Here is a 113,813-nt window from a genome sequence, read left to right as displayed (position 1 = left end):
ACCCCGGCCGGCAGCGGACCGGTCGAGAAGGTGACCGTCTCGGCGGTGCCCCGGATGACCGTGGTGGAGACCGTTGCGGTGGCCGAGGTGCCCGGGTCGACGGTCACCGTCGCCGGGGCGACCGCGACGGTGAAGTCGTTGGCGGCGCACGACTCGGTGCCGGTGACGTTCACCGCGGTCCAGGCGGCCATCACGGCCTTGTACTCGGTGCTGCACAGGCCGTACAGGTCGGTGGCGGCCGACAGGGTGTGCATCCGCGCGGTGTTGGTCGGCTGGGCGGTGTTCACGTAGCGGGTGTTCGACACGAAGTACGCGTCCAGCGCCCGGAACCAGATCTTCTCCGCCTTCTCCCGGCCGATCCCGGTCACCGGCGGGGCCGACCCGCACAGCGGCGAGGTGCCGTACGGGGTGACGCCGGAACCCTCGGCCAGATTGAAGAAGAAGTGGTTGGCCACGCCCGAGGAGTAGTGCACGTCGAGGCTGTTGGTGCTGGTCGACCAGCAGCCGTGCGACGAACCGTCAAGCGTCGGGTTGTACATGTAGCGCAGCGGCGCGCCGGTGCCCCGGATGTCGATCTTCTCGCCGACCTCGTAGTCGCCGGGGTCGACCGGGGTGTTCGCGTAGAACTCCACCATGTTGCCGAAGATGTCGCTGGTGGCCTCGTTCAGGCCGCCGGACTCGCCGGAGTAGGTCAGGCCGCCGGGGACCACGTTCTCGGTGACGCCGTGGGACATCTCGTGCCCGGCGACGTCGAGGGCGACAAGCGGCTTGGCGTTGCCCGCGCCGTCGCCGTAGGTCATCTGCGCGCCGTCCCAGAAGGCGTTGACGTACGCGTTGCCGTAGTGCACCCGGCTCGGCACGCCGGTGCCGTTGCCGAAGATGCCGTTGCGCCCGTGCACCTCGGTGAAGTAGTCGAAGGTCGTCGCCGCGCCGAAGTGCGCGTCGACGGCGGCGGACTGCCGGTTCGAGGCCGCGCCGGTGCCCCACACGTTGTCGGCGTCGGTAAAGGTGGTGCAGGTCGACGTGCCGTTGTTCATGTCGCAGGTACGGCCGTTGCCCCGGGTCGGGTCGATCATGCTGTACGTGGCCCCGGACTGGGTGGTGTCGATCGCGACCGGGCCGGCGTAGATGCTGTTGCCGGTGCCGACGACGGACTCGATCTCGTCGTAGGAGCCGATCCGGGCACCGGTGATCGCGTCGCTGATCACGTGCAGCTTCGAGGGGGTCTGCCCGTCGGGCGCCCAGCCGGTGACCACCGTCTCCCAGGCCAGCCGGCCGGTGCCGCTGCTGGCGTCGACGAACAGCTCCGCCGCGCCGGTGCCGGTGATCCGGCCGGAGAACGCGGTGGTCGCCGCCTTGCTGGCCTTGGCGGCGCTGACCTTCGGGGTCGTGGCGAGGCTCAGCGGCGCGGCCAGGCCGACCGAGCTGCCGGCGTAGTCACCGTCGGCCCCGGTGCGGATGACGACGTCCCCGCCGTAGACGCGGAGCCCGTCGTAGGTGCGGGTGTAGCGGACCGCGCCCCGGCCCTGGGCGTCGCGCCTGCTGCTGTGCACGGCGTAGCGGTCCTTCGCCGACGACCTGACGTCGCGGGAGTGCTCCTTGAGCGCGGTGTCGGCGGCGGCGACCAGCGATGGTCCCGAGGCGGCGGGCGGAGCGGCGGACGCGCTCGTGGTGGTGACCACGAGACCACTGCCGACCAGCATGGTGACGCCGGCCAGCGCTAGGGCTGATCTCAAACTGACCTCCCCGATCCGAGATGCTTTCGCATCTTTCGATGACGCGATCATCGTCGGCCGTGGAGAGTCTGTGAAGATGGATGTCGATGGATAACCATATCGAGTTGTCCATCTGTCCAGGGCGATGACCGCCGGGGTGTTCCGTCCCGGTTACGGCTGGAACACCCCGGCAACATTCGCCGGACCGGTCAGCGCAGACCGGCGAACAGGTCGTCCTCCGGCAGGGCCGCCCCGGTGGTGTCGCGGACCCGGACGAAGGTCTCCCGGCCCATCAGCTCGACGAACCGGTCCCGGCCCATCCGCAGGAAGAAGATGTTCTCGGTCTGGCTGGCGTGGGCGGCCAGCGCGTCGAACTTCTGCGCGCCGTAGCTGCTGGTGTCCACCCAGGTGGTGATCTCGTCGTCGGGCAGGCCGAGCTGCGGGCCCGGCCCGTCCGCTCCCGGCGTCTCCTCCGGCTCGGCCCACTCGACGCCCAGCTCCTTCATCACCCGGCCGAACTCCGCGAACGCCGTGTGCGGCACGGTGGTCCAGTAGACCTTCGCCGGGACGTCGGTCATCTCGACGGCGGCCATGGTGATCCGATGGGCCTGGATGTGGTCCGGGTGACCGTAGAAGCCGTTCTCGTCGTAGGTGACCACCACGTCCGGCCGGTACCGGCGGATCAGCTCCGCCAGTCGCTGCGCCGCCTCCGTCACCGGCGTGTTCCAGAACGCTCCGGGCAGGTCGTTGGTCGACCAGCCCATCATGCCGGAGTCGGCGTAACCGAGCGTCTCCAGGTGACTGACCTTCAACGCCGCGCAGCTGGCCTCCAGCTCGGCCTGCCGCATCGCCACCACGGCGGCCGGGTCGTGCCCCGGGTCGCCCGGCTTGACCCCGCCGGGGCCGTCACCGCAACCACCGTCGGTGCAGGTCACCAGCACCGTCGTGATGCCCTCCGCCGCATACCGGGCCAACACGCCACCGGTGCTCGTCGCCTCGTCGTCGGGGTGCGCGTGCACCGCCATCAGGGTCAGACCTCGTTCCGCCATGCCCTCACCCTAGGCGGCCCGACCGACAACGGTGCGTACCGGCCCGGTGGGGGAGCCGGCCGTCGACGTCCGCCGGTCCCGCTGTCCCCGGTCGCGGCCCGTCACCCGGAGGGTCACCGGGGCAACGCGCGCGGGGGCCCCGGCAGATAATGGACGCCATGACCACCACCTGGAACGTCCCGGGTCTGCCGTTCGCCCTGTCGCCGTCGCCCGAGGCGGCGTGGACGATCGCCGAGGCGGACGGCGTGGTGACCGGGTCGGCGGCCCCGCGCAGCGACATCTTCATCGACCCGGCGGCGGGTGATCCGGCCGTCGGGCCGACGCTCGACGCGGCGACCCTGCTCGGCCCGCCCCCGGACGGCGACTTCCAGTTCAGCGCCCGGGTCACCGTGGACTTCGCGGCCACCTACGACGCCGGGGTGCTGCTGCTCTGGGTCGACGAGCGGCACTGGGGCAAGCTCTGCTTCGAACTCTCTCCCGACGGCGAACCGATGATCGTCTCGGTGGTCGCCCGGGGCGTCGCCGACGACGCCAACGCCTTCGTCGTCGACGCCCGCACGGTCTGGCTGCGGGTCTCCCGGATCGACCACGCGTTCGCGTACCACGCCTCGGTCGACGGACGGACCTGGCGGATGGTCAGGTACTTCGGTATCGACGGCGCGGCCACCGCCGCCACGATCGGCCTGGAGGCGCAGTCACCCACCGGCGAGGGCTGCCGGGTCGTCTTCGACGACCTCCGCTTCACCCGCGACCGGCTGGCCGACCTGCGCGACGGCTCCTGACCCGGGTGCCGGTCGCGCCGGGCGGGTGGGGACGTTCGACCCGCACGGCGTCGCCCCGGACGAGTTCGTCGTGCAGGCGGCGGCGGGCGGCGGTGACGGCGCGGCCGGCACGCGCGTCGTCCTCGGCGAGGCGCTGCCGCAGCAACCGCAGGGCGGCGGCACGGTTGAGACCGAACTGCCGTTCGGTGTCGACCACGACGACGGTGCCGGAGGGACGGTGGGTCGCCCGCGCCGCCGTGCTCACCTTGTTCCGGTGCTGACCCCCCGGTCCACCGGTCCGGCAGGCGACGACATGCACGTCGGCCTCGACGAACGCCGTGGTCGGGGTGTCCACCCGGCACGGTCGGGCGGTGACGTACCAGTTCTTCCGGCCGGTCGTCGGCCGGTACGGGCTGGGCGCCTGCCAGCACAGGGTGCCCGTCCACCCGGCGGCGAACGTCGCCACGTCGGGCCCGTCGAGCCGGACCACGACCGACCGGTAGGTGCCCGGTCGGTTGCCGGCGACGGACTCGACCCGGTGGCTGTCCACCCGGTGCCGGGCGGCGTCGGCAGCCAACCGGTCCAGCAGCCGGGCCACCGCCCAGGCGCACTCCTGGGGGCCGCGCCCGGCGGACAGGAGCAGGTGGACGCTCATTCCCGACCCCGCCGACGCCCGTCCCGGTGGGTCGGCCCGGGGTCGGGCGTCTTGTAGGTGACCAGCGGGACGGTGCTCGCGACCGGGGTGGCCAGGTCGTGCGCGACGAGGTCGGCGACCACCTGCTCGATGCGCTTGTAGGCCGTCGGCGCCTCCTCGAACAGCAGTTGCCGGTCGCCGCACACCACCAGCGAACCCACCGGCGTACGCCGCAACTGCGCGACGGTGTGCTTGGCCCGGCCCCGGCGCAGCGCGTCGGCGCGGGACATCTTGCGACCCGCGCCGTGGGCCACGGAGTGGTTGGCCGTCGGGCCGGCGTGCCCGGCCACGAGGTACGACGGGGTGCCCCGGGTGCCGGCGACCAGCACGTCCCGGCCGTCGCCCGGGGCCGCCCCCTTGCGGTGCAGGTATTCGCCGTCGCGGACCTCGACCAGGTTGTGGCACTGGTCGACGACCGGCTCGGTGGGCGCGGCCCCCAGGGCGTGTGCGACCCGGGCGGCCAGCATCCGCCGGTTGAGCGCGCCCCAGCGGACCGCCTCGTCGTGCCGGGCCAGGTAGCCGGCCGGGTCGGGGGCCGGCCCCGCGCCGTGCGACCCGGTGTGTGCCCGCAGGATCCGCTCGCCCAGGCCCCGCGACCCGCTGTGCACGATGAGCACGAGGTCCCCGGCGGCGAGCCCGAGCCGGTCCGCGTGGTCCGCCGCGAGGACGGTGTCGATCCGGGCCAGTTCGACGAAGTGGTTGCCCCGGCCGACCGTGCCGAGCCCCTCGACGTGACCGGCGGGTGGCCCGCCGGGCGCGACGGCCCAGGCCGGGTCGTCGGGGTCCGGCGACCGGTCCAGGTCCGGGAACCGGGCGGCGATCCGTTCGGGTACGGCCCGCTTGAGGCCGATCGGGAACACGGCGATGCCGCACCCGATGTCGGAGCCCACCAGGTGCGGGTAGAGCACGGTCGACGCCATCGCCGCGCCGATCGGGGCACCCTTACCGGGGTGCAGGTCGGGCATGGCGGCGACGTGCCGCATGCCGTCGAGGGCGGCCACCTGGTGGCACTGCCGGACGGCGTCGGACTCGATCCAGCTTTCGGGGGAGGCGAAGACGGTGACGGTGGCCGTGGCCGTGGTCAGCGACGGGGTGGGGGACGGCAGGGAACGCTGTGAGGACACGGATGCTCGTTTCGGGTGACGGGAACAACGGACGGCACGCGGCGGCACGGTGGCAGCCGGCGGCACGACGGCTCGCGACGGCGTCACGGCGTGCGGCGGCGCGGCACGGGCGTGCGGGGTGCGGGCGGGCGGGCGGGGGTGTCCGTCAGTACGTCATGCCCGTCAGCCTGGCCCACCGGACCGCTCCCGCCAACCGGTTTTCGGTCGGCCGCTCAGCCGACCGGCGTCCCCAACGGGTCGGCGAGCAGCCGGGTGAAGCCGAGCTCCGCCGCGCCGACCAGGGTGGCGTCGTCACCGAGGGCGGACACCCGCAGCTGCGCCCGGGTACGCGAGACCGGCAGGACGTTGACGGCGATCCGCTCCCGTACGTGCGCCGCCGATCCCCGGTACACCTCCCGCAGCATTCCGCCGAAGATCACCATGCCGGGGTTGAACAGGTTGATCACGTTCGCCACCCCGATGCCGAGCCAGTCGCCGACGGTCCGCAACGCCTCCCGGGCTGCCGGGTCGCCGCGGTCCGCCGCGTCGACCACCTCCCGGACCGCGCCCCGGCCGATCCGATCGGCGGGCCGACCCGCCGCGTCGAGCAGCGCCCGCTCGCCGACCTCCGCCTCCAGGCAGCCGCGCGAACCACACCCGCACAGTCTGCCGTCGTACGGGTTGACCAGCATGTGACCGACCTCGGAGCCGTACCCGCCGTCGCCGCCGAGCAGGTCGCCACCGACGATGATCCCGCCGCCGACCCCGACGTCGCCGTGCAGGTAGACCAGGTTGTCCACCCCGACACCCACCCCGCGTTGGTGTTCGGCCACCGCGCCCAGGTGGGCCTCGTTGCCGACCAGGACCGGCAGCCCGAGATCGAGCCGGTGGGCCAGTTCCGCGCCGAACGCCTGGTCCACCCAGCCCATGTCCGGCCCGAAGCGGACCATCCCGTCGCCCGGCCGGATCATCCCGCAGTACGACGCGCCGATCCCGACGCAGGTCGCCCCCGACGCCGCCGTGGCGTGCAACTGCCGTCCGAGGTCGGCCAGCACCCGTACGACGGTGTCCAGGTCGGCGCCCGCACGGGCCCGGTGCGCCTCGCGGCGGTCCTGGATCGCCCCGCCCAGCCCCACCCGGGCCGCGACCAGCCGGTCCACCGCGATGTCGAAGGCGAGCACGTACACCCGGTCGGCGGCCGGCCGGACCACCAGGGACGGCCGGCCGGCGCGCCCGGTCAGCTCGGGGAAGTCCTCCCGTACCAGGCCGGCCGCGACCAGGTCCGTGGTGAGCGCCAGGACCGTGCTGCGGTTGACGCCCAGCCACTCGGCCAGCCCGGCCCGCGACACCGGGCCGCCGAGATGCACCCGCCGCAGCAGCGCCCCGAGGCTCCGGCGGCGGCTGTCACCCGGCGACTGCCCGTCCACGGTGGGACTTCTCGGCATCACGCGGCGGACCCTGTCGATCGGCGGTTGGCTACCCGTCGAGGGTAGTGGCGACGACGACCGTCGGCCACCTCGCGTACCCGGCCGGTGACCGTGCCCACGGTCTGCCACGGACCCGACGTCGGGCCCGCGGCAGACCGTGGCTCACCCCTCGATCCGGGTGATGTTGCGGATCTTGTTGGACGCGTCCAACGCGGCGACCTTGTACGCCTCGGACAGGGTCGGGTAGTTGAAGACCGTGTCGATCAGGTAGTCGACCGTGCCGCCGCAGCCCATCACCGTCTGCCCGATGTGGACGATTTCGGTCGCGCCGGTGCCGAACACGTGCACCCCGAGCAGCCGGCCGTCCTGCGGCGACACGAGCAGCTTCAACATGCCGTACGAGTCGCCGACGATCTGTCCCCGGGCCAGTTCGCGGTAGCGGGCGACGCCGACCTCGAACGGGGTGGCGCTGTTGGTCAGCTCCTCCTCGGTCTTGCCGACGAAGCTGATCTCCGGGATCGTGTAGATCCCGATGGGCTGCAGCTCCTGGAGTTCGCGCACCGGCTCCCCGCAGGCGTGCAGCGCCGCCATCCGGCCCTGCTCCATCGACGTGGACGCCAGCGCCGGGAAGCCGATCACGTCACCGACCGCGTAGATGTGCTCGATGCTGGTGCGGTAGTGCTCGTCCACCGCGATCCGGCCGCGCCGGTCGGCCTCCAGGCCCGCCGCGTCCAGGGCCAGGTCGTCGGTCTGCCCCTGCCGGCCGGCCGAGTACATGACGGTGTCCGCGACGATCTTCTTGCCGCTCTTGAGGATGCACAGCGCGGCCGTCTCGTGCTTCTCGACCGCCGCCACCTCCTCGCCGAAGCGGAACGTCACCGACAGGTCGCGCAGGTGGTACTTGAGCGACTCGACGATCTCCTCGTCGCAGAAGTCGAGCATCCCGTCGCGGCGTTCCACCACGGTGACCTTCGTGCCGAGCGCGGCGAACATGGAGGCGTACTCCATGCCGATCACGCCCGCGCCGACCACCACCATGCTGCGCGGCACGGCCTGGAGGTTGATCACCCCGTCGGAGTCGACGATCGTCCGGTCGTCGAAGTCGACGCTGTCCGGCCGGGCCGGGCGGGTGCCGGCGGCGATGACGATCTTGTCGAAGGTGATCTTCGACTCGTGCCCGGAGCCGCCGTCCACCCAGATCGAGTGCGGGTCGGCGAACCGACCGGTGCCGGTGATCAACGCGACCCGGTTGCGGGCGAGCTGGTTGCGGATGACGTCGGTCTGCCGGCTGATCACGTGCTGGGTCCGGGCGGCCAGATCACCGACGGTGATCTCCTCCTTGACCCGGTAGCTGCTGCCGTACAGATCCCGCTGGCTCAGGCCGGTGAGGTAGAGCACGGCCTCCCGCAGCGTCTTGGAGGGGACGGTGCCGGTGTTGATGCACACCCCACCGATCATGTCGCGGCGGTCCACGATGCCGACCCGCCTACCGAGCTTCGCGGCGGCGATCGCCGCCTTCTGACCGCTGGGCCCGGAGCCCAGCACCAACAGGTCGTAGTCATACACGGCTCCTAGCCTCGCAAGCGGCCGCAAGATGTGCCACTCGTGGTCGTCCCGGTGGCCGTGCACCTCACCTGTGATCGCACCGGTACCGCCCCGGGCGACCCGAAACCCGCGACCGCCCGGCGGGTCGGCGCAGGTCAGCGCTACGGTGGGCCGGTCGCCCACCCTGCCGGGCCGCCGGGGCGACGCCGGGCACGCGACGAGGGGACCAGGTGACGGCAGCGTCATGACCGACTACGGACACGAGCTGCTGTTCGGCGGCTTCCTCACCCCCGACGCCCGGCAGCCGGACCAGGTCGTCGCCCGCGCCCGGCTCTGCGAGCAGGCCGGCCTGGATCTCGTCACCTTCCAGGACCACCCCTACCAGCCGGGTTTCCTCGACACCTGGACGCTGATGTCCTACCTGGCGGCGGCGACCAGCCGGATCAGGCTGGCCGGCAACGTGCTCAACCTTCCGCTGCGGCAGCCGGTGGTGCTGGCCCGCAGCGTCGCCAGCCTCGACCTGCTCAGCGGCGGCCGGGTCGAACTCGGCCTCGGGACCGGCGCGTTCTGGGACGCCATCGAGGCCAACGGCGGTCGACGGCTCACCCCCGGGCAGGCGGTGGACGCCCTCGACGAGGCGATCCGGATCATCCGGGAGGTGTGGGCGGCCGACCGGCGCGGCGGGGTACGCGTCGACGGCGAGCACTACCGGGTGGTCGGCGCGAAACGCGGCCCCGCCCCCGCGCATCCGGTGGGGATCTGGGTCGGGGCGTACAAGCCGAGGTTGCTGCGGTTGGTGGGGCGGACGGCGGACGGCTGGCTGCCGTCGCTCGCGTACCTGCCGAACGGGCCGGCGGACCTGGCCGGGCTCAACGCGCTCGTCGACGAGGGCGCGGCGGCGGCCGGGCGGGACCCCGCCGAGGTGCGGCGGTTGCTGAACGTCTCCGGCCGGTTCACCGGCACCGGCGCGGGCTTCCTCGACGGGCCGCCCCGGCAGTGGGTGCGGGAGCTGACCGACCTGGTGCTGGAGCACGGCACCTCCGGGTTCGTCCTCGGCACCGACGACCCCGCCAGCATCCAGCTCTTCGCCCAGGAGGTCGCCCCGGGCGTCCGTGAACTGGTCGCCGCCGAACGGGCCGGCTCGACCGCCCCCGCCGCCGCGCCGCCGGGGGAGTCGACCGGGCCGGCGGGGGACACGACGGAGCCGACCGGTACGGCGGGAGCGCCGCAGGGGCGGCGGGAGACCGTCCGGGTCGGTAGTGTCGCGGGACTCGCGGTCACCCCCACCCCCGCACCCGAGGTACGGCACAGCGACCACCGGCTCTGGGACGAGTCGACCCGGCCGGTCGCCCCGCCCGCCCCGACCGGGCACGTCTACTCCCCGCAGGCCCAGGCCGTCGGCGGGCACCTGGTCGACGTGCACGACCACCTGCGTCGGGAACTGGGCGAGATCCGCGACCTGCTCGACCAGGTCCGCCGGGGGGTGGTCTCCGCCGGCGACGCCCGGGGCGTGCTCAACCGGATGACCCTGCGGCAGAACAACTGGACGCTGGGCGCGTACTGCGCCGCCTACTGCACGCTCGTGACCCAGCACCACGGGTTGGAGGACGACGCGATCTTCCCGCACCTGCGGCGGGCCGATCCGGGGCTGGTCCCGGTGATCGACCGGCTGGAGCAGGAACACGTCGTCATCCACGAGGTCGTCGAGGGCGTCGACCGGGCCCTGGTCGCGCTGATCGGGGACCCGGGGCGGCTCACCGGCCTGCAGCAGGCGGTGGACGTGCTCACCGACACCCTGCTGTCCCACCTGTCCTACGAGGAGGAGAACATCGTCGAACCCCTGGCCCGGTACGGGTTCTACCCCGGCCAGCTCTGACCCCGCGCCGGCCGGCGGGTGCCCGGTCCGGCCGGCACGCGCCGGTCCGGCCGGGTGCGACGCGCAGTGGTCGCCGGGTGACGGCGTTCGGACCGCCGTGCCATAATTCCGGTGGCGTCCGCGGTTGTCACCGCCGGGCCCGGGGGGCCGCCTCCGCAGCACGCGGACGGCGGGGGATACCTACCCCCGGAGGCCACAGTGGATCACCTCTCTCTCGTCGACCTCGTCGATCTGCTCGACGGCCTGTTGCAACTGGGTGCCGCCGCGCTCAGCCTTGCCGCCGCCGTCGTGGTCGCCCGCACCAGCGGCCGGTCGGGCCGCCAGCGTGACGACTGACCGGCGTCCACGGTCACCTCGCCCGGCGACCGATGGTGGTCGCCGGGCGAGGCGGCCGGGTCAGAGGAACGCGCCGACCCGGGGTGTCGCGCCGTCCCAGCGGAAGACCGCCGCGTACAGCGCGCGGCGGGCGTCGGCGGGCAGCGAGCCGTCGGCCCGTTGCCGGCAGGGGGTGGTTCCGCCGCAGACCCATCCGTGCAGGAACAGCCGCTGCTCGTCGTCGACCAGGGCGGGGACGAGATCCGCGCCTCCCGGTCCGCAGATCCCGGTGCCGGACGTGGTGAGCAACGGGTGCTCGGTCCTGCCGTGGAAGTCCCACCGGTCGGTGGAGGTCAGGTAGACGGTGGCGTAGCTGCAGTTGTCGTAGCCGTACCGGGAGGCGAACAGCACGAACGTGGAGCCCCGCTGCCGCAGCACCGGGTTCTCGATGATGCCGGTGTTGCGGACCAGTTCACCACTGGCGTTGCCGACCCAGCGGGTGCCGGCGTCGTCGAGCCGCAGCATCCGGATCGACGACGGCGTCTGCTGCGTCTTGTAGAGCACGAACCGCTTGCCGTCGGCGTCCTCGAACGGGGACGGGTCGATCACCCCGGCGGCGGCGACCGGCCGCCCCGCCACCACGTCGTCAGCTCCGTGCGCGCCACCCGGGCAGACCAGCGGCGCGGTGCCGACCGGCGTGTACGGCCCGCCGACGGCCCCGGAGGTAGCGGCCCCGATGCACCGCTGCCCGTTCTTGCCCTTGGCGGGCAGTGAGTAGTAGAGCACCCACCCGGTGGCGGTACGGACGGCGTCGGGGGCCCACACCGCGCCGTTCTCGGCCCAGTCCGGTACCGACCCGAGGGTCGTGCCGAGGGTGCTCCACGGCCCGGACGCGGTCTCACCCCGGTGGGCCGGGGCGCGGGTGCCGGTGGCGAACACGACGAAGCTGTCGTTGTGCCGCACCACGCCGGGATCGGCGATCCCACCCGAGGGGGCGTACACCGGTTGCGGGGTGGCGGCTGCGGCGGGCGCGGCGACGGTGCCGGTGACGACCGTCACCGCGACGGCGATCAGCGCCGGTCGCCAGGTCCTTCGTGGGTGCATGGATTCTCCCCGGCAAGAGCAATTCACTACGGACAATGCGCCTCCGTTGTCCGGAAGGTGAAACTAAGCTACCGTGCCGGAGTTGCCAAAGTAACCTTCCTTCACGGCCGGATCGTGTCGCGCCGGCCGTCGGCGTTCCGGAAAGGACAGCCATGGCAGGCGGAAAACGGTGGTCGGTGCGGGGTGCGGGTGCCCTCGTCGGCGCGGCGGTGCTGCTGGTGAGCCTGGTGCCGGCCACGCCCGCCGCCGCGAACTCCACCTTCCAGGCGGCGACCCTGAACATCCTCAACGAGCTGAACCAGGCCGACTTCGTCCACGACCTGGAGCTGATCACCGCGAAGGCGGACCTGGTCGGGCTCAACGAGGTGGGCAACCGCAAGGCGTACCTCAAGGACTGGGCGGCGGACAACGGTTGGTGGCTGTACGCGCCCGAGCCGACGCAGGCGGCCAACGAGGCGCTGCTGGCCCGCAAGAGCATGTTCGACGTGCTCGACAAGGGGTCGAACTTCGTGTGCGACACCAGCGGTCCCGGCGAGGTGCCGCCGGCCCGCTACAACAACTGGGTCCGCTACCGCCACAAGGCGACCGGGCGCAGCGTCTACCACCTCAACGCGCACGCCAACGCGAGCATCGAGAACAACGGCCAGCCCGAGGACCTGCCCCGGACCGCCTGCGCCGAGCAGCAGTTCCAGGCACTGAAGAACCTGGCAGCCGCCAAGAAGGACTCCGGCCAGGTCATCGTCAGCGGCGACCTGAACGTCGACTTCAGTGCCGACCGGGCGTACGGGTACCAGAAGTTCCCCTGGAAGGTGCTCGAGGCCAACGAGCTGCCGAACCTGCGGTCCTGTTACAACCTGTACGGCGAGAAGGGGAACGGGACGCACGGCAACCGGCACATCGACTACATCTACTTCTGGAAGCGCGTCGAGGAACACCGCGAGATGTGGATGACCGACTACTCCATCGTCAGCGGCACCAACTCCGACCACAACGGCGTCGTGGCGGCGTTCAGCATCTCGTCGTAGCCGCCGGCGCCGCGCCGCCTTCCCGGCGGGCCCCATCGCCGACGCCGGCCGTCGACCATTGACACCTATCGTGATCCACTTCATCGTCGGAGCAACCGCCTCCGCGTCGAAGGGCTCCCCTGATGGTCGACACCGCACACACGTACGTCATCGTCGGAGCGGGGCCCGCCGGCCTGCAGCTGAGTTACCACCTTCAGCAGCAGGGCGCCGACTACCTGACGTTCGAACGTGGCGCCGAGCCCGGGGGCTTCTTCCGGCGGTTCCCGCGCCACCGCCGCCTGAACTCCCTCAACGCGGTGCACACCGACAGCAGCGACCCCGGGATCCGACTGCGGTACGACGGGAACTCGCTGCTCAACGACGACCCGGAGCTGCTGTTTTCGAAGTTCAGCCAGGAGTACCTGCCGGCCGCCGACGACCTGGTGCGGTACCTCGCCGAGTTCCAGCGCATCCACCAGCTCCGGGTCCGCTACGGCACCACCGTCGAGCAGGTCTCCCGGGAGGACGACGAGTTCACCGTCCGCACCGACCGGGGGGTCGTACGGGCGCGGTGCCTGGTCGTGGCGACCGGCTGGGGCCGGCCGTTCGTGCCGGACATCCCGGGCATCGAGCACGCCACCGGTTACGAGGAGATGGACGTCGACCCCGACCGCTACACCGGCAGGCGGGTCCTGATCATCGGCAAGGGCAACTCGGCGTTCGAGACCGCCTCGTCGATCCTGGGCAGGGCGTCGGTGGTGCACCTGGCGAGCCGCCGGCCGCTGCGGCTGGCCTACGACACCTGGCACCCCGGCGACGTCCGGGGCCGGCACGGCGCGATCCTCGACAGCGACCGGTTCACGCCGCTGCACGCGGTGCTCGACTGCACCATCGACGCGATCCGACCGGTCGACGGCGGGTTCCGCGTCTCGATCACCGACACCCACGCCCCGGGCGAGACCGTCGAACTCGACTACCACGAGGTGCTGCGCTGCACCGGCTTCCGGATGGACACCTCCCTGTTCGACGCCTCCTGCGCGCCGGACATGGTGCGCGACGGCCGGCTGCCGGGCCTGCGCCCCGACTGGCAGTCGAGCAACGTCGACGACCTGTACTTCGCCGGCACCGTCGCCCAAGCGCGGGACGTGCGGCACGCCGCGTCGCCGTTCATCGACGGCTTCCGGTACAACCTGCGTACCTTCACCCGGCTGCTGCGGGAGCGCTACGACGACGTGCCGCTGCCCGCCGCCACCACGTCGGGCGAGCCGGCCTCGCTGACCACGGTGATGCTGGACCGGGTCAACGGGAGTCCGGCGCTGTGGACCCAGTCCGGGTACCTCTGCGACGTCTTCGTCCGCGACGACGCCACCGGGGACTTCCGGCACCACGAGGACCTGCCGGAGGACTACGCCGTGCCGCGGTTCGCCGACTCCTCCCACTGCTACACCCTGGCCCTGCGCCGGGGCCGCGCCGACGGGTCCGACACCGACCGACGCCCGACCCGGGCCAGCACCGTCATCCACCCGGTGGTCCGGCGGTACCGCCACGGCGAACTGGTGGCCGAGCAGCACCTGCCGGGGGATCTGCTGGCCGGGTGGCGGCGGCCGGACCGGCACGTGGAGCCACTGGTCCGCTTCCTCGGCAGGGACCTCGCCGACGGATCATGATCCCGTCGGACGGTCCGCGGGCCCGGCCCGTCCACCGTCGCCCGGCCCACCGTCCCCGGCGTCGGTCAGCCGGGTCAGCCGGCCGTACAGGTAGCGCTGGCGGGGCAGGCTGGTCGAGCGGCGGGCCGCATGGGCGTACGCCGTCCGGGCCTCGGCGAGGTTGCCGCAGCGTTCCAGCAGGTGCGCGCGGGCCGCGTGCCGTCGGGGGTCGTCGCCGACGCGGGGGTCGTCGGCCAGCGCGTCGAGCAGGCGCAGCCCGGCGGCGGGACCCCGGGCCATCGCCACCGCCACCGCGTGGTTGAGCGCGACCACCGGGTTGTCCGACATCCCCAGCAGCACCCCGTAGAGGGCCTCGATCTGTGCCCAGTCGGTCGCCTCGACGCTCGCCGCCTCGTCGTGCACCGCCGCGATCGCCGCCTGGAGCTGGTAGGGCCCGACGTCGCCGCGCGGCAGCACCGCGCTGACCAGGGCCACCCCCTCGGCGATCTGGTCGGCCCGCCAGCGGCTGCGGTCCTGCTCCGCCATGGGCACCAGCTCACCGTCCGGGCCCACCCGGGCCGGCCCCCGGGCGTCGGTGAGCAGCATCAACGCCAGCAGCCCGGTCACCTCCGGATCGTCGGGCAGCAGCCGGTGCAGCAGCCGGGTCAGCCGGATCGCCTCGGTGGACAGGTCCACCCGGCGCAGGCGCGGGCCGGCGGTGCTCGCGTACCCCTCGTTGAAGATCAGGTAGAGCACCTGCCGGACGGCGTCGAGCCGGGCTGCGCGCTCGTCGGCGTCGGGCAGCGCGAACGGCAGCCCGCTGTCGCGGATGCGCTGCTTGGCGCGGGTGATCCGGCGGGTCATGGTCGCCTCGGGCACCAGGAACGCCCGCGCCACCTCGGCGGTGCCCAACCCGCCGACGGCGCGCAGGGTCAACGCCACCTGGGCGGCCGGCGGCAGCGCCGGATGGCAGCACAGGAACAGCAGCACCAGGCTGTCGTCGCCCGGCTCCCGGTGGTCGGCCGCCGGGGCGACCGACCGTAGCGCCCGGCCGGCGTCGTCCTCCCGCCGTCGCCGGGCCTGCTCGGCGCGGAGCAGGTCGGTCAGCCGCCGGGCGGCCACGGTGACCAGCCAGCCCCGGGGCTGCTCCGGCAGCCCGTCGACCGGCCAGCGGGTCGCGGCGGCCAGCAGCGCCTCCTGGACGGCGTCCTCGGCGGTGTCGAAGTGGCCGTACCGGCGGACGACCGCGCCGAGGACCTGCGGCGCGAGCACGCGCAACAGGTCCTCGACGGTGGACGGTCCCATGGCGACCGGGTCAGCCGTCCAGGTCGTCGACGCCGTCGGCGACCGGTCGTACGTCGACGTACCCGCCCTCGGTGTCCGGGTCGACGAACCGGGCGGCGATCTCGGTGGCCCGGTCGAAGCTGACACAGTCGACGACGGTGAACCCGGCCAGCACCTCCTGCGTCTCCGGGTACGGCCCGTCGGTGACCACCGGCGCGCCCTGCCGCAGCCGCACCCGCCGGGCGTGCACCGGCGCGGTCAACCCCTGCCCGTCGACCAGCTCACCGGATTCGGCCAGTTCCTGGTGCACCGCCGCCATGTGTTCGTGCATCGCGGCGACCTGCTCCGGCGTCATCGGCGGTTGCGCCCCGGGACGGCCGGCCATGGCGTCGTAGTCGCGCTGCGAGCCGTACAACATGATCATGTATTTCATGGTTCTCCTCTCGGCCGCGGGATGCGGCCGGACATCCGGGACGTCGGAGCCGCCGGGCCGATCCGGACACCGGGCCCGAGGCTAACCCCCGGGACGGGTGGTGGCGGTCACCTACCGTGGTCCCATGACGACGATGTGGCTCGTGGTCGGCGTGGCGGCGCTGGTGATGATCGGCACGGTCGGCTGGGTCGCCTGGCGCGACCGGGCCCGCACCGTCGGGGCCGAGGACCGCACCGCCGGGCGGGACGCCCAGGCCAGACAGCACCGGTACGAGGCGGAACGCCACTTCGCCCAGAACGACACGATCCACCGGGGACAGGAGCACCACTGACCGTCCGGCCGGGCCGACCCGGCTCACCCATGGTCAACGGGACGCCGGCCGGGCATGATCGTTCCACGGTCGGGGTACCACCGATCGCAGGACCGGCACGCCTGGGAGGCACACGGTGACGGCAGGCTCGCGACGCCGCTCGCACGGACCACTGCTCGCCGCGCTGACGGCGCTGGTGGTGGCGGTCGGCTGCGCGGCCGGCGGGGTGGGGGAGAGCGGCCCGCAGGAACCCCGGGAACCGGCCCCCCGGCAGTCGTCGCGCCCGGCGGCCCCGGCCTCACCGGAGACGGAGACCACCCGCGCCGACGGCACCACCAGCGTGGCCGAGTTCAAGAGCGACATCGACGACGCCGTCACCATCGCCGAACGCTACTGGGGCGCCCAGTTCCGCTCCTCCGGCCAGGAGTTCCGCCCGATCAGCCGGATCGTGCCCTACCAGCGTGAGGGCGAGATCTCCTGCGGCGGGCAGGCACTGCCGCGCAACAACGCGGTCTACTGCTCCCAGGGCGACTTCATCGCCTACGACGTCAACTGGTCGGTGGCGGCGTTCCGGCAGGTCGGTGACGCGTTCGTGTTCTACCTGCTGGGCCACGAGTACGCCCACGGCATCCAGATCCGGCTCGGCATCCGCGCCAACTTCACCATCCAGCAGGAGCTGCAGGCCGACTGCATGGCCGGGGCGTACCTCGGCGACTCCGTCCGTGACGGCACCCTGAGACTCGACGCCGGTGACCTCGACGAGTTCCGGGAGGGGCTGCTCGCCGTCGGCGACGACCCCGACCAGCCGTGGTTCGCCGAGGGTTCGCACGGCACCGCCGAACAGCGCACCGACTGGTTCTTCCGCGGCTACGAGCGGTCCCTGGACGCCTGCAACCTGCGCTGAGGAGCAGGTCACGTCCGACCGGTACGGCGGCACGCGTCCCGGGCCGGGCTGGCAGGATCGCCCGGAGACCACCCGCGAGCGCCAGGAGGATTCCGCTGAGCAGCCCACACCCCGCCGCCGTGCTCTTCGACATGGACGGCACCCTGGTCGACAGCGAGAAGCTGTGGGACGTCGCCCTGCACGAGTTGGCCGCCGAGTACGGGGGCACGCTCACCGGCCCGGCCCGGCGGGCGATGATCGGCACCGCGATGGCGGCGTCGATGCGCATCCTCCACGACGACCTCGGTCAACCCGAGCGGGACCCGCAGGTCAGCGCGGAGTGGATCAACGCGCGGATCCTGGAGCTGTTCCGAACCGGGCTGCGTTGGCGGCCGGGTGCGTTGACGCTGCTGCGGGCGGTCCGCGCCGCCGGCATCCCCACCGCGCTGGTCACCTCCAGCGGCCGGCCGCTGGTCGAGGTGGCCCTGGACACCCTCGGCCGGGACAGCTTCGACGCCGTGGTGTGCGGCGACGAGGTCGACTCGGCCAAACCGCACCCCGAGCCGTACCTGACCGCCGCCCGGCTGCTCGACGTGCCGATCGGCCGCTGCGTGGCGATCGAGGACTCGCCGACCGGGGTGGCCAGCGCGCTCGCCGCCGGTGCGGCGGTGCTGGCCGTGCCGGCGGAGGTGCCGGTGCCGCCGACCGACGGCGTACACCAGGTGGAGAGCCTGACCTCGGCGGACCTGGAGCTGCTGGCGGCGCTGCTCGGCGAGCCACCCGCCTGAGCTCGCGGGCGGGCCCGCGCGGCCACGACGAGGGGGGTCCCGCCGGTCGGCGGAACCCCCCGAGGTCGGACGGGATCAGTCGTGCGCGATCGCACCCAGCACGTTGATCCGGGCCGCCCGCACCGCCGGCAACACCGCCGCCACCACGCCGATGATGGCCGCCAGCAGCAGGAACAGCCCCATCTGACCCCACGGCAGGATCAGGTCGGTGATGCCGTCGTCCTTGAGCGCCCGCACCACCGCGGCACCGAGACCGACACCCACCACGATCCCGAGCAGCGCCCCGAAGACCGAGATCACCACCGCCTCCACGGTGATCATCCGCATGGTCTGCGCCCGGCGCAGCCCGATCGCCCGCAGCAGGCCCAGCTCGCGGGTCCGCTCCAGCACCGACAGGGCCAGGGTGTTCACGATGCCGAGCACCGCGATCACGATCGCCAGCGCCAACAGGATCTGGATCATCGTGAGCAGGCTGTCCAGCGAGCCGGTCTGCTGCTCGATGAACGCGTCCCGATCGGCCACCGACACCTCCGGGCTGTCGGCCAGCAGCGCCTCCACCTGCGGCTGCACGTCGGCCACCCGGGTGCCCGGAGCCAGCTGGATGAACCCCTGGTTGGGCTTCGGGATGGCGAAGTCCTTCACCGCCTGCGGCGGCAACTGCACCGGGCTGGTCAGCTCGGAACTCTCGTAGATGCCGCTGACCGTGTAGGTGCGCGGCTCGCCCCTCGAGGCCTGCACGGTCACCGTCGAGCCGACCGAGATGTTGCGGGACCGGGCGGCGTCGGAGCTGAACAGCATCTGGCCCGGGCCGAGCCGGCTGATGTCACCGGCGGTCGTCTTGGCTCCGAAGATCCGCTGCAACGCCGTCACGTCGCTGGACGCGGCCAGCCAGGTGACCTTCCCGTCGACCATGCCCATGTCGCCGTACTCGCCGTCGGCCATCTGCACACCGGGCAGCGCCGCCACCTTCGTCAGCACCGCCGGGTCGAAGCTCGCCGGCCGCGGACCGGTCGTCGCCCCCGAGATCACCAGCTCGGCCTTGATGGTGTCCTGGGCCAGCGCGCCGATGCTGCCCTTCGCCGAGTCCAGGATCACCGTCACCCCGGTCACCAGGGCGATGCCGACCATCAGCGCCGCCGCCGTGATCGCCGTGCGGCGCGGGTTGCGGCCGGAGTTCAGCCGACCCAGCTTGCCCGGCACCGACCAGGCGAAGATCGCCCCCAGCAGGGACACCACCGGGCGGCTGATCAGCGGCGTCAGCAGCGCCACCCCGATGAAGGCGAACAGCACCCCGCCCAGGATGACCGCCAGCGCGTTGTCCCCGGCGTTGTCGCTGAGCCCGAGGAACAGCAGCACCGCGCCGATCCCGGTGATCACCCCACCGGTCACGGTGATCCGGGTCAGCGGCCGGTCCGGGTTGGCCACGTCCTGCATCGCCGCGATCGGCGGGATGCGCGCGGCCCGCAGCGCCGGCAGCAGCGCCGCCACCACCGTGATCAGCAGGCCGACCGCGAACGAGCCGATCACCGCCGACGCCGGGACGCCGATGCCGGCCAGCGTCAATCCACCGGCCAGGTTGCCGAAGACGTACGCCAGCAGCGCGCCGATGCCGATGCCGGCGCCCAGCCCCAGCACCGAGGCGATCAGGCCGATCGCCACCGCCTCCAGCACCACCGAGCCGATGATCTGCCGGCCGCTGGCCCCGATCGCCCGCATCAACGCCAGCTCCCGGGTCCGCTGCGCCACGATGATCGAGAAGGTGTTGAGGATGAGGAACGTGCCCACCAGCAGCGCGACGGCCGCGAAGCCGAGCAGGATCTTGTTGAAGAAGGACAGCCCCTCCTTCAGGCTCGCCGAGGCGTCCGCCGACAACTGCTCGCCGGTCTTGACCTCGAAGCCGTCGCCGAGCGTCCGGGCCACGTCGTCGCGCAACTCCGCGTCGCCGACCCCGGCGGCCGCCCGTACGGTGACGTTGGTGAAGGCGTCCCGCTCGCCCAGCAGCAGCCGCTGCGCGACAGGCGTGGTGAAGGCGATCTCGTTGACCCCGCCGATCGAGTCCCGGTCACCGCTGTAGCCGAAGACCCCGACCAGGGTGAAGGTCTGCTTCGGCACCAGGGGGGTCAGTACCCCGACCCGGTCGCCGACCTTCACCTTGGCCGCCTGGGCCAGCGCCGCGTTGACGACGATCTCGTCGTCGGCCCGGGGCTCCCGGCCCTCCCGCAGCTTCACCAGGTCGCTCTCGCCCCGCCAGTTCGCCCCGAGCTGCGGCGGCCCGAACGACGTGACCACCTTGCCGTTGCTGCCGATCAGCTGGGCCCCGTCGGTGGTGACCACGCCGGTGGCCTCGGCCACCCCGGGCACCCCGGCGATGCGCTGCACCGTCGCCGCCGACACCGTGGTCGGCACCTGCTCGCCCTGCATCTCGCTGAGCGCCACCTTCGGCTTGCCGGCGACGTTGACGTCGATGCCCTCGTACGCGTCGGCGAAGACCGCGTCGAACGAGCGGCCCAGCGTGTCGGTGAGCACGAACGCCCCCGAGACGAACATGACACCCAGCACCACGGCCAGGCCGGACAGCAGCAGGCGCACCTTGCGCGCCAGCAGACTCTTGAGGGTGGCCCGCAACATCAGCCGGCCACCTCGACCAGGGTGTCCAGCTTCTTCATGGTGTCCAGCACCGTGTCGGCGGTCGGCTCGATCAGCTCCGAGACGATCTGCCCGTCGGCCAGGAAGACCACCCGGTCGGCGTACGCGGCGGCGGTCGGGTCGTGGGTGACCATCACGATGGTCTGCCCGTGCTCGCGGACCGAGTTGCGCAGGAAGTTGAGCACCTCCGCGCCGGAACGGGAGTCCAGGTTCCCGGTCGGCTCGTCGGCGAAGATCACCTCGGGCCGGGCGACCAGCGCCCGCGCGCAGGCGACCCGCTGCTGCTGGCCACCGGAGAGCTGCGCGGGCCGGTGCCCCAGCCGGTCCCGCAGGCCGACGGTGTCGATCACCGTGTCGTACCAGGCCGGGTCGGGCTTGCGGCCGGCGATCGACATCGGCAGCAGGATGTTCTCCTGGGCGGTGAGCGTGGGCAGCAGGTTGAACTGCTGGAAGATGAAGCCCACCTTGTCCCGGCGCAGCTTCGTCAGACCCGAGTCACCCAGCCCGGTCACCGTGGTGTCGCCGATCTGCACGGTGCCCTTGCTGACCGAGTCCAACCCGGCCAGGCAGTGCATCAGCGTCGACTTGCCCGAGCCCGACGGGCCCATGATCGCGGTGAACCTGCCCCGCTCGAACTCGGCGCTGACCCCCCGTAGCGCGGCGACCTGCGCCTCGCCGGTGCCGTACACCTTCCACACGTCGTTCGCCCGGGCCGCGGCCTGCGCATGCTGGCCTACCGTCGCGGTCACGTCATCTACCTCTTCCGTCTGGCTGTGTGTGCCCCCACCGCCCCCGCTGGTCGGTGGGGTCGATCCCATCCTCGGTGCCGCTCGGCGCGGATCCGTCCGACCACGGACTGACCCGGCGCGGATTTCCCGCTGCGGGTCGGCCCGGAGAACGGCTCAGGGTTGTCCCTGATCCGGCGACCGGTCGTGCCACCCCACCCTGCGGCGGGGCCCCGACACCGACGTCAGGATCTGACGCCACGACACGGTCAACCGCGCCGCGCCGCCTTTCGTCACGGTAGGTGAGCGCGGCAACGCTGCCGTCCCCCCACCGGCCTCACCCTGGGTACGCCCCGAGGGGCATCCGGTGCCGCCCGGCTACGCCTTGGGGCGGACCAGCCCCGACTCGTACGCCAGCACCACCGCCTGCACCCGGTCGCGCAGCCGCAGCTTGGTCAGCACGTGCCCGACGTGCGTCTTGATCGTCGTCTCGCTGACCGACAACGCGGCGGCGATCTCCGCGTTGGACAACCCCCGGGCCACCTGGACGAGCACCTCCCGCTCCCGCTCGGTCAACGTGCCCAACGCCTTCGGTGGGCTCGCCGTCGGGTCGGGCAGCACGGTGGCGAACCGGTCCAGCAGCCGCTTGAGGATGCGCGGCGCCACCACCGCCTCCCCGGCGGCCACCGTCCGGATGGCGGTGACCAGGTCGTCGGCCGGCACGTCCTTGGCCAGGAAACCGCTCGCCCCGGCCCGCAACGCCCCCACCACGTACTCGTCGAGGTCGAAGGTGGTGAGGATGAGCACCCGCACCGGCAACCGCGCCTCGACGATCGCCCGGGTCGCGGCCACCCCGTCCATCCGGGGCATCCGGATGTCCATCAGCACCACGTCGGGCAGCAGCCGCCGGGACAGCTCGACCGCCTCCTGACCGTCCCCGGCCTCGGCGACGATGTCGAGATCGTCCTCGGTGCCCAGCACCATCCGGAACCCGGTGCGCAGCAACGGCTGGTCGTCGGCGAGCAGGATCCGCACCGGCCGTCCCGGCGGGCGTGTGGCGGCCCCACCGTCCGGCGCGGACGACGGGGGGCTGCCGTACGTCTGGCCCATCTGCTGTCCCCGTTCCCCCGTCACGCCGGGACCGTCCCGGCCGGTTCCACCGGAATTCTCGCGTACACCCGGAAGCCGCCACCGGCCCGTGGCCCGATCCGCAGGGTTCCACCGTAGAGGGCCACCCGTTCGCGCATGCCGACCAGTCCGTGCCCGATCCGGTCGGGCCCCGGCTCCGGCCCCCGCCCCGTGTCGGTGATCTCCACGGTCAGACCGCCGCCGTCGACGCCCAGCCGGACGGTCGCGGTGGCCGACCCGGCGTGTTTGAGCGCGTTGGTCAACGCCTCCTGGGTGATCCGGTACACCGTCAGCGAGACACCCTCGTCGACCGTCGGCACCGGGTCCGCGACCTCCAGGACGACCGGTAGCCCCGCCTCGCGTACCTGCTCCACCAGCGCGGTGATGCCGGCCAGGCCGGGCTGCGGGGTGAGGTCGGCGGCGGGCTCCGCGTCGGTCCGCAGCACGTCCAGCAGCCGGCGCATCTCCCGCAGCGTGACCCGGCTGGTGTCCTCGATGGTGGCGATCGCCTCGTCGGCGGCGGCCAGGTCCCGGTGCAGCACCCGCCGGGCCCCGGTGGCCAGCACCCCCATCACGCTGACGTGGTGGGCGACCACGTCGTGCAGTTCCCGGGCGATCCGACGCCGCTCGTCGGCCACCGCCTGCTCGGCCAGCGCCCGCTGGTTGTCCTCGGCCGCCCGGGCCCGCTCCCGCAGGACCCGCAGCGAGGTGCGCCGGGCGCGCACCGCCCGCCCCACCGCGTAGGCGAGCAACGCGGTGAGCAGGTTGTTGAGCACCAGGTACGCCGGACCGACGTCGAGCCCGGTGTCCAGCGGGGTGAGCACGTTGAGGGCGGCCACCGGCACCCAGAGCAGCACCGTGGCCGCCACCGCCGTAAGGGCCGCCCGGTGCACCGCCATCGTGTACGTCAGGACCAGGAACGTCAGGCTCTGCGTGGTCGGGGCGTGCCCGAGCACCGCCGGCACGGCCAGCGTGGCCAGCGCCGCCCCCACCGCCGGCCACGGCGCGGCCCGGCGCAGCGCCACCGGTGCCGCGCACAACCCGCTCCAGGCCAGCATGGACGGCAACTGCCGGGGCCAGAACTCGCGCGGGGTGAGCAGGACGAAGGCGACCTCGACCAGCACCAGCGCGGCGGCGAACAGGACGTCACCGGCCAGCGGCCGGCGCACCCACCACCGCTCGGGTCCCTCGGTCATACCGCGACGCTAGCCGCCTGCCGGGGCGTCCGGTCGTCGCCGACGGTGAACCTCGTCTCCTCCTCACGGATGAGCCGATCTCCACCCGCCGGTGACGGCGGGCGCTACTCGTCGGCGCCCGGGGCGGCCGGACGGGACCGGGCGTCGCGCAACGGGTCGGCCGCCCCGGCCCGCTCGGGGAACGGCGGCGGGGTGCCGCCGAAGGCCGGGCAGTGCGCCTGGTGGTTGCACCAGTCGCAGAGCCGGCTCGGCCGGGGGCGGAAATCCTGCCGCGCGGTGGCCTGCTCGATCGCCTGCCAGAGCGCCACCACCGTCCGCTCGAACCGCAGCAGCTCGTCGGCGTCGGGGGAGTAGTCGCAGACCTCGGCGTCCTTGAGGTAGAGCAGGCGCAGCACCCGCGGCACCACCCCCCGGGTCCGCCACAGGACGAGCGCGTAGAACTTCAACTGGAACAGCGCCCGCGCCTCGAACGCCTCCCTCGGCGCGCCGCCGGTCTTGTAGTCGACCACCCGCAACGCCCCGTCGGGGGCCACGTCGAGCCGGTCGAGGTAACCACGGATGAGCAGCTCGTCGTCGACCACCGCGGAGATCAGGCTCTCCCGCTCGGCGGGCTCCAGCCGGCGTGGGTCCTCCACCGCGAAGTAGCCCTCCAGCAGGGCCGCCGCCGACCGGAGGAACTCGGCGGTGCCCGGCTCGTCGCCCGGGTCGAACAGGCCGGCCAGCTCGGGCTGCCCGGTGACCAGCCGGTCCCACTGCGGGCCGACGAGGTCACCGGCGGCCTGCGGGGTGCGCCCGTCCGCCGGCAGGTCGAACAACCGTTCCAGCACCGCGTGCACCAGGGTGCCCCGGGCCTGCTCGACGCTGGGCCGCTCGGGCAGCCGGTCGATGCTGCGGAACCGGTAGAGCAGCGGGCAGGTCTTGAAGTCGGCCGCCCGTGACGGCGACAGCGAGGCCCGGACCGTGGCGGGCAGCGCCGCCGGAGGATGCTGCTGGTCGATCACCGGTTCCGCCGTCATGCCCCGAAGGTTAGGACACCGGTCTGACAGGGTCGTGCTCGCCGCACCGGGCATGATCGGGTCGGCGCGTAGCATCGGGGCGGTGGAGTCCCGTCCCCGCCCGCCGCGTCGGCCCCGCAGCGGACTGACCGTCGGCCGGGTGTTCGGGGTGCCGCTGCACCTCAACGTGTCGATGCTGCTGCTCACGCTGCTGGTGACCGTCACCTACGCCGAGTTCGCCCGGGACCGGCTCGGCCTGTCCCCGCTCGGCGGCTACCTGATCGGCCTCGGCTTCGTGGTGTCGCTGCTCGGCTCGGTCCTGCTGCACGAGCTGGGGCACGCGCTGACCGCCCGCCGTTACGGCATCGGTGTGCGCGGGATCACCCTGGAACTGCTCGGCGGCTACACCGAGATGGACCGGGACGCCCCCACCCCCCGGGTGGAGCTGCTGGTCTCGCTGGCCGGCCCAGCCGTCTCGGCGCTGCTCGGCGGGCTCGCCGTGGCCGCCACCCTGGCCACCCCCGACCACACCCTGGCCCACCAGCTCGCCCTGCAACTGGCGTTGAGCAACGTCATCGTCGCCGTGTTCAACGTACTGCCCGGCCTGCCCCTGGACGGCGGCCGGGCGCTGCGCGCCGTGCTGTGGCGGATCACCCGCGACCGGCACCGGGCCACCGAGGTCGCCGGCTGGGTCGGGCGGGCCGTCGCGGTGGGCACCGTCGGGCTGGTCGTGCTGCTCACCGTCCAACGGGTGCTGGTGCCGTTGGCGCTGCCCTTGATGCTGCTGGTCGCGGTCACCCTCTGGCGGGGCGCCGGGCAGTCGATCCGGTACGCCCGGATCAGCCGCCGGGTGCCGCTGCTCGACCTGGGCCGGCTGGTCCGTCCGGTCGTCGCCGTCCCCACCGGCACGCCGCTTTCCGAGGCGCAGCGCCGGCACGCCGAGCAGGGACCACCCGGGTCCGCCGTGCTGGTGGTCGACGGCGCGGGCCGGCCGGTCGCCCTGGTCGACCCGGCGGCGGCGGAGGCCGTACCGGTGGGCCGGCGGCCCTGGTTGGGGGTGGACGCGGTGGCCCGGCCGCTGGCCGCGCTGCCGGCGGTGCCCCTCGGTCTGGACGGCGAACGGCTGATGGCGGCCGTGCAGGCCCACCCGGGCGCGCGGTACGTGGTGACGTCAGGCGAAGATGTGGTCGGCGTTCTGCACATCGCGGATCTCGCCCAGGTCCTCGAACCCACACGGAAGATGAACAGGTGACCGCAGCACATCCCCCCGCCCTCCCGGCCCCCGACGGCACACCGACGTCCACCGCCGTGGCGGAACTCCCCCCGGTGCACCGGGGTCCCTTCCGTCCCGGTGACCGGGTGCAGTTGACCGATCCCAAGGGGAGGATGCACACCGTCACCCTGGAGCACGGCAAGGAGTTCCACACCCACCGGGGCATCCTGGCGCACGACGCGCTGATCGGGCAGCCCGACGGCAGCGTGGTCAGCACCGCCGGCGGCGGAACGGCGTTCCTGGCGCTGCGTCCGCTGCTGTCGGACTACGTGCTGTCGATGCCGCGCGGCGCCCAGGTGATCTATCCGAAGGACTCGGCGCAGATCGTCGCCATGGGCGACATCTTCCCCGGGGCCAAGGTGCTGGAGGCCGGCGCCGGCTCCGGGGCGCTGAGCTGCTCGCTGCTGCGTGCCGTCGGCACCGGCGGTGAGCTGCACTCATACGAGGTGCGCGAGGACTTCGCCCAGATCGCCCGGCGCAACGTGGAGGCGTTCTTCGGCGCGCCGCACCCGGCCTGGCGGTTGCACGTCGGCGACGTCGCCGACTGCCCGCAGACCGGTTTCGACCGGATCATCCTGGACATGCTCACCCCGTGGGAGACCCTCGACATGGTCGAGCGGGCGCTGCTGCCCGGCGGCGTGTTCATCGGCTACGTGGCGACCACCCCGCAGCTGTCCGAGCTGGTCGAGGCGCTGCGCGAGCGGGGCGGCTGGACCGAGCCGCGGGCCTGGGAGTCGCTGGTGCGCGACTGGCACGCCGAGGGGCTCGCCGTCCGGCCCGACCACCGGATGATCGCGCACACCGCGTTCCTGGTGTCCGCGCGTAAGCTCGCTCCGGGCGTCACCGCGCCGCCGCGCCGCCGCAAGCCCAGCAAGGGCGCGGAGGCGTACGCCGAACGCAAGCAGGCGCTGCGGGAGGCGGCGGCGGCCCGGGAGGCGGCGGCGCAGGCCACCGCCGCCGCGTCGGCCGTCGGAGCCGACGGGCAGGACCTGCCGTGACGGCGGATCGGAGCGGCTGGGCGTGAACGGGCAGAACCCGACGGCCGGTGCGGGCCGACGGTGTGACCGCGGGGAGTGGGCATGAGTCGGCCGGGCTTCGGCGGCGGTGAGCTGCCGGCCGTGTTTCCCGACTGGTCGCCGTACCAGGACCTGGAGTCGGCGGCGCGGGCCTACCTGCGTGACCCGGACATCGCCCTGGAGGCGCTCGGCGGGGTGCTGCGGGGCGCCTCGGTGCTCGGCTTCACCCTGGAACGCTTCGTCAACGAGGTCAACGGAGTGTGGCAGGAGGTCGTCGTCTGCGACGGCAGCCGGTTGGTGCTCTGGCACGGCGAGGACGTGCCGCCGGGGGAGGGCCCGCCCGGGTCGATGACGTCGTCGCTGCGGGTGGTGCCGGTCTCCACGGTCACCGAGGTGGGTTGCCGGCGGCGGCTCACCCGGGCCGAGAACGGCGAGGTACGGGTGGACAGCATCGACGTCTACCTGCTGCTCACCTCGCTGGACGAGGCCCCACCCGGCGACGAGATGGTCGGCGCGCCCCGGCACGACGCGCTGCGCTTCGGCAAGACCCTCGACGACGGCGGGGCCGGCCAGATCGCCCGGCTGGAGGAGTTCGCCCGGCTGGTCGCCTCGGTGGTCGGCCGCCCGCTGCTGTGACGCCGTGACCGGGCCGTGGGCGACACCGGAGCGACCTCGGCCCGGGGCCGCCCGGTCGTCCCCGGCTCAGTCGTCCTCGGCCTCGGGGCCGGCGACCTCGACGCCGTCGCTGCCGCGCACCACGTGGATGCACTCACCCGGGCACTCCTTGGCGGAGTCGATCACTTCCAGCCGCAGGTGTTCCGGCACGTCGACCCGGCTGCCGGGGGCGAGCCGCAGCTCACCGTCGACGCCCTTGACGTACGCCAGGCCGTCGACGTCGAACTCGAAGACCTCCGGCGCGTACTGCACGCAGAGCCCGTCACCCGTGCAGAGGTCCTGGTCAACCCAGACCTGCAACTGGTCGGTAGCGACGTCGGTCACCCGGCACCCCCCATGTTCTCCCGTCCCACTCCCCGACGGTACCCGAACGGCCGGACCTGCCCCTCAGGCGTCCCTGGCGATCAAGGTTCGGTGACGAGGGCGTTGCGTGGGACCGAATCGGCCTCATAGCGGCTAGTGTTAGGGCAGAACGTTCAAGCCCCCCGGGGAGGTGGGACGTGGCACGCAGTGACGACGCGGACTCGCGCGCCGCACGGTGGGAGAAGGAGGCCCACGATCTCTCCACGCAGGTCGCGTTCCTTCAGGAGGAACTCGCTCTGGTGCGGCGCAAGTTGACCGAAAGCCCCCGACACGTCCGGCAGCTCGAAGAGCGGCTGGCGGCCACCCAGGCACAGTTGGCGCGGCTCACCGAGAACAACGACCGGCTCGTGAGCACCCTCAAGGAGGCTCGCGCGCAGATCGTGACGCTCAAAGAGGAGATCGACCGGCTGGCACAGCCGCCGTCCGGCTACGGTGTCTTCCTCGCGCGACACGACGACGGCACGGTGGACATCTTCACCGGCGGACGCAAGCTCCGGGTAGCCGTCTCACCCTCACTGGACGCCGAGGAGTTGCGGCGCGGCCAGGAGGTCCTGCTCAACGACGCGCTCAACATCGTCGACGCGTTCGGCTACGAGCGGGTCGGTGAGGTGGTGATGCTCAAGGAGATCCTCGCGGGTCCCGAGGGCGCTCCGGGCGACCGGGCGCTGGTGGTCTCGCACTCCGACGAGGAGCGCATCGTCCACCTGGCCGACACCCTGATCGGCACCGCGATCAGGGCCGGTGACTCGCTCATGATCGAGCCCCGTTCGGCGTACGCGTACGAGCGGATCCCGAAGAGCGAGGTCGAGGAGTTGGTGCTGGAGGAGGTGCCCGACGTCGACTACACCGACATCGGCGGCCTCCAGTCGCAGATCGAGCAGATCCGCGATGCGGTGGAGCTGCCCTTCCTGCACGCCGACCTGTTCCGGGAGCACCAGCTCCGGCCACCGAAGGGCATCCTGCTCTACGGTCCGCCGGGCTGTGGCAAGACGCTCATCGCCAAGGCGGTGGCCAACTCGCTGGCCAAGAAGATCGCCGAGCGGCTGGGCAAGGACCGGCACACCAGCTTCTTCCTCAACATCAAGGGCCCGGAGCTGCTCAACAAGTACGTCGGCGAGACCGAGCGGCACATCCGGCTGATCTTCCAGCGGGCCCGCGAGAAGGCCGGGGAGGGCACCCCGGTCATCGTGTTCTTCGACGAGATGGACTCGATCTTCCGGACCCGTGGTTCCGGTGTCTCCTCCGACGTGGAGAACACCATCGTCCCGCAGCTGTTGAGCGAGATTGACGGTGTCGAGGGCCTGGAGAACGTGATCGTGATCGGCGCCTCCAACCGGGAGGACATGATCGACCCGGCCATCCTGCGCCCCGGCCGGCTCGACGTGAAGATCAAGATCGAGCGTCCGGACGCCGAGGCGGCCAAGGACATCTTCTCCAAGTACATCCTCGCCGGGCTGCCGCTGCACGCCGACGACCTGGCCGAGCACGGCGGCGAGCCACAGGCCACCGTCGCGGCCATGATCGACGCGGTCGTCCTGCGGATGTACTCGGAGACCGAGGAGAACCGCTTCCTCGAGGTCACCTACGCCAACGGTGACAAGGAGGTCCTGTACTTCAAGGACTTCAACTCCGGCGCGATGATCCAGAACATCGTCGACCGGGGCAAGAAGATGGCGATCAAGGAGTTCCTCACCTCCGGGCGCAAGGGGCTGCGGCTGCAGCACCTGCTCGACGCCTGCGTCGACGAGTTCCGGGAGAACGAGGACCTGCCCAACACCACCAACCCGGACGACTGGGCCCGGATCTCCGGCAAGAAGGGCGAGCGGATCGTCTACATCCGCACGCTCGTCTCCGGCGGCAAGGGCACCGAGGCCGGCCGTTCCATCGAAACCGCGAGCAACACCGGCCAGTACCTCTGATCGGCCGACCGGGCGGGCCCGCGACGCGATGCGTCGCGGGCCCGCGCGTCTGCGGCACCCACTGTTAACCGCGCCACCCCGTGTGGGACGGGTGGAATGCCGGACTCGTCGTTAGACTTCCCCCACCGCGTAGTCGACTCCGAGGAACCGCGTGCCGCCCGAGCTCTCCGTCGCCGATCCGCCGCTGTCCCCGGCGCTGGATCGCACGCCCCCCACCGTCCCGACGGCCCCGAGGGGCCGCCGCTGGCGGTGGATACCCCTCCTGCTGGCCGCCCTCGTCGCCGCCTGGGCCGTGCCCCTCGCCGGGCACGCCCTGCACCGGGAGTGGCTGCTCCCGCCGATCGTCCTGGTCGCCACAGCCAGCCTGCTACGCGGTGGCCGCACCCTGCTCGACCGGTTGATGCTCGCGCTCGGCCTGCTGCTCGGCCTGACCGCGATCGCCGGCCTGGTCTTCCCGGTCTGGCCCTGGGGGATGCGGCCGGTGCCGCTGACCGGGATCGCCCTCACCGCGCTGGCCCTCGCCGCCGCCGCGCTGCGCCGCCGGCCCCGGCTGCCCCGACCCGGCTGGGCCGACCTGTTCCCGCTGGCCGGCGCCGCCGCCATGGTGGTCTACCTGCGGCAACCCTGGCAGCGTGCCACCGACCTCGCCGACCGGCTCACCGTCCTCGGCACGGGCGAGGACAACTGGCGGCACCTGGCACTGTTCGACGCCATGGGTCGCCTCGAGGGCTACACCTTCGTCGACCCGGCCGCCGCCCGGGAGCAGATCACCGCCCAGCTCATCTACTACCCGCAGGGCTGGCACCTGGTCACCGCCCTGCTCGACGGCTTTCTGACCCCCACCGGGCCGCGCGTCGACGCCCTCGTCGCCCACTACTTCGGCTGGACCATCGCCGGCTTCGGACTGTTCACCCTCGTGCTGATCTGGGCGGCCCAACGGCTGGCCGGCCCGATCCACCTGCTGCACCGCACCGTGCTCACCGTGGTCGTCGGCGCGCTGGTGCTCGGCACCCAACTGCCCCGCCTGCTCAACGCCGGCTACCCCACCGAGGTGCTCGGGCTGACCCTCACCGTCCTGATCGCCACCCTGGTCGCCCGGCCCGTCCCCGGCACCCGCGAACAGGTCGTGCTGCTGTGCGCCCTGCTCGCCGCCGTCGGGTTCACCTACTACCTGTTCCTGCCGGCCGCCGCCGTCCTGGTCCTGTGCTGGGTGCTCACCCACTGGCGGGAGGCGCTGCGCCGCTGGTTCACCGTGCTGACGGTCGGCCTGGCCGGGGCCGCGCTCGCCCTGATCGCCCCGCTGCTCGGCGTGCTACGGGCCGGGCAGACCGAGGCGTTGGTCATCGGCTCGTCCCAGGCCGTCGAGGGCTGGCGGGCGCTGATCTGGCTCGGCGGGATCGTCGGAGTGGCCCTGCTCGTGCAGATCGCCCGCACCGACCCGGCCTGGCGACGCTGGCTGCTGGTCGGCGTCGTCGGGGTGGCCCTGCCGCTGACCATCGCGCAGATCAACACCAACGCCGGGGTGGCACCGGGCTACTACTTCGTCAAGGGCACCCACCTGGCCACCGCGCTGCTCATCGTCGGCACCGCCGCGGTGGTCCGGTTGCTGCCGGTGCCCCGGCCCGGCCTGAGCTGGCGCGGGGTTGGCAGCACCACGGCCGGGGTGCTCGCCGCCGCCCTCACCATGACGGTCGCGGTGGCGCTGTGCGGCGTCACCGGCTGGCACCGCAGCCTGCTGGTGGTCGACGAGCAGACCTGGGCGCAGCGCTGGGTCCACCAGGACCTCACCCTGCCGTCCCGGGTTGCCTGGGTGTGCGCCGACGCCCAGCAGCGCTACCCGGAGGTCCCGGGGACCACCACCCTGGTCATCGACCGGGGGCCGGTGCGCTCCTACCTCATCTCGCTGTGCCTGTCGGCGCTGCACGGCACCACCGCCGCCACCGACCCCGGCATCTACAGCCTGCCGTTCCTCGAACCGGACCGCACCGACATCATCGTGCGCCGGGTGGCCGGCCCGGTCCGGTTCATCACCTCCGATCCCAAGGGGGAGCGCCGGGTGCACCGGATGCTGCGCGACGAACCCGCGCTGCGGCACCGGTTGAGCTGGGTGCCGCTGACCGTCCCCGAGTGCGACGTGGCCCCCTCCGACGAGCCGCCCCCGCCGACCCCGGAGACGGCGACACCCGACCCGGCCGAGGCGGCGTGCCCCCTTCCCCGGTGAGGCGGACTACGCTCGACGTGACGGCGGACCGGGTGAGGCGAGCGGAGCGGGTAGGTCGATGAGCGTCAGAAGGATCATGGGCACCGAGGTCGAGTACGGGATCTCCGTGCCCGGCCAGGCCGGAGCGAACCCGATGGTCACCTCGTCGCAGGTGGTCAACGCGTACGGCGCGCGCCCGGAACTCAACCGGGGCGGCCGGGCCCGCTGGGACTACGAGGAGGAGTCGCCGCTGCGCGACGCCCGCGGGTTCACCTACTCCGGGGCCGCCTACGACCCGGCGGAGGCGCTCGCCGACGAGGATCTCGGCCTGGCCAACGTGATACTCACCAACGGTGCCCGGCTCTATGTCGACCACGCCCACCCGGAATACTCCACACCCGAGGTGACCAACCCCCTCGACGTGGTGCGGTGGGACAAGGCGGGGGAGCGGGTGATGGCCGAGGCGGCCCGGCGGGCGGCCACCATCCCCGGCACCCAGCCGATCCACCTCTACAAGAACAACACCGACAACAAGGGTGCCAGCTACGGTGCCCACGAGAACTACCTGATGCGGCGGCAGACCCCGTTCGCCGACATCGTGGCGTACCTGACGCCGTTCTTCGTGACCCGGCAGATCGTCTGCGGCGCGGGCCGGGTCGGCATCGGGCAGGACGGCGGGCAGAGCGGCTTCCAGATCTCCCAGCGGGCGGACTTCTTCGAGGTCGAGGTGGGGCTGGAGACCACCCTCAAGCGGCCGATCATCAACACCCGCGACGAGCCGCACGCCGACGCCGACAAGTACCGCCGGCTGCACGTCATCATCGGCGACGCCAACCTGTCGGAGATCTCCACCTATCTCAAGGTGGGCACCACGGCGCTGATCCTCACCATGATCGAGGAGAAGGCGCTCGGTGCCGACCTGGGCATCGCCGACCCGGTCGCCGAGTTGCGGGCGGTCAGCCACGACCCGTCCCTGACCCATCGGATGCGGCTGCGTGACGGCCGGCGACTGACCGCCCTGGACCTCCAGTGGGCCTACTACGAGCGGGCCCGTTCCTTCGTGGACGAGCGGTACGGCGCGGACGCCGACGCGCAGACCCTGGACGTGCTGGAGCGCTGGGAACGGGTGCTGGACCGGCTGGGCCGGGACGTGTTCCTCTGCGCCGACGAGTTGGACTGGGTGGCCAAGCTGCGGCTGCTGGAGGGCTACCGGGAGCGGGAGAAGCTGGGCTGGGGCTCGCACAAGCTCCAACTGGTCGACCTCCAGTACTCCGACGTCCGGCCGGAGAAGGGCCTCTACCACCGGCTGGTGACCCGGGGCTCGATGAAGACCATGCTGGACGACGAGCAGACCCGCCGGGCGATGACCGAGCCGCCGGAGGACACCCGGGCCTACTTCCGGGGCCGCTGCCTGGCCCAGTACGCCTCCGAGGTGGTCGCGGCGAGCTGGGATTCGGTGATCTTCGACGTGGGCCGGGAGTCGCTGGTCCGGGTGCCGATGATGGAACCGGAGCGAGGCACCCGCAAGCACGTGGGCGCGCTGTTCGACAGGTGCGACACCGCCAAGGACCTGCTGGAGACGTTGACCGGCGGCTGACCCGACCGGTGACGGTGGCCCGTCGTGCGTCGGATGCCGGCGCGCGGCGGGCTTTTCGTCGCCTCCGCGAGGTAAGTTCATCGCAGACGATCGTGGAGGAGGCAGCGAGATGGCTTCACAAGAGGGCGGCCAGACCCAGTCGGGCAAGTCGCACCAGGCCGAGGAGATCGACGACGTCACCACCGAGGTCAACCCCGAGGTCGCCGAACGGCACGCCGAGATCACCGAGGACGTCGACGACCTGCTCGACGAGATCGACTCGGTCCTGGAGGAGAACGCCGAAGAATTTGTGCGTGGCTATGTGCAGAAAGGGGGTGAATAGGGCATAGCGGGTTAAATCGGACATGCCCTATCCGCTCGACGATCGAGACGGACACCGTCGTTGCCGGGACTGCGGCGAGTGGAAGTCGCTCGATGAGTTCTGCGCGAACAGCCGTCGGCCCGATGGCCGGGGCAGCTATTGCAAGCCTTGCTTCAACCTGCGTTCCAAGGTGAGCTATGCCAAGCGGACGAGGGAGAAGCACGGCCGGGAGGTTCGCCAACCACCTGTGGTTCCGGATGGCCACCGGCGCTGCCCGACGTGTGGTGAGACGAAAGCGCTCGCCGACTTTCCCCGTAACCGGTCGGGGCGCGGCGGCTACGGCCGATACAGCAAGCCCTGCCACAACGAGAAGGGCAAGGAGAGCAAGCTCCGGTTGTACGGCGGCAGTCGCGAGTACCACCTGCGTCGCCGCTACGGGATCGGGCAGCGGGAGTTCGACGAGCTTCTGGCCGAGCAGGGCGGCGTCTGTGCCGTCTGCTTGGCGGAAGATCCTCAACATGTGGACCACGATCACCGCACCGGATGGGTGCGCGGGATACTCTGCTTCAACTGCAACGGTGGTCTTGGCCAGTTCCGTGACAGTCCCACGAGGCTGGCCAGGGCGATCACGTACCTGAGAGGAACCACGTGGCAGCGGGCTTTGATCCATCCGGGCGTCTACCAGATGTGTTCACCAACGCGGGGACGTCCTCCTTCACCTCGTTCCTGAGCAGGGTGGCCCCCGAGATGCTGCCCGGCCGACGGCCGCTGCCGCCGGGCATGGCCGCCGACCTGGCACCCCACGCCACCACCATCGTGGCCATCTCGGCCACCGGGGGCGTGGTGCTGGCCGGCGACCGCCGGGCCACCATGGGCAACCTGATCGCGCAGCGCGACATCGAGAAGGTGCACCCCGCCGACGCGTACTCGCTTGTCGGCATCGCCGGCACGGCGGGCATCGGCATCGAGCTGATGCGCCTGTTCCAGGTCGAGCTGGAACACTACGAGAAGATCGAGGGCGCGATGCTCTCCCTCGACGGCAAGGCCAACCGGCTCGCCGCGATGATCCGCGGCAACCTCGGCGCCGCCATGCAGGGGCTCGCGGTCGTCCCGCTGTTCGCCGGGTTCGACCTGGCTGCCCGGGATCCCGCCCGGGCCGGGCGGATCTTCAGCTTCGACGTCACCGGCGGCCCCTACGAGGAGACCGGCTACGACGCGATCGGCTCCGGTTCGCTGTTCGCCAAGTCGGCGTTGAAGAAGCGTTACCGGGCCGGCCTGTCCGTCGACGACGCGACCCGGCTCGCCGTCGAGGCGCTCTACGACGCCGCCGACGACGACACGGCCACCGGTGGACCGGATCTGACCCGGCGGATCTACCCGGTGGTGATGACGGCGACCGCCGAGGGCACCCACCGGCTCACCGAGGCCGAGACGGCCACCATCGCCGAGGCCGTCGTCGCCGGGCGGATGGAGAACCCGGGCGGCTGACGCCGTCCCCACCCCCAGCAGCCCCAGTCGTCAGCACAGCGCCAGAAGGAGAACCGCCGCCGTGGCCATGCAGTTCTACGCCTCGCCCGAGCAGATCATGCGCGACCGCTCCGAGCTGGCCCGCAAGGGCATCGCCCGGGGGCGCAGCGCGGTGGTCCTGAGTTACACCGGCGGGGTGCTCTTCGTCGCGGAGAACCTCTCCAGCGCCCTGCACAAGGTCAGTGAGATCTACGACCGGATCGGCTTCGCCGCCGTCGGCCGGTACAACGAGTTCGAGAACCTGCGCCGCGCCGGGGTACGGATGGCCGACCTGAACGGCCTGAGCTACGACCGGCGCGACGTGACCGGCCGGGCGTTGGCCAACGCGTTCGCACAGACCCTCGGCGCGATCTTCACCGAGCAGTCCAAGCCGTTCGAGGTGGAGATCTGCGTGGCGCAGGTCGGCGCCACGGCCGACGAGGACGAGCTGTACCGGCTCACCTACGACGGCTCGGTCAACGACGAGCCGGGCCGGATGGCGATGGGCGGTCAGGCCGAGGCGATCACCGGCGTGCTCAAGTCCGAGCACCGCCCCGACATGTCGCTCAGCGAGGCGGTCAGGGTGGCCATGAAGGCGCTGAGCAGCGTCGGCGGCGAGGGTGGTGCGGCCCGGACGATCGCCCCCAACCAGCTGGAGGTGGCGGTCCTGGACCGCAACCGGGTGGGGCGTACCTTCCGGCGGATCACCGGCGCGGCGCTCACCGCGCTGCTGGAGGGTGACGCGGCAGGTGACGCCGCGCCGGCCGACGGCCGGGCCGCGACCCCGACGGTGCCGACGGAGGAGGCGCACAAGCCCACCACCTCGGCCGGCTCGGCCGACCTGGAGGGTCAGCCCCAGGAGAAGCCGGAAGCCTGACGCGGACGCAGCCAGGGGGCCGGGGTGCGCACCCCGGCCCCCTGGCGTGTCGACGGTCAGCGGGTGCGCAGCAGCGGCTTCGCCAGTGCCCAGTAGCCGGCGGCGATGACGTTGAAGATGCCCATCCCGGGCGGCGACTCGACGTTCGACGGGTCGACCTTGGCGGTCATCAGCTCGGCGATGATCCCGTCGGGGACCGTCCGCTCCTGCTGGAGCTGTCGACGTCGGGCCCGCACCCAGGCCCGGTTGGTCCACAGCCAACCCCAACCGCGCGTCTTCTCCCGCGCCCAGCCGCCGAGCAGCGCGGCCACCAGCATCGCCGCCTCGGTGAGCAGCAGCATCGGGGCCAGCACCACCAGCGTCCGCGTCTCGTACGCGGTGAGCAGCGAGATCAGCCGGTTGCGTTCCAGCAGGTAGTGCTTGAGCTTGTTGCGGGAGAACTCGTAGTGGTGCACCACCACGGCGTCCGGGACGTACTCCTGGCGTAGTCCGCGCTGCCACAGCCGTAGGCTGATCTCGGTGTCCTCGTGGTAGGCGAAGTACTCGGCGGCGAAGCCGTCCAGCTCCCGCCAGAGCGCCCGGTTGATCACGAAGCAGCAGCCGCTGATCGACGGCACCGTGGTCCGTCGGGCGTGCGCGCTGGCGGGCTGACCGTTGCCGCCGGCCCAGGACAGTCCGATGTAGTGCAGCGGGTTGCCGGAGGTGTTGATCAGGTCGGGGTTCTCGGCGAGCCGGATCGAGGCCATCACCGCGCCCACGCCCGGCTCACCGGCCACCGCCACCGTCCGGGCCAGCGCGTCGGGGGCGACGACGGCGTCGGAGTTGACGAAGGCCAGCCACTCACCGGTGGCCTCGGCGGCACCGACCCGGCAGCCGCCGGAGTAGCCGGTGTTCTCCTCCGGCCGGACCACCCGTACCCCGGCGAAGCCCTTGACCACGTCGATGCCGTCACCGGTGCAGCCGTTGTCGACCACGATCAGCTCGATCTCGACGTCGGTGCTGGCCAGCACGGCGCGGGCGGCGTCGACGAGGTAGGGCTCGGCGCCGTAGGCGAGCATCACCGCGGACACCTGGGGGCGGGACATCTACAGACCTCCGGAGACGCCGGTGGCCACCACGTCGTCGAGCGGCCGGCCGGGGGTGGGGGTGGCCGGGCGGGTGCCCCGGCGCAGCAGCAGGACGGCCATGGTGGCGGCCACCACGACGGAACCGACGGCGTAGGCCAGTTCGACGCGGAGCGCGACCGGGGCCGGGACGACCGTGACGGCGAGCAGGGCGGCCACCCCGATCGTCCAGGAGACGGCCTGGGCGCGGTGCCGGTCGAGGGCGAGTAGGGCCTGGCCGAGCACCATCGCCCACAGGTAGGCCAGGGTGCCGACGGCCAGCCAGGCGAAGTCGCCGTGGCCGAGCACGCCGGGGGCGTCGAAGAGCCGGTGCACGAGCCACGGGCCGAGCGCCACCGCGCCGATCGCGCCGGCGACGCCGAGGGCGGTGACCACGCCGAGCGCCCGGCGCAGCAGGCCGTGGAAGCCGGCGATGTCGCCGGTGGTGGCGGTGGTGGCGAGGCCGGGCAGCAGCGACGCCTGCATCGAGCCGAAGACGAACAGCGGGATGCGTACCAGCACCAGGGCGGAGAGCAGCGCGCCGGCGGTGGCCACGTCGGCCGGGTCGATCAGCCGGGCGTTGATCACGCCGACGTTGACCACGACCTGGGAGAGCAGGCTGGAGACCGTGAGCAGGCCGAGGCCGCGCAGCAGGGTGCCCCAGGCCACCGGGAGGCCGCCGCCGACGGCCCGCAGCACCGGCGGGAGGGTCACCAGCACCGACAGCAGCGGTGCGACGACCAGCACCGCGCCGTACCAGACGGGGTCGGTGACGCCACTGACGCCGAGCCCGGCGACCAGCGCGATACGCAACCCTCCGTCGACGCCGAGCTGGGCGCCGTACCAGGGGAAGAGTTGCAGGCCGGACAGCACGCCCCGGGTGGTGTAGGCGACGGCCATCGCGACCAGCGCGCCGATCAGCACGGCGACCATGGTGCCGTCACCGGCGAACAGCCGGTCGGTGAGCGCCTGATAGCCGGCCAGGGTGGCCACGACGAGCAGCGCCAGCACGGCGGCGGCGACGACCGCCCCCCGGGCCAGCACCGGCCCCGGGGGGAGCCCCTGGCTGCGGCGGGCGGCGACGACCCGGGCCACCTCCTGCTCGACGGGGATGAACACGCCGATGCCGAGGGTGAACACGATCGACCAGAGCACCGACAGCGAGGAGTAGTCGGCGAGGTCGAGGGCGTGCCCGGCCACCGCGAGGTGCACGTAGGAGGCGAGCCCGAGCAGGGCGAGCCCGCCTCCGACGGCGAGGGTGCCGGGCGGGACGAGGTGGAGCAGCCGCCGCATCACCGGCGGATGAGCGCCAGCGTGAGCACCGCGAAGGCCCGGCCCAGGTAGATCATCGCCTTGGCGGGGGAGTGGCTGGGGGTGCCCGCCATCCGCTTGCGCATCGCCACCGGCACCTGACGGATGCGGTAGCCGCGCCGGGCGGTGTGCACCAGGGTCTCCACCGTGTCGCCGAGGTACTCCGCCGGGTACCAGCCGGCGAACATCTCGATGACCCGCCGGTTGGCGGCCCGGAACCCGGAGGTGGTGTCGGTCAGCCGGGTCTTGGCGACCCGGGAGAGCACCCCGGACAGCATGACCATCGCCCAGCGCCGGGGCCCGCGCACCGAGTAGTCGCCCTCGCCGGCGAACCGGGCACCGATGACCAGGTCGTTGTCGTCGAGCAGGTCGACCAGCTTGGGCACGTACCGGGGGTCGTGCTGGCCGTCGGCGTCGATCTGGATCGCCACGTCGTAGTCGTTGTCCCGGGCGTAGCGGTAGCCGAGGCGCATCGCGCCGCCCACCCCGAGGTTGTACGGCAGCTTCGCGACCCGGGCACCGGCGGCGGCGGCCACCGCGGCGGTCCGGTCGGTGGAGCCGTCGTCGACCACCAGCACGTCGACGCCGGGCAGTTCGCCCCGGACCTCGCCGACCACGTCGGCGATCGACCCGGACTCGTTGAGCGCCGGGATGATGATCAGGACACGCTTGCCGTTAACCATCGTGGGACACCAGTTCGTCTCGGGTGGCTGCGGTGACCTGCGCGCCGTCGGCGAGCCGGGCGGCGCGCTCCGCGTCGATCTGCGCGCGGAGCAGGGCGAAGTCCTCGGCCAGGGTGCGGGTCTCCTCCTCCAGCGCGCTGACCTCCCAGCTCAGGTGCACGCAGACCAGCAGCAGGAAGACGATGCCGAGGAAGAGCACGAGGCTGACGCCGGAGACCACGCCGAAGAAGCCGGCCACGTTGTCCAGCAGGCGGGGGAACAGCGACAACGGGATGACGATGACCAGCACGCCGAGCCAGAGCATGCCGTACTTCTCGCGGAGCTGCCGGCGGCGCAGCAGCTCGACGATGGTGGCGAGCAGGATCAGGCCGGTCAGACCGGTGACGAGGGTGAGCTTCATGCGACCTTCCACGGGGTGGGTGCAGTCGGGGAGGCGAAGGCGTCGGACAGCGCGTCGTGCCAGTCCGGCAGCGGGGGCAGGCCGGCCTCGGCCCACCGGTCGTGCCCTAGCACACTGTACGCGGGTCGTGCGGCCGGACGCGGAAACCGGTCGCTGGTGGTGGGTCGGACCCGGTCCGGGTCGAGCCCGGCCAGCGTGAAGGCGGCGCGGGCCAGGCCGTACCAGGTGGTCCGGCCGGTGCAGGTGCCGTGGTAGGTCCCGGCGGGGGCACGTCCGGCCAGGGCCGCGTCGACGAGCGCCACCAGCCGGGTGGCCAGCGCGTACGACCAGGTGGGCTGGCCCTGCTGGTCGTCGACCACGTCGAGGTGCTCCCGGGTGGCGGCCAGGCCGAGCATGGTGGTGACGAAGTTGCGGCCGTGTGCCCCGTAGAGCCAGGCGGTCCGCACCAGGTAGCCGGTTTCGGGGAGGAATCGGACCACGGCCCGCTCCCCGGCGAGCTTGCTGCGGCCGTAGGCGTTGATCGGGTCGGTGGGGGCGTCCTCGGCGTACGGGGTGTCGGCGTCGCCGGCGAAGACGTAGTCGGTGGAGACGTGCACCAGTCGTGCGCCGTGCTCGGCGCAGGCGCGGGCCAGGTGGGCCACCGCGTCGCCGTTGACCGCGGTCGCCGCCGCCTCGTCGCGTTCCGCCCCGTCGACGTCGGTCCACGCGGCGGTGTTGAGCACCACGTCGTGTCCGGCGACGGCGGCCCGGACCGCCCCGGCGTCGGTGACGTCGAGGTCGGCGCGGGTGGCGGCGGTCACCGTGAGGTCGCCCCGGGTGGCCAGCACCGCCAGCAGGTCCCGGCCGAGCATGCCGCCCGCGCCGGTGACGAGCACCCGGGTCATGCGCCCGACGCCTTCTTCAGCGGCTCCCACCAGGCCCGGTTGTCCCGGTACCAGGCGACGGTCCGGGTCAGGCCCTCGTCGAGGTCGATGCTCGGGGCGTACCCCAGCTCGGTGTTGATCTTGCTGATGTCCAGCGAGTAGCGGCGGTCGTGACCCTTGCGGTCGGCGACCGGGACGACCCGGTCCCAGCCGGCGTCACACGCCTCCAGCAGCCGCCCGGTCAGCTCCTTGTTGCTCAACTCGGTGCCGCCGCCGATGTGGTAGACCTCGCCGGAGCGCCCGGCGTGCGCCACCATCGCGATGCCCCGGCAGTGGTCGTGCACGTGCAGCCAGTCCCGGATGTTGCCGCCGTCGCCGTAGAGCGGCACGGTGCCCCCGTCGAGCAGGTTGGTCACGAACAGTGGGACGACCTTCTCCGGGAACTGGTACGGCCCGTAGTTGTTGGAGCAGCGGGTGACCACCACGTCCATCCCGTGGGTCCGGTGGTAGGCCAGCGCCAGCAGGTCGGAACCGGCCTTCGAAGCCGAGTACGGCGAGTTCGGGGCCAGCGGCCAGGTCTCCGTCCAGGAACCGGAGTCGATCGAGCCGTACACCTCGTCGGTGGAGACGTGCACGAACCGGCCGGTGCCGTGCCGCAGCGCCGCGTCCAGCAGGGTCTGGGTGCCCAGCACGTTGGTGGTGACGAACGGCGCGGCACCTTCGATCGACCGGTCGACGTGCGACTCGGCGGCGAAGTGCACGACCACGTCCTGACCGGCGACGACCTCGTCGACGGTCGCCGGATCGCAGATGTCGCCCCGGACGAACCGCAGCCGGGGGTCGTCGCGCACCGGGGCGAGGTTGTCCAGGTTGCCGGAGTAGGTCAGCTTGTCCAGCACGGTCACCGTGGTGGGCTCGACGGCGGGCACCCCGGACGCGTCGCCGCCGGGTACGCCCAGCAGCATCCGTACGTACTCCGACCCGATGAATCCGGCTCCGCCGGTGACGAGAATCCTCACGGGGACGGAAGTGTACGCGCACCGGCCCGCTGTCCCGGGGACATGACCCCGGTGTCCGGTTCGCGCCGGTCCCGGTAGGCTCCCCCGGTGCGTGGAATCCTTCTCGCTGGTGGCACCGGGTCCCGGCTGTGGCCGATCACCCGGGCGGTGTCCAAGCAGCTGATGCCGATCTTCGACAAGCCGATGGTCTACTACCCGCTGTCGACGCTGGTGATGTCCGGGGTGCGGGAGATCCTCGTGATCACCACCCCGGAGGACCAGGACCAGTTCCAGCGGCTGCTCGGCGACGGCAGCCAGTGGGGGCTGCGGCTGGAGTACGTCGCCCAGGCCCGTCCGGAGGGCATCGCGCAGGCGTTCGTGCTCGGCGCGGACTTCATCGGCGACGACTCGGTGGCGCTGGTGCTGGGTGACAACATCTTCCACGGCGTCGGCCTCGGCCGGCAGTTGGCCGACAACGGCGACCTCGTCGGCGGCCGGGTCTTCGCCTACCCGGTGGCCAACCCGCAGGCGTACGGCGTGGTCGACTTCGACGCCGACGGCCGGGTGCTGTCGATCGAGGAGAAGCCGGCCCGGCCGAAGTCCCGCTACGCGGTGCCCGGCCTGTACTTCTACGACAACCGGGTGGTCGAGATCGCCGGCAAGCTCACCCCGAGCGCCCGGGGCGAGCTGGAGATCACCGCGGTCAACGAGGCGTACCGGGAGGCCGGTGAGCTGTCGGTGACCGTCCTGGACCGGGGCACCGCCTGGCTGGACACCGGAACGTTCACCTCGATGATGCAGGCCGGCGAGTTCGTCCGGGTGATCGAGGAACGGCAGGGCATGAAGATCGGCTGCGTCGAGGAGGTCTGCTGGCGGGCCGGCCTGCTCGACGACGACCAGCTCCGCGCGCTGGCCGAGCCGCTGACCAAGAGCGGTTACGGTGACTACCTGCTGGGCCTGCTGGCCGACAAGCACGACGAGGCGGTGCTGCGCGCGGCACAGTCGTCAACGGAGGGAGTGCGGTGAAGATTCGCCCGCTGAGCATCGAGGGCGCCTGGGAGGTCACCCCGCAGCAGCACGGCGACCCGCGCGGCCTGTTCATGGAGTGGTACCGGTTCGACCACCTCGCCGAGGCGGTCGGCCACCCGCTGCGGCTGGCCCAGGCCAACCTGTCGGTCTCCGGCCGGGACGTGGTGCGCGGCATCCACTTCGCCGACGTCCCGCCCGGCCAGGCCAAGTACGTCACCTGCGTCCGCGGCGCGGTGCTCGACGTGGTGGTGGACCTGCGGACCGGCTCGCCGACCTTCGGTCGCTGGGAGGGCGTCCGGCTGGACGACACCGACCGGCGGGCGGTCTACCTGGCCGAGGGGCTGGGGCACGGCTTCTGTGCGTTGACCGACGACGCGACCCTGAGCTACCTCTGCTCGACCACCTACAACCCGACCGGGGAACACGCGGTGCACCCGCTCGACCCGGAGTTGGGCATCGAGTGGCCGGTCGAGGTGCCGCTACTGTCCGCCCGGGACGCGGCGGCACCGACGTTCGCGCAGGCCCGGGCGGCGGGAATGCTGCCGGATCACGCCGCCTGCCAGGCGTTCGTGGCCGGGTCGGGGCCGGCCGGGACGGCGTAGCCGGACGGGATCCGGGCGACCGGAGCACACTACCTGTGCTGTGACAGTGACGAACCGACCCTCCGGGCGGCTAGTGTCACATCATGGAGCGGCGAATCTTCGGCCTCGAGACCGAGTACGGCGTCACCTGCACCTATCGCGGGCAGCGGCGGCTGTCCCCAGACGAGGTCGCCCGGTACCTGTTCCGCCGGGTGGTGTCGTGGGGACGGTCGAGCAACGTGTTCCTGCGCAACGGGGCCCGGCTCTACCTGGACGTCGGGTCGCACCCGGAGTACGCCACTCCGGAGTGCGACTCGGTCACCGACCTGGTCGCCCACGACCGCGCCGGTGAACGCATCCTGGAGGGCCTGCTCGTCGATGCGGAGAAGCGGCTGCACGACGAGGGCATCGCGGGTGAGATCTACCTGTTCAAGAACAACACCGACTCGGCCGGCAACTCGTACGGCTGCCACGAGAACTACCTGGTGTCCCGGCACGGTGAGTTCGGCCGGCTCGCCGACGTGCTCATCCCGTTCCTGGTCACCAGGCAGTTGATCTGCGGCGCCGGCAAGGTGTTGCAGACCCCGCGCGGAGCGGTCTACTGCCTGTCCCAGCGGGCCGAACACATCTGGGAGGGCGTCTCCTCGGCGACCACCCGCAGCCGGCCGATCATCAACACCCGCGACGAGCCGCACGCCGACGCCGAGCGCTACCGGCGGCTGCACGTCATCGTCGGCGACTCCAACATGAACGAGGTCACCACGCTGCTCAAGGTCGGCTCGGCCGACATCGTGCTACGGATGATCGAGGCGGGCGTGGTGATGCGCGACCTGTCGCTGGAGAACCCGATCCGGGCCATCCGGGAGGTGTCGCACGACATCACCGGCCGGCGCAAGGTGCGCCTCGCCTCCGGCAAGGAGGTCAGCGCCCTGGAGATCCAGCAGGAGTACCTGGCGCGGGCCACCGAGTTCGTGGAGCGTCGCGGCGGCGACCAGACCGCCAAGCGGGTGGTGGAGCTGTGGGGCCGGGTGCTGAACGCGGTGGAGAGCGGCAACCTGGACCCGGTGGCCCGCGAGATCGACTGGGTGAGCAAGCTCCGGCTGATCGAGCGCTACCAGCGCAAGCACGACCTGCCGCTGTCGCACCCCCGGGTGGCGCAGATGGACCTGGCCTACCACGACCTGCGCCGGGGCCGGGGCCTGTACGGGCTGCTGGAGCGGCGCGGCCAGGTGGACCGGGTGGCCACCGACCCGGAGATCTTCGAGGCCAAGGAGACCCCGCCGCAGACCACCCGGGCCCGGCTGCGCGGCGAGTTCATCAGGCACGCCCAGGAGAAGCGGCGCGACTTCACCGTCGACTGGGTGCACCTGAAGCTCAACGACCAGGCGCAGCGCACCGTGCTCTGCAAGGACCCCTTCCGGGCGTACGACGAGCGGGTGGAGCGGTTGATCGCGAGCATGTGACCAGGGGGCCGGCGGTCGGTGACGGCCGCCGGCCCACCGGTACGCTGGCGGGGCGATGAACGAATCCGAATCCGCCGACCGCGAGCGCGGCGACACCCAGCGGCTCAACTGGATCGACAGGCGTCGGGCGAAGATCCGCGACGAGATCGCCCGCAACCGCCGGGGCGAGTACACCGTGCCGACCTGGGTGCTGACCGTGGCGCTGGTCGCCATCGTGGTCGGCTGGCTCGCATTGATCTTCCTGGTCGGCTGACACCGGTCCGGCACCGGCATCCGGTGCGACGGCGGCCACCGGATCAGGGGTACCGGTGGCGCCGACCGCGCCGCTGGCTGATGCCGGCCAATCAGCCGAGCAGCGCGGCGGCGTGCCGACCGGCGGCCGCCGCCGCCAGGAAGTAGGCGTGGTCGGCGTCCAGACCCCGGCCCATCGTGGACAGTCGCACGGGCAGGGCACGCAGCGCGGCGTCCAGCCCGTCGGTGTCGACCCGGACCAGGGTGTGCCGGCCGGCCAGCGGGACCAGCGCGGCGTCCACCCGGGCCGCCAGCTCCGGCGGCAGGCCGGCCGGCACCACCAGCTCCGCCGGGGCCAGCGCCACCCGGCCGTACGCGGTGAGGCTGTGGTGTGACACCCCCTGGTGCCGGGGGCGGGCGTCGGCGTCGGAGATCCGCAGCGACCCGACCGGCCGGCCACCCAGCACCGCCACCGCGTTGACCGCCTCGCCGACGGCGACGCCGGAGAACCCCCACCGGGTGCCGGTGCCCAGGTTGCCCGGCCCCTGCGCGACGATCGCCACGTCGGCGCGGAGCACGTGCCGGGCGGCCAGCAGGCCGGTGTGCAGGGTGGCCGCCTCCAGGTCCCCGCCGAACGCCTGCCCGACGCTGACCGTGCCGACCAGCGCGTCACGCAGCCCGTCGAGGGTGCGGGAGAACCAGGCCGGCAGCGCACCGCCGTCGGTGAGCAGGTACGCCACCCGGGCCCCGGGGGAGTCGGCGTGGATGCCGGCGAGGATGGCCGGCAGGGCGGAGTGCAGGTCGGCGGTGACCACCGGCAACCCGTCCAGGTCGTCGACGGCGGCGAGCAGCGCGTGGTGCGGCGACGCCTCCTCGTCGACGCCGAGCATGATCGGCTGCAACGGGGTGTACCGCGCCTTGACCAGGTGCCCGGCGTCGCGGGTGTCGCCGGCCTGCGGCGGGTCGGCGGGCAGCCGGTCGGGCAGGGCGACCACCAGGGCGTACCCGCCGGTGCCGAGGCCCATCAGCAGCGCTCCGGCGTTGAGCAGCACCCGGTCGCCGGGGACGGGGTCGCCGACCAGTTCCGGGTAGGCCAGCGCGCGCATGGTGGCCCCGTCGGGCAGGGCGACGTCGAGTTCCACCGCGCCGGCCCACCGTCGCCGTACCGCCGTGACCGTCCCGGACCGCCATCGCACCATGCCCGGCACGCTATCGCCGGCCGCCCGGCCGGCCGCGTGCGGGGCCGCCTGCGGTCAGCGCCGGCCGTCGGCCTCCTGATCGGACGGCCCGTCGGGCGGGCGCGCGTCGGCGGCCGGGCCGGGGTACGCCGTGTCGAGCGGGGCGTCGCGCACCGGGCCGGGCTCCTGCTGGGTCCGCCGGGCGTGGCGGCCGGCGCCGGGCAGGGACCGGGTGGGGTCGAGGAAGACGTACCCGATCTCCGGGTAGCGGTCGGTGAGCCGCCGTTCGGCCTCGTCGGCGTCGGCCTCGATGTCGGCCCCGGTCGCCTCGTCCCGGAAGTCGACCTTGGCGGCCACCAGGATGTCGTCCGGGCCGAGCTGCATGGTCAGCAGCGTGTCGACCCGGTCCACCGTCGGCAGGCCGGCCAGCTCGCGTTCGATCTCGTGGTGCAGCCGTTCGGGCACCGCCCGGCCGACCAGCAGCGAGATGTTGCTCTTGGCCAGAATGGCGGCGACGACGAGCAGCAGCAGGCCGATCAGGATCGAGGCGACACCGTCGAACAGCTCGTCGCCGGTCCGCTGCGACAGGCCCAGCCCGACCCCCGCGATGAGCAGGCCGATCAGGGCGGCGCTGTCCTCCAGGAACACCGCCTTGACGGTGGTGTCGGCGGTCAGCCGCAGGAACCGGCGCGGGGTGGTCCCCCAGCGGCGGGACTCGCCGCGTACCTGGCGTACCGCGCGGGCCAGCGACACCGACTCGATGGCGAAGGAGACCGCCAGCACCACGTACGAGATCAGGTAGTCGCCGCTGTGCTCGTGCACCAGGATGGTGGTCACACCGTGGGTGATCGCGAAGCCGGCACCGGCGACGAAGGTGAACAGCGCGGCCAGGAACGCCCAGACGTAGCTCTCCTTGCCGTACCCGAACGGGTGCCGGACGTCGGCGGGCCGGGCCCCCCGGCGCAACGCCAGGTAGAGCAGCACCTCGGTGGTGGTGTCGGCGACCGAGTGGGCCGCCTCGGAGAGCATCGCCGCCGATCCGGACACGATCCCGGCGACCAGTTTCGCCACCGCGATGGCGAGGTTCGCCGCCCCGGCCACCACCACCGTGCCGACGCTCTCGCTGCTGCCTTCGGCCTCCGCCATGCGGTCACCGTAAGTCCGCCGGGCCGCCTGCGCTGGGCGGCGGGGTGTCCGTCACGCCACACCCCGCGCGGGTGCACGGGTATCCCGCCCGGGCTGCTAGCGTTCACCCCGTGTCGCGGAGTCGTACCGAACGCCTGGTCAACCTGGTGATCTGTCTGCTGTCCACCAGGCGGTTCCTGACCGCCGCGCAGATCGCCGCGACCGTGCCCGGCTACGAACACGATCCGGACGACGCCCGGGAACACGAGGCGTTCCAGCGCAAGTTCGAGCGGGACAAGGCGGAACTGCGCGAGCTGGGGGTGCCGCTGGAGACCGGGACGGCCAGCGTGTTCGACGCCGAGCCCGGTTACCGGATCGCCCACCGGGAGTACGCTCTGCCCGACATTCCGCTCGAACCGGACGAGGCCGCCGCGGTGGGTATCGCCGCCCGGTTGTGGCAGCACGCCGGGCTGGCCGCCGCCGCCTCCTCGGGGCTGGCCAAGCTGCGCGCGGCCGGCGTGGACGTCGACCCGCAGGCCACCCTGGGGCTGGAGCCGATGGTCACCGTCGATCCGGCGTTCGCCCCACTCACCGCCGCGGCCCGGGACCGCCGCGAGGTCACCTTCGACTACCGGGTCCCCGACCGGGACGCGCCGACCCGCCGCCGGCTGCAGCCGTGGGGCGTGGTCTGCTGGCGGGGCCGCTGGTACGTCGTGGGCCACGACCGGGACCGGGCGGCGACGCGTTGCTTCCGGCTGTCCCGGGTGACCGGCGCGGTCCGGGTCACCGGTGCGCCCGGCGGCTACGAGCCACCGGCCGGCGTCGACCTGATCTCGCACGTGGCCACCTGGTCCGGGCCGGTCGAGCGGACCGGCCGGGCCACCGTGCTGGCCACCCCCGGGCGGGTCGCCGGGCTGCGCCGGTGGGCGGTGCAGAGCGTGCCCGGCCCCGACGGCGACCGGCTGGTGCTGCCCTACGCCGATCCGGAGTCGCTGGCCGGTCAGCTCGTCGGTTACGGCCCGGATGTCCGGGTCCTGGAGCCACCCGAGGTGCGCGACGCGGTGATCCAACGGCTCAAGGAGATCGCCGCCCGGCACGACGAGCTGGCCGTGGCCGGGGGTGCCCGGTGACCCGCCCCGCCGCGCGCACCTCCGCCGACCGGCTGGCCCGGCTGCTGAACCTGGTGCCCTACCTGCTGGCCCGGCCGGGCATCGAGATCGCCGAGGCGGCCGGCGACCTGGGCGTCACCGAACGGCAGCTGCGGGAGGACCTGGAGCTGCTCTGGGTCTGCGGGCTGCCCGGCTACGGCCCGGGTGACCTGATCGACATGGCCTTCGACGGCGACCGGGTGACCATCACCTACGACGCCGGCATCGACCGGCCGCTGCGGCTCACCCCGGACGAGGCGCTGGCCCTGGTGGTGGCGCTGCGGATGCTCGCCGAGACCCCCGGGGTGGCCAACCGGGAGGCCGTCGAACGGGCCCTGGCCAAGATCGAGAACGCGGCCGGTGACCTGGTCGGCGCGCCGGTGGCCGTCCGGTTGCCCGGCGAGAGTCAGCGGGTGCAGGAACTGCGGGCCGCGGTCGAGCGGCGGCGGGCGCTGCGGATCACCTACTACACCGCCGCCCGGGACGAGAGCACCGACCGCGTCATCGACCCGCTGCGGATGCTGATGGTCGACGGCCGGGCGTACGTCGAGGCGTGGTGCCGCCGCGCCGAGGCGGTCCGGTTGTTCCGGGCCGACCGGATCGACGCGGTGGTCGAGCTGGACGAGCCGGCCGTGGTGCCGCCGCAGGCCCGCCCGCACGACCTGCGGCAGGGGGTGTTCCAGCCGTCACCGGACCTGCCGCTGATCACCCTGCGGATCGGCCGGGGCGAGCGGTGGATCACTGAGTACTACCCGTGCGAGCGGGTCGAGGTCGACGGCGACCACTGGAGGGTGTCGCTGCGGGTGACCGACCTCGACTGGGCCCGCCGCTTCGTGCTCGGGCTCGGCCCGGACGTCACCGTCCTCGCCCCGGTCGAGCTGGCCACCCAGGTACGCGCCCAGGCCACCGCCGCGTTGGAGGCGTACGCGACGCCCGGCGGCCTCGGCCTGCCCGGCGGGCGCGGTGACGTGCCGGTAGGCTGACCGGCGTGGTGAAGTGGATCGTTCTGGCGGTGCTGCTGTTCGCGCTGGTCGTGTTGGCCCTGGCGGTCCGTCCGGTGCTGGTGCGACTGCCCCGGCTGCGCCGGGCGGCGATGGCGTTGCAGCGTCGCCAGGCCGAGGCCGAGACGCTGCGGCACAGCGCCGAGGCGTTGCAGGAACGGGCCGAGGTGCTGCAACGGCAGACCGAGACGACCCAGCAGCGGCTCGAACTGATCAAGGCCAAGCGCGGGAGTTGATCGACAGCGGTCGGTGGGCCGCCCGCCCGGGGCCCGTCCGGAGTCCGTTTCACGCAGCTCTGCACCCGTCCAGGTGGTTGACGGGACACTCGCAGGTGGTCAAGACTTCACCGGCCGGGCCGCATCAGCGGTGGCCCGGCGGGTGGCAGCAGCCCGTCACGCACGTACGATGGGCTTCGACACACCCTTCGACACAGAGCGACTGGAGCTTCCCATGGGTGCCCTCAAGCCGTGGCACATCGCCGTACTCGTGGTCGTGCTGATCCTGCTGTTCGGCGCGAAGCGGCTCCCCGACGCGGCCCGCTCGCTCGGCCGTTCGCTGCGGATCATCAAGGCGGAGACCAAGAGCCTGGCCGACGACGACCGCGACCTGGCCGAGAAGGCCGACGCGCAGGCCGGCTACCAGCCGCTGCCGCCCCAGCAGCAGCCCGTGCAGCAGCAGCCGTACGCGCAGCCCCAGCAGCCGTACGCGCAGCCCCAGCAGCAGTACGCGCCGCAGCCCCAGCAGCAGTACGCCCCGCCGCAGGCTCCGCAGCAGCCGCTCGCCCCGCCGGTCGACCCGGTGCAGCGCGTCCGCGACAACTGAACGAAGGGCCCGATCACCGTGGCCTTCGCGCTCCGTAAACGTGGCCCCAGCACCTTCGAACGGGCCTCCGACGGTTCGATGACCCTGATGGAGCATGTCCGCGAGCTGCGGAACCGGCTGTTCCGTGCCTCGCTGGCGATCGTGGTGGGCCTGATCGTGGGCTTCTGGCTCGCGCAGCCCGCGTTCGATCTGCTCAAGGAGCCGTACTGCCGGCTGCCCGGTGCCCTCGACGCGTCGGGTGAGTGTCAGCAGTTCCTCCAGTTGTCACCGGCGGACGGCTTCATCCTCAAGCTGAAGCTGGCGCTGTGGATCGGCCTGATCGTCGGGGCGCCGGTCTGGCTCTACCAGCTGTGGGCGTTCATCGCGCCCGGCCTGCACCGGCACGAACGCAAGTGGGCGTACGTCTTCGTGTCGATCGCGGCACCGCTGTTCGCCGCCGGGGCGGTCCTGGCCTACCTGGTGGTGGACAAGGGTCTCGCGTTCCTGATGGAGTCCGGTGTCACCGGGCTGTCGACCCAGCTCGAGGTGACCCGCTACATCTCGTTCGTCACGAACATGATCCTGCTGTTCGGGGTGGCATTCGAGTTCCCGCTGATCCTGTTGATGCTCAACTTCACCGGCGTGGCGAGCGCGAAGCGCCTGCTGAGCTGGTGGCGCGCGGTCATCTTCATCTGCTTCGCGTTCGCCGCGATCGCCACTCCGGACCCGGGTCCGTTCGGCATGACGCTGCTGGCCCTCTCGCTGTCGCTGCTGTACTTCGTCGCGGTCGGGGTGGCCTTCGTCAACGACCGGCGCAGGAAGCGGCGTGACGGCTCCTACGCGGGGTTGAGCGACGACGAGGTGTCGCCGCTGGAGTTGGACGACGACCCGGTGGTGGCCACGCCGGAGCTGGAGTTGTCCGAGCCGGTGCACGCCTCCGAGCCGGTCGCCCCGCCCAAACCGATCGACCGCCGCTACGACGACATGACCTGACCGCCGGGCCATCCGCACCACCCGACGCCGCTCCCGCCCTGCCGGGAGCGGCGTCGCGCGTCTCAGAGCACCTGGGACAGGAAGCGGCGCAGCCGGGGATGCTGCGGTGACTCGAAGACCGCCTCCGGTGCGCCGGCCTCCAACACGACGCCGTGGTCCATGAACGCGACGGTGTCGGCGACCGAGCGGGCGAAGCCCATCTCGTGGGTGACCACCACCATCGTCATGCCCCCGGCGGCAAGGTCGGCCATCACCCCGAGCACCCCCTTGACCAGCTCCGGGTCCAGCGCCGAGGTGGCCTCGTCGAAGAGCATCACCTGGGGTTGCAGGGCCAGCGCGCGGGCGATCGCGACCCGCTGCTGCTGCCCGCCGGAGAGGTGGGCGGGCCGGGAGTCGGCCTTGGCGGCGAGGCCGACCAGCGCCAACTGGGAACGGGCCAGCGCCACCGCCTCCTCCTCGGGCAGCTTCTTGAGCCGGCGCAAGGCCAGGGTGATGTTGCGCAGCACGGTCATGTGCGGGAACAGGTTGAACTGCTGGAAGACCATCCCGACCCGCTGCCGCAGGGCGTCCGGGTCGTCGCGCAGCACACTGCGCCCGTCGAGCAGGACGTCACCGGAGTCCGGTTCGATCAGCCGGTTGACGGTGCGCAGCAGGGTGGACTTGCCGGAGCCGGACGGGCCGATGACGCAGGCCGTGGCGCCCCGGGCGACGTCCAGGTCGACGCCTCGTAGCACCCGGTTCGCCCCGAAGGCCAGGTGCACGTCGCGGACGGCGAGGCTGACCGAGGTGGTTGTCGCGGTGCCGGTGCTCATCGGGGGTCCTCCCGGGTGGGGCGCGGTTGCGGTAGGGCGGTCTCGCCGGCCAGGGCCAGCCCGCCGTCGTCGTCGGGATCGACGGTGACCGTCCGGCCCCGGCGCAGCCGGCGGTCGATGGCGTTGACCGCGTGGGTCAGCGGCACGGTCAGCAGCAGGTAGCACAGGCCGGCCAGCAGCAGCGCCGACTGGTTGCCGGTGTTGGCCGCGTAGTCCTGCCCGATCCGGAACAGTTCCCGCTGGCTGGCCAGCAGGCCCAGGAAGTAGACCAGGCTGGAGTCCTTGATCAGCGCGATCAGCTGGTTCACCCAGGCCGGCAGCACCCGGCGTACCCCCTGCGGGACGATCACCAGGCGCATCGCCTCACCCCAGGAGAAGCCCAGCGCGCGGGCCCCCTCCAGCTGCGCGGCCTCCACGCTCTGGATACCGGAGCGGAAGATCTCCCCGATGTACGCGGCGGCGATCAGCGACAGCGCCAGGATGCCCAGCGGGTACGGGTTGGGGCCCCACACCTGCATGCCGAGCGGGGCCAGGCCGACGCCGATCAGCAGGATGGTGGCGGCGGCCGGCAGGCCCCGGAACACGTCGGTGTAGACCCGGGCCGGCCACCGCAACCACCGGGTACGGGAGATGCCCGCCACGGCCAGCGCCATGCCCAGCACCGAGCCGAGCAGGGCGGCGGAGACCGCCAGGATCAGCGTGTTGGGCAGCCCGACGGTCAGCATCTCGGGCAGCGCCTCGCGCATGGAGTCCCCGTCGAAGAAGGTCTCCCACAGGGTGCTCAACGGATCCATCGTGTTCTCCTACCGCCCCGCTCGCTGGTCTGGTCGTACCGTCAGGAGGTGGCCGACGCCGACGGCGTCGCCGCGCCCGGGGCGGTGACGTCGCCGCTGCCGGGGGTGAAGCCGGCCGGGATCGGCCGCCCCGGGTAGTACTGCTGCTGGAGCCGGGTCCAGGTGCCGTCGGCGATGACCTCGTCGAGGCCCTTGTCCAGCGCCTCGCGCAGCGCGTCGTTGCCCTTGGCGACGGCGTACGCGGTGGGGGCCGGACTCAGTTCGGTGGCCGCCACCGTGATCTTGCCGTTGCTGTCGGCGGCCGACTTCTCGCCGATCTCGGCGGGGGCGATCCAGGCGTCGGCGGTGCCGGCCTTGAGCTGGTTGATCGCCCCGTTGTAGTCGGGCACCCGCACCGGGTCGAGCTTGCGTGAGGTGGCGTAGTCGTCCTGTACGGTGCCCTGCACGACCACCACCCGCTTGCCGGCGAGCTGGTCGAAGCCGGTGAGCGGGGAACCGGCCGGCACGTCGAGGCCGAAGTAGCCGAAGTCGTAGCCGTTGCCGAAGTCGACGGTCTTCCTGCGTGCCTCGGTGACGGTGATCGAGGAGCTGCCGACGTCGAACTTGCGGTTGTTGACCTGGGAGAGCAGCGCCGAGAAGTCGGTGCCGACGAATTCGACCTTCAGCCCGACCCTGCCGGCGACGGCGACGAGCAGGTCGTTGTCGAAGCCGGTGAACGTGCCGTCCTTGAGGTAGACGTTCGGTGGGGCGTCGGTGAGCGTGCCGGCGCGCAGCACCCCCGGCTGGAGCAGGCCGTACGGGTTGTCGGCCGCCTCGGAGTCGCCGCCGCAGGCGGTCAGCGCGGTGCCGGCGAGCAGGGCGGCGACGCCGAGCGCGGCGACCCGCGTCCAGGTGGCGCGGAACAGTCGGGGTGTGGGCAGGGCAGGAAGGAATCGCACGGGTGTCTCCGGAGGTGGTCGGGCGGCGGCGGACGCGCGCCGCCGACGGGATGCCCACCGGGCATCCCGCTGAGGTGTCGCGGGAAGAGGGGTTCGACTAGCGGCGGCGACAGGAGTCGCTGTGCACCCGCATGAGGTCGACGTGTCGCCGCCTGACCAGCCGGACGCCGACGGACCGGACGCCGGGCCGGGTCACGGCGGTGACGCCGTCGCCGGGTGGGGCGGGTGGTTGGTGCGACACGGGTTCTCCCTGATCGGTGTCGACCTGGGGTGACCAGGCCACGCTTGCACCGGGTCGTTCACCGGTGCCTGGTCCTCACCCGGAGCACCCCACCGTGGCGGAGGGTTGCCGGCCAGCGAGCCGGGGCTTGACGCTGGCGCTCATGACCTGCCCGAAATCTAGCAGCAGCGACCGGCCGGTCGTCCACCCGTTATGACGGCCCTCACGTCCGCCCCTTACCGGCGGCCGGCTCGCGCGGTGGTCGGGCGGCGCAGGACCTCGGCGTCGTAGCGGACCCGGGCCGCCTGCACGTCGGCGAGGTGGGTGGTGGCCCAGGCTTCCAGGCCGGAGACCAGGTCGAGCAGGCTGCGGCCGAGGTCGGTGAGGGCGTAGTCGACCCGGGGCGGGACGCTGGCGTGCACGGTGCGGGTGACCAGACCGTCGCGTTCCAGCCCGCGCAGGGTCTGGGTGAGCATCTTCTGGCTGATCCCGTCGATGTGCTCGGCCAGTTCGCCGTAGCGGCGTTCGCCGTCGGCGAGGGTGAGCACGACCAGCACGCTCCACCGGTCACCGATCCGGTCGATGACCTGCCGGCTGCCGCAGTCGCGTTGGAACGGGTCGGGTCGCATCACTCTACTCTCTATCAGTGCGTCACAAACTTCAAGGTGCCTACTCTCTGCCGGGAAGTATCGGCTCCCACCTGCGTGTTGGCCAGTACGACAAGAGCACGCCACCCGAAGGAGAGCGCCATGTCCGTCGTCGTCACCGGGGCCACCGGCCACCTGGGCCGCCTCATCGTCGAATCCCTGCTGCGCCGGGGCGTACCCGCCGGGCAGATCGTGGCCCTCGGCCGCTCCGTGGACCGGCTCGCCGACCTCGCCGAGCGGGGCGTCGTGGTGCGGACGGCCGACTACACCGACCCCGACTCACTGCGCGCCGCCTTCGCCGACGCCGAGAAGCTGATGTTCGTCTCCGGCAGCGAGGCCGGGCAGCGGGTGCCGCAGCACCACAACGTGATCGAGGCCGCCCGTCAGGCGGGCGTCGGCCTGGTCGTCTACACCAGCATCGCCCACGCCGACACCTCCGACCTGCTGCTGGCCGCCGAACACCGGGCCACCGAGGAGGAACTGCGCGCCTCGGGCCTGCCGTACGTGCTGCTGCGCAACAGCTGGTACCTGGAGAACTACACAGGTCAACTGGCCAACTACCTGGCCCACGGGGTCGCCGGGTCGGCCGGCGACGGCCGGGTCAGCGCCGCCACCCGGGCCGACTACGCCGAGGCCGCCGCCGAGGTGCTCACCACGCAGGGGCACACCGGTCGGGTCTACGAACTGGGCGGCGAGGCGTTCACCATGACCGAACTGGCCGCCGAGGTGTCCCGCCAGAGTGGACGCGACGTCCGCTACACCGACCTGCCGGTGCCGGCGTACACCGAGCTGCTCGTCTCCGCCGGGCTGCCCGAGCCGTACGCGGCCACCCTGGCCGACGCCGACCGGGGCCTCGCCCACGGCGCGCTGTACGTGCCCGTGGCGGACCTGGAGAAGCTGCTCGGCCGCCGGCCCACCACCCTCGCCGAGGCCCTGCGCGCCGCCGGCTGAGCCGACCGCAGGGGCGGGCGCGGCACCGGATAACCGGTGGAGCGGGCCCGCCACCGGCCCGACAATGCTCCACATGGAGCATCACACGCTGGTGCGGACCAGCAAACGGATCGCGCTGGCCCTGCGCCACCGACCCGCCCGGTTCGGCCTCGCCCCCGACCCGGGCGGGTGGGTGGCCGTCACCGACCTGCTGGCCGCCCTGCGCATCGACCGGTCCACCCTCGACGCCGTGGTCGCCGGCAACGACAAGCAACGGTTCGCGGTGACCCGGGACGCCGACGGGGTGGAACGCATCCGGGCCAGCCAGGGCCACTCCTACCCGGTCGACCTGGGGTTGACCGCGCAACCACCACCCGCCCGGCTCTACCACGGCACCGGGGCCGCGGCCCTCGACTCGATCCGCGCCACCGGGCTGAACCGGGGCGGACGGCACCACGTACACCTGTCGCCGGACGTGCCGACGGCCCGGCGGGTCGGGGCCCGCCGGGGTGGCGCGGTGGTGGTGCTGACCGTCGACGCGGCGGCCATGGCCCGCGACGGGCACACCTTCTACCGCAGCGCCAACGGCGTGTGGCTCACCGACGCGGTGCCGCCCGCCTACCTGGCCTGACCGGCCACTGTGGCCACCCGCCGGCAGCGCGTGCGGGGGCGGCCGGCCCCGGGTGCGGGTATGGTGCGGATTGTCGCGCACCCCGGTGCGTCGGGCCTACCGTCGGGCCGGGGGCCGACGCGCCCCCCACCACGGGCAGCCCGGGGGACGCCCGCCGGAAAGGAGCCGTGTGATGGCAGCGCCCCCGCTCTCCCCGCACGACGCCCTGACCCGACTCGGCCGGATCCGCCTCGACGAGGTGGGTGTGGACGAGGTGTTGGGGATGATCGCCGACCTGGCCTGCCGCAGCCTGCGTGGCGTGTCCGAGGTGTCGGTGACCCTGCTGCGCGGTGGCAGCCCGCAGAGCGTCGCCGTCACCGGCGACGCCGCGCTGCGGCTCGACGAGTGGCAGTACCGGCAGGGCCACGGCCCGTGCCTGGACGCCTCCGTCACCGGCGACACCCTCGTCGTGTCCGACACCGGCACCGAGGAACGCTGGCCGGGCTGGGCGACGCGGGCCGCCGACGTCGGCATCGGCAGCGTGGTCGCGATCGGCCTGCCGATCCAGGAGGCGGTGGTGGGCGCCCTCAACCTCTACGGCGCCCGGCCGCACACGTTCGACGCCGAGACGGTGGAACTGGCCCGGACGTTCGCCGCGTACGCGGCGGTGGCACTGGCCAACGCCCACCTCTACGCCAGCACCGCGACCCTGGCCGAACAGATGCGCTCGGCGATGGAGAGCCGGGCGGTGATCGAGCAGGCCAAGGGCATCATCATGGGGCAACGCCGATGCACCGCCGACGAGGCCTTCGGCATCCTCGCCAAGCTCTCCCAGGACTCCCACCGCAAGCTGCGCGACGTCGCCGCAGCCCTCGTCGGCCGGGCCACCGCCGGCAGCCGCTGAACCCCCGTGCCTCAGCGGTCGGCGGCGGTGGGCTGACCGGGCACCGACCGGCTGACCTGCCGCACCAGCGCCTCCGCCACGTCCCGCAGCTTGCGGTTGGAATTCTGCGACACCCGGGCCAGCATCGCGAACGCCTCGTCGGCGGTGCATCGGCGTTGCCCCATGATGATGCCCTTGGCCTGCTCGATCACCGCCCGGTTGCGCATCGCCTCCTGCATCTGCCCGGCCAGGGTCGCGGTGCTGTCGTAGAGGTGGGCGTTGGCCAGTGCCACCGCGGCGTGGTCGGCGAACGTCCGGGCCGGCGCGACCAGCGGGCCGAACGCGCCGACCCGGGTGGCGTAGAGGTTCAGGGCGCCCACCACCGCCTCCTGGATCGGCAGGCCCAGCGACATCGACGAGCACACCCCCACGGCGTGCGCCCGGGCCGCCCACTCCGGCCAGCGCCGCTCCTCGGTCATGTCCGCCACGATCAGCACCGTGCCGGTGGTGGCCGCGTCCAGGCTCGGGCCACGGCCCTGTTCGAACTGCCACCTGTCGAGCTGGAGCGCGAGCTCGCCGGTGTGGGCGGCGGTGGTCGCCTCGGTGCCGTGCACCAGGGTCACCGTCACCTCGGCGGCGTCCGGGATGCTCTCCAGGGCCACCTCGGTGATCCGGGACAGGACGGCATCGAGGCCCATCTCGTCGTGGCGGATGGACCCCAACCGGAGGACGGCCTCGGTGAGGTCGAGCGGTGACTGCGGCATGGCGTCTGACGTCCTTGCGAACCGGCGCGAAACCACCGGCCGGAGCCGGCGGCGCGTGATGATCGGTCCATGCCGGTAGGCCGCAGGTGCAGCCGCCGGACGGGCCGGGGACCGCGCCGCTGCTTGACGCTCACGCACGACACCCGGTGGGGCGTCGGATGCGGAGCACCACTGTACCGGTCGGCCGGCCGGGACCGGCGATGGACACCACCGCCGCGTCGACTTCCCCGCTGGTGTCCCGGTCGGACAGCGGGGATGATGGGCGTCCGACGACGACAGGGGAGCGGACGGATGACGGTGGAGATACCGCGCGACGGTCGGGTGCTGTTCATCGGCGACAGCATCACCGACGCCGGACGGGACCGGACCGACCCCGCCGACCTCGGGGTGGGCTGGGCGATGATGGCCGCCGCCTGGTTCACCGCGCGGCACCCGGATCACCGGGCGACCTTCCGCAACCGGGGCGTCGGCGGCGACCGGGTACGCGACCTGCGGGCCCGCTGGTCGGACGACTGCCTGGCGCTGTCCCCGCAGGTGGTGTCGGTGCTGATCGGCATCAACGACACCTGGCGGCGGTACAGCAGCGGCGAGGCCACCACCGTCGAGGAGTTCACCGCCGACTACCGGCACGTGCTGGGCGTCACCCGCGACACGCTGCCCGACGTCCGGCTGGTGCTGATGGAACCGTTCCTGCTCCCGGTCGACGACGACCAGCAACGCTGGCACGAGGACCTGGCCCCGAAGCTCGACGCGGTGCGCAAGCTGGCCGTCGAGTTCGACGCGACGCTGGTCGCGGTGCAGGCACGGTTCGACACCGCCGACGTCGACGACCGGGTGTGGACCGACGACGGGGTGCACCTGACCCCGTCCGGTCACGCCGTGCTGGCCCAGCAGTGGTTGGCGGCGGTCACCCCGGCCACCTGAGGCGTACTGGCCCGTGGGTCGGCGGACCGCCGGTCAGCCCCGCCGCCACGGCAGCCGCAGCCGGCGGCCCGACGGTTCGACACCCAGGTCCAGCTCCGGTTCCGTCGCGCCCCGACGTCGCCACCGGTTGCCCTGCTGGTCGGTGAAGCACAGCTCCACGGTGGCCGACGCGAAACCGGTCAGGTCGACCGCGCGGTCGACGGTGACGAACAGTTCGCTGTCGCGGTGACCGTTGAGCCGGTCCACCGGTCCGGTCACCGCCGTGACCCCGACGACGACGTCCCCGTCGTCGCCCCCGGCCCGGACCCGGGGGGTGGCGGTCAGGTCGAAGACCGGTCCGTCGCTGTCGTTGGTGACCCGTACCCGCAGCACCCCACCGCCCTCGATCCGGGTCGAGGTCGACACCAGCCGGGCCTGCCGGGCGCGGGCGGCGCGGTCCTCACGCCGGCGGGCCCGGATCTCCCGGCGCAGGCTGAGCACGCCGAAGAGCAGGGTGCCCACCGTGCCGAGGCCGCCGAACCAGTCCGGCACCGATCCCCAGTCGATGTGCCCGTGCACGGGCAGCCAGGCCAGCAGCTCCACAGTCGACATAGCCGGCACGGTACCGTCGGCCCGCCAGCACCCGGTGCGGCCGGCGGGGTTGCGCCGTCGGCCTCCCCTGCCCGGTCGGCCGGTCCCGCCGTCCCGTCCACAAGACCCGCACGTTCGGTCCGGGTGGTCGACGCGCAGTGATACCGGCGCTGCGGACGGGTAGGGTTGGGGGAAGGATCACCATCACGGGCCGCACCCGACCCGTGGACGTGGCCCCTGTCGTCCCGCCCCTCCGGGAGGTCAGATGAGTTCCCCCGGTCCCGCTCACCAGAGCCGAGCGGCTCGGCCCGCAACGTGGCGGTCCTTCCCGTCCCCGACCCGTTTCCGGCCTCACGCGGCGCCGGGTGTCCCGTCCACGCGCCGGTCCGGCCGCACCCCGGCCCCCGGCCCCGGCACCGGTCGACGATGACCGGCGCGGCGCAGGACGCCGGTTTCTCCATCACCCCGCCCCGCCCCGGTCGGCTGCCGCTGCGCGGTCGCGACGAACTGGTCGAGACGATCCTGCGGGCCGCCGAGCCGCCGGCCGGCACGCTCCGCCCGGCCGAGGAGGCCGCCCAGATCCTCTGGGGGCTGGGCGGCTGCGGCAAGAGTGCCACCGCGCTGGAGGTGGCCCGCCGGCTGGAGGCACGCGGTCGGCTGGTCTGGTGGATCTCGGCGAAGGACTCGGCCCGGGTCAGTGCCGGCATGCGCGAGATCGCCGGCCAGCTCCAGGCCCCGGAGAGCCAGCTCGACCTGGCCTGGGCGGGCAAGACCCGCAGCCCGGTGGAGCTGGTGTGGACGCTGCTCAACGAGTCGGACCGGCCGTGGCTGCTGATCTTCGACAACGCCGACGAGCCGTCCCTGCTGGCCCCGCTCGACGGCCGGGTCGCCGAGGGCACCGGGTGGTTCCGCCAGCCGCGTACCCGCAACGGGCTGGTCCTGGTCACCACCCGCGACGGTCGCCAGGAGACCTGGGGCGACTGGTCCACCATGCACCCGGTGCGGGAACTCTCCCCACCGGACGCGGCCCAGGTCCTGATCGACCTCGCCGGTGACGCGCCCGGCAACCTCGCCCAGGCAACCAGCCTGGCCACCCGGCTCAAGGGGCATCCGTTGGCCCTGCGCGGGGCGGGCACCTACCTCGCCGAGGCCAACCGCATCCCGGTCGGCGGCCCCGGGGTGTCCATCCGCACCTACGACGGCTACCGGGAGGCCCTGGACCGCCGCTCCGGCGCCGGCACGACCCGTACCGTGTCGCAGGCGTTCGACCGGGCGGTACGACCGGTCGTGCAGTCCTGGGAGATGTCGCTGGACCTGCTCGCCGGGCGGGGGCTGGCCCAGGCCCGCCCGATGCTGCGGCTGCTGGCCTCGCTGGGGGACGCGCCGATCCCGTACCAGATCCTGCTCGACCCGGCCCGGTTGTCGGCGTCCCGGCTCGTCGGTGAGATCGGCGAGGACCGGCTGCGTGAGGTGCTCCGGTCGCTCGCCGACTTCGCCCTGGTCGACCTCGGCGTGATCGAGTCGCTGCCCGCGCAGTCGCCGGTCGCGCACGTGGTGACCCTGCACCCGCTGGTACGCGAGCTGGTGCACGACCACCCCGACGTGATCGCCGACCGGCCCGCCTACCACGAGCTGGTGCTCACCCTGCTCGACGTGCTGCGGCTGCGGGACCCCGACCGGCCCCGGGAGGAGGAGTTCGACCCGGACGAGCCCGACAAGTGGGCCAGCTGGCACGTGCTGGCCCCGCCGACGACCGGGGCGGTGTTGGCCTTCTTCGACGCGGGGGAGCTGCCCCGTACCGAGCCGGAACTGCTCACCACCGCACTGGACCTGGCCCGGTTGATCGCCCGTTTCCTGCTGGCCGTCAGCCTGCCCGGCCAGGCCGAGATCCTGCTCGACCGCTGCCTGGCCGCCTGCCGTCGGATCGGCCTCGACCCCCGGGAGCGGGCGGTGCTCAGCCTGCGCCACGAGCGGTCCCGGGCGGCGTTGGAACAGGGGCAGCTGGACTGGGCCGAAGCCGAGCTGCGGGAGATCATCCCGGCCCGGGAGGCGCTGCTCGGCCGGGAGCACCGCAACACCCTGGCCAGCCGGCACAAGCTGGCCCGGACCATTCTCGAGCAGGGTCGGTGGGCCGATGCCGAGCAGGAACTGCGGGACATCGTCCGGGCGGAGTTCCGGGTCCGCGGCCCGGAGGACCGGGACACCATGACCGCCCGGCACAGCCTGGCCCGCGCGGTGGCCGCCCAGGGCCGGTACGCCGACGCCCGTGCCGAGCTGACCGAGATCCTGGAGATCCGGCTGCGGCACTGGGCCCCCGACCACCTGGAGACGCTGACCGTCCGGCACACCCTGGCCCTGTGCCTGCTGCACGAGGGGCGGGCCGCCGAGGCCCTGGCCGACCTGCGGGCGATCCTCGCCACCGACACCGCCCGGCGGGAGGACCAGCACCTCGGCATGATCGCCGCCCGGCACACCCTGGCCGAGGCGCTGGTCGCCACCGGCGACCGGGTGGAGGCCGAGAAGGTCCTCGCCAAGGTGGTCACCGACCGGCGGCGCATCCTCGGCGACGACCACCCCGACACGGTACGGGCGGAGGCCGACCTGCGACAGCTACAGGGCGGCTGAGCGCGGCCCGTGCCGCAGCCGCCCGACGAGGGAGTGACGTGAGCCAACACCTGCGCCGCAGCGACCGGCTGACCCCCGGGTCGCTGCGGGACCTCGCCACCGGGGAGATCGACCTCATCTGGCACCGGGAGTACTTTCCGCCGGCCGAGTGCGAGGCCGTCCTGCCCCGGGTGGTGGCCGTCGTCGCGGCGGCGAACTTCTCCCTCACCACGGAGTTCACCAGCGTCGGCACCTCGATGGGGCAGGTCGCCAACGGCGGTGAGGTGGTCCGTCGGTACCTCGACGACGCGCCGGCCACCACCCGGCTGATCCGGCACGAGGTGTTCGCCAATCGGCAGTCGCCCACCGACCTGATCCGGTTGGACCTCGACGAGATGTGGCCGTACGGGGCGACGGTCGGCCGGCACGAGGGGCGGATGATGCTCCCCGGGGTGCTGCGCCGGATGACCCCCGGCGGCCGGGGCCGCCCGCACATCGACCGCCGGCAGATCCCGCTGCTGGACACCTACCGGCTGCGGCGACGGCTCGGGGTCAACATCTACCTGGAGGTGCCGGCTCCCGGCGACGGCGGCGAGATCGACTTCTGGGGACGCCTCGGCGAGGACGAGTTCGTGGCGCTCAAGGCCGACCCGCTCGACTACGGCCTCGAACCGGAACTGGTCGGGCCGCCGCACGACACGGTGCTGCCCGGCCAGGGTGACCTGGTGATGTTCGAGGCGGGCCGGATGCACGGGGTGCGGGAGGTGCGCCGGGGCTGCCGGACGTCCGCCGCCTGTTTCGTCGGGGTGCGCGGCGACACCGACCCGCTGCTGCTGTTCGCCTGACGTCCCGCCGGGGCGTTGCCACGGCCCGGGGTGATCCTCTACGGTCGGTCCAGCGGTTGGCGGTGCGGTCCTTCCCAACCACCACCGCCGAGCGGCCCCGTGGCGGGCCGGGGCCGGTGGGGCCCCGGAGCACCCTGCCGGTGGCCCGACGGCGGTCCCGTGTGTCCTTCCTGCCCCGTGCCCGTTCCGCGCCCTTGGCCCGGTTCCGGCCGTTACGGTGGGAAACACGCCGAGCCGCCCGGGAGATCCCGTGTTCCTCACGCCCCACGAGCAGGACCGCCTGCTCGTCCACGTCGCCGCGGACGTCGCCCGCCGCCGGCGCGAGCGCGGACTGCGCCTCAACTATCCCGAAGCCGTCGCCCTGATCACCGCCTTCCTGCTGGAGGGCGCCCGGGACGGCCGGACCGTCACCGACCTGATGGCCGCCGGCCGGACCGTGCTCAGCCGCGACGACGTGCTCGACGGCATTCCGGAGATGCTGGGGGAGGTGCAGGTGGAGGCGACGTTCCCGGACGGCACCAAGTTGGTGACGGTGCACCACCCGATCCCGTGATCCCGGGCGAGATCCTGCCCGGCGACGGGCCGGTCGAGATCAACGTGGGGCGTCCGGTGACCACCCTGCTGGTGGTCAACACCGCCGACCGGCCGATCCAGGTCGGCTCGCACTACCACTTCGCCGAGACCAACCCGGGGCTGCGCTTCGACCGCGCCGCCGCGTACGGCCAGCGGCTCGCGGTGCCGGCGGGGACGTCGGTGCGGTTCGAGCCGGGCGTGAGCCGCACCGTGGACCTGGTGCCGCTGGGCGGGGCCCGGGTGGTGCCGGGGCTGCGCGGCGAGGTCGCCGGCCCCCTCGACCCGGGCCCGGATGCCGACGGGTCCCGACCGCGCGACGCGGAGGCGGGCCGATGAGCACCGTGGACCGGCGACGCTACGCCGACCTGTACGGCCCGACCACCGGTGACCGGATCAGGCTGGCCGACACCGACCTGCTGATCGAGGTGGAGGTCGACCACTGCGTCGGCGGGGACGAGGCGGTGTTCGGCGGCGGCAAGGTGATCCGCGAGTCGATGGGCCAGTCCCGGGCCACCCGGGCCGAGGGCGCGCTGGACACGGTGATCACCGGCGCGGTGGTGCTGGACCACTGGGGGGTGGCCAAGGCCGACGTCGGGCTGCGCGACGGCCGGATCGTGGCGCTGGGCCGGGCCGGCAACCCGGACACCATGCCCGGCGTCCACCCGGACCTGGTGATCGGCCCGTCCACCGAGGTGATCGCCGGCAACGGTCGCATCCTCACCGCCGGGGCGGTGGACACCCACGTGCACTTCATCTGCCCGCAGATCGTCACCGAGGCGCTCACCTCGGGCATCACCACCCTCGTCGGCGGGGGCACCGGCCCGGCGGAGGGCACCCGGGCCACCACGGTCACCCCGAACGCCTGGCACCTGGCCCGGATGCACGAGGCGCTGGACGCCTTCCCGGTGAACGTGCTGCTGCTGGGCAAGGGCAACACGGTCTCCACGGAGGCGCTGTGGGAGCAGTTGCGGGCCGGGGCGGGTGGCTTCAAGCTGCACGAGGACTGGGGGACCACCCCGGCGGCGATCGACGCCTGCCTGCGGGTCGCCGACGCGTCCGGGGTGCAGGTGTCCATCCACACCGACACCCTCAACGAGGCCGGGTTCGTGGCCGACACGCTGCGCGCCATCGCCGGGCGGGCGATCCACTCGTACCACACCGAGGGGGCCGGGGGCGGGCACGCGCCGGACATCATCACGGTGGCCGGGGAACCGAACGTGCTGCCGTCGTCGACGAACCCGACCCGGCCGTACACCCGCAACACCCTCGCCGAGCACCTCGACATGCTGATGGTCTGCCACCACCTGAACCCGTCGGTGCCGGAGGACCTGGCGTTCGCCGAGAGCCGGATCCGGCCGTCCACGATGGCCGCCGAGGACCTGCTGCACGACCTCGGGGCGATCTCCATCATCGGTTCCGACTCGCAGGCGATGGGCCGGGTCGGCGAGGTGATCACCCGGACCTGGCAGAGCGCGCACGTGATGAAGCGCCGGGTGGGCGCGCTGCCCGGCGACGGCCCGGCCGACAACCACAGGGCCCGCCGCTACGTGGCGAAATACACCATCTGCGCGGCGATGGCCAACGGGCTGGAACGGGAGATCGGCTCGGTGGAACCGGGCAAGCTCGCCGACCTGGTGCTCTGGGACCCGGCGTTCTTCGGCGTCCGGCCCCACCTGGTGATCAAGGGCGGGATGATCGCGTACGCGCAGATGGGCGACGCGAACGCCTCCATCCCCACCCCGCAGCCGATGCTGCCGAGGCCGATGTTCGGCGCGTACGGCGTGGTGCCGGCCGCGACCAGCGTGGCGTTCGTCGCGCCGGCCGCGCTGGAGGCGGGCCTGCGGCTGGACGTGCGCCGCCCGCTGGTCCCGGTGGCCGACGTGCGCTCGCGGGGCAAGGCCGACCTGCCGTGCAACGGCGCGCTGCCGCGCATCGAGGTCGACCCGGACACCTTCACCGTCCGCATCGACGGGGTGGTGGTCGACCCGGAACCGGTGGTCGAGCTGCCCATGGCCCAGCGGTACCACCTGTTCTGATGACCCCGTCGAGCATGGTGCTGCTGCTGGCCGACGGCAGGTTCCCCGCCGGGGCGCACGCCCACTCCGCCGGGTTGGAGGCGGCGGTGGCGGCCGGGCTGGTCACCGATCCGGCCACGCTGGCCGGGTTCCTGCGCGGCCGGTTGGCCACCGGTGGGCTGGTCGCCGCCGCCTTCGCGGTGGCGGCCCACCGGGCCGCCGGCACCGCCGACCGGCGGGCGACGCTGGCCCGGCTGGACGCCGAACTGGACGCCCGCACCGCCGCCCCGGCGCTGCGGGCCGTCTCCCGCCGGCAGGGTCGGGCGCTGCTGCGGGCCGGCCGGGAGATCTGGCCCGGCGGCGGGTTCGACGACATGCCCACCGGCCCGTCCGGGCCGCACCAGCCGCTGGTGCTCGGCCTGGTCGCCGCCGCCGCCGGCCTCGACCCGGTGGCGGTCGCGACCGTCGCCGCGTACGGGTCGGTGACCGGCCCGGCCAGCGCCGCGGTCCGGCTGCTCGGCCTCGACCCGTACCGGGTGCACGCGGTGCTGGCGGCGCTGGCCGTCGACTGTGACGCCACGGCGGCCCGCGCGGTCGCCACCGCCGACGACCCGCCCGAGTGGCTGCCGGCCCCGGCCGCCCCGCTCACCGACATCCACGCCGAAGTCCACACCACCTGGGAGGTGCGTCTCTTTGCGTCCTGAAACCGTATCGCCGACCCCGCACGCGTCGATCCCGCACGACGAGACCGTGCCGCACACCCACCCCGAGCCGGGGGTCGACCCGCACACCCCGCTGCCGCCCACCGCCCGCCCGCTGCGGGTCGGCATCGGCGGGCCGGTCGGGTCGGGCAAGACCGCGCTGGTCGCGGCGCTGTGCCGGGCCTTCGCCGACGAGCTGCGCCTGGGCGTGGTGACCAACGACATCTACACCACCGAGGACGCCGACTTCCTGCGTCGGGCCGGGGTGCTCGACCCGGCCCGGATCAGGGCGGTGGAGACCGGCTGCTGCCCGCACACCGCGATCCGCGACGACATCGGCGCGAACCTCGACGCCATCGACGAGCTGGTCGACGGGGTCGGGCCGCTGGACCTGGTGCTGGTGGAGAGCGGCGGGGACAACCTCACCGCCACCTTCAGCCGGGGGCTGGTCGACAGGCAGATCTTCGTGGTCGACGTCGCCGGTGGCGACAAGGTGCCCCGCAAGGGTGGGCCCGGGGTGACCGCCGCCGACCTGCTGGTCATCAACAAGACCGACCTTGCCCCGCTGGTGCGGGCCGACCTGTCGGTGATGGACCGCGACGCCCGCGCCCGGCGGGGGGACCTGCCGACGGTGTTCCTGTCCATCGTGGGTGATCCGCTGGCCACCGGGGTGGCCGACTGGGTGCGCCACGAGCTGGCCCACCACCGTGGCCGGCTGGCCGTCGCCTGATGCGCGCGGTCGCCCGGGTGGTGGCGGTCGCTGACCGTCACGGCCGCACCGTGCTGCGCGAGCTGCGGGGCGAGTCACCGCTGCTGCTGCGCCAGGCCGCCGCCGAACAGGGCGTCCCCACGGTGTACGTCGTCGGCGGCGCGGCCGGTCCGCTGGCCGGTGACGACCTGCGGTTGAGCGTCGAGGTGGGGCCGGGGGCGGCGGTGCGGGTGCGTACCGTCGCCGCCTCGGTCGCCCTGCCCGGCCGGCCCGGCGCGGTCTCCCGGATGCGGGTCGACGCGGTGGTGCACGACGGCGGCACCCTGCACTGGCTTCCGGAGCAGTTGGTCGCGGCGGCCGGCTGCGACCACGTCGCCGGGTCCCGGGTGACCCTCGCCGAGGGGGCCCGGTTGCTCTGGCGCGAGGAACTCGTCTGCGGCCGGTACGGCGAACCCGCCGGCGATGTCGTGGTGGCCACCTCGGTCGACCACGCCGGGCGGCCGCTGCTGCGCCAGTCCCTGGCGGTCGGCCCGGCCGCACCCGGCTGGGCCGGGCCGGCCGTGCTGGGCGGGGCGACGGCGACCGGGTCGCTGCTGGTGGTCGGTCCCGCCGCCGCGTCGGGACCGGCCACCGTGGACGCCGGCGGCGGTCAGCCCCGGGGCCGGCTGCTCCCCGCCGGCCCCGGGGCGTCCGCCGCCTGGCTGCCGCTGGCGGGCGGCCCGGCGGCGCTGCTCACCGCCATCGCCGTCGACGCGCACACCCTGCGTACCCTGCTCACCGCCCCGGCCGACGCGAACACCCCGCCCGGGGGCGCAGCCGGGGGTCTCCACCGACCCGCGACCCGCACCGGGGCCGACGCGGTGCCGGTCGCCTAGCGGCCCCCACAACCCCGCACCGGCCACCGGCTGGGCGGACCCTGCCCCGGTCCGCCCTCAGCCCGGGCGGTGCGGGGTGCGGTGGTGTCGACCGCGGAGGCTTCCTGCCGGCGTTGCCGCCGCCGGCGGGCGGTCGGCGACCTGTCGTGTCTGCACCCGTGCCGGACCGCCGCCGGCCAGGCGTCGGGCGGGATCCCCGGTGGGCCGGGCCGGGGTCAACCGGCCCGGACCGGCTGCCGGCGCGGGTCGAGCCGGGCGACCAGGTCGACGAGCTGCCCGGTCAGCGTCGCGTCGTCGAGGACCCCGGCGAGCTCGGCCCGGACGAGGGCATCGATGCGTTCCTGTTCGCGGCGGCCCCGGGGGGTCAGGTAGGCCCGGATGCGTCGCCTGTCGAACGGGTCGATCCGGCGGTGCACCAGATTCTGGTCGACGAGCTGGTCGACGAGCTTCGTCAGGGTGCCCGGCGGCAACGACTCCTCGGTGGAGACCTCGCTCATCGGGTGGCCCTGCCCGTCGGCGAGGCGGCAGAGCACCCGCCACGCCTCGACGGTGAGCCCCTCGGTGGTGAGCACCGCGCCGACCCGGCGGGCGAGCAGCCGTTCGGCGCGGGTGAGCGCGCGCATCAGGTCGACGGGCGTCGTGGGATCGTCGGCCATGTCTCTCCCCGTTCGGTGGGTTGCCATGTTACCGAAGCGTCCCGGTTTTCGGTCGGGTCTGGTGGCCCGCCAGGGTTGCCGGCAATCATGTCAGCATGTCCGTGCCGGTGCCCGGCCCCCACGGCGTGCCGGAGCCGTCCCCCCGCTCGGGCGGCACGGCCGGGGCGGCCCCCTGGTTGACCGTCGACCGGTCGGTGGTCAGTGTCGCGCTGGTCTTTCCGATGCGTGGCCCGGCTGGCATGTTCGGCCCCACCTGTGAGCTGTGCGCCCAGTTGGCGGTGGAGGAGGTCAACCGGGCCGGCGGGGTGCTGGGCCGGGAGCTGCGGCTGGTGCCGGTCGACGGCGGTGCGCCACCGGCGCAGGTCGCCGCCGAGGTGGAGGCGCTGGTGTCGACCGGCGCGGTGCAGGGGGTCACCGGCTGGCACATCTCGTCGGTCCGGCAGGCGGTGGCGCCCCGGATCGCGCACCGGGTGCCGTACGTCTACACCGCCCTGTACGAGGGTGGGGAGCGTACCGAGGGGGTGTTCCTGACCAGCGAGACGCCGGACGCGCAGCTCCGCCCGGCGATGCGGCTGCTGGCCCGGGAGCAGGGGGTGCGCCGCTGGTACCTGGTCGGCAACGACTACGTCTGGCCGCGCCGGACCGCGCAGGCCGCCCAGCGCTACGCCCGCGACGACGGGGCGCGGGTGTGCGGGCGGGCGTTCCTGCCGCTGGGCACCGAGGACTTCGGACCGGTGTTGCGGGAGATCGAGCGGACCGAGGCCGACGCGGTGCTGATGTTGCTCGTCGGTGCCGACGCCGTCCGGTTCAACCGGGCCTTCGGCCGGTCCGCGCTGGACCAGCGGTGCCTGCGGTTGAGCACCCTGATGGACGAGAACATGCTGTTGGCCAGCGGCGTCGGCGGCACCCGCCGGCTGTTCAGTACGGCCGGGTTCTTCGCCGGCCTGGTCACCCGGGAGAACCTGGACTTCCACGGCGCGTTCGCCCGCCGGTTCGGGGTGGACGCGCCGCCGCTAGGTAGCCTGGGGGAGTCCTGCTACGAGGGCGTGATGCTGCTCGCCGCCCTGATCGCCCGCGCCCGCACGCTGGACGTCCGCGCCATCGGGGCGGCGGCGGACGCGGTCACCTACCACGGCCCCCGGGGCGAGTTGCAGCTGCGCCGCCGCCACGTCCGCCAACGCATCTACCTCGCCGAGGCCGACGGCCTCGACTTCACCGTCCTCGCCGAACTCTGACCCCGCTCACTCTCCCACCCTTCCGCCGGGCCGCCGGGCCGCCGGGCCGCCGGCCCCCGGTTGTCCCCGGTGATCAAGAGGTTTGCGTCAGCTCCAGCTCCACGGCTGACGCAAACCTCTTGATCACGCGGGCCGGGAGGGCGGGCCGGGAGGGAGGGGCGGGAGGGGTGAGGGCGGCGGGGGTGGGGTGTTGACAGGGGGGTGGGTGGGGGTTCTAGGATGCTTCCTGCGTGAAGTAATCGCCATTCCTGTCTATTGTCGGGCGGGTTCGGTGGTGGTGGTCCATCCTGTGTCGGATAGGCGTCGCGCATTCTCGTGAGCGGTCATCGTCCATTGTGGCGGTGGCCTTTTTTGTGTGTGTTGAGATCGGTCCGGGAAACAGTCAATTAAGGGCCGGGAAACGTGGCGGCAATCAAGTGGGCAGAAGCTTTTGCTGCCCGAAAGTCCACTGCGGACCGCCGCCGCGACGCCCCACCCGTCGCTCGACGAGCCCGCCGACCTGCGCCACGACCGCACCGCCTACCAATCATTGACAGCAATACCTGTCGGCCAGTGCGGGCCGGCACGGAAAATTATCCGGCGAACATCGCTCCGCAGGGAGAATGAATGTCACAGTTCCGGGGCCGCCGCATCCTGGCGGGCGCCTTGACCCTGATTGCCGCCGCCGCGCTCGCCGGTTGTGGCAGCAAGACCTCCGACGAGAAGTCGACCGCCGGGGTCAGCGCCGACGTGTCCGGCGACACCGTCAAGGTCGGCCTGCTCAATTCGCTCTCCGGCACCATGGCCATCAGCGAGGTCACCGTACGGGACTCCATCATGCTCGCCGTGGAGGAGATCAACGCCGCCGGTGGCGTGCTGGGCAAGAAGATCGTCCCGGTCGGTGAGGACGGCGCCTCCGACTGGCCCACCTTCGCCGAGAAGGCCGAGAAGCTGATCTCCCAGGACCGGGTCGCCGCCGTCTTCGGCTGCTGGACCTCGGCCAGCCGTAAGGCGGTCAAGCCGGTCTTCGAGAAGAACAAGGCGCTGCTGTTCTACCCCGTGCAGTACGAGGGGCTGGAGCAGTCGCCGTACATCTTCTACACCGGGGCGACCACCAACCAGCAGATCGTGCCCGGCCTGGACTACCTCAAGGCGCAGGGCAAGAAGTCGGTCTACCTGGTCGGCAGCGACTACGTGTTCCCGCGTACCGCCAACAAGATCATCAAGGCGTACGCGGCGGCGAACGGGATGACCGTGCTCGGTGAGGACTACGCCCCGCTCGGCTCCACCGAGTTCGGCACCATCGTCAACAAGGTCCGCTCGTCGAAGGCCGACGCCGTGTTCAACACCCTCAACGGCGACAGCAACGTGGCGTTCTTCAAGGAGTACACCTCCGCCGGCCTGACCGCCACGAGCATGCCCGTGGTGTCGGTGTCGATCGCCGAGGAGGAGGTCAAGGGGATCGGCACCCAGTACCTCAAGGACCAGTTGACCGCCTGGAACTACTACCAGACCACCCCCGGCGCGGCCAACCAGAAGTTCGTCGCCGCCTACAAGGCCAAGTACGGCGCGGACAAGCCGACCAGCGACCCGATGGAGGCCGCCTACGTCGCGGTGTACCTGTGGAAGGCGATGGTCGACAAGGCCGGCACCTTCGAGGTGGAGAAGGTCCGGGCCGCCTCCGGCGGGATCACCTACGACGCCCCGGAGGGCCTGGTCACCGTGGACGGCCCCACCCAGCACATCGCCAAGACCGCCCGGATCGGCAAGGTCGGCGCCGACGGGCTGATCACCGAGGTGTGGAACTCCGGCAAGCCGATCACGCCGGACCCGTACCTGAAGAGCTACCCCTGGGCGAGCGGCCTGAGCTGACCGATCCCGGCCCGGGCGGGAGGCACCCCCGCCCGGGCCGACCCACCCCTTCGGAGCGCGAACGTGACAGTCCTCTTCGGTCAGCTCTTCACCGGCGTCAGCATCGGCGCGGTGCTGCTGCTCATCGCCCTCGGCCTGGCGCTGACCTTCGGCCAGATGAACGTGATCAACATGGCGCACGGCGAGTTCATCATGGCCGGCGCCTACACCACCTACGTCCTGCAGCAGACCGTGACCGCCGCCGGCTGGTCGCTGCTGGTGGCGCTGCCGGTCGCCTTCGCGGTGGCCGGCACCATGGGCGTGCTGCTGGAGGTGCTGCTGATCCGCCGCCTCTACGCCCGCCCGCTGGACACCCTGCTGGTCACCTGGGGCGTCTCGCTGATGCTGCAGCAACTGGCCCGGGACGTCTTCGGCAGCCCCAACGTGCAGACCCGGGCTCCGGCGCTGCTGACCGGTAACATCTCCCTGCCCGGCGGGCTGACCGTCGCCAACAACCGGCTGTTCATCCTGGCGCTCGCGCTGGCCGCCGTGCTGGCGCTGACCCTGGCGCTGCGGCTCACCCCGCTCGGGCGGCGCATCCGCGCGGTGGTGCAGAACCGCGACCTCGCCGCCGTCTCCGGCATCCCCACCGCCCGGGTCGACCGGACCACCTTCTTCATCGGCTCCGGGCTGGCCGGCGTCGCCGGGGTCGCGTTGACCCTGCTCGGGCCGATCGGCCCGACGATGGGCACCAACCTCATCATCGACGCCTTCCTGGTCGTCGTGGTCGGTGGCATCGGCCAGCTCAAGGGCAGCGTGATCGTCGCCTTCGCGCTGGGCGTGCTCCAGGCCACCGGCGAGTACCTCACCACGCTCAGCGTCGCCAAGGTGATCGTCTTCGTGGCGATCGTGGCGTTCCTCCAGTGGCGGCCCCAGGGGCTGTTCACCCTGCGTACCAGGAGCCTCGCATGACCGCCGCGCCGCTGGTCGGCACCGATCCCGCCAGCGCGGCCGGCACCCCTACGGGCGGCCGGCGGGGCCGCCGGTTCGACGGCCCGGCCCGCACCGCCGCCGGGTTCGCCCTCGGGGCGGCGCTGCTGTTCGCCGTCGCCCCGCTGACCCTGTCGGACTTCCGGCTGTCGCTGCTGGCCAAGTACCTGTGCGTGGCGATGGTCGCGGTCGGCATCGGCATCGCCTGGGGCCGGGGCGGCATGCTCACCCTCGGCCAGGGGGTGTTCTTCGGCCTCGGCGGCTACGCGATGGCCATGCACCTCAAGCTCGCCGACGCCGGCCCCGGCGAGTTGCCCGACTTCATGCAGCTCTACGGCCAGCTCGACGAGCTGCCGCTGTGGTGGCGGCCGTTCGCCAGCCCGTGGATCGCGCTGCCGGCCACCGTGCTGCTGCCGATGGCCGTCGCGTTCGGCCTCGGCTCGCTGGTGTTCCGCCGCCGGGTCCGCGGCGCCTACTTCGCCATCCTCAGCCAGGCCCTCGCCGCCGCGATGGTGATCCTGCTGGTCGGCCAGCAGGGCACCACCGGCGGCACCAACGGCCTCACCGACATCCAGGGCTTCTTCGGGTACGACCTGGACGACCCGGTCAACCAGCGGATGGTCTACTTCATCATCGCCGCCAGCCTGCTGGCGCTGCTGGCCCTGGCCCGCCAGCTCATCCGCAGCCGCTACGGCGAGTTGCTGGTGGCCGTCCGCGACGGTGAGGAACGGGTCCGTTTCCTCGGCTACGACCCGGCCGGTGTCAAGCTCGTCGGCTATGTCGTGGCCGCCGGCATGGCCGGGCTGGCCGGGGCGCTCTTCGTCCCGGCGGTGGGGATCATCTCACCGGCGTTGATCGGGATCGTCCCGTCCATCGAGTTTGTCATCGGTGTCGCGGTCGGCGGTCGGGCCACCCTGCTCGGTCCGGTGCTCGGCGCGGTGGCGGTGGCCTGGGCGCGGACGGCCCTGTCGGAACGCTTCCCGGGCACCTGGACGTACCTGCAGGGCCTGCTGTTCGTGCTGGTGGTGGCGTTCCTGCCGGGCGGCCTGGCGTCGCTGTGGGTGCTGGCCCGGCAGCGCCGGTCGGACCCGGCGGGCGCGCGGTGGTGGCGGCGGACCCGGCCGGTGGACCGGGCCGAGAACCGGACGGAGGTGTCGGCGGCATGACCGGCCCGCAACTCGACGGCCTGTGCGTACGCGACCTGCGGGTCACCTTCGACGGTTTCACCGCCGTCGACGGGGTCGACCTCGACGTGCCGCCAGGCGACATCCGGTTCCTGATCGGCCCCAACGGGGCCGGCAAGACCACAGTGGTCGACGCCGTGACCGGGCTGGTCCGGGCCACCGGCTCGGTCCGCTTCGGTGACCGGGAACTGCTCGGCCGCGACGTGCACCGCATCGCCCGGCTCGGCATCGGCCGCACCTTCCAGACCGCGTCCGTATTCGAGGAACTGACCGTGGTGCAGAACCTCGACATCGCCGCCGGAGCCACCCGGAGCTGGTGGACGCTGGCCCGACGACGCAACCGGATCCCCGACGAGGTGGCCGCCGCGCTGGAGACGATCGGGCTGGCCGACCGGGGTGACCAGCCGGCCGGCGCGTTGGCGCACGGGCAGAAGCAGTGGTTGGAGATCGGCATGCTGTTGGTCTCCGACGCCCGGCTGCTGCTGCTCGACGAGCCGGTCGCCGGGATGAGTCACGAGGAACGTGACGCCACCGGCGCCCTGCTGGAGACGGTCAGCCGGGACCGCACCGTGGTGGTCATCGAACACGACATGGACTTCCTGCGGCGCTTCGCCCGCAGCGTGACCGTGCTGCACGCCGGGAAGGTGCTCAGCGAGGGCACCGTCGCCCAGGTCCAGGCGGACCCCCGGGTGCAGGAGGTCTACCTCGGCGTCGACACCGCACCGGAGGCGTGATGTTGGAACTGCGTGGCGTACACGCCGGCTACGGCCGCAGCGAGGTGCTGCACGGGGTGGACGTGGCCGTCCCCGCCGACGGGGTGGCCGCCGTGCTCGGCCACAACGGCGCGGGCAAGAGCACCCTGCTGCGGGTCGCCGTCGGTCTGCTGCGCCCCCGCGCCGGCACGGTCACCCTCGACGGGGAGGACGTCACCCGGCTCGCCCCGCACCAGCGGGTCGCCCGGGGCCTGGCGTACGTCCCGCAGGGCCAGCAGTGCTTCCCGCACCTGACGGCGGCGGAGAACCTGCGGCTGGTGGCCGACGGCCGGCGCGACGGGGCCGCCGCCACCGCCGAGGCGCTGGACCTGTTCCCGGCACTGCGTCCCCTGCTGCGGCGGCGGGCCGGGCTGCTCTCCGGCGGCCAGCGGCAGCAGTTGGCCATCGCCCGCGCGCTGGTCACCCGGCCCCGGCTGCTGCTGCTCGACGAACCCACCGAGGGCATCCAGCCGTCGGTGGTCGCCGAGATCCAGGACCGGATCGTCGAGCTGGCCACCGGGGCCGGCATCCGGGTACTGCTGGTGGAGCAGCACCTCGGCTTCGCACTGCGGGTGGCGACCCGGCACTACGTGCTGGAGTCCGGTCGGGTCACCGCCACCGGCGACGGCGGGCGGGACGCCGAACGGTCGGTCCGCCAGGCGCTCGCCGTCTGAAAGTGCCGGACCGGTCACCCAAGGTGACATTTCTGTAACATTGGCGTGCGTAGATGGATTGGAGGGTGCTCCAGCCGCCCGTGACGCAGGGGAGTGACTGTGCGGAATCTGCCGGCCCGGGTCCTGGGCGTCGTGACCGCGATCTCGCTCGGGGCGGTCGGCGCTCCGTCGCCGGCCCCGGACCGGCCGGCCGGCGTGGCGGCCACCGTCGCCCCGGCGGCGGACCCGGCGGACGAACTGACCGGCGACATCGTCTTCTCCGTGCCCAGCGGCACCTTCCGCGACGATCTCACGGTCTCGTTGCGGACGACGGTGACCGACGCCGAGATCCGCTACACGACGGACGGGGCGCTGCCCCGCGCGGACTCCCCACGCTACGACGGCACCCCGGTGACCCTCGTCGACACCACCCAGCTACGGGCCCAGGCGTTCGTCGACGGGGTGGCTACCGGTGACCCCGGCACCGCCCTCTACGTCGAGCGGGCCGTGGACGTCAGCCTCGACCTGCCGATCCTGCTGATCGACGGGTACGGCCAGGGTGCGCCGGGCCGGGAGTTCGTCGACGCCGCCGCGCTGCTCTTCGCGCCGACCGGGGGACACGCGTCGCTCGCGAACCCGCCCACCCTCGCCACCCGGATCGGTTACCACCTGCGCGGCACGTCGAGTTCCCTGTTCGACAAGGCGCCCTACCGGGTCGAGTTCCGGGACAACGAGGACGACGACGTCGACCTTCCGGTCCTCGGGATGCCGGCCGAGTCCGACTGGGTGCTGCGCGGGCCCTACACCGACAAGGCGTTGATCCGGGAGGCGTTTACCTTCGACCTGGCCCGCGAGATCGGATTCCAGGCACCCCGGTACGCCTTCGTGGAGTTCTACCACAACGTGGCGGACCGGCCGGTGAGCGCCGAGGACTACCAGGGCGTCTACCTGATCGTCGAGACCATCAAGAACGCGAAGAACCGGCTCGACCTCAAGGATCTCGACCCCGACGACGTCACCCTGCCGGCCATCACCGGTGGGTACATCCTCAAGTTCGAGTGGCTGACGGCCGAGGAGCCCACCCTGGACTGCCAGGGCCGGCCCGCGACCTGCTGGCACTACCTGGAGGTGGTCGACCCCTCGCCACTGCAACCGGAACAGCAGGCCTGGCTCACCGGGCACCTCCAACAGTTCAACGACCTGATGCAGTCCCCCGGCTTCGCCGATCCGGTGACCGGCTATCCCGCCTGGATCGACGTCGGATCGTTCGTCGACTCGTTCATCCTCAACGAACTGACCCGCAACTTCGACGCCTACGCCCGCAGCTCGTACTTCTACAAGGACCGGGGCGGCAGGCTCACCGCCGGGCCGCTGTGGGACCTCGACCTCACCTACGGCGTCGGCGGCGGGGCCAACCTGGAGACCACCGGCTGGCAGTACGAGCAGCCCCGGTGGCCGAAGCCCAACAACTGGATCAACAGGTTGGTCACCGACCCCGGGTTCATGGCGCTGGTCCGGACCCGCTGGGCCGAGCTCCGGCGGGGTCCGCTGTCGGCCGCTGGGCTCGACGCGCGCCTCACCGCTCTCACCGCGCCGCTGGCCAACGCCGCCGACCGCAACTTCCAGCGGTGGCCGAACCTGACCACCGAGAAGATCGGACCCATCGTCACCCCGACCGCCGACACGTGGCAGGGGCAGCTCGACTACCTGCGGGACTGGCTGGACCGGCGGATGGCGTGGCTGGACGCGGCGATCTAGGTGTGCCGACCCTAGGCCAGCCGGATGTCGTCGCCGTCGACGGTCACCGCCCGGGGCGGCAGCGGGCTACCGGCCGGGCCGCTGCGCACCGCGCCGTCGGCGATGCCGAAGACGCTGTTGTGGCAGCCGCAGACGATGGTGCCGTCCTTGACCGAGGTGACCGTGCAGCCCTGGTGGGTGCAGGTCGCCGAGAACGCCTTGATGGTGCCGGCCGCCGGCTGGGTCACCACCACCCCCTCGGCCTTGAAGATCTTGCCGCCGCCGACCGGGATGTCCGCCACCGCGGCCAGCGCCGCCGGGGCGGGCGGCTGTTCGCCGCCCCCGGCGGGGGAGCCGCTCGCCCCGGCGGACGGCCCGGCCGGTGCGCCGCTGCCGCCCGGTGAGGCGCCGGCCGGCGCGGCGGCCGACCCGCCGGTCTGCGGCGCCGCGGCCGGCGTGGTCGGCTCGCCGTACGTCTGGCAGCCGGTGAGCAGGGCGGTCACGCCCACCCCACCGGCACCGGCCAGCACCGCCCGTCGGGACGCACAACCGGTCCCACGCTCGTCGCACATCTGCCCGTCGTTCCTCTCCCGTGTCACGAGCCCGTCACGTCCCCACCCCGAAGGTGGTGAAGTACCACAGCGACGAGGTCACCCAGATCCCCATCAGGACGGTGAAGACCAGCCCACCGACGACCGGCAGCACCCACCCGGCCAGCCCCCGCTTGGGCAGCGCCAGCATCTTCATGGTGAACACCCCGAAGAAGAGGCAGCCGAGCAGCGAGTGCAGCAGGGTCCGCAGGTCGTAGTCGGCGAAACCCAGCGCGTAGAGGCAGTGCACCGCCACCGGGACGGTCAGCAGGAACGCCACCCGGCCGCTCCACCGGTGCAGCCCACCCGCCCAGGAGGGCGAGAAGCCACCGAGCCGGCCCCACATCGCCAACGCGCTGAGCAGCTGCACCACGGCGAAGAAGGCCGCCCCGGTGCCCAGCCAGACCTTGACCGCCTGGGGGCTGGAGAAGCCGGCCACGTTGACCGCGATCCCGGTGGGCTGGTGCATCCGGCCGTACGCCCCGAGGGCCACCGCGACCGCCGCCCCGACCAGCAGCGGCACGAGCACCGAGGCGGGCGGGGCGCCGGAGCCGGTGGACGGCGCGGCGACCGGGTCGGACGGCGTCAGGGCTGGCGGGGGGTCGGACAGGACCCGGACGGACGGCCCCTCGTCGAAGTCGCGTCCCACGTCGGTCTCGAACCTGCGGCGTGCCGTCGTCATCACGCACCGGACCCCGGGTCGGCCACGACCGGCGACGCGGTGACGGTCCGGCCGTCGAGGATGGTGGTGCCGAACGCGGGGTCCAGCGGCGGGGCCGGCACCGGCGCGCCGTCTCGGGTGACCACCCCGATCTGGCTGCCGTCGGGCAGCATGATCCAGCCGCCGTCGACGCCGGCGCGGCGCTGCTGCGCGGTGGCCCGGTAGAGCACCGGGTCGGGCTTGCCGGTCTGCTTGGCGGTGAACTTCCACCGGCGCTGACCCACCACCATCTCGCCGGAGGCGACCCCGTCGCCGAACGACCCGGTGAGCACCTCGCCCTTCTTGCCCGTCAGCTTCATCCGGCCGTCGGCGGCGGTGCCGTTGAGCCACACCTCCAGCTTTTTGCCGTCGCAGACGTACGCCACCGCCTTGCCGTCGGTGACGGTGATCGCGATGGTGGCGCCGCCGTCGAGCCGCCCGGTCCAGTTGGAGTCGGCCTGCTTCGCCGGTGGCGCCGTGGTCGGTGGCGTGGTCTCCGCCGCGCCGGGCTGGCCCGGCGCCGGTGCCGCCGGGGTGGCCTCCGGCTCGGCCGCCGGGTCGGCGTCCGGTTCGGCCGCGGGGGCGGCGGGCGACACCACGGCGGCGCCGGGCGGGCTCGTCGCGGGCGCGGCCGCACCGGTATCGACCGTACGCGGTGCCGCCTGGGCGCTCATCGCGAACAGGACGGCGGCCATGCCCGTCCCGGTCAGCAGGGTGAGCAACGGGGTCGTGCGCTTCATGAGCAGCTCCCTTCACCGGGTGGTACGAAGCCGGGGCGCTGGTCGTTCAATCTCGGGACGAGAACCTGTGATCGCCGGTGGTCGGGTGCCCGGTCCATTACCGACGGTGATCGTCCCGGGTGGCCGGTAGGGTGTCGGGATGGCCGCCGCGTTCCCGTACCGCCCCGGGACCGGGTGACCGGTGTCGTCCGTGCCTGTTCCCACCCGTCGGCGTGCCGCCGATCCGGGGCCCGTCCGCCCCGTCGGCCTCGCCCAGTGGTGCGCCCGGATCGCCCGGTCGCGCCCCTTCGAGGCGGCGATCGTGGTGCTCATCATGGCCAACGCGGCGGTCCTCGGGGTGGAGACCTACCCGGATCTCGGTGCGGCCCGACCGGCGTTGCGCTGGCTGGAGTTGAGCTTCCGGGCGGCCTTCGTCGCCGAGATCGCCGTCCGGGTGCTGGCGTACGGGCGTCGGCCGCAGGACTTCCTGCGGCACGGCTGGAACGTGTTCGACCTGGTGGTGATCGCGGCGATCTTCCTGCCCGGGCTGCACGGCGACTCGGCGCTGCTGCGGGTCGTCCGGGTGGCCCGGGTGCTGCGCCTGGTGCGTTTCTCGCCCGGTCTGCGCACCATCGTGGCCGCGCTGTGGCGCAGCCTGCCCGGTGTCGGCGGGTTCCTCGCGCTGGCCATGGTGACCCTCTACGTCTACGGCATGGCCGGCTGGCTGATCTTCGGCCGGGCCTACCCGGAGCAGTACGGCGACATCGGCCGGTCACTGCTGACCCTGTTCGTGCTGCTGTCCCTGGAGACCCTGCCGGATCTGGTGGAGCAGGGGATGGCGCTGTCCCCGTGGACCCTCGTCTACTACGTCAGCTACGTGCTCATCACGGTCAACCTGTTGCTGAACATCCTGATCGCGGTCATCGTGAACTCGATGGAGGAGGCCCGCCGGTTGGAGATGACCGAGCGGCTGGCGCCCGGCTACGACGCCGACGGCGACGGGGTGCCCGACGAGGTGGACCGGATCGCCCTGACCCAGCGCCTGGACGACCTGCGGGCGGTGATCGCCGAGCTGGAACGGGAGCTGCGCATCGACCGGGACGACCCGTCGGGCCGGCACCGGTCGGCCGAACGCACCGACGCCCGTTGACGAAGGGGGTCGGCATCCGCCGCCGACGTGTCGCCCGGCCCGTCGGCCGCTGACCGGGTCGGTGCCGGCTCGACGGACCCGTGACCGTCGCCCCGGGCGGCGTCGAGGGTCCGTCGACACCGCCTACGACGTCCAGGTTTCCCGAATGATGGGACGGCGGGGGTGGGCGATCGCGCCCTGATCATGATAGGGATGAAGGGGCGCGCGGCCGTTACCGGCCGGACGCCCCTTCGATGTTGGGCGAAGGAGGTCGGTGTGCGGTTCGAACGTACGGTCATTCACGGGGTCGGACTCTGCCAGCGCTTCGCCACCGCGCACGGCCAGTGGGCCAGCGTCATCTCCCACCCCGGCGGGCGGCGCGACATCGTGATCTACCACCCCGACGACACCGACACCGCGGTCGGCACGCTGGTGCTCGACCAGTCCGAGGCGCAGGCCGTCGCCGGGGTGCTCAACCAGGCGGTCACCGTCGACCACCTCGCCGAGCTGGAACGCCAGCTCCCCGGCGTCACCGTCGTGCGAATACCCGTCGCCGTGGGCGGCGACGGCGACGGAAAGCGTTGGCGGGACACCGCGTTGTCCGGCCTGCCGCTGTCGCTGCTGGCGGTGGTCCGCGCCGGCCGGGTCGTACCGACCCCCGGCGACGACTACGTCCTGCTCGCCGGCGACGAGGTCGTCGTCGCGGGTGCGGAGGCGGCCACCACGGCCGCCGTGGACGTGTTCGCCGGTCACTGACCGGGCACCACCACCGACCAACCAACCACTGGTGACGCCACCGCCGCGGTGGCCGTGCGACCCGGGGACGCCCGTCCCCGCGCCGCCGGTTCCGCACCGCCCCGAACGGGCCGGTGGCCGCCGACACTGATCTTCGAGGAGGGTATGTGCTGGTCCTGGTGGCGGTCCACGCACTGGCAGCCGTGGTCGCCCCGGGGCTGGTACGTCGCTTCGGACGCCGTGCGCTCTACGCCGTCGCGCTCGCCCCGGCCGCAACGCTGGTCTGGGCGCTGACCCGTACCGGTGCGGTCCGGGCCGGCGAGCCGGTGGTGGAGACCTGGCCGTGGGTGCCCCGGATCGGTCTGGAACTGGCCCTGCGGATGGGCACCCTGTCCTGGCTGATGGTGGTGCTCGTCGGCGGGGTCGGCGCGCTGGTGCTGGCGTACAGCGCCAGGTACTTCCGCTCCGACGACCCGGGGCTGGGGCGCTTCGCCTCCGTCTTCGTCGCCTTCGCCGGCTCCATGCTCGGCCTGGTCGTCTCCGACGACCTGCTGCTGCTCTACGTGTTCTGGGAACTCACCACCGTCTTCTCGTATCTGCTGATCGGCTACGACCCGGCCAAGCGGGCCAGCCGGCGGGCCGCCATGCAGGCGCTGCTGGTCACCACCCTGGGCGGGCTCGCCATGCTGGCCGGGTTCGTGATGCTCGGCCAGCACGCCGGCAGCTACCGCTGGTCGGTCGTCGCCACCGACCTGCCCGGCGGCGGCTACCTGGTCACCGCGCTGATGCTGATCCTGCTCGGCGCGCTCAGCAAGTCGGCCATCGTGCCGTTCAGCTTCTGGCTGCCCGGGGCGATGGCCGCGCCCACCCCGGTCAGCGCCTACCTGCACGCCGCCGCCATGGTCAAGGCCGGGGTGTTCCTGGTCGCCCTGCTCGGCCCGGCCGTCGCCGACGTCACCGCCTGGCGGGTGGTGCTGCTCGGCACCGGCCTGGCCACCCTCTTCCTCGGTGCCTGGGTGGCGCTGCGCCAGACCGACCTGAAACTGCTCCTCGCCTACGGCACGGTCAGCCAGCTCGGGCTGCTGATGGTGGTCCTGGGTGCCGGCACCCGCGACGCCGCGCTGGCCGGCGCGGCGATGGTGCTGGCACACGCCCTGTTCAAGGCCACCCTGTTCCTCGTCGTCGGCATCGTCGACCACACCACCGGCACCCGGGATCTGCGCGAACTCAGCGGCCTCGGCCGGCGCGCGCCGGTGCTGGCCGGGGTGGCCGTGCTGGCCGCCGCGTCGATGGCCGGGCTGCCGCCGATGGCCGGCTTCGTCGCCAAGGAGGCCGCCTTCGAGGCGTTCCGACACGGCGGCACGACGGACCTGCTGGTGCTGGCCGGGGTGGTGGCCGGGTCGGCGCTGACCGTGGCGTACACGCTGCGGTTCCTGTGGGGCGCGTTCGCCGGCAAGCCCGGTGTCGCGCCGACCGACCCGCACCCGGCGGGCCGGTCGTTCCTCGCCGCCCCGGCGCTGCTCGCCGTGGCCGGGCTGGCCGTCGGCGTCGCCGCCCCGGCCCTCGACGGGCTGCTCGCCCCGTACGCCGACGGCTTCTCCTCGACCGGGCCCGGCTACCACCTGGCGCTGTGGCACGGCCTGACCCCGGCCCTGGGACTGTCCGTCCTCGCGGTGACGGCCGGCGTCGGGCTGTTCCTGCTGCTGCACCTCCGACGGCTGCGACCGGCCCGGTGGACGCCGCTGGACGGCGCGGCCGGCTACGAACGGGTGGTCGCCGGGGTGGACCGGCTCGCGGTGGAGCTGACCGGCGCGACCCAGCGCGGCTCGCTGCCGTTCTACCTCGGGATCATCCTGGTGGTGCTGGTCGTCCTGCCCGGCGGCGCGCTGCTCACCGGTGGGCCCTGGCCCCGGGAGTTCCGCGCCTGGGACACCCCGTTGCAGGCGGTCGTCGCCGCCCTGGTGATCGTCGCCGCCGTGATGGCCGCCCGCGCGCTGCGCCGGCTCACCGCGATGATCCTGGTCGGTGTCGCCGGCTACGGCACCGCGCTGATGTTCGTCCTGCACGGCGCGCCGGACCTGGCGCTGACCCAGTTCCTGGTGGAGACCGTCACCATCGTCATGTTCGTGCTGGTGCTGCGCCGGCTGCCGGTGAAGTTCTCGGCCCGGCCGATCCGCCGCAGCCGGCGCGGCCGGATCGCCCTCGGGGTCGCCGTCGGCGCGGTCGTGTCCGGGATGGCCTGGGTCGCGGGGAGCGGCCGGCTGGCCACCCCGGTCTCCGAGCGGTTCCCCGACGAGGCGGTCTCCTACGGCGGCGGCAAGAACGTGGTCAACGTGACCCTGGTCGACATCCGCGCCTGGGACACCATGGGCGAGATCGCAGTGCTGGTGGTGGCCGCCACCGGGGTGGCCAGCCTGATCTTCCGCCGCTCCCGGGACCTGGACCGGCGCAGCGCCGTCCCCGGCCCCCGACCGGCGACCACCGGCGGGCCGCGCTGGCTGACCGCCGGCTTCGAGGCGCACCGGCACTCGGTGATCCTCCAGGTGGTCACCCGGCTGCTGTTCCACGCCATCGTGCTGTTCTCGGTCTACCTGCTCTTCTCCGGTCACAACGCCCCCGGTGGCGGGTTCGCCGCCGGGCTGGTCGCCGGCCTGGCCCTGGCCGTGCGCTACCTGGCCGGCGGCCGGCGGGAACTCAACGCCGCCGCGCCGGTCGACGCCGGGGCGGTGCTCGGCGCGGGGCTGTTCCTCGCCGTCGGCACCGGCGTGGTGGCGATGCCGCTGGGCGGGGAGTTCCTGCAGAGCGCGGTGCTCGACCTGCACCTGCCCCTGCTCGGCAAGGTCCACTTCGTCTCGTCGGTCTTCTTCGACGTCGGCGTCTACCTGATCGTGGTCGGCCTGGTGCTGGACATCCTGCGCAGCCTCGGCGCCGAGATGGACCGCCAGCAGGAGGACGCCCACGACGACGTACGGGACAAGGAGCTGGTGTGACCCCCAATCTCACCTACATCGTGGTGGTCGGCGTGCTCTTCGCCGCCGGGGTGACCCTGCTGCTGGAACGCAGCCTCACCCGGGTGCTGATGGGCGTCATCCTGCTCGGCAACGGTGCCAACCTGCTGCTGCTCACCGGGGGTCGGGCCGGTGGCCCGCCGATCGTCGGCACCAGCGACGCCGACGAGATGAGCGATCCGCTGCCCCAGGCGATGGTGCTCACCGCCATCGTCATCACCCTCGGCATGACCGCGTTCCTGCTGGCGCTGTCGTACCGCAGCTGGCACCTCAACGGCCACGACGAGGTGCAGGACGACGTGGAGGACCGCCGGATCATGGACCTGGCCGACCGGGACGAGGGGCCGGGCACCGACGACGCCGACCAGTCCGACTCCGACGACCAGCTCGACGGCGACGGCCGGCCCGACCCGGACAGCCAGCGGCCCTCGGCGGCCTCGGTGGCGGCGACGGCCGGCGGGCGGGGGAGGGACGCGTGAACTACCTCGTCCCGCTGCCGGTGGTGATGCCGCTGCTCGGCGCGGCCCTGACCCTGCTGTTGGCCAGCCGGCCCCGCGCACAGCGGTGGGTCAGCCTCACCGTGCTCGCCGCGACCGTCGCCGTGGCCGCCACCCTGCTCGTCCGCTCCTCGATCGACGGGCCGCTCGTCGTCGAGGTCGGCGGCTGGGTCGCGCCGCTGGGCATCGTGCTCGTCGCCGACCAGCTCGCCGCGTTGATGCTGGTGGTCTCCGCTTCCGTCACCCTCTGCGTGCTGGTGTACTCCATCGGGCAGGGCATGGCCGACGGGCACGAGGAGACCCCGCTGTCGGTCTACCACCCCACCTACCTGGTGCTGACCGCCGGGGTGTGCAACGCGTTCCTCTCCGGCGACCTGTTCAACCTCTACGTCGGCTTCGAGATCCTGCTGGTCGCCAGCTACGTGCTGCTCACCCTGGGCAGCACCGAGACCCGCATCCGGGCCGGCACCACGTACGTCGTGGTCAGCCTGCTCTCGTCGTTGATCTTCCTGGTGGCGATCGGGCTGGTCTACTCGGCCACCGGCACCCTCAACCTGGCCCAGCTCGTCGACCGGCTCGACGCCCTCCCCGACGACCTGCGGCTGGTGCTGCAGGGCATGCTGCTGCTCGCCTTCGGCATCAAGGCGGCGGTCTTCCCGCTGTCGGCGTGGCTGCCCGACAGCTATCCCACCGCGCCCGCGCCGGTCACCGCCGTCTTCGCCGGCCTGCTCACCAAGGTCGGCGTGTACGCCATCATCCGCACCGAGACGCTGCTGTTCCCCGGCGGCCGGACCGCCGACCTGCTGCTGGTGGTCGCGGCGTTGACCATGCTGGTCGGCATCCTGGGCGCGGTCGCCCAGTCCGACATCAAACGACTGTTGTCGTTCACCCTGATCAGCCATATCGGCTACATGCTGTTCGGGGTGGGGCTCAGCTCGTCGCTCGGGTTGGCCGCCGCGATCTTCTACGTGGTGCACCACATCACCATCCAGACCACCCTGTTCCTCGCCGCCGGGCTGGTCGAACGCCGGGGCGGCAGCACCGCGCTGGACCGCCTCGGCGGGCTGGCCCGGTTGTCGCCGCTGCTCGCCGTGCTGTTCTTCGTACCCGCGTTGAACCTGGCCGGGATTCCACCGTTCTCCGGCTTCCTGGGCAAGCTCGGCCTGGTCCAGGCCGGGGTGGACGACGGCGGTGTGCTGGCCTGGGTGCTGGTCGCCGGTGGGCTGCTGACCAGCCTGCTCACCCTCTACGCCATCGCCCGGGTGTGGAACCTGGCATTCTGGCGTCGCCCGCACCCGGAGATGCCCGAACCGCAGGACAGCGTGCACACCGTCCGGACCGCCGGGGTGGAGCAGCCTTACCAGGGGCCGGACCGTGACGCCCACCCGGGCGCGATGCTGCCCCGCCTGATGATCGCCCCGACGGTGGCCCTGGTGGTGCTGGGGTTGGCGTTGACCGTGGTGGCCGGGCCGCTGTTCGACCTCAGCTCCGACGCCGCCGACGACCTGCTGCGGCGTACCCCGTACGTCGAGGCCGTCTACCCCGGGGGGACCCCGTGAGCCACGATCCGCCGCCGCAGCGCTCCCCGGACCGGTCGCCGCCGCCCGGGGAGCCCTCGCCGCAGCTTCCCGGGGGTGGGCCGGCCCCGGAGCATCCGGAGGACCGGCCGCTGACCCGGGCGGCCCGCCGCCGCAACCAGGCCGTCGCGATGATCGTCCTGGTCACCGTCTGGGTGCTGCTCTGGGGGACGCTGAGCTGGGCCAACGTGCTCGGTGGGCTGGTCGTGGGGCTGGTGGTGCTGACCGTCTTCCCGCTGCCCCCGGTGACCTTCGCCGGGCGGGTGCACCCGGTGCCGCTGCTGCGGTTCGCCCTGCGCTTCCTGCGGGACCTGGTGGTGGCCAGCGTCCAGATCGCGGCCCTGGCGCTGCGGTTCGGGCACCCCCCGCTGGGCGCGATCATCGCGGTGCGGCTGCGGGTACGCTCCGACCTCAACCTCACGCTGACCGCCGAGGCGCTGTCCCTGGTGCCCGGCAGCCTCATCGTCGAGGTGGACCGGGACGCCGGCATCCTCTACGTCCACGTGCTCGGGGTGCGCGACCGTGCCGAGGTCGAACGCTTCCGCGACGGCGTGCTGGAGCTGGAGGCCCGGTTGATCGCGGCTATCGGCTCGGCTGAGGAACAGCGGCTGATCCGGGAGCACACACCGTCCACCCTGGAAGGAAGTTCGAGATGACCGCTGTCGCCGTGATCGTCACCGTGCTGCTGGCGGTGGCCGGTGCGCTCACCCTCACCCGGATCGTCCGGGGGCCGTCGGTGCTCGACCGGGCGGTCGCCACCGACGTGTTGCTGGCGATCGTGGTGGCCGCCGTGGCGACCGAGGCCGCCTACAGCCGGGACGCGACCGCGCTGCCGATCCTGGTGGTGCTGGCCATCCTCGGCTTCGTCGGCTCGGTCAGCGTCGCCCGCTTCGCCACCCGCCGGGACGACAGGTGAGCGTCGACGCGGTGCTGGACGTGGTGGCCGCGGCCTGCCTGCTGGGCGGCGCGCTGCTCAGTCTCGCCGCCGGGGTCGCCCTGGTCCGCTTCCCCGACCTGCTGTCTCGGATGCACGCCGCCGCCAAGCCACAGGTGCTCGGCCTGCTGCTGGTGCTGCTCGGCTGCGCGCTGCGGCTGCGGACCGGGGTTGACGTCACCACGCTGGTGCTGGTCGGCGCGTTCCAGTTGGCCACCGCGCCGGTCGCCGCGCACATGATCGGCCGGGCCGGCTACCCGCACGACCGGATCCGCACCGACCTGCTGGTCACCGACGAACTCGCCGCCCACCTCGACCGGCTGCACGCCGACCGGCGGCCCTGACCCCGGCGGCCCCGTGGCCCGGCCGCCGCGGGTCCGCTTCTGGGCTGATCGAGCGGTATCGACACCCTGTCGACACCGCCGGATCGCCACAGATGCGCCGCAGGTCGCCTCGGGGTTCGGTCAGGGCGCCTCGACGACCTCCCGGCCGAGCGGCCAGAACGCCGCCGGGACGAGCTTGAAGTTGGCGATGCCGAACGGGATGCCGATGATCGTGACGCAGAGCGCGATCCCGGCGAGCAGGTGCGACAGTGCCAGCCACCAGCCGGCGAGCAGCACCCACAGCACGTTCGCCAGCCCGGACGGGACGCCGGCCCCCGGCTTGGTGACCAGGGTCCGGCCGAACGGCCACAGCGAGTACGAGGCGAGCCGCAGCGACGCCACCCCGAACGGGATGGTGATGATGAGCACGAAGCAGACCACCGCCGCGACGAAGTAGCCGAGGGCCAGCACGATTCCGCCACCGAGGATGAGCCACAACAGGTTCAGGATGAAGCGAATCATTACTCCATAGTGACGGGTGCGTGCCACCGCGTCACCGTTCCATGATCTTATGTTCCCATGATCACTCCCACTCCTCTCATGCACCTCGTCGCCGGCGTCTGGGGTTTCAAGACCCTCGCCGTCGGGGTCGAGTTCGGCCTGTTCACCCGGCTGGCCGGCGGGCGGACCGTCACCGTTGCCGAGGCCGCCGCCGAGTTCGGGCTCGACGAACGCCCCGCCGACCTGCTGCTGTCGGCCAGCGCGTCGCTGGGGCTGCTGGACAAGGCCGGTGACGGCTACCGCAACTCCGCGCTGGCCGAGCAGTTCCTGGTCGAGGGGCGGCCCTACTACTTCGGTGCCCAGGTGCGCTACTCCGACCTGCGCACCTACCTGCCCTGGCACCGGGTGGGCGAGGCGCTGCGCGGCAACCGGCCACTCACCTGGGATCCGCAGCAGCAGGACTCCCTGTTCGACACCACCGACCCGGAGCTGGTGGCCCAGTTCTGGGACGCCATGTTCGCCACCTCCCGGTTCACCGCCCGCGCGCTGGCCGACGCGTACGACTTCGGCGCGCACCGCCGACTGCTCGACGTCGGCGGCGGCGCGGGGGCGTTCCCGATCGAGTTCTGCCTGCGTCTGCCGCACCTGCGGGCGACGATCCTGGACCTGCCGCACGTGTGCGTGCGGGCCGGGGAGCGGATCGCTGAGGCGGGCCTGACCGACCGGATCGGCACGGTCGCCGGTGACTTCCTCGCCGACCCGGCCCTGCCCGACGGACACGACGTGATCCTGCTCAGCATGATCCTGCACGACTGGGACGAGCCGACCAACCGGGCGCTGCTGGCCCGCTGCCACGCCGCGCTGCCCCCCGGCGGGGTGATCGTCGTCTCCGAACTGCTGCTCAACGACGAGCGCACCGGCCCGCCGGAGGCCGCCCTGATGGGCATGAACATGCTCGTCGAGACCGAGGGCGGCAAGAACTACTCCGGCGCGGAGTACCGGCGGTGGCTGACCGACGCCGGCTTCGTCGACGTGCGCACGGTGCCGTTCGAGGCTCCCGGCGCGAACGGCGCGGTGCTGGCCCGCCGCCCCTGACCGGCCCACCGGGGCCGGCGGGACGGTCCGCCGGCCCCGGCGTCCACCGGGGAGTCACCCCGGCTTGTACGCGGTGACCAGTTCCCACCCGCCGGGCAGCACCGCCACCCGGGTGAACCCGACCTCGGCGAGCAGCCCGGTGTAGAACTCGACCTCCCGCAGCCGGCTGACGCAGCTGTCCACACCGATCAGGAAGTAGCTCCAGAAGAACTGCACGGCCAGCCGGTCCGGGGTGCGGAACTCCTCGGCGATCAGCAGCAGCCCGCCCGGCTCCAGCGCCGCGTACGCCTGCTCGACCAGGCGGCGGGCGACGTCGTTGGGCCAGTCGTGCAGCACCCGGACGAACGCCATCGCGTCGTAGCCCGTCGGCAGCGGCCCGGCCAGGAAGTCGCCGCCGACGAAGCCCAGCCGGTCGGGGTGCCCCCGGTCGGCCCGGGTGGCCGCCACCAGGGGCGCCACCGCCGGCAGGTTGAACACGTCGGCCCGCAGGGCGGGGGCGGTGTCGAGGACGTGCGCGGCGAGGGTGCCGTCACCACCGCCGACGTCCAGCAGGCGTCGCCGGTCCGCCCAGAGCCGGTCGGCGTGCCGGCGCACCGTCTCGATCACCGGGCCGAGCCCGGCGGCCATGCTGCGTTCGAAGTCGGCGGTCTGCGCGTCGGTCTTCGGTGGCCAGGCGAAGTCGTCGTCGCTCATGCCGACCTCACCGCGCAGGCTCTCGGCGAGCCGGCCGTGCAGCAGCCGCCACGGGTAGCGGTCCCGGTCCCGTTCGATCGCGTCCGGGCCGACCACCGCCAGCACGGCGTCGCGCAGCCCCGGCACCGCCCGGTAGCTGGCCCCGGCGATGTCGTCGCCGGATTCGTGCCGGGTGACGCAGCCGAGGCTCTCCAGGCAGTCGAGGAACTTGTAGAGCCGCAGCGGGCGCACCCCGAACCGGTCGGCCAGCGCGTCCAGGCGTACCGGGCCGGGTTCCAGCGCGTCGAGCAGGCCGAGGGCCAGTGCGGTCTCCAGCACGTCGACGGCCTTGGGACCGTTGACCAGCAGGCTCATCAGCGCCCGGGGGGACAGGGTGACGCTCACCGGCCCAGCTCCTCGCTCAGCGCGTCCATGAACGCGTCGACCTCGTCGAGGGTGTTGTAGACGTGCGGCCCGACTCGCAGCCAGCCCCGCCAGGTGCAGATCATGTTCCGCGCGGCGAGCCGCCGCTTGACCTCCTCCCCGTCGGGGACGTCCAGGCAGACCACCCCGCCCCGGCGGTCCGGGTCGGTGGGGCTGACCACGGTGACGTCGGCCGCCGCCGCCCGGTCCAGGACCCGCTGGGTCAGCGCCAGCGAGTGCGCCCGGATCGCCCCGATCCCGACGCCCGCGAGCAGGTCCAGGCCGACCTGGGAGATCAGCGAGGTCAACGGGTACGGCGTGCCGCCGGCGAAGCGTTGCGCCCCCGCCGCCCACCCGGTCGACACCCGGAAGGTCAACGCCCGGTCGCCGGCCTGCCATCCGGTCGCCGCCGGTTCCAGCCGCCCGGCCAGGTCGGGGCGGACGTAGAGGAAGGCGGTGCCGGCCCCGCACAGCCACTTGTGCGCGCCGCCGAGGACGATGTCGACGCCGAGCGCGGTCACGTCCAGCGGGACCGCCCCGACGGTCTGGAAGGCGTCCACCACCACCAGGGCGCCGACGGCGTGGGCGCGGGCGACCAGCCGGGCCAGGTCGATGGTGGCCCCGGAGGAGAAACTCGCATGGGGTACGCAGACCAGCAGCGTCCGCTCGTCGATGCGGGCTTCGAGCGCGTCCTCGTCGAACCGGGGGCCGCCGGTGCCGACCACGTCGAGCCGCGCGCCGTAGCGGCGGAACGCGGTGCCGATGAACGGCACCGTCGGGTACTCCAGGTCGGTGGTGACGATCCGGTCGCGCGGCGGGCGGTAGTCGAAGCAGGACAGTACCCGGACCAGCAGGGTGCTCAGGTTGGCGTCGGTGACCACGCTGCCCGGTGGTGCGCCGAGCAGCGCGGCGACCGAGTCGGCGTACCGGTCGAGGCCGACGTGCCAGCCCTGCCACACGTCGTCCCGCCAGTCGCGCAGGGTCGCCCAGTGGTCGGCGAGCACCCGTTCGACGCCCCGGGGCGCCGCGCCGGTGGAGTTGTTGCCCAGGTAGACGCAGGTTTCCAGCAGCGGGAACTCGGCGCGCAGGGCGGCGTGTGCGGCGGCGTCCAGGCAACGCGCCGGGTGGGTCGCGGGTGCGCTCACTCGCAGCAGCCTCCGATCGGATCGGTCCGGGGTGGACGGTTGTCGGTGGACACGGTGGTGAAGACCGGGACGGCGCGGACGGCCGCCAGGTAGGGGGTGCCCTCGGTGTAGCCGGTGCCGGAGCGCGCACCGAGCATCCGGACCGCCAGCCGGTGGTGGGTGCGTCGCCAGGTCAGCACCGCCTCGGCGAAGGCCGCCATCTGCTGCCGTACCAGGTCGAGGTCGGGCCCCCGCAGCGAGCCGGCCCGGACCGCGGCGCGGTAGGCCCGGTCGATCGACGGCTGGCCGGCCCGCACCACCTCGCGTACCTCCGGCACCGACCGGTACGCCGTGGAGTCCAACCGCTCCGGCTCCGGCGTACGGCACAGCGACTCCATGAGCTTGTAGGAGCGGGACTGGATGGCGCTGGCTCCCTCGGTGTACTCGCGGAACGTCCGGAACGCCGCCGGTTGCATGGTGGCCAGCAGGGAGAACAGCGTCCCGGCACCGCTGATCAGCTCCCGGGCGTACGCCAGCCGGCCGGCGGCCGGGCGGGGCCGGCCCGTGTCCAACGCGGCGATGGTGCCCCGCAGCTCCTCGGCGACCCCGGCGAAGACGCACTCGTAGGCCTGGAGGACCCGGATGAACAGGTACTCGTCGTGGGAGACGTAGACCGGCAGCATGCTCAACGCCAGGGCGCGTTCCCGGGCGGGGACGCGGCCGGTGACGGCGAGCCGGTGCAGCGTCACCGCCGCCGCGACCGGGTCCCGCTCGGTGACCGCCCCGGCCAGGCCGAGCCGGGTGAGGGCCGACGCGACGGCGCGGACCCCGAGCCGGCACCGCTTGGCCGCCATCGCCGGTCCGGGCCGCTGCTCGGGGAGCAGGTCGATGGCGTCGGTCGAGGCGGCCAGCTCGAAGGCCAGGGCGTCGGCGACGAGGTCGACCAGGAGCCGGTCACGTTCCCAGCGCCCGCCGCCCGGCCCCGGCCGGTCGACCTCGTCGGCCACCCGCCCGCCCGGTCCGGTCTCCGGGGCGACGGTGGACAGGGGGAGCAGCGGCAGGGCCAGGTAGCTGCGGTAGTCGTACCGGCCGTCCCACTTGTCGAGCGCCACGTCGAGGAAGGCGGACAACTCGCGGGCGGGGGTGGTCCGCGTGTTCACCCGGGCGCGCGCGGCGTCCAGCTGGACGAGGAGTTCCTTTTTGACGAAGTGTTTACCGACACGATGAAATTCGGTGACCACTGCCTGGTAGGGAAATTGCTCGGGATCGGCCGTACCGGACGACCAGCTCGTCAGCTCACGCACGAACCGCACCTCGTGGGGTTATCTGTCACAGGGAGCGCCGACGATTTTTCGAGTGGCGCGGCTCGTCATGCCTCTGCGGTGCCCGAATGCGCCGCCACCGGGACGTCGGCGCCCGACCGGGACGGGCGCAGCTCGGGAAAGAACCGGTGTTCGAGGAGCTTGGCGAGCACGTTCGCCGCGCTGCCCGGGGTGCCGCCGGGGGCGTGCCCGCCGACCCGCAGGGCGACCTCGTAGTGGCGCACCCGCCACTGGTGGACCTGCTCGTCCCAGGCGATCATCGCCTCGGCGAGCCGCCGGGTCGGGTCGGTCGGGGCCAGCGCGTCGAGCCTGCCGCCCCGGGTGGCGAGGTGCTCGGCGAAGACCCGGCCGAGCCGCCTGCTGACCGTCGCGGCCCGCCGCCAGCCGGGCGAATCGGCACCGGAACCGTTGCCCAGCGCGGGTTGCATCGTCTGGAAGTCGACAGGCGACAGGTGCCGGAACATCTCCAGCTGGTCGGTGACCAGTCGCACCGCGAGCGTCGCGCGGGCCAGCAGCGTCGCCGCCGCGGTCGGGTCGTCGGCCCCGGTCCGCCCGACGGCGGCGCTCAGCTCGGCCTCGGCCAGCTTCAGCCACAGCTCGGCGGACTGGTGCACCACCTGGAAGAGCAGCTCGTCACGGTGGAGCATCTCCGCCGGGCGGCGTTGCAGGGCGAGCAGCTCGTCGGTGCGCATGTAGCGGGCGTAGTCCGTGGAGCCGTCGCCCGGCAGCACCGGTGACTGGTCACGTTTCACGACTGTCCCTTCTCCTAAACGCCGGCGCGCACGGGACCGGCACTCGACAGCGGCAATTATTCAACGACGAACGGCAATGTGTCACCCCCTGTTCCACGATTAGTGATCCTCGGCGCTCCGAGCGAATCGCCACCTTTGCGCTCCGACCCGGGTCGGCTATCAGAACGAAATACGCGAGTCAATACCGGGGTGTGCCTGACGTGTCACAGGTCGGCGGGGCCGGGATGCGGTCGCCGATCCGCCGGTGGCCGGGTGTGGTTTTCCGGTGTCGCCGTTCCGGTGTCGCCGCCGGCGCGGGGCGTCGCCGGCGGAACATTGCCCCGGGTGGTCGTTTGCATACTTTCCGAAGTTGTGATGAGGTCGGGCGGAATCGTCGCCGAGGGTGTCGTTTCGACAGCGAAAAGTGACGGGCCCGTCGTGCCGGTCGCCCGGAAGGAGTGCCATGACCACTGCGCCGACCTCCACCTCGTGCCGCGTCGACGGATTCGGGGAGGTGTCCCTCCGGCCGGTGGATCCCGACCGGGACGTCGCGGTGATCCACGACTGGGTGACCCGGGAGCGGTCCCGGTTCTGGGGCATGCGCGGGGCCAGCCGGGAGCGGGTCCGCGAGATCTACGCGTACCTCGACTCGCTGACCACCCACCACGCCTACCTGGCCCACCGGGACGGCCGGCCGGTGGCGCTGTTCCAGACCTACGAGCCGGCGGCCGACCCGGTCGGGCGGTGCTACGGCGTACGCCCCGGCGACTTCGGCATCCACCTGCTCATCGGCCCGCCGGACGACGGCCCGCAGCCCGGCTTCACCGGCGTGCTCCTCGACGTGTTCCTCGCGTTCGTGCTGGCCGACCCGACCCGGCTGCGGATCGTCGCCGAACCGGACGCCCGCAACGCCCGCGCCATCGACCGGCTGGTCCGGGCCGGCTTCGTGCCCGGGCCGGAGATCGACCTGCCGGAGAAGCGGGCCCGGCTGCTCTTCCTCGACCGCGCCGTCCGGGAGCGTTGACCAGGCTCGGGGCTGCGCGGGCAGGGGGCGACGCGCCCCGTACGGGGGATGGGTGACCCACGTCGCCATTCACGTTGTTGGTTAGGTTAGCCTCACCTACGTGCTTAGTGATCGAGTTCGCCCGGCGGGGGAGCGGCACCACCTGACCGGCACCGGGACCCTGCCCGTCGCGCCCTGGCGGCTGTTCGACGTCCAGGTACGCGCCGCGCGTCGGCTCAGCCCGTCGTTCCTGCGGGTCACCTTCACCGGCCCGGACCTCGACCGGTTCGCCGACAACGGGTACGACCAGCGGATCAAGCTGGTGCTGCCGGTGCCCGGCCGACCCGGCGTCCACCTGCCCGGCGGCGACGACTGGTACACCCACTGGCGCGCCCTGCCCGAACAGGAGCGCTGCCCGATCCGCACCTACACCGTCCGGGCGGTCCGGCAGCACCTGTCCGAGGTGGACGTGGACCTGGTGCTGCACGGCGACCACGGCCCGGCGGGCCGGTGGGCACTGCGGGTCCGCCCCGGCGACGAGGCCGGGCTGCTCGGACCCGACGCCGGCTACGACGGCGAGCACGGCGGCATCGAGTTCCGCCCGCCGCCCGCCGGCCGGCTGCTGCTGGCCGGTGACGAGACCGCCGTGCCCGCGATCAGCGCCATCCTGGAACGCCTGCCCCTGGACGCCCGGGGCGAGGTGCTGCTCGAGGTGCCGGACCCGGCCGACGTCCTGCCGGTGTCCGCCCCACCCGGCGTCACCGTGAGCTGGCTGGCCCGCGCCGGCGGCGGCCACGGCAGCAGGCTGCTCCCCGCCGTGGCAGCGGCGGCGCAACGGCTGCTGTCGGGCACCGGGACGACGCCCGCCGGGGCGGTCGTCGACGTCGACGTCGACGTGGCCCCGCTGTGGGAGGTGCCGGCCCCGACCGCGCCCGTGCCCGTCTACGCCTGGCTCGCCGGCGAGGCCGGTGTCATCCGCGCGCTGCGCCGGCACCTCGTCGCCGAGCGGGGCGTGGACCGCCGCGCCGTCGCCTTCATGGGGTACTGGCGGCTGGGGCGCGTGGACCCGGCCTGATCCGTGACCAGCGGCTGTGACCCGCGTTACCTCTCGGTGGAGCGGGAATCAGAACAGCAGGTCCGGATTTGAAGCCAGGTGTGACTGTCGTACCGCCTCGCGCCCGGCCGCACCACGACCGGGCGGAGCTTCCCCGATGACCGATCTCGCCCCCGACCTGCTGACGAAGGTCGCACCGACGCCCGGAGAACTGATGACCCGCCGGCAGCGGGTCCGGCTCGTCCTCGTCCTCGGCTCGCTGATCGCCATCGGCCCGCTGACCATCGACATGTACCTGCCGGCGCTGCCCGCCATCGCCGCCGACCTCATGACCACCTCGGCGGCCGTCCAGTTGACCCTCACCGGCACGCTCGCCGGGCTGGCCCTCGGCCAACTGCTGATCGGGCCGCTCTCCGACGCCGTCGGCCGCCGTGGCCCGCTCATCGCCGGCCTCGCCCTGCACGTCGTGGCGTCGGCGCTCTGCGTCGTCGCCCAGCACATCGCCGTCCTCGGCGCGCTGCGGGTGGTGCAGGGCCTCGGCGTCGCCGCCGCCACGGTGGTCGCGATGGCGGTGCTGCGGGACCTGTTCAACGGCACCGCCTTCGCCACCCTGCTGTCCCGGCTGCTGCTGGTGATGGGCGCCGCCCCCGTCCTCGCCCCGACCCTCGGCGGCGGGGTGCTGCGCTGGACGGACTGGCGGGGGGTCTTCGTGACCCTGGCCGTCTTCGGGGTGCTGCTCGTCGTGGTCGCCGTGATCGGCCTGCCCGAGACCCTGCCCGCCGAGCGTCGCCAGCCCGGCGGTGTGTGGTCGACCGCGCGCCTATACGGCGCGCTGCTGCGCGACCGGACCTTCGTGGGGCTCGTCGTGGTCGCCGGGCTGGCCATGGCGGCCCTGTTCGCGTACGTCGCCGGCTCGTCGTTCGTCCTGCAGGAACGGTACGGGCTCGACGAGCAGCAGTTCGGGCTGGCGTTCGGGGCGGGCGCGGTGGGCCTGATCGGGGCGGCCCAGTACAACGTCCGGCTGCTGCGCCGCCACTCCCCGCAGCGCATCCTGGTCACCTCGTTGAGCGTCGGCACCCTGGCCGGGCTGGCCCTGCTGGCCTTCGCCGTGACCGGGTTCGGTGGGCTACCCGCCCTGCTGGTGGCGCTGTGGGTGGTGCTGGCGGCGGCCGGCCTGGCGATGCCGAACGCCCCGGCGCTGGCGCTGTCCCGCCACGGTGAGGCCGCCGGCACCGCCTCGGCCCTGCTCGGCGCGGTGCAGTTCGGCGTCGGCGCGGTGGCCGCGCCGATGGTGGGGGTGCTGGGCAACGGCGCGGTGGCGATGGCGCTGGTGGTCGCCGGGGGCATGGTGGCCGCGCTGGCGGTGCTGTTCCTCGTGGTCCGCCCGTCCCGGCTCGCCGACCTGGAACCGCCCTCGGCGGTCGTCGTCGTGCACTGACCCGACCCTGACCGGGCACCTACCGCCCGGTCACGGTCGGGGCGGGCCGGTCACGGGGTGTCCGCGTTTCCGGGGACCGCACAGAGCCGGTGACCCTCGAAGATCTCCGTCACCCGGCGCAGGCTGACGTCGTCCCGGGCCAGCTCCATGGCGACCTGCTCCACGGCGTACAGGAAGCCCCGGATGTCGGCGGGGGCGAGCAGCGCGGTGTCGGCCATCAGCGACAGGTGGATCCGCTCGGCGGTGCCGCCCGCGTCGGCGTACAACGGCATCGCCTCGGCGGCGGCCCGCTGCGGCCACTCGAAGGTGGTCGTCGCGGCCAGCCCGGCCAACGCCTGCGGGTCAGGCGCCGGGCCGGCGGGTCGCGGTTGCAGCGACCACCGGTCGTTGAACTGGCCGCCGACCGGGAGGGGCCGTCCGGCGGCGTCGGCGGCGGCGCGGGCCACCTGGGCGGCGGCGCGGCCGTCGTGGCGGGCGTGCCGCATCGCCGCCCCCATCGCGGCACGGGCGTGCCCGACCAGGTCACCGACGGTGTCGCCGGACACCTCCATGGCGGTACGGACGGCCTGGTTGAGGCTGGTCACGGTGTACCGCAGCTCCGGTTCCACCCGGTTGCTCTGCATGATGTCCAGCGGGTAGACCGGCGTGGCGCAGACCGTGCGCACCAGCGCGTTGACGACGGCCAGCAGGGTGACCGACGTGGTGGTGCGCAGTCGTCGGGCGGCCAGCCGCAGGGCCACGGCGGCGGCGTCCGAGGCGAGTTCCCCGCGCCAGTACCGGGGGGTGACCGGGGTGACCCGCTCGGGCAGCGGGTCGGCCGGGAGCCGGCGGAGCTGCTGACGCAGGTGTGCCAGCGCGTCGACGTTGAGGCGTTGCCCGTCCGGGGAGCGTTCGAAGACGGCCAGGTCGACCGGCTGCACCGCCGGTCGGGCCGGCGGTGGGGCGTCGCCGTCGGTCCTGGCCCGCAGCAACGCGGCCAGCTCGGCGGCCAGGAGGTCCGCGCCGAGGTGGTCCGCCGCCAGGTGGGACACGGCGAACATCAGCAGCACGGGGATGCCCTCGTGGGTGGCGACCGCGAACCGGATCGGCAGCTCGGTGTCGTGGGCGAACGGACGGCCACCGGCCCGGCCCAGACAGTCGGTGACGATGTCGGCGAAGCTGACCGGGTCACCGTCGGGCCGGTCGACGACCTCGACGGTGACGACGCCCTCGCCGAGGACGTGCTGGCTGCCCTGGCCGTCGACCCCCGCCGGGAAGAGCGTGCGCAGCGACTCGTGCCGCTGCAGCAGGTGGGACAGCTGCGCCAGCACGTCGTCGACCTCGAGCAGCAGGGGTACGTCCAGCCACCGGGTCAGCACGAAGAACGGCTTCATCTCCGGCAGCCACCGGCGCAGGACGTCCCAGGTGCCCTGCTGGCCCCAGGTCAGGTGGGCGGTCCGGCTGCGGCCCGCGTGGAACGTCACCTCGACGGTGCGGTGGTTGATCACTGGTGGTCCTCACGGGGCGGGGGATGGACGGGGCATCAGGTCGCGGCGGGCACCGCGGCCGGCGCGGGCCGGACGAACAGCACCCGCCGCAGGCAGAACACGCTGTAGGTCAGCCCGGCGGTCCAGCTGGCCACCACCGCCCACATCACGGCGTCGATGCCGAACGGCCCGTTCAGCAGCCAGGCGAAGGGGATCTGCACGGCGACGAAGGCGATGAGCGTGCAGATCAGCGGCGCGGTCGTCCGGCCGGCACCGTTGAGGTACCCGTGGATGACCACCATGGCGGTGTAGAGGAGCAGGAAGGGATAGATGATCGTCAGGTAGCGTCCGGTCAGCTCCCGGGTGGCCGGATCGTCGGTGAACAGCGCGGCCAGCGGGGCACGGGCGACCAGCACCACCCCGGCGACCAGCACCGACAGCACGGCCGTCAACCGCAGCGTGCGCAGCAGCCCCGTGCGGGCCCGGGCCAGGTCGCCCGCGCCCAGGTTCTGGGCGGCGAAGGCGGTCACCGCCCCGGAGAAGTCGAGGAACAGGATGCCGGTGAACAACTCGATCCGGGAGACGATCGTGAACGCGGCGAGGACCACCTCCCCGTAGGACTGGATGATCCCGACCAGCACCATGATCCCGAGGGCGAGCACGATGTGCTGGCTGGCCAGGGGCAGACCCAGCCGGGCGGCGTCGACGAGTTCCCGGCGGATCGCCGGCCGCGGCCCGCCGCGCCGCACCGGGTGGGTGCGCGCCGCCCAGACCAGCCCGACCACCAGGGCGACCGTACTGGCCACGGCGGTGGCCAGGGCCGCGCCGACCACACCCCCGCCGAGGACGGCGACGAAGACCAGCACCAGGACGACGTTGGCGATGCTGCCGACGCCCTGCACCCACATCGCCGAGCGGGAGTCACCCAGCCCACGGAAGTAGGCGCTGACCGCGGCGCTGCCGAAGATCCCGGGGAAGCCGAGCGCCAGGGTGCCGAAGAAACGGGCCGAGTCGGCGGCGAGCCGCCCGTCGATGCCCATCACCGCCAGCGCCGGCTCGACCAGCAGCGTCGCCAGGACGACACAGCCGGCGGCCCAGACGACCGTGAGGAGGGTGAGGGCGGCGACCACGTCGCGGCGACGGTCGATCTGCTGGCCGCCGGTCAGGTGGGCCAACCGGATGGTGAACGCCGTCCCCAACCCGATGAACATGGCGTTGAGCAGATAGAACAGGGGCCCGCAGGCACCCACCACGGCCAGCCCCTCGACCCCGACGTAACGGCCGACGACGACGCTGTCGACCAGCAGGTAACCCTGTTGCAGCAGGTTCGCCGCGGTCAGCGGCAGGGCGAAGCCGACGATGCGCCGCAGCGCCGGCCCCGTAGTCATGTCCGACATGCCACCCTCCGATCGGTGTCGTCAGGCGGCGGCGTCGGCGAACGCGACCAGGTCCTCGACGTGGTAGGCGATCTCGGCGACGGTCCGGTCGGCGAGCAGGTCCGCGACGTCGTACTGCACGCCGTGCCGCACGGCGATGGAGTTGGCCACCGAGGCGGCCATGATGGAGTCGCCGCCCAGGTCGAAGAAGTCCGCCTCCACGTCGAGCGTCGGATAGCCGAAGGCGAGGGCGAGGCACTGCGCCACGGACCGTTCGACGTCGGTGTATCCGCCGTCCGGCCGGCCCTCCAGCTCGACGTCGACCGCGTCGACGGTGGCCCGGATCCTGTCGGCGGCCTGCCGCAGCCGCTGCTCCAACGCCTGCATCTCCTTGTCGACCTTCGCGTCGATCTCGGCGGAGAGCCGCACGTCGTAGGAGCGCAGCAGGTGGATCAGCTCCCCCCGGTAGTGCAGCTCCCCGGCGAACAGCCGGGACCGGCCGGAGCGCAGGCCCGCGTCGAGGACGTCCAGCGCGACCCGGGTGGGCAGGGCCCGGAACATGGTGTCGCCGCTGGTGCCGTGGTCGACGGCCATGCCGATCTCCTTCCACGCGACCCAGTCCAGCGCGATCACGTGGGTCGACCCGCCGGCCCGGCTGCGGGCCACGTTGTCCAGGTAGTAGTTGGCCGCCGCGTAGTCGGCCTGGCCGGGGGCGGGGAACACCGACGCCACCGACGAGAAGTGCACGACGAAGTCCGGCCGGTCGGCCCGGGTGAGCTGGTCGAGCAGGAACGCGGCGTGCAGCTTCGCCCGGACCACCGCGTCGAAGTCGGCCAGTTCCCGGAACATCACGGTGCTGCCACCGGGCAGGCCGGCCGCGTGCACGATGCCGTCGATGCGGCCGTACTCGCGCCGGACGTCGGCCACCGCGGCGGCCAGCGCCTCCGGGTCACCGGCGTCGGCGGCCACCACCCGCACCCGCGCGCCGAGTTCCTCCAACTCCCGCACCGCGCGTACCCGCCCGGCGCGGGCGTCGCCGGCCGGCGCGGCCAGCAGGTCCGGCCACTGCGCGCGCGGCGGCAGGCCGGACCGGCTGAGCAGCACCAGGGTCACGTCGGGCTGCCGGGTGGCGAACGCGTGGGCGACGGCCAGGCCGAGCGCGCCGGTGCCGCCCGTGACCAGATAGGTGCCGCCCGGCCGCAGGTAGCTCTGCGGGCCGTCGGTGTCGACCTGCGGCACCTCGACGAAGACCTCGTGCAGGCGTCGGCCGTCGCGCCACAGGAACACCCCGCGTTCGGGGGAGAGGATCTCCGCCCGGACCGCGTCGGGCGACACGTCCGGGTCGACGTCGAGGTGGGTGACCCCGAGGTACGGGTACTCCCGGCCGATGACCTTGCCGAAGCCGACCAGCGCGCCGTTCTCGACCACCACGTCGGGTTCCGCGTCATGGGCGCAGACCGCGCGCCGGGTGAGCACCGTCAGTTCCAGCTTGACGCCGGCCGCCATCAACGCCTTGGTCAGGTGGAACAGGCTGTGCAGGTTCTTGCCGGTCCGCAGGTCGAGCCCGGCGAGGTCGGCGGCGGGGACGGCGTCGAAGCCGAGCGCGTGCACCAGGTGGGTGATGCCGTCGTCCTCGACCAGCTCGGCGATCTCGGCGAAGGAGTCCGCCGACCGGACGTCGAAGGGCGCGCCGCCGGGGCGTACCGGCTCGCCGAGCCGCAGCACCCGCAGGTCGTCCAGTCCGGTGGCGGCGAGCAGCCGTCCGGCGTCGGTGTCCGGGTCGACCAGGGCCAGCACCCGCGCCCCGGGTGCGGCCGGCGTCGGGTCGGCGGCGGGGGCGAACACCACGTCGTGGGTGACCGGGTGGTCCTCGTCGACGGTGCCCAGCGACAGTTGCGCCCGCCAGGTGTCGGGGAACTGCACCCACGCGGGGGTGGTGTCGAAGGCGTACCCGGGAAGGCGGACGATCCGGCGGCGGCCGTCGGAGAGCCGCCGCCAGTCCACCGGCGCTCCGGCCAGGTAGCGGCGGGCCTCGTCGCCCAACGGGCCCTCCGGCGGCGGCGACGCCCCGTCGGCCAGTGAGGCGACCAGTTGCCGGCGCAGGTCGGCGACGTCGTGGACGACGAACGCGGCCCGGTGCCGGTGCCCGCTGCGGGAGACCTGGCTGGTGTGGCAGACGTCGGCGATGTCGACCCCGTCGAGGCCGGCGGCGTCGATGAACCGTACGTACCGCTCACCGAGGCGGACCAGGGACTTCAGGGTGGCCGCGCTGAGGGTGAACAGGAACGGCCCCGGGCCGGCGGGGGTCGCCGGTGCCGCCGCGACGTACTCCTCCAGCACCACGTGGGCGTTGGTGCCGCCGAGGCCGAAGGCGCTGACCCCGCAGCGCCGTGGGCCGTCGTCAGGGGACTCCCACGGTCGCAGGCTGGTGGAGACGTACAGCGGCCCGGCGGCGAAGTCGAGCTTCGGGTTGGGGTTCTTGAAGTTGGCCTGCGGTGGGATCATCCGGTTGCGCAGCACCGCGATGGCCTTGATCAGGCCGATCACGCCGGAGCCCTCGAACAGGTGCCCCACGTTGGCCTTGACAGTGCCGACCGCGCAGAACCCCCGGTCGGTGGTGTACCGGGCGAAGGCGCGTTTCATCCCCTCGTGCTCGATCGGGTCACCGACCCGGGTGGCGGTGCCGTGGGCCTCCAGGTAGCCGAGGGTCCGGGGGTGCACGCCCGCGTTGCGCCAGGCGGCGTCCAGCAGGTCGGCCTGCGAGTCGGAGTCGGGGTTGGTGATGCCCTCGGTGTTGCCGTCGTGGTTGACCGCGCTGCCCTTGATCACGGCGTAGATCCGGTCGCCGTCCGCGACCGCCTGCGACATCCGCTTGAGCACGACCGCACCCGACCCCTCGCCGAAACCGGTGCCGTCGGCGGCCTCGTCGAAGGTGCGGGTGACCCCGTCGGAGGACTCGATACCGATGTTGGAGTGCGGGTGCTTGACGGGGGAGAAGACGATCCGGGCGCCGCCGACCACCGCCATCTCGCAGTCACCGGCGAGCAGCGCGTTCTTGGCCTGGTGCACCGCGACCAGGGTGGCCGAGCAGGCGGTGTCCACCACCAGGCTCGGGCCGCGCAGGTCCAGCAGGTGCGACAGCCGGTTGGCCAGCATCGCCGGGATGTTGCCGGTGATGGCCTGCTGGCCGTTGTTCGGGTCGACCCGGCAGATGTAGTCCAGATAGGTCGAGCCGGGGTTGACCGCGAAACCGACGAACACCCCCGTCCGGCTGCCCCGGAGCCGGTCGAAACCGTAACCGGCGTCCTCGAAGGCGAGGAACATGGCGCGCATGACCATCCGGTGGTGCGGGTCGGTCAGCGTGGCCTGCCGGGGATTCATTCCGAAAACGGTGTGGTCGAAGGTGTCGACCTCGTCGAGGAAACAGCCGTTGTGGTATTCGACGTCGGGCTCGTTCACCGGTTCGATGCTCGTCGCCCGGAGATACCTGATGTATTCGGCGAGCTTTTCCTGACGGTTCGTGGGAAATGGTCGGGTGAGGCTCGCCCCGGAACTGATGATCTGCCAGAAGGTGTCGAGGTCGTCGGCCCCGGGGACCTCGACCGACAGGCCGACGACCGCGATATCCGTGTCCATACGGTGAATCACCTCTCCGCGATGCGGGTGAGAAATGCGCTGAGGGTCTTGCCGTTGACCTCGTCGAACCCGGTGACCCCTGCCGCGCGCAGGGTGGTGACCGCCCGGACCCACTCCACCGGGGTGGACAGTTGCCGGGCGAGCAGTTCGGCGGCGCGGCCGGTGTCGAAGACGTCCCCGGTCACGCCGGAGACCACGGGGGTGTGCCCGGCGGCGAATTCGCAGCCGTCCAGGACGGCCCGGAAACGCTGCTCCGCCGCCGCCATCAACGGGGTGTGGAAGGGGCCGCTGACGTTGAGCGGGACGACCCGGGCCCCGGGCAGCGCGCCGATCGCCTTGGCCGCGACGGCGAGTTCGGCGCGGTCCCCGGCGATCGTGCTCTGGGTGTCGGCGTTGAGGTTCGCCACGAACACCCGGGGCAGGCCGGTCTCGGTCAACGCCCGCCTGACGAACGACACCGGCAGGCCCTGCACCGCCGACATGCCCCCGCCGGTGACCTGGGACATCAGCTCGGCCCGCCGGTCGACCAGCCGCAGGGCGACGTCGAGGTCGAGCACCCCGGCGGCGACCAACGCGTTGTACTCACCGAGGCTGTGGCCGGCGAAGTACCGGTAGTGCCCGGGGCGTTCGGCGATCACCTGCTGTGCCAGCAGGGCGTTGACGAAGAACACCGCGGGCTGGGCGTAGCGGGTGTCGCGCAGGCGTCGGTGCGGGTCCCGGGTGCACAGCTCCTCGATGGACCAGCCGAGGATCTCGTCGGCCCTGGCGGTGGCCTCGGGGAACAGGCCGAACAGGTCGGCGCCCATGCCGCGGCGCTGCACCCCCTGGCCCGGGAAGAGTAGACAGTGCACGTGGTGTCCTTTCACGGTCGCCGGGAGGCTCGTCGGATCGACTCGAAGCGCAGCGTCCGGCCGCCGAGGCACTCCCGGGTGAACCGGCGGGCGGCGGGGCCGGGGCCGCAGTCCAGCACGGTGGTGATGCCGGCGTCGGTGACGGCGTGGACGCTGGCGGTCGCCCAGTCGACCGGGCGGACCAGCACCTGCTCGACGAACTCGTCGAGCAGGTCGGCGTCGGGCGGCAGGGTCCGGGGGGCGTCCGCCGCGTAGACCGGTATCCGCAGCTCACCGGCGGCGGGCAGGGGGCCGACGAAGGTCCGGTCCCGGCGTACCTCGTCGGCGGCGGCGGCCAGGTGCGGGCTGTGGAACGGCAGGGTGTTGGTGAGGAACGTCCAGGTCGCCGCGCCGCCGCGGAACATCGCCTCGTGGTGGGCGTGGAAGTGCAGCAGGTCCTCGGTGTGCCCGCTGAGCACGCCGGTGGTGGGGGTGTTGACCAGGCCGACCGAGACCGACCGTCGGGTGTCCCGCCGGTAGCGGTCGACCAGGGCGGCGAGATCCGCCCGGGAGGGGCCGTCGACCAGCGCCATCGGGCCGGGGCGCTGGCGCTGGCCGCCGCCGGCGTACCGCCCGGTCAGCTCGGTGGGGACGGGACGGCCGGTGGTGGCCTGGTGCCCCCGGACGAGGCTCAGCGCGACCAGCCTGAGTGAGGTCTCGGCCAGGGCGAGGAAGGCGTCCGTGCGCTTCGGCCGCAGGCCGGCGACGATGGCCGCCTGGAGCCCGATGCTGTGCCCGATGGCGGCGGTGACGGTGTCCGGGACGGCCCGCCGGGGTTGCAGGTCGCACAGCTGGATCAGGTGGACGCAGATGCCGGCGACGACCGAGTCGTCGGTGCCGGTCGGCGGCGCGGTGGCGGGGTCGGTCAACCACCGGCGCAGCCGGCTCCCGGTGGGGACGACCGGCTCGGGTACGGGGCCGAGATGCTCCCGCAGGTCGTCGAGGGTCCGGAACATGCGGTCGAAGAAGAGCGCGTTCTCCGGCTGCGCGTGCAACGCCCCGAGGGTGGGGAGCAGATTTCCCTGGTGACCACCTATTCCGTCGAAAAGGGCCAGGGTGCGCCCGGAAGGGGTGAGCATTTCCACGGGGATTCCTTGCTGGTCGGGCGGAATGCGTGCGCGGTTGACCCGACACGGCGGGCAGCGGAAAGGCTGCGTCGATTGCCGACGGCTGGCTTCTGATTGTGGCGGTGTTTATCGCGTCCGGTGGAACTTGCACCGCGAACAATATGCGACCCATCGCGCATGGTCAATAGCCCGGTCGCGCTGCGCGATCTGACGGTCGGTGAACGGCCGTTTTGGCAGCTCAGTCGGCTATACGTGGTCGGTGACCCGGCGTGACGAAACAATTGTCAGGCAGGCGTGGTTTGTCCCGCCGATTCTCGTATGTGCGGCGAACCCCGTACGAATTTAACTGTCGCGTCACCGTTCATAAACGTGGCTGTGCTCACGACCGGGGCCCGGGGTGCGCGACGGCCGACCCGGCCCGCCGGTGCGGGCCCGGGACACAGGTGACGAACGGGGCGGGCCCGAAGGCCCGCCCCGCCGCTTTGTTGGCGACTACCAGAGGATTTGAACCCCTAGACCACATCTGCAATCCGCAACCGTGCTAAGTGGCAGTCACCGACAGCGTAGTCCCGACCGCCGGGCCGACGCAGTCGTGCTTGCGACAGCTCAACTGACGTTGCCGGAGCTGCGTGCACCCCCGGCCACCTGGATGGAGCCGTTCGACGAGACGTTGTCGGTGACCGACCACAGCCGCTTCGCCGGCGCCCCCGACCAGGACGGGTTGCACAGGATCGCCGGCTCGCAGTTCTGCACCAGGTTGTCGCGGATCGCCATGATCGGCCCGCCGGCCGCGAAGGCCCAGATGCCGACGCCCGCCCCGGCGGTCACCGAGATCCGGTTGTCCGAGACGAACACGTGCCGGATGCTGCCGATCTTGATGCCCCGGATGGTGCCCGAACCACGCCACCACGCCTGGTAGAGGTGGATGTCGTTGCCGGTCACCCGGATGGTGCGGCCCTGGATCGGCGGTCCCTTGTGGTAGGACACCCCGATGTGGACCCCCTCGGCGACCTGGTCGATGCGGCAGTCGGAGACCTCGACGTCACCGACCGCCGTGCCGCCGCCGATCACCACCGCGCAGGCCCCCACCGACACCTCCGCCGCGGCGGTCAGGTCCCGCCGGTACCCGCCGGCGTACTTCTCGCCGAAGGCCGGCTCCAGCAGGATCCGGTCGGCGACGCTGCGCAGGTGCCTGGCCGCCGCCGACGGGGTCTGCACCGGACGCGACGGCGGCGACGCCGCCACCGCCGCCTCCCAGGCGCCCTGGCTCAACGCCGAGTCGAAGCGCAGGCTCGCCCCCGGCACCGGCAACGCCACCTCCCGCCGGTCGCGGGCGATGTCGTCGGCCTCCCGCACCTCGATCCCCTCACCGACCAGGTAGTCCCGCAGCGTCTTGCGACCCTCGTCGGTGTCGAAGATCCGCCCGGCGTTCTGCCCGAGCCGCCCCTTGAGCGAGGTGAGCTGCCGCCGGTACGAGGGCAGCTGGGCCGGGTCCTCGGTGGCCACGTCCGCCAGCCGCAGCACGTACGCCTCGGCGGCCTCGGCGGTGCGCTGATCCTCGGCGTTCGGCGGACGCAGGGTGGACAGGGTCTTCCACTCGCTCTGCGGGACCATCGAGTTCATCCGCACGCCCCACCGGCCGACCCGGATCACGGTGTTCCACTCACCCGTCTCCAGCCGGTCGTCACGGTCCAGGGCGAGCCGCCCCACCAACTGGGTGGCGAGCTGACTGCGGAACTTCTCGTCCTTGACCAGTTCGGCCAGGGTCAACGAGGCCGGCCGGGGCGGGCAGGAGAATCGACACCGGGTTACCACCGCGTGGTCCGGGTTCACCAGCAGCACCCCCTGCTGGCCGTGGCCGATGAGGAAGTCCGAGTCGAGCACCCGGACCTTCCCCGGTGGGGTGCCCTGGTCGTTGCGGACGGTCAGGCAGGTGCTCTGCGGCGACGCGCCGGCCACCCCGGTGAGCTGGCAGTGCTCGATCGTCACCTCGGCACAGTTGACGGCCGACACCGGGCCGAGCCGCCCCTCGGCGGCAGCCGGGCCGGGGGTCTCCACCGCCAGGTGCGACACCGACACGGTGCCGCAGTTGACGAACATCAGCGCGTACTCCTGCCCCTGCACCCGGATGCGGCTGGCCGGCCCGCTGCCCAGCACCCGGATGTTGGCCCGGCCGGTGAAGGTGACCGGCACGGTGCTGGTGTAGAGGCCGGGGGCGAAGCAGATCAGCACGTCCCCGGCGGGCAGCGTGGTGAGCGCCTGCACCCAGTCGATGCCGGGCCGGATGGTGATCGTCGCCCAGCCGCCGGTGGCGGACGCGGCGAGCTGGTTGATGGCGGCCTGCACGGTGGTCGCCCCGGCCAGCGACGGCCGCCCGGTCGGGTCGTACGACACCCGGTCGGCGCGGGACAGCGCGCCGGTGAACGTCACCGGCAGGTGGACCGGCTGGCCGGCCTCGTCGAGGAGCTGGGCGGTGACCTCCTGGGTGGCGGCGGCGGAGTCGAGCTGCCAGGCGCAGCGGGCCCGCCCGTCGGTACCGGTCTCCACGGTGACGGTGCCGGCGGTGACCGCCCCGGCGGTGACCCGGCCCGCCCCGCCGGTGACGGTGAACCGGACCCGGGCCTTCGCGACCGGCTGGCCGCCCATGGCCACCCCGGTGACCAGGTCGTGCCCCAACGGCACCAGGGTCGCCGGGCTGCCCGGCACCGGCACCGCCTCCTGGCCGTCCCCGCCGAGCAGGCTCAGCGTGGCCTGCCCGGTCAACGGGGCGAACACCGGCCGGCAGTCGCGCAGCACGCTCCACTGGCTACCGTCCCAGCTCACGACGCCGATCCGGCCGTGCGCCCGGCGCGGCCCGTGCGGGGTCTGCGCGACGGGGGTGGTGCCGACCCGGGGCCACTGCACGTCGTGCACCGCCGAGCGGGCCGGAAACGACCACCAGTCGCCGGTGCGGAAGGTGCCCGCCGCCGAGAACCGGATCTTGATACCGAGTTCCAGGTCCACCTCGACGCCCCCGGCCGGCACGGTGCCCCGGCCGTCCCAGCGGCGCACCCGGGGCCGGGACGGGAAGTCGGCCCGGTCGAGGCTGCCGGTGGCGGTGCCCGGCCGGATCACGATCCGGTCCCCCTCCACCCGGTCGACCTGAACGAGCGTGCCCGGCAGGGCGTTCTGCTCCCGGCCGTCGTCGGTCAGTTCCACCCAGGAGCCGTTGGTGAAGCCGGCGCTGCCGTCGCGGCCCGGGACCTTCACGGTCAGCACGTCGACGTCGATGCTCTCCCACGTCGCCACCGTGGCGGCGTTGTCCCGCGACCAGACGTAACCGGCCGTGCCGGGCGCCCCGCCGGTGAGGATCTCCACCCGGTAGAACTGGTTGTCCAACCCGGTGTACGGCGACCCGGTCGGGATCACGCAGTCCCCGCCGGAGCTGCCCGTCGGGTCGGCGCGGACCGCGAGGGTGCCGGTCGAGGCGGCGGTCAGCTCCGCCCAACCCGGCGGGGTGTCCGCGCAGCCGACCGGGGTGTTCGGCGGCCCGGCCTGCAACAGCCGCACCTGCCACACGGTCCGCAGCCGGGTGGTGGTGTCCGGCCCGCCGAGGGCGACCTCCCGCAGCGCCGGGTCCTCGATCGCCGTCACGTGCTGCGACCACACCTGCAGCCACGCCGCGTAGACCCCCGGCGGCACCGGCGCGCCGGCGGCCAGCCAGGTACCGTCGAGCTTACGGACGAACGGCCCGCCCGCCGGCAGGTCCGGCTGGGCGAACACGGAGAGCGGGGTGTCGTTCTCGCAGAGCACCCCGTCGAGGTAGTAGCGGCCGGCCGACAGCTTCAGGTCGGCCCCGCCGGTCAACCCGAACGCCCCGCCGACCACCGGCGCGCCCGCCGCGCCGACCACGTCGGTCAGCGCGGTGGCCCGCAGGTGCGCCTGGATGTCCTGCTGTTCGTTCCAGTCCGCGTCCAGGTCGACCCGGCCCTGCTGCTTGCGGACGCTCGTCGCGTGCCGCCGCTGGTCGAACGTGACGCGGCTGATGTCGCCCTTCATGGTGTGGTTCCTCCGGTCGGCAGGACGGGCAGGGCAGCGGCAACCCGCCCCAGCGGCAGGTACTCCGCCAGCGCGAGGGTGAGGTTGTGCAGACGTTGCGGGGTCAGGGCACGCCGGAACGCCCCCAGCTCGGCCCCGGACTCCGCACCGGTACGCAGCTCCACGGCGGCGGTGGCAGCCAGCCGGCCGTAGGTGGCGTCGCCGTAGCGGGTGCTCGCCCACGCCGGACCGACCCGGGTGGCCACGTCCGGGTCGTCGGGGCGGGCCTGCTGGGCGAGGTCCGGCTGGCAGCGGTAGCGACGCGGGGTGACCGAGCCGGGCCGCAGATAGCTGAACCGGACGTACCCCTGCTGCCGGCGGGCCACCGTCACCGGCTGGTCGAACAGGCAGTCCGTGGCGGTCAGCACCCGCGCCGTGGTGGTACCCAGCACCGTCACCCCGGTCAGCTCCGCCGCCGCGTCGCCGGCGGCCACCGTGCCGTGCACCAGCGAGTCGGTCACGGTCAGCGGTCCGTCGGTGGTGGCCAGCGCCCCGGTCACGCAGCGGTGCACCACCACCCGGGTCCGGTCGTTGCCGGCGGTGACCGTCAACCCGGTCGCCGCCGGCCCGAGGGTGCAGTGCCGCAGCTCGACCAGGCCCAGGCCCGGCCCACCCCCGTCGGGCGCGGTGACGGTCACCGTCCCGGCGACCAGCAGCCCGTCGACGACCAGCTCACCCGGGCGGTCCCCGACGCCGACCCCGGTGGCCGCCAGCGTGCCCAGCAGGCAGGGCCGCACCCCGACCGGGTCGAGGTCGGTCTGCCGGCGGGGCCGGTCCGGCGGCCGGGGCCACTGCGCGGCCAGCACGCTCAACCGGCTGCCCTGCCCCACCCGCACCGACAGGTTCTCCCGGTAGCGGTGGCTGTCCAGCACCACGATCCGGCCGGTGCCGCCCGGGTGTGCGGCCTGGAAGTCGTGCCAGGCGGTCACCGCCTCGCCCAGCGAGGCGACGACCTCCCCGGCCCGCGGCGGCTCCGTCACGCTCACCGCGAGCTGCCAGTCCACCGGCCCGTCCGCCGCCCCCAGGTCACCCCGGCGCGGGTACGGGCCGGCGCCGACGTCGGCGCTGAACGCGTACCACCAGGAGACCGCGAGACGGTGCACCGGCCGGCCGGCGGCGACGGTGATCCGGCCGCGCACCGGGTCGACCCGCACCACGCTGCCGGTCGGCAGCTCCCAGCCGGCCAGGTCGCAGATCCGCAGCAGGTCCAGCGGCACCGGGCGCAGCTCGTCGGCCGGGGTGGGCTGGATCCACACCACGAACGACGGGTCGTCGTCGCGGAACCAGCGCCGCTGCTCCGCCGACGGCGGGCTGTCCGACGCCAGCGCCGCCAACTCGTCGCGCAACGGGCGGCGGCGCAGCGGACCGGGCACGTTCGCCTCGTCGGCCCGGTGGTCGATGTCCGGCTCGGTCACCGTCGGCCCGGTCAACTGCCGGCCCACCCCCACCGGGTCGATCCACCACCGGCCGTCAGGCGGCGTCACGACCGGCGCGGCCGTCGCCCGGTCCAGCCGGTACGACGGCAACGGCCACACGTACAGGCCGATGTGCCCGATGTTGGGGCGGCCGGTCCCGGTGTCCATCGCCCGCACGTCCACCGTCCGGCAGACCGTCTCGAACGGCCCGCCGACCAGCTCCAACGGCGCGGCGGCCCGGATCGACGCGGTGGCCGGCGCGTCGCGGACGTGGTTGACGTGCTGGGTGGCGACCAACCGTTCGAAGAACTCGACGACGGCGGCGCTCCAACCGGTGTTGGCCCGGGTCAGCTCCTCCAGGGCGGCGGCGGTGCCCTTGCGCCGGCGGAACCGGATCGTGTCGGCCACCCGGGCCCGGTCGGACAACCCGCCGCCGTCGGCCAGCGGATGCAGCTGACCCGCCCCCACCAGCTCACCGAGGTAGGGCACCACCCACTCGGCGCAGGTCTCCACGAACCAGTCGTCGGTGAGTTGGTCGATGTCGGCGTCGAGCGCGGCGGCCTGGGTGGCCAGCACCTCCACCAGGGCGCGCAGCATCCCGCCGGCCGCCTCGTCCCGGCTGCGCAGGGCCGCCGGCAGCAGGTCCCAGATCTCCTCGACCCTCACGATGCCTCCAGCAGGGTGACGTCACCGGCGTCCACGGTGAGCAGATCGGCGGGCAGCAGCACGTCACCGACCCGGCGGGCCGGCGCTGCGGTGATCACGTCGAGGCGGGCCGGCGACTGCCCGGCGTCGTACAGCAGCTCCAGCACGACCGCCGCGACGCCCGGCACCCGGTGCAGCAGCGCCTGCACCTCGCTTGCGCGCACCGGCTGGGCGTAGTCGCGGGCGTCGAAGCTCAACCCGGCGACCAGCGCCGCGCGGGCGGCGGCCGAGACCGCCGCGAACCGGTACCCGGGGGTCAGCAGCAGCCGGGCGGTCACCGCCACCCGGCGGCGGTGGTGGCCGAGGATGCGTACCGGCACCGCCGCCTGGCGGGCGGCGTCCAGCGCCCGCAGCAGGTCGGCGCGGACCGCCGCGTCCGGTGGGATCTCCGCCCCGTCCGGGCCGGCGACGGTGAGCAGGACGAGTTGCCGGGCGTCGTCCCAGACCAGGTCCGCGCGGGCCTTGCCGATCCCGGCGAAGGCGCGGGCGAAGTCGGCGTGGTCGGCCAGTGAGACGACCCGCCCCAGGGTGCGGACCGCCAGCGGCGCGTTGCGGCGGGCCCGGTCCACCCCCTCCGGGTCGTCGGCCCCGGCGGCCGGCACCGGGTTGCCCACCTCCATCAGACCCAGCGGCCGGGACAGCGGGATCGTCAACCGGCCCGGCGCGAGGTCGGCCGACCGCCCGACGCCGCTGCGGTAGGTGGCCACCACGTTGTCCCGCCCGGTGGGCAGCCGCGCCCCGGTCAGTCCGTCGCCGAAGGTGACCGTGACGGTGCCGTCGTCGGCCCGCCGCACGGTGTAGACCCGGGCGGTGGGAGCCTGCCCGAGCAGCGCCGGCACCTCCTGCCAGCGCACCCCGTCGACCCAGACCGCGAGGGTGGTGCGGGAGCCGCTCGCGGTCGCCGCCGGCACGTGGGTCAGCGGCGCGTGCCGCAGCGTGAAGCGGGGGAACGCCTGCCGCGCGTCGCCACTGCCCAGCACCTCGGCCCGGCTCTCACCGTGGGTCGCCGGTGTCACGTTGCCCAGCACCCGGACGCTGTCGCGCCGGTAGCGGCGGGTCACGTTCGCGGTCAGGTCCACGGTGGTCGCGTCCCGCACCCGCAGCACCGTCACCACCTCGCCGACCGGCCCGCCGTCCGGGTCGACGCCGGTGAGCACCAGCGGCCGGCCCGGCTCCAGTCCGGGCGTCGGCCGGGCCAGCTCCAGGGTCGCGGTCGCGGCCAGCGGGGCGGTCAGCGGCGGGGCGGCCGTCGGGAGCAGCCGGCTGCCGCCGAGCACGGTGGTGGTCCGCCGGGAGAAGGTGTTCGAGTCGCCGCCGACCACGGTGACCCGGGTGGTGCGGGCGGCGATGCCGAAGTCGGCGACCGGCGACTCCGTCACCGCGTCGACCCGACGCACCTGCGGCACCCCGGCGGTCTCCAGCACCAGCCACGACCCGGCCACGACCGACGGGTACGACTGGTCCAGGTGCAGCGTCCGCTCGTCCTTGCCCAGCGCGGCGTCGACCCAGCTGTCCTTGCGGGTCGCGTACGCGCCCGGCAGCACCTGGTTGGTGCCCGGGTTCAGCTCGCCGACCCGTAGCGCCACCGGCAACGCCGACCACGGCTGCGCCTGGTGGCCGAACAGCGCCGCCCGTTGCGTCAGCAGGTGGACCTGGACCTCCCGGCCCGACTGGCGCAGCTCCGTGCCGAGCGGTTGGGCGGCCACCGTCGCGTCCAACCCGACCACCGTGTACGCCGGCACCACCGCGCCGCCGTCGGACGCGGCCACCACCGCAGGCAGCACCGCGGTGGCCGAGCGCACCCGGCGCACGTCGTACCAGTCGGGGCCGAGCACCAGCAGCGCGGTGCCCGGGGTGAGCACCGTGTCGACGCCGGCCAGGTGCAGGGTGTCGTCACCGGGGCGCGGTGCGCGGGGCGCGGTGACCCGCAGCCCCACCGCGTTCAGCTCCGGGCGGGCCAGCAGCGGGGCCACCGTCTCGAAGACCTGCGGCAGCTCGCCGGGGCCGGGCACGCTCTGCGCCTGGCTGCCCACCGGGATCGGCACCCCTTCCGGGGCACCGGGGGTGGCGGTGACGGTGAACGACAGCCACGTCGTCGCGGCCACCCCGGGGCGCAGCTCGTAGCCGATCGCGCGGGCCAGCATCAGCACCGAACCGCGTTCGGTGGCGGTGCCGAGGAAACCCTCGTTGGCGATCCGCTCCTGGTAGAAGGCGAGCACGTCCAGGGTGGTCGCCCAGGCGTGCAGCAGCGCCACCGCCGGGTCGTCGACCTCCCGGGTGGTCAGCCCGGCCAGCTCCGGCCGGCCGGAGAGCCGCTCGACCAGTTCGGCGGCGAAGTCCGCCTGCCGGCCCAGCCGGTACCCGACGGCGGCCCGGCCGGGCGGATTGGGTTCCCGGCCCACTCGTGACGTCACAGTCCACCCACCAGGTCGAGGTGCAGGATGCCGTGCTCCGGCACGCTGGGATCGTTGTCGAGGCGGATCACCTCGGTGTCGCCGGCCCGCAGCACCCGGGCGTCCAGTTCCCCGCCGGCGGCCACCCCCACCGGGTGCAGCTCGGTCACCCGTACGTCGGTGACCCCGGGGACACCGACCGCGGCGGCCAGCAGTTGGCTGACGTAGAGCGGGGTGCCGAAGCTGAACCGGTCGGGGTGGAAGAACCCGCGCGCCCCACCCGGCAGGTCGCGGGCGGAGAAGAGGTCCAGCAGGGCCCGGCGTACGTCCGAGCGGAACGCGCCGCCGGTGACGCACACCCACAGCCGCAGCTCCACCGGCAGGTCCACCGGGTCGCGTAGTTGCAGGTCGTACCCGGCGATCCGGAACCGGTCGAGTCGCCCGGCCAGCCGGCGGGCCAGCTCCGGCTCGTCGGTGAGCCGCTGCCCGCCGGTCAGGTC

At 73.1% G+C, this 113,813-nt stretch carries 104 protein-coding genes, 2 pseudogenes and 1 riboswitch (2 of these 107 running past the window's edge); of the genes and pseudogenes, 59 read left to right on the top strand and 47 right to left on the bottom strand.

The genetic code is table 11. The features are described from left to right. Together JQX11_RS08505 and JQX11_RS08500 are read right to left on the bottom strand one after the other, a co-directional pair. On the bottom strand, nt 1-1,736 hold the 5' portion of the coding sequence (locus JQX11_RS08505; protein WP_204924426.1) for a M4 family metallopeptidase. It extends 508 nt beyond the left edge of the window; 1,736 of the gene's 2,244 nt are visible here — the first part of the coding sequence; the start codon lies at nt 1,734-1,736; the stop codon falls past the left edge of the window. A 188-nt stretch (nt 1,737-1,924) separates the two neighbouring features. After that, on the bottom strand, nt 1,925-2,764 hold the full coding sequence (locus JQX11_RS08500; protein ID WP_204924425.1) for a PIG-L family deacetylase: 840 nt from the start codon (nt 2,762-2,764) through the stop codon (nt 1,925-1,927). A gap of 158 nt (nt 2,765-2,922) precedes the next feature. Between JQX11_RS08500 and JQX11_RS08495 the strand changes: the two genes are divergently transcribed. Then, nucleotides 2,923-3,546 (top strand): DUF1349 domain-containing protein, encoded by a 624-nt coding sequence (locus JQX11_RS08495; protein WP_204924424.1) that lies wholly within the window; start codon nt 2,923-2,925, stop codon nt 3,544-3,546. 28 nt (nt 3,547-3,574) lie between these two features. Here JQX11_RS08495 and prfH read toward each other — a convergent pair. The 4 genes and pseudogenes from prfH to sthA all read right to left on the bottom strand — a co-directional run. Next, nucleotides 3,575-4,180: pseudogene (gene prfH, locus JQX11_RS08490) on the bottom strand (peptide chain release factor H); the annotation flags it as partial. Continuing rightward, entirely contained in the window at nt 4,177-5,343 is a 1,167-nt protein-coding gene (locus JQX11_RS08485; protein ID WP_307826117.1) for an RNA ligase RtcB family protein, read from the bottom strand. The gene JQX11_RS08485 and the pseudogene prfH, both read right to left, overlap by 4 nt. 212 nt (nt 5,344-5,555) lie before the next feature. Continuing rightward, a complete protein-coding gene (locus JQX11_RS08480; protein ID WP_204924649.1) occupies nt 5,556-6,767 on the bottom strand; it encodes an ROK family transcriptional regulator in 1,212 nt (403 codons plus the stop codon). A 144-nt stretch (nt 6,768-6,911) separates the two neighbouring features. Continuing rightward, nucleotides 6,912-8,315, bottom strand: coding sequence for a Si-specific NAD(P)(+) transhydrogenase (gene sthA / locus JQX11_RS08475; protein WP_204924422.1), 1,404 nt, complete (start codon nt 8,313-8,315; stop codon nt 6,912-6,914). Nucleotides 8,316-8,538: 223 nt separating this feature from the next. On the opposite strand from sthA, the gene JQX11_RS08470 reads away from it, so the two are divergent. Both JQX11_RS08470 and JQX11_RS08465 read left to right on the top strand, forming a co-directional pair. Continuing rightward, entirely contained in the window at nt 8,539-10,170 is a 1,632-nt protein-coding gene (locus JQX11_RS08470; protein ID WP_204924421.1) for an LLM class flavin-dependent oxidoreductase, read from the top strand. 198 nt (nt 10,171-10,368) lie between these two features. Further along, the gene (locus tag JQX11_RS08465; RefSeq protein ID WP_204924420.1) at nt 10,369-10,506 is read left to right on the top strand and encodes a hypothetical protein; all 138 of its coding nucleotides are present in this window, start codon (nt 10,369-10,371) and stop codon (nt 10,504-10,506) included. A gap of 60 nt (nt 10,507-10,566) precedes the next feature. On the opposite strand, the gene JQX11_RS08460 is transcribed toward JQX11_RS08465, so the two are convergent. Beyond that, a complete protein-coding gene (locus JQX11_RS08460) occupies nt 10,567-11,589 on the bottom strand; it encodes a glycoside hydrolase family 43 protein (RefSeq protein ID WP_204924419.1) in 1,023 nt (340 codons plus the stop codon). A gap of 152 nt (nt 11,590-11,741) precedes the next feature. Here JQX11_RS08460 and JQX11_RS08455 point away from each other — a divergent pair, with 152 nt between their 5' ends. Together JQX11_RS08455 and JQX11_RS08450 are read left to right on the top strand one after the other, a co-directional pair. Next, complete coding sequence (locus JQX11_RS08455) at nt 11,742-12,614, top strand: endonuclease/exonuclease/phosphatase family protein (protein WP_204924418.1); 873 nt, start codon at nt 11,742-11,744, stop codon at nt 12,612-12,614. A 122-nt stretch (nt 12,615-12,736) separates the two neighbouring features. Continuing rightward, entirely contained in the window at nt 12,737-14,260 is a 1,524-nt protein-coding gene (locus JQX11_RS08450; protein ID WP_204924417.1) for an NAD(P)-binding domain-containing protein, read from the top strand. On the opposite strand, the gene JQX11_RS08445 is transcribed toward JQX11_RS08450, so the two are convergent. Together JQX11_RS08445 and JQX11_RS08440 are read right to left on the bottom strand one after the other, a co-directional pair. Then, nucleotides 14,255-15,544, bottom strand: a complete 1,290-nt coding sequence (locus tag JQX11_RS08445; RefSeq protein WP_204924416.1) for an RNA polymerase sigma factor — start codon at nt 15,542-15,544, stop codon at nt 14,255-14,257. The genes JQX11_RS08450 and JQX11_RS08445 overlap by 6 nt on opposite strands. 10 nt (nt 15,545-15,554) lie before the next feature. Next, nucleotides 15,555-15,956 (bottom strand): YciI family protein, encoded by a 402-nt coding sequence (locus tag JQX11_RS08440; RefSeq protein ID WP_204924415.1) that lies wholly within the window; start codon nt 15,954-15,956, stop codon nt 15,555-15,557. 124 nt (nt 15,957-16,080) lie between these two features. Here JQX11_RS08440 and JQX11_RS08435 point away from each other — a divergent pair, with 124 nt between their 5' ends. The 3 genes and pseudogenes from JQX11_RS08435 to JQX11_RS08425 all read left to right on the top strand — a co-directional run bounded on the left by JQX11_RS08435 (nt 16,081) and on the right by JQX11_RS08425 (nt 17,937). Then, nucleotides 16,081-16,287: a hypothetical protein gene (locus JQX11_RS08435; protein WP_204924414.1), complete on the top strand. Its 207-nt coding sequence runs from the start codon at nt 16,081-16,083 to the stop codon at nt 16,285-16,287. Nucleotides 16,288-16,381: 94 nt separating this feature from the next. After that, a pseudogene (locus tag JQX11_RS08430) lies at nt 16,382-17,170 on the top strand (neutral zinc metallopeptidase); the annotation flags it as partial. Nucleotides 17,171-17,289: 119 nt separating this feature from the next. Beyond that, nucleotides 17,290-17,937 carry an HAD family hydrolase gene (locus JQX11_RS08425; protein WP_204924412.1) on the top strand — a complete coding sequence of 216 codons (648 nt, stop codon included), beginning with the start codon at nt 17,290-17,292 and terminating at the stop codon, nt 17,935-17,937. 75 nt (nt 17,938-18,012) lie between these two features. On the opposite strand, the gene JQX11_RS08420 is transcribed toward JQX11_RS08425, so the two are convergent. The 5 genes from JQX11_RS08420 to JQX11_RS08400 form a co-directional block, all read right to left on the bottom strand. Continuing rightward, nucleotides 18,013-20,565 carry an ABC transporter permease gene (locus JQX11_RS08420; protein ID WP_204924411.1) on the bottom strand — a complete coding sequence of 851 codons (2,553 nt, stop codon included), beginning with the start codon at nt 20,563-20,565 and terminating at the stop codon, nt 18,013-18,015. Beyond that, nucleotides 20,565-21,332, bottom strand: a complete 768-nt coding sequence (locus tag JQX11_RS08415) for an ABC transporter ATP-binding protein (protein ID WP_204924410.1) — start codon at nt 21,330-21,332, stop codon at nt 20,565-20,567. The genes JQX11_RS08420 and JQX11_RS08415 overlap by 1 nt, the downstream gene beginning before the upstream one ends. Before the next feature lie 354 nt (nt 21,333-21,686). Continuing rightward, nucleotides 21,687-22,418: a response regulator gene (locus JQX11_RS08410; RefSeq protein ID WP_372444570.1), complete on the bottom strand. Its 732-nt coding sequence runs from the start codon at nt 22,416-22,418 to the stop codon at nt 21,687-21,689. A gap of 20 nt (nt 22,419-22,438) precedes the next feature. Then, nucleotides 22,439-23,632, bottom strand: coding sequence for a sensor histidine kinase (locus tag JQX11_RS08405; protein WP_204924409.1), 1,194 nt, complete (start codon nt 23,630-23,632; stop codon nt 22,439-22,441). A gap of 104 nt (nt 23,633-23,736) precedes the next feature. Beyond that, nucleotides 23,737-24,648, bottom strand: coding sequence for a RecB family exonuclease (locus JQX11_RS08400; RefSeq protein WP_204924408.1), 912 nt, complete (start codon nt 24,646-24,648; stop codon nt 23,737-23,739). 139 nt (nt 24,649-24,787) lie between these two features. Between JQX11_RS08400 and JQX11_RS08395 the strand changes: the two genes are divergently transcribed. The 3 genes from JQX11_RS08395 (at nt 24,788) to JQX11_RS08385 (ending at nt 27,552) form a co-directional block, all read left to right on the top strand. Beyond that, a complete protein-coding gene (locus tag JQX11_RS08395) occupies nt 24,788-25,879 on the top strand; it encodes a site-2 protease family protein (protein WP_372444569.1) in 1,092 nt (363 codons plus the stop codon). Between the two features lie 56 nt (nt 25,880-25,935). Further along, complete coding sequence (locus tag JQX11_RS08390) at nt 25,936-26,898, top strand: tRNA (adenine-N1)-methyltransferase (RefSeq protein WP_204924647.1); 963 nt, start codon at nt 25,936-25,938, stop codon at nt 26,896-26,898. A gap of 81 nt (nt 26,899-26,979) precedes the next feature. Beyond that, nucleotides 26,980-27,552, top strand: coding sequence for a hypothetical protein (locus JQX11_RS08385; RefSeq protein WP_088646669.1), 573 nt, complete (start codon nt 26,980-26,982; stop codon nt 27,550-27,552). Between the two features lie 66 nt (nt 27,553-27,618). Here the strand turns inward: JQX11_RS08385 and JQX11_RS08380 are convergent, their stop codons facing one another. Then, nucleotides 27,619-27,915 (bottom strand): ferredoxin, encoded by a 297-nt coding sequence (locus JQX11_RS08380; protein ID WP_088646668.1) that lies wholly within the window; start codon nt 27,913-27,915, stop codon nt 27,619-27,621. Nucleotides 27,916-28,091: 176 nt separating this feature from the next. On the opposite strand from JQX11_RS08380, the gene arc reads away from it, so the two are divergent. The 7 genes from arc (at nt 28,092) to prcA (ending at nt 36,354) form a co-directional block, all read left to right on the top strand. Beyond that, the gene (arc, locus tag JQX11_RS08375; protein WP_088646667.1) at nt 28,092-29,873 is read left to right on the top strand and encodes a proteasome ATPase; all 1,782 of its coding nucleotides are present in this window, start codon (nt 28,092-28,094) and stop codon (nt 29,871-29,873) included. A 151-nt stretch (nt 29,874-30,024) separates the two neighbouring features. Then, on the top strand, nt 30,025-32,094 hold the full coding sequence (locus JQX11_RS08370) for a hypothetical protein (RefSeq protein WP_204924406.1): 2,070 nt from the start codon (nt 30,025-30,027) through the stop codon (nt 32,092-32,094). Nucleotides 32,095-32,152: 58 nt separating this feature from the next. Then, nucleotides 32,153-33,670: a depupylase/deamidase Dop gene (gene dop / locus JQX11_RS08365; RefSeq protein WP_363655246.1), complete on the top strand. Its 1,518-nt coding sequence runs from the start codon at nt 32,153-32,155 to the stop codon at nt 33,668-33,670. A gap of 109 nt (nt 33,671-33,779) precedes the next feature. Continuing rightward, nucleotides 33,780-33,992, top strand: coding sequence for a ubiquitin-like protein Pup (locus JQX11_RS08360; RefSeq protein WP_204924405.1), 213 nt, complete (start codon nt 33,780-33,782; stop codon nt 33,990-33,992). A gap of 22 nt (nt 33,993-34,014) precedes the next feature. Beyond that, nucleotides 34,015-34,701, top strand: a complete 687-nt coding sequence (locus JQX11_RS08355) for an endonuclease VII domain-containing protein (RefSeq protein WP_204924404.1) — start codon at nt 34,015-34,017, stop codon at nt 34,699-34,701. Then, entirely contained in the window at nt 34,620-35,459 is an 840-nt protein-coding gene (gene prcB, locus JQX11_RS08350; RefSeq protein WP_204924403.1) for a proteasome subunit beta, read from the top strand. Before JQX11_RS08355 ends, prcB begins: the two co-directional genes overlap by 82 nt. A gap of 61 nt (nt 35,460-35,520) precedes the next feature. Further along, the gene (gene prcA / locus JQX11_RS08345; protein ID WP_204924402.1) at nt 35,521-36,354 is read left to right on the top strand and encodes a proteasome subunit alpha; all 834 of its coding nucleotides are present in this window, start codon (nt 35,521-35,523) and stop codon (nt 36,352-36,354) included. A 56-nt stretch (nt 36,355-36,410) separates the two neighbouring features. Here prcA and JQX11_RS08340 read toward each other — a convergent pair whose 3' ends face one another. Genes JQX11_RS08340 through rfbB form a run of 6 tightly spaced genes read right to left on the bottom strand, consistent with a single transcriptional unit; the run spans nt 36,411 to nt 41,733 of the window. After that, nucleotides 36,411-37,439, bottom strand: coding sequence for a glycosyltransferase family 2 protein (locus JQX11_RS08340; RefSeq protein ID WP_204924401.1), 1,029 nt, complete (start codon nt 37,437-37,439; stop codon nt 36,411-36,413). Continuing rightward, nucleotides 37,440-38,750 (bottom strand): lipopolysaccharide biosynthesis protein, encoded by a 1,311-nt coding sequence (locus JQX11_RS08335; RefSeq protein WP_232377471.1) that lies wholly within the window; start codon nt 38,748-38,750, stop codon nt 37,440-37,442. It abuts the gene before it with no gap. Beyond that, complete coding sequence (locus JQX11_RS08330; RefSeq protein ID WP_145920205.1) at nt 38,750-39,451, bottom strand: glycosyltransferase family 2 protein; 702 nt, start codon at nt 39,449-39,451, stop codon at nt 38,750-38,752. Before JQX11_RS08330 ends, JQX11_RS08335 begins: the two co-directional genes overlap by 1 nt. Next, nucleotides 39,444-39,851, bottom strand: coding sequence for a DUF2304 domain-containing protein (locus JQX11_RS08325; protein ID WP_145920204.1), 408 nt, complete (start codon nt 39,849-39,851; stop codon nt 39,444-39,446). Before JQX11_RS08325 ends, JQX11_RS08330 begins: the two co-directional genes overlap by 8 nt. Beyond that, complete coding sequence (gene rfbD, locus JQX11_RS08320; protein WP_204924399.1) at nt 39,848-40,735, bottom strand: dTDP-4-dehydrorhamnose reductase; 888 nt, start codon at nt 40,733-40,735, stop codon at nt 39,848-39,850. The genes JQX11_RS08325 and rfbD overlap by 4 nt, the downstream gene beginning before the upstream one ends. Next, the gene (rfbB, locus tag JQX11_RS08315; RefSeq protein WP_204924398.1) at nt 40,732-41,733 is read right to left on the bottom strand and encodes a dTDP-glucose 4,6-dehydratase; all 1,002 of its coding nucleotides are present in this window, start codon (nt 41,731-41,733) and stop codon (nt 40,732-40,734) included. The genes rfbD and rfbB overlap by 4 nt, the downstream gene beginning before the upstream one ends. A gap of 87 nt (nt 41,734-41,820) precedes the next feature. Here rfbB and rfbA point away from each other — a divergent pair, with 87 nt between their 5' ends. The 4 genes from rfbA to JQX11_RS08295 all read left to right on the top strand — a co-directional run bounded on the left by rfbA (nt 41,821) and on the right by JQX11_RS08295 (nt 45,038). Continuing rightward, entirely contained in the window at nt 41,821-42,738 is a 918-nt protein-coding gene (gene rfbA / locus JQX11_RS08310) for a glucose-1-phosphate thymidylyltransferase RfbA (protein ID WP_204924397.1), read from the top strand. Next, entirely contained in the window at nt 42,735-43,343 is a 609-nt protein-coding gene (gene rfbC / locus JQX11_RS08305; RefSeq protein ID WP_204924396.1) for a dTDP-4-dehydrorhamnose 3,5-epimerase, read from the top strand. The genes rfbA and rfbC overlap by 4 nt, the downstream gene beginning before the upstream one ends. Before the next feature lie 83 nt (nt 43,344-43,426). Continuing rightward, a complete protein-coding gene (gene pafA, locus JQX11_RS08300) occupies nt 43,427-44,785 on the top strand; it encodes a Pup--protein ligase (RefSeq protein WP_088646860.1) in 1,359 nt (452 codons plus the stop codon). Between the two features lie 55 nt (nt 44,786-44,840). Then, nucleotides 44,841-45,038 carry a hypothetical protein gene (locus tag JQX11_RS08295; RefSeq protein WP_204924395.1) on the top strand — a complete coding sequence of 66 codons (198 nt, stop codon included), beginning with the start codon at nt 44,841-44,843 and terminating at the stop codon, nt 45,036-45,038. Nucleotides 45,039-45,129: 91 nt separating this feature from the next. On the opposite strand, the gene JQX11_RS08290 is transcribed toward JQX11_RS08295, so the two are convergent. Both JQX11_RS08290 and JQX11_RS08285 read right to left on the bottom strand, forming a co-directional pair. After that, complete coding sequence (locus JQX11_RS08290; protein ID WP_204924394.1) at nt 45,130-46,215, bottom strand: DUF3866 family protein; 1,086 nt, start codon at nt 46,213-46,215, stop codon at nt 45,130-45,132. A 54-nt stretch (nt 46,216-46,269) separates the two neighbouring features. Beyond that, nucleotides 46,270-47,340, bottom strand: a complete 1,071-nt coding sequence (locus JQX11_RS08285) for a cation diffusion facilitator family transporter (protein WP_204924393.1) — start codon at nt 47,338-47,340, stop codon at nt 46,270-46,272. Nucleotides 47,341-47,450: 110 nt separating this feature from the next. Between JQX11_RS08285 and JQX11_RS08280 the strand changes: the two genes are divergently transcribed. From JQX11_RS08280 to tatC, 5 genes are all read left to right on the top strand, one after another. After that, nucleotides 47,451-48,449: a helix-turn-helix transcriptional regulator gene (locus JQX11_RS08280; RefSeq protein ID WP_204924392.1), complete on the top strand. Its 999-nt coding sequence runs from the start codon at nt 47,451-47,453 to the stop codon at nt 48,447-48,449. Next, entirely contained in the window at nt 48,446-49,450 is a 1,005-nt protein-coding gene (locus JQX11_RS08275) for a helix-turn-helix transcriptional regulator (protein WP_204924391.1), read from the top strand. The genes JQX11_RS08280 and JQX11_RS08275 overlap by 4 nt, the downstream gene beginning before the upstream one ends. Before the next feature lie 5 nt (nt 49,451-49,455). After that, the gene (locus tag JQX11_RS08270) at nt 49,456-49,704 is read left to right on the top strand and encodes a hypothetical protein (protein WP_204924390.1); all 249 of its coding nucleotides are present in this window, start codon (nt 49,456-49,458) and stop codon (nt 49,702-49,704) included. A 214-nt stretch (nt 49,705-49,918) separates the two neighbouring features. Further along, nucleotides 49,919-50,290 (top strand): Sec-independent protein translocase subunit TatA, encoded by a 372-nt coding sequence (gene tatA / locus JQX11_RS08265; protein ID WP_204924389.1) that lies wholly within the window; start codon nt 49,919-49,921, stop codon nt 50,288-50,290. Nucleotides 50,291-50,308: 18 nt separating this feature from the next. Further along, nucleotides 50,309-51,262 carry a twin-arginine translocase subunit TatC gene (tatC, locus tag JQX11_RS08260; protein ID WP_204924388.1) on the top strand — a complete coding sequence of 318 codons (954 nt, stop codon included), beginning with the start codon at nt 50,309-50,311 and terminating at the stop codon, nt 51,260-51,262. A gap of 62 nt (nt 51,263-51,324) precedes the next feature. Here the strand turns inward: tatC and JQX11_RS08255 are convergent, their stop codons facing one another. The 3 genes from JQX11_RS08255 to JQX11_RS08245 are packed head-to-tail and all read right to left on the bottom strand — an operon-like array spanning nt 51,325 to nt 53,806. Then, entirely contained in the window at nt 51,325-52,074 is a 750-nt protein-coding gene (locus JQX11_RS08255; protein WP_204924387.1) for an amino acid ABC transporter ATP-binding protein, read from the bottom strand. Then, entirely contained in the window at nt 52,071-52,868 is a 798-nt protein-coding gene (locus tag JQX11_RS08250; RefSeq protein WP_204924386.1) for an amino acid ABC transporter permease, read from the bottom strand. The genes JQX11_RS08255 and JQX11_RS08250 overlap by 4 nt, the downstream gene beginning before the upstream one ends. 41 nt (nt 52,869-52,909) lie before the next feature. Continuing rightward, nucleotides 52,910-53,806, bottom strand: coding sequence for an ABC transporter substrate-binding protein (locus tag JQX11_RS08245; protein ID WP_307826115.1), 897 nt, complete (start codon nt 53,804-53,806; stop codon nt 52,910-52,912). Nucleotides 53,807-53,927: 121 nt separating this feature from the next. On the opposite strand from JQX11_RS08245, the gene JQX11_RS08240 reads away from it, so the two are divergent. Continuing rightward, a complete protein-coding gene (locus JQX11_RS08240; protein ID WP_204924385.1) occupies nt 53,928-54,080 on the top strand; it encodes a hypothetical protein in 153 nt (50 codons plus the stop codon). A 2-nt stretch (nt 54,081-54,082) separates the two neighbouring features. Continuing rightward, nucleotides 54,083-54,195: riboswitch (SAM riboswitch) on the bottom strand. 67 nt (nt 54,196-54,262) lie between these two features. On the opposite strand, the gene JQX11_RS08235 is transcribed toward JQX11_RS08240, so the two are convergent. Next, the gene (locus JQX11_RS08235) at nt 54,263-54,655 is read right to left on the bottom strand and encodes a winged helix-turn-helix transcriptional regulator (protein WP_204924384.1); all 393 of its coding nucleotides are present in this window, start codon (nt 54,653-54,655) and stop codon (nt 54,263-54,265) included. Nucleotides 54,656-54,775: 120 nt separating this feature from the next. Here JQX11_RS08235 and JQX11_RS08230 point away from each other — a divergent pair, with 120 nt between their 5' ends. The 3 genes from JQX11_RS08230 to JQX11_RS08220 all read left to right on the top strand — a co-directional run bounded on the left by JQX11_RS08230 (nt 54,776) and on the right by JQX11_RS08220 (nt 57,117). Further along, on the top strand, nt 54,776-55,624 hold the full coding sequence (locus JQX11_RS08230; RefSeq protein ID WP_204924383.1) for an SDR family oxidoreductase: 849 nt from the start codon (nt 54,776-54,778) through the stop codon (nt 55,622-55,624). 73 nt (nt 55,625-55,697) lie between these two features. After that, nucleotides 55,698-56,234, top strand: a complete 537-nt coding sequence (locus tag JQX11_RS08225; protein WP_204924382.1) for an RNA 2'-phosphotransferase — start codon at nt 55,698-55,700, stop codon at nt 56,232-56,234. 172 nt (nt 56,235-56,406) lie between these two features. Beyond that, nucleotides 56,407-57,117: a GAF and ANTAR domain-containing protein gene (locus tag JQX11_RS08220; protein ID WP_204924381.1), complete on the top strand. Its 711-nt coding sequence runs from the start codon at nt 56,407-56,409 to the stop codon at nt 57,115-57,117. 11 nt (nt 57,118-57,128) lie between these two features. Here JQX11_RS08220 and JQX11_RS08215 read toward each other — a convergent pair whose 3' ends face one another. Then, on the bottom strand, nt 57,129-57,860 hold the full coding sequence (locus JQX11_RS08215; RefSeq protein ID WP_204924380.1) for a GAF and ANTAR domain-containing protein: 732 nt from the start codon (nt 57,858-57,860) through the stop codon (nt 57,129-57,131). A gap of 291 nt (nt 57,861-58,151) precedes the next feature. On the opposite strand from JQX11_RS08215, the gene JQX11_RS08210 reads away from it, so the two are divergent. Continuing rightward, a complete protein-coding gene (locus JQX11_RS08210; RefSeq protein ID WP_204924379.1) occupies nt 58,152-58,784 on the top strand; it encodes an SGNH/GDSL hydrolase family protein in 633 nt (210 codons plus the stop codon). A 33-nt stretch (nt 58,785-58,817) separates the two neighbouring features. Here the strand turns inward: JQX11_RS08210 and JQX11_RS08205 are convergent, their stop codons facing one another. Then, on the bottom strand, nt 58,818-59,375 hold the full coding sequence (locus JQX11_RS08205; protein ID WP_204924378.1) for a hypothetical protein: 558 nt from the start codon (nt 59,373-59,375) through the stop codon (nt 58,818-58,820). 405 nt (nt 59,376-59,780) lie between these two features. On the opposite strand from JQX11_RS08205, the gene JQX11_RS08200 reads away from it, so the two are divergent. From JQX11_RS08200 to JQX11_RS08165, 8 genes are all read left to right on the top strand, one after another. Next, on the top strand, nt 59,781-61,979 hold the full coding sequence (locus JQX11_RS08200; protein ID WP_204924377.1) for a tetratricopeptide repeat protein: 2,199 nt from the start codon (nt 59,781-59,783) through the stop codon (nt 61,977-61,979). Nucleotides 61,980-62,017: 38 nt separating this feature from the next. Beyond that, the gene (locus JQX11_RS33330) at nt 62,018-62,803 is read left to right on the top strand and encodes a 2OG-Fe(II) oxygenase (protein ID WP_204924376.1); all 786 of its coding nucleotides are present in this window, start codon (nt 62,018-62,020) and stop codon (nt 62,801-62,803) included. Between the two features lie 250 nt (nt 62,804-63,053). Continuing rightward, nucleotides 63,054-63,356: an urease subunit gamma gene (locus tag JQX11_RS08190; RefSeq protein ID WP_088646841.1), complete on the top strand. Its 303-nt coding sequence runs from the start codon at nt 63,054-63,056 to the stop codon at nt 63,354-63,356. Further along, nucleotides 63,353-63,712, top strand: coding sequence for an urease subunit beta (locus JQX11_RS08185; RefSeq protein WP_204924375.1), 360 nt, complete (start codon nt 63,353-63,355; stop codon nt 63,710-63,712). Before JQX11_RS08190 ends, JQX11_RS08185 begins: the two co-directional genes overlap by 4 nt. After that, complete coding sequence (locus JQX11_RS08180; protein ID WP_204924374.1) at nt 63,709-65,412, top strand: urease subunit alpha; 1,704 nt, start codon at nt 63,709-63,711, stop codon at nt 65,410-65,412. Before JQX11_RS08185 ends, JQX11_RS08180 begins: the two co-directional genes overlap by 4 nt. Then, entirely contained in the window at nt 65,412-66,095 is a 684-nt protein-coding gene (locus JQX11_RS08175) for an urease accessory protein UreF (RefSeq protein WP_204924373.1), read from the top strand. Before JQX11_RS08180 ends, JQX11_RS08175 begins: the two co-directional genes overlap by 1 nt. Then, on the top strand, nt 66,085-66,822 hold the full coding sequence (gene ureG, locus JQX11_RS08170) for an urease accessory protein UreG (RefSeq protein ID WP_204924372.1): 738 nt from the start codon (nt 66,085-66,087) through the stop codon (nt 66,820-66,822). Before JQX11_RS08175 ends, ureG begins: the two co-directional genes overlap by 11 nt. Then, nucleotides 66,822-67,676, top strand: coding sequence for an urease accessory protein UreD (locus JQX11_RS08165; RefSeq protein ID WP_204924371.1), 855 nt, complete (start codon nt 66,822-66,824; stop codon nt 67,674-67,676). The genes ureG and JQX11_RS08165 overlap by 1 nt, the downstream gene beginning before the upstream one ends. Before the next feature lie 215 nt (nt 67,677-67,891). On the opposite strand, the gene JQX11_RS08160 is transcribed toward JQX11_RS08165, so the two are convergent. Then, entirely contained in the window at nt 67,892-68,332 is a 441-nt protein-coding gene (locus tag JQX11_RS08160) for a MarR family winged helix-turn-helix transcriptional regulator (protein WP_204924370.1), read from the bottom strand. A 95-nt stretch (nt 68,333-68,427) separates the two neighbouring features. On the opposite strand from JQX11_RS08160, the gene JQX11_RS08155 reads away from it, so the two are divergent. The 7 genes from JQX11_RS08155 (at nt 68,428) to JQX11_RS08125 (ending at nt 76,734) form a co-directional block, all read left to right on the top strand. Then, on the top strand, nt 68,428-69,567 hold the full coding sequence (locus JQX11_RS08155; protein ID WP_204924369.1) for a substrate-binding domain-containing protein: 1,140 nt from the start codon (nt 68,428-68,430) through the stop codon (nt 69,565-69,567). Between the two features lie 606 nt (nt 69,568-70,173). Further along, nucleotides 70,174-71,418, top strand: a complete 1,245-nt coding sequence (gene urtA / locus JQX11_RS08150; RefSeq protein ID WP_204924368.1) for an urea ABC transporter substrate-binding protein — start codon at nt 70,174-70,176, stop codon at nt 71,416-71,418. A 63-nt stretch (nt 71,419-71,481) separates the two neighbouring features. Then, nucleotides 71,482-72,369, top strand: a complete 888-nt coding sequence (urtB, locus tag JQX11_RS08145) for an urea ABC transporter permease subunit UrtB (protein ID WP_204924367.1) — start codon at nt 71,482-71,484, stop codon at nt 72,367-72,369. Continuing rightward, complete coding sequence (gene urtC, locus JQX11_RS08140) at nt 72,366-73,553, top strand: urea ABC transporter permease subunit UrtC (protein WP_204924366.1); 1,188 nt, start codon at nt 72,366-72,368, stop codon at nt 73,551-73,553. Before urtB ends, urtC begins: the two co-directional genes overlap by 4 nt. Continuing rightward, on the top strand, nt 73,550-74,305 hold the full coding sequence (urtD, locus tag JQX11_RS08135; RefSeq protein ID WP_204924365.1) for an urea ABC transporter ATP-binding protein UrtD: 756 nt from the start codon (nt 73,550-73,552) through the stop codon (nt 74,303-74,305). Before urtC ends, urtD begins: the two co-directional genes overlap by 4 nt. Next, nucleotides 74,305-74,997 (top strand): urea ABC transporter ATP-binding subunit UrtE, encoded by a 693-nt coding sequence (urtE, locus tag JQX11_RS08130; protein ID WP_204924364.1) that lies wholly within the window; start codon nt 74,305-74,307, stop codon nt 74,995-74,997. The genes urtD and urtE overlap by 1 nt, the downstream gene beginning before the upstream one ends. A 99-nt stretch (nt 74,998-75,096) precedes the next feature. Next, the gene (locus tag JQX11_RS08125) at nt 75,097-76,734 is read left to right on the top strand and encodes a CotH kinase family protein (RefSeq protein ID WP_307826114.1); all 1,638 of its coding nucleotides are present in this window, start codon (nt 75,097-75,099) and stop codon (nt 76,732-76,734) included. An 11-nt stretch (nt 76,735-76,745) separates the two neighbouring features. Here the strand turns inward: JQX11_RS08125 and JQX11_RS08120 are convergent, their stop codons facing one another. Genes JQX11_RS08120 through JQX11_RS08110 form a run of 3 tightly spaced genes read right to left on the bottom strand, consistent with a single transcriptional unit; the run spans nt 76,746 to nt 78,743 of the window. Next, nucleotides 76,746-77,312, bottom strand: coding sequence for a Rieske (2Fe-2S) protein (locus JQX11_RS08120; protein ID WP_307826113.1), 567 nt, complete (start codon nt 77,310-77,312; stop codon nt 76,746-76,748). A gap of 7 nt (nt 77,313-77,319) precedes the next feature. After that, entirely contained in the window at nt 77,320-77,985 is a 666-nt protein-coding gene (locus tag JQX11_RS08115; protein ID WP_307826112.1) for a DUF6529 family protein, read from the bottom strand. Next, nucleotides 77,985-78,743 (bottom strand): hypothetical protein, encoded by a 759-nt coding sequence (locus JQX11_RS08110; RefSeq protein ID WP_204924362.1) that lies wholly within the window; start codon nt 78,741-78,743, stop codon nt 77,985-77,987. Before JQX11_RS08110 ends, JQX11_RS08115 begins: the two co-directional genes overlap by 1 nt. 190 nt (nt 78,744-78,933) lie before the next feature. Between JQX11_RS08110 and JQX11_RS08105 the strand changes: the two genes are divergently transcribed. The 8 genes from JQX11_RS08105 (at nt 78,934) to mnhG (ending at nt 86,946) form a co-directional block, all read left to right on the top strand. Then, on the top strand, nt 78,934-79,872 hold the full coding sequence (locus tag JQX11_RS08105; protein ID WP_307826111.1) for an ion transporter: 939 nt from the start codon (nt 78,934-78,936) through the stop codon (nt 79,870-79,872). A gap of 255 nt (nt 79,873-80,127) precedes the next feature. After that, the gene (locus JQX11_RS08100; protein WP_204924360.1) at nt 80,128-80,607 is read left to right on the top strand and encodes a cation:proton antiporter regulatory subunit; all 480 of its coding nucleotides are present in this window, start codon (nt 80,128-80,130) and stop codon (nt 80,605-80,607) included. Nucleotides 80,608-80,753: 146 nt separating this feature from the next. Further along, a complete protein-coding gene (locus JQX11_RS08095) occupies nt 80,754-83,576 on the top strand; it encodes a Na+/H+ antiporter subunit A (protein WP_204924359.1) in 2,823 nt (940 codons plus the stop codon). Beyond that, nucleotides 83,573-84,073: a Na(+)/H(+) antiporter subunit C gene (locus JQX11_RS08090; protein WP_204924358.1), complete on the top strand. Its 501-nt coding sequence runs from the start codon at nt 83,573-83,575 to the stop codon at nt 84,071-84,073. Before JQX11_RS08095 ends, JQX11_RS08090 begins: the two co-directional genes overlap by 4 nt. Further along, the gene (locus tag JQX11_RS08085) at nt 84,070-85,650 is read left to right on the top strand and encodes a Na+/H+ antiporter subunit D (RefSeq protein ID WP_204924357.1); all 1,581 of its coding nucleotides are present in this window, start codon (nt 84,070-84,072) and stop codon (nt 85,648-85,650) included. Before JQX11_RS08090 ends, JQX11_RS08085 begins: the two co-directional genes overlap by 4 nt. Before the next feature lie 110 nt (nt 85,651-85,760). Continuing rightward, complete coding sequence (locus JQX11_RS08080) at nt 85,761-86,324, top strand: Na+/H+ antiporter subunit E (protein ID WP_232377538.1); 564 nt, start codon at nt 85,761-85,763, stop codon at nt 86,322-86,324. Continuing rightward, the gene (locus JQX11_RS08075) at nt 86,321-86,584 is read left to right on the top strand and encodes a monovalent cation/H+ antiporter complex subunit F (protein WP_088645903.1); all 264 of its coding nucleotides are present in this window, start codon (nt 86,321-86,323) and stop codon (nt 86,582-86,584) included. Before JQX11_RS08080 ends, JQX11_RS08075 begins: the two co-directional genes overlap by 4 nt. Continuing rightward, nucleotides 86,581-86,946, top strand: a complete 366-nt coding sequence (gene mnhG, locus JQX11_RS08070) for a monovalent cation/H(+) antiporter subunit G (RefSeq protein WP_145920159.1) — start codon at nt 86,581-86,583, stop codon at nt 86,944-86,946. The genes JQX11_RS08075 and mnhG overlap by 4 nt, the downstream gene beginning before the upstream one ends. Before the next feature lie 120 nt (nt 86,947-87,066). On the opposite strand, the gene JQX11_RS08065 is transcribed toward mnhG, so the two are convergent. After that, a complete protein-coding gene (locus JQX11_RS08065) occupies nt 87,067-87,447 on the bottom strand; it encodes a YccF domain-containing protein (RefSeq protein ID WP_204924355.1) in 381 nt (126 codons plus the stop codon). Between the two features lie 57 nt (nt 87,448-87,504). On the opposite strand from JQX11_RS08065, the gene JQX11_RS08060 reads away from it, so the two are divergent. Then, nucleotides 87,505-88,521, top strand: coding sequence for a methyltransferase (locus JQX11_RS08060; RefSeq protein WP_204924354.1), 1,017 nt, complete (start codon nt 87,505-87,507; stop codon nt 88,519-88,521). A gap of 54 nt (nt 88,522-88,575) precedes the next feature. On the opposite strand, the gene JQX11_RS08055 is transcribed toward JQX11_RS08060, so the two are convergent. Genes JQX11_RS08055 through JQX11_RS08040 form a run of 4 tightly spaced genes read right to left on the bottom strand, consistent with a single transcriptional unit; the run spans nt 88,576 to nt 92,814 of the window. Then, entirely contained in the window at nt 88,576-89,598 is a 1,023-nt protein-coding gene (locus JQX11_RS08055; protein ID WP_204924353.1) for a methyltransferase, read from the bottom strand. Continuing rightward, a complete protein-coding gene (locus JQX11_RS08050) occupies nt 89,595-90,761 on the bottom strand; it encodes an aminotransferase class V-fold PLP-dependent enzyme (protein ID WP_307826110.1) in 1,167 nt (388 codons plus the stop codon). The genes JQX11_RS08055 and JQX11_RS08050 overlap by 4 nt, the downstream gene beginning before the upstream one ends. Then, on the bottom strand, nt 90,758-92,053 hold the full coding sequence (locus JQX11_RS08045) for a tryptophan 2,3-dioxygenase family protein (RefSeq protein WP_204924352.1): 1,296 nt from the start codon (nt 92,051-92,053) through the stop codon (nt 90,758-90,760). Before JQX11_RS08045 ends, JQX11_RS08050 begins: the two co-directional genes overlap by 4 nt. Nucleotides 92,054-92,109: 56 nt before the next feature. Next, nucleotides 92,110-92,814: a tryptophan 2,3-dioxygenase family protein gene (locus tag JQX11_RS08040; protein WP_204924351.1), complete on the bottom strand. Its 705-nt coding sequence runs from the start codon at nt 92,812-92,814 to the stop codon at nt 92,110-92,112. Between the two features lie 442 nt (nt 92,815-93,256). Between JQX11_RS08040 and JQX11_RS08035 the strand changes: the two genes are divergently transcribed. The 3 genes from JQX11_RS08035 (at nt 93,257) to JQX11_RS08025 (ending at nt 96,288) form a co-directional block, all read left to right on the top strand. Next, entirely contained in the window at nt 93,257-93,817 is a 561-nt protein-coding gene (locus JQX11_RS08035) for a GNAT family N-acetyltransferase (protein WP_204924350.1), read from the top strand. Between the two features lie 142 nt (nt 93,818-93,959). Continuing rightward, nucleotides 93,960-94,871 carry a siderophore-interacting protein gene (locus JQX11_RS08030; RefSeq protein ID WP_204924641.1) on the top strand — a complete coding sequence of 304 codons (912 nt, stop codon included), beginning with the start codon at nt 93,960-93,962 and terminating at the stop codon, nt 94,869-94,871. A gap of 193 nt (nt 94,872-95,064) precedes the next feature. Further along, nucleotides 95,065-96,288, top strand: coding sequence for a multidrug effflux MFS transporter (locus JQX11_RS08025; RefSeq protein WP_204924640.1), 1,224 nt, complete (start codon nt 95,065-95,067; stop codon nt 96,286-96,288). Between the two features lie 50 nt (nt 96,289-96,338). On the opposite strand, the gene JQX11_RS08020 is transcribed toward JQX11_RS08025, so the two are convergent. The 9 genes from JQX11_RS08020 to JQX11_RS07980 all read right to left on the bottom strand — a co-directional run. Next, entirely contained in the window at nt 96,339-97,775 is a 1,437-nt protein-coding gene (locus JQX11_RS08020; protein WP_204924349.1) for a condensation domain-containing protein, read from the bottom strand. Nucleotides 97,776-97,810: 35 nt separating this feature from the next. Next, entirely contained in the window at nt 97,811-99,142 is a 1,332-nt protein-coding gene (locus tag JQX11_RS08015; protein ID WP_204924348.1) for an MATE family efflux transporter, read from the bottom strand. A gap of 30 nt (nt 99,143-99,172) precedes the next feature. Then, a complete protein-coding gene (locus JQX11_RS08010; RefSeq protein ID WP_204924347.1) occupies nt 99,173-102,766 on the bottom strand; it encodes a type I polyketide synthase in 3,594 nt (1,197 codons plus the stop codon). A gap of 8 nt (nt 102,767-102,774) precedes the next feature. After that, nucleotides 102,775-103,617 (bottom strand): ACP S-malonyltransferase, encoded by an 843-nt coding sequence (locus JQX11_RS08005; protein WP_204924346.1) that lies wholly within the window; start codon nt 103,615-103,617, stop codon nt 102,775-102,777. An 11-nt stretch (nt 103,618-103,628) separates the two neighbouring features. Beyond that, nucleotides 103,629-104,735, bottom strand: a complete 1,107-nt coding sequence (locus JQX11_RS08000) for an ACP S-malonyltransferase (protein ID WP_204924345.1) — start codon at nt 104,733-104,735, stop codon at nt 103,629-103,631. 594 nt (nt 104,736-105,329) lie between these two features. Next, complete coding sequence (locus JQX11_RS07995) at nt 105,330-108,761, bottom strand: DUF6519 domain-containing protein (protein ID WP_204924344.1); 3,432 nt, start codon at nt 108,759-108,761, stop codon at nt 105,330-105,332. After that, nucleotides 108,758-110,881, bottom strand: coding sequence for a phage tail protein (locus JQX11_RS32995; protein ID WP_204924343.1), 2,124 nt, complete (start codon nt 110,879-110,881; stop codon nt 108,758-108,760). Before JQX11_RS32995 ends, JQX11_RS07995 begins: the two co-directional genes overlap by 4 nt. Continuing rightward, nucleotides 110,878-113,334, bottom strand: coding sequence for a putative baseplate assembly protein (locus JQX11_RS07985; protein WP_204924342.1), 2,457 nt, complete (start codon nt 113,332-113,334; stop codon nt 110,878-110,880). The genes JQX11_RS32995 and JQX11_RS07985 overlap by 4 nt, the downstream gene beginning before the upstream one ends. Next, nucleotides 113,331-113,813, bottom strand: partial view of a baseplate J/gp47 family protein gene (locus JQX11_RS07980; protein ID WP_204924341.1) — the final stretch only. The gene runs 1,896 nt beyond the window's last position; the window shows 483 of its 2,379 coding nt (coding positions 1,897-2,379); its start codon lies off the right edge, out of view; it ends in the stop codon at nt 113,331-113,333. Before JQX11_RS07980 ends, JQX11_RS07985 begins: the two co-directional genes overlap by 4 nt.

The sequence above is a fragment of the Micromonospora humida genome (genome assembly GCF_016901255.1).
In the GTDB taxonomy this organism is placed as follows: Bacteria; Actinomycetota; Actinomycetes; order Mycobacteriales; family Micromonosporaceae; genus Micromonospora; species Micromonospora wenchangensis.
The sequence above is the reverse complement of the archived record's forward strand: the minus strand, read 5'-3'. Positions and strand labels throughout refer to the sequence as shown.

Excerpts from the sequence above, each read along its gene's own strand:
- rfbD (WP_204924399.1), bottom strand. The coding sequence starts at position 40,735 with ATGACCCGGGTGCTCGTCACCGGCGCGGGCGGCATGCTCGGCCGGGAC.
- JQX11_RS08225 (WP_204924382.1), top strand. The coding sequence starts at position 55,698 with ATGGAGCATCACACGCTGGTGCGGACCAGCAAACGGATCGCGCTGGCC.
- JQX11_RS08215 (WP_204924380.1), bottom strand. The coding sequence starts at position 57,860 with ATGCCGCAGTCACCGCTCGACCTCACCGAGGCCGTCCTCCGGTTGGGG.
- JQX11_RS08340 (WP_204924401.1), bottom strand. The coding sequence starts at position 37,439 with ATGTCCCGCCCCCAGGTGTCCGCGGTGATGCTCGCCTACGGCGCCGAG.
- JQX11_RS08385 (WP_088646669.1), top strand. The coding sequence starts at position 26,980 with ATGAGTCGGCCGGGCTTCGGCGGCGGTGAGCTGCCGGCCGTGTTTCCC.
- JQX11_RS08285 (WP_204924393.1), bottom strand. The coding sequence starts at position 47,340 with ATGGCGGAGGCCGAAGGCAGCAGCGAGAGCGTCGGCACGGTGGTGGTG.
- JQX11_RS08175 (WP_204924373.1), top strand. The coding sequence starts at position 65,412 with ATGACCCCGTCGAGCATGGTGCTGCTGCTGGCCGACGGCAGGTTCCCC.
- JQX11_RS08480 (WP_204924649.1), bottom strand. The coding sequence starts at position 6,767 with ATGCCGAGAAGTCCCACCGTGGACGGGCAGTCGCCGGGTGACAGCCGC.
- JQX11_RS08445 (WP_204924416.1), bottom strand. The coding sequence starts at position 15,544 with ATGGGACCGTCCACCGTCGAGGACCTGTTGCGCGTGCTCGCGCCGCAG.
- JQX11_RS08010 (WP_204924347.1), bottom strand. The coding sequence starts at position 102,766 with ATGGACACGGATATCGCGGTCGTCGGCCTGTCGGTCGAGGTCCCCGGG.
- JQX11_RS08205 (WP_204924378.1), bottom strand. The coding sequence starts at position 59,375 with ATGTCGACTGTGGAGCTGCTGGCCTGGCTGCCCGTGCACGGGCACATC.
- JQX11_RS08460 (WP_204924419.1), bottom strand. The coding sequence starts at position 11,589 with ATGCACCCACGAAGGACCTGGCGACCGGCGCTGATCGCCGTCGCGGTG.
- JQX11_RS08060 (WP_204924354.1), top strand. The coding sequence starts at position 87,505 with ATGATCACTCCCACTCCTCTCATGCACCTCGTCGCCGGCGTCTGGGGT.
- JQX11_RS08065 (WP_204924355.1), bottom strand. The coding sequence starts at position 87,447 with ATGATTCGCTTCATCCTGAACCTGTTGTGGCTCATCCTCGGTGGCGGA.
- urtD (WP_204924365.1), top strand. The coding sequence starts at position 73,550 with ATGACCGGCCCGCAACTCGACGGCCTGTGCGTACGCGACCTGCGGGTC.
- JQX11_RS08360 (WP_204924405.1), top strand. The coding sequence starts at position 33,780 with ATGGCTTCACAAGAGGGCGGCCAGACCCAGTCGGGCAAGTCGCACCAG.
- JQX11_RS08075 (WP_088645903.1), top strand. The coding sequence starts at position 86,321 with ATGACCGCTGTCGCCGTGATCGTCACCGTGCTGCTGGCGGTGGCCGGT.
- JQX11_RS08180 (WP_204924374.1), top strand. The coding sequence starts at position 63,709 with ATGAGCACCGTGGACCGGCGACGCTACGCCGACCTGTACGGCCCGACC.
- dop (WP_363655246.1), top strand. The coding sequence starts at position 32,153 with ATGAGCGTCAGAAGGATCATGGGCACCGAGGTCGAGTACGGGATCTCC.
- JQX11_RS08155 (WP_204924369.1), top strand. The coding sequence starts at position 68,428 with ATGTCCGTGCCGGTGCCCGGCCCCCACGGCGTGCCGGAGCCGTCCCCC.
- JQX11_RS08255 (WP_204924387.1), bottom strand. The coding sequence starts at position 52,074 with ATGAGCACCGGCACCGCGACAACCACCTCGGTCAGCCTCGCCGTCCGC.
- JQX11_RS08025 (WP_204924640.1), top strand. The coding sequence starts at position 95,065 with ATGACCCGCCGGCAGCGGGTCCGGCTCGTCCTCGTCCTCGGCTCGCTG.
- JQX11_RS08410 (WP_372444570.1), bottom strand. The coding sequence starts at position 22,418 with ATGGGCCAGACGTACGGCAGCCCCCCGTCGTCCGCGCCGGACGGTGGG.
- JQX11_RS08290 (WP_204924394.1), bottom strand. The coding sequence starts at position 46,215 with ATGGTGCGATGGCGGTCCGGGACGGTCACGGCGGTACGGCGACGGTGG.
- JQX11_RS08450 (WP_204924417.1), top strand. The coding sequence starts at position 12,737 with ATGGTCGACACCGCACACACGTACGTCATCGTCGGAGCGGGGCCCGCC.
- JQX11_RS08160 (WP_204924370.1), bottom strand. The coding sequence starts at position 68,332 with ATGGCCGACGATCCCACGACGCCCGTCGACCTGATGCGCGCGCTCACC.
- JQX11_RS08420 (WP_204924411.1), bottom strand. The coding sequence starts at position 20,565 with ATGTTGCGGGCCACCCTCAAGAGTCTGCTGGCGCGCAAGGTGCGCCTG.
- JQX11_RS08330 (WP_145920205.1), bottom strand. The coding sequence starts at position 39,451 with ATGGTTAACGGCAAGCGTGTCCTGATCATCATCCCGGCGCTCAACGAG.
- JQX11_RS08455 (WP_204924418.1), top strand. The coding sequence starts at position 11,742 with ATGGCAGGCGGAAAACGGTGGTCGGTGCGGGGTGCGGGTGCCCTCGTC.
- JQX11_RS08400 (WP_204924408.1), bottom strand. The coding sequence starts at position 24,648 with ATGACGGCGGAACCGGTGATCGACCAGCAGCATCCTCCGGCGGCGCTG.
- JQX11_RS08210 (WP_204924379.1), top strand. The coding sequence starts at position 58,152 with ATGACGGTGGAGATACCGCGCGACGGTCGGGTGCTGTTCATCGGCGAC.
- JQX11_RS08165 (WP_204924371.1), top strand. The coding sequence starts at position 66,822 with ATGCGCGCGGTCGCCCGGGTGGTGGCGGTCGCTGACCGTCACGGCCGC.
- JQX11_RS08230 (WP_204924383.1), top strand. The coding sequence starts at position 54,776 with ATGTCCGTCGTCGTCACCGGGGCCACCGGCCACCTGGGCCGCCTCATC.
- urtE (WP_204924364.1), top strand. The coding sequence starts at position 74,305 with ATGTTGGAACTGCGTGGCGTACACGCCGGCTACGGCCGCAGCGAGGTG.
- JQX11_RS08035 (WP_204924350.1), top strand. The coding sequence starts at position 93,257 with ATGACCACTGCGCCGACCTCCACCTCGTGCCGCGTCGACGGATTCGGG.
- JQX11_RS08470 (WP_204924421.1), top strand. The coding sequence starts at position 8,539 with ATGACCGACTACGGACACGAGCTGCTGTTCGGCGGCTTCCTCACCCCC.
- JQX11_RS08115 (WP_307826112.1), bottom strand. The coding sequence starts at position 77,985 with ATGACGACGGCACGCCGCAGGTTCGAGACCGACGTGGGACGCGACTTC.
- JQX11_RS08335 (WP_232377471.1), bottom strand. The coding sequence starts at position 38,750 with ATGCGGCGGCTGCTCCACCTCGTCCCGCCCGGCACCCTCGCCGTCGGA.
- JQX11_RS08235 (WP_204924384.1), bottom strand. The coding sequence starts at position 54,655 with ATGCGACCCGACCCGTTCCAACGCGACTGCGGCAGCCGGCAGGTCATC.
- JQX11_RS08405 (WP_204924409.1), bottom strand. The coding sequence starts at position 23,632 with ATGACCGAGGGACCCGAGCGGTGGTGGGTGCGCCGGCCGCTGGCCGGT.
- tatA (WP_204924389.1), top strand. The coding sequence starts at position 49,919 with ATGGGTGCCCTCAAGCCGTGGCACATCGCCGTACTCGTGGTCGTGCTG.
- JQX11_RS08015 (WP_204924348.1), bottom strand. The coding sequence starts at position 99,142 with ATGACTACGGGGCCGGCGCTGCGGCGCATCGTCGGCTTCGCCCTGCCG.
- JQX11_RS08325 (WP_145920204.1), bottom strand. The coding sequence starts at position 39,851 with ATGAAGCTCACCCTCGTCACCGGTCTGACCGGCCTGATCCTGCTCGCC.
- JQX11_RS08495 (WP_204924424.1), top strand. The coding sequence starts at position 2,923 with ATGACCACCACCTGGAACGTCCCGGGTCTGCCGTTCGCCCTGTCGCCG.
- pafA (WP_088646860.1), top strand. The coding sequence starts at position 43,427 with ATGGAGCGGCGAATCTTCGGCCTCGAGACCGAGTACGGCGTCACCTGC.
- urtC (WP_204924366.1), top strand. The coding sequence starts at position 72,366 with ATGACCGCCGCGCCGCTGGTCGGCACCGATCCCGCCAGCGCGGCCGGC.
- JQX11_RS08000 (WP_204924345.1), bottom strand. The coding sequence starts at position 104,735 with ATGCTCACCCCTTCCGGGCGCACCCTGGCCCTTTTCGACGGAATAGGT.
- JQX11_RS08220 (WP_204924381.1), top strand. The coding sequence starts at position 56,407 with ATGGCAGCGCCCCCGCTCTCCCCGCACGACGCCCTGACCCGACTCGGC.
- JQX11_RS08355 (WP_204924404.1), top strand. The coding sequence starts at position 34,015 with ATGCCCTATCCGCTCGACGATCGAGACGGACACCGTCGTTGCCGGGAC.
- JQX11_RS08440 (WP_204924415.1), bottom strand. The coding sequence starts at position 15,956 with ATGAAATACATGATCATGTTGTACGGCTCGCAGCGCGACTACGACGCC.
- JQX11_RS08200 (WP_204924377.1), top strand. The coding sequence starts at position 59,781 with ATGACCGGCGCGGCGCAGGACGCCGGTTTCTCCATCACCCCGCCCCGC.
- JQX11_RS08250 (WP_204924386.1), bottom strand. The coding sequence starts at position 52,868 with ATGGATCCGTTGAGCACCCTGTGGGAGACCTTCTTCGACGGGGACTCC.
- JQX11_RS08500 (WP_204924425.1), bottom strand. The coding sequence starts at position 2,764 with ATGGCGGAACGAGGTCTGACCCTGATGGCGGTGCACGCGCACCCCGAC.
- JQX11_RS07995 (WP_204924344.1), bottom strand. The coding sequence starts at position 108,761 with ATGAAGGGCGACATCAGCCGCGTCACGTTCGACCAGCGGCGGCACGCG.
- urtA (WP_204924368.1), top strand. The coding sequence starts at position 70,174 with ATGTCACAGTTCCGGGGCCGCCGCATCCTGGCGGGCGCCTTGACCCTG.
- JQX11_RS08110 (WP_204924362.1), bottom strand. The coding sequence starts at position 78,743 with ATGAAGCGCACGACCCCGTTGCTCACCCTGCTGACCGGGACGGGCATG.
- JQX11_RS08435 (WP_204924414.1), top strand. The coding sequence starts at position 16,081 with ATGACGACGATGTGGCTCGTGGTCGGCGTGGCGGCGCTGGTGATGATC.
- JQX11_RS08295 (WP_204924395.1), top strand. The coding sequence starts at position 44,841 with ATGAACGAATCCGAATCCGCCGACCGCGAGCGCGGCGACACCCAGCGG.